Here is a 115343-nt window from a genome sequence, read left to right as displayed (position 1 = left end):
GTGGCCAGTAAGCTAAGCACAGGATTGATTTCTGATGCAACTGACCTTGAAGAAGCTGGTGGGAACCTCGTTTTCACAAGACCGATTTATTCCGGGAAAGCATTTGAGAAGAAAATTGTGACTGGCGGTGTGATTTTTGCGACAATCCGTCCAAATAACATCGAGCCGTTAGCGAAAGATGAGTCACGTACAGGAGAAGTTTCTTCCCTTTCCGTTGATATTAAAGACTTACGCACAATCATTAAAGAAGTCGTACGTAAAGCAAGCGAAGGTGTGGATCTGTCTGAAGCGAAAGTCATCATCGCCGGCGGACGCGGAGTGAAAAGTGAAGATGGATTCAATCCTCTTAAAGAACTGGCAGATGTTCTAGGTGGAGCAGTAGGAGCATCACGTGGAGCATGTGATGCCGACTATTGTGACTATTCCCTGCAAATTGGTCAAACAGGTAAAGTCGTAACGCCTGACCTGTATATTGCATGTGGTATTTCTGGAGCTATCCAGCATTTAGCGGGTATGTCGAACTCTAAAGTCATCGTTGCGATCAACAAAGATCCTGAAGCGAACATCTTTAACGTAGCGGATTATGGAATCGTGGGTGACCTGTTCGAAGTAGTACCGATGCTGACTGAAGAATTTAAAAAGCTTAAAGTATCTTCTTCTTAATTCAATTCACGTTTCAAGTAGCGACTATAGGGTATAAGCATAGTGTGTAGTGAAAATAAGGATGCAGCCGGATGGCTGCTCCTTATTTTTCTTCCCTGTATATTCCGTTATCTGAAGGGAATATTACCTACGAGCAGATTAATAGCATCACAAAAAAAACGGTGATATACTAACGTTACACTTAAAGTTTTTAGGAGGCGCATATAAATGGCAATTACACACGCTACTGATCAATCATTCTCAACTGAAACAAATTCCGGACTGGTATTAGCGGATTTCTGGGCACCTTGGTGTGGACCTTGTAAAATGATCGCTCCAGTACTGGAAGAGCTAGATGGAGAAATGGGCGACAAAGTGAAAATCGTCAAAGTTGACGTTGATGAAAATCAGGAAACAGCAGGTAAATACGGGGTTATGAGTATCCCGACTTTAGTTGTCCTTAAAGACGGCGAAGTTGTAGACAAAGTAATCGGTTTCCAACCTAAGGAAGCACTTGCTGAGCTATTAAACAAACACGTATAAGAAATTCTTTTAAAACACCGGGGCTGTCTATACAGCCCCGGTGTTTTTGTATTTTTTTGATGGTACATTATGTTTGTCCCTTAAAATCGAGCCCTCTCCCCATAAATTTCAACAAAATTTTCAAAAAACGTTGACTATGAGAATCATTCTCGATATAATTTTAAACGGAAATGAAAATCATTATCATTTATATTTATCATTCATTCGGGGGTACATACATATGAAAAAGAGAGACTTGACCAAAATCTTTGCAGCATTTCTATTAACAGGTTCCGTATTAGCAGGTTGCGGCAGCGCATCTGAAGAACCGAAAGAAGCAGATCAATCTTCTGAAGAGAAGCAAGAAGAACCAAAAGAAGAAAAAGAAGAAATGACGCTTAATGCAGAATCACAAGTTAAAGCGTATTCAGATATGAAAGCTGAATTAGAGAAAATGAAAGAAGACAAGGAAGTAAACTGGGATACTGTCAATGACATTTACACTTCTGAGTTACAAGCAGCGGTAAATGAAGTGAATGGAGAATTTTCTCAAGGAATTGAAGCCGCTATCTCAGGTGGTCAATCAGGTGAGCTTGACAAAAACGTTGCTCGTCAAATCATTGATAAATTGACGCAATCCTACTTCTATCAAGTTCAAAAAGGGTTACAAGGTCAAGCAAGTGAAGATCTGGAAGCGGATAAAGCAGATGATGCGAAAGCAAAGTTTGCAGAAATTAAGTACCTGGCAGAAAATGTATTCATTCCTACAGCTGAAAAGCGTGATGGATTATATGAGTTATCAGGAGAATCCAGCATGGTAGAAAACATTAACAACGGCTTGTCACTACAAGAAGAAGCGTTGGCTGATTCAAATGCGGAAGACTTCGCAGTTTATAAGCAAGTGACAGATAAATCCATCTATCAAAGCTACTACCTTGCTTCAAATTCCTATGCTGAAAAAATCAGTAAAGCGGTTGAAGAAGGAAATACGGAAGAGTTAGCAATTATGCAAGCAGAAGGATATGGCTTCCTCCAGGCTATTAAAGGATCTTTATCCGGTGGCGACGAGGCTGCTGCGAATGAACTGGATTCCATCTTCTCGCTGGAAAATGATCCATCTACGATTGATGCTGATAAAGTGAATGCTCTATATACGAAAGCAATCAAAGGTAAAGCAGAAGGGTATCATGAGGAAGCGGCAGAAGCTGTAGAGTCCGGTGATATTGCGGAAGCAAAAGTAGAAGCAATGGAAGGCAATATGTTTGTAAAAATGCTAGAGGTGAACGTGAAAGACAAACTTGGTGAAGAGAAATCACAAGAGATGTTTGATCTTTCTCAAAAATGGTTTGAAGCAATCTCTTCTGAAAAAGCAGATGAAGCGAAACAGCATAGTGAAGCTATTCTTAACATCCTGAATCAATTATAATATAGTGTATAGAGACTGGCCCGTATGTTGGGTCAGTCTCTATTTGTAAGTAATTCTTATTCTTCATGCACGATTGTGCTAAACTAAACCTATTGTCTAAAAGTCAAGAGAGTGTGATGAAAGTGAAAATAGTAATTACAGGCGGTGCAGGATTTATCGGGATGCACCTGACAAAAAGGCTTCTTAAAGTGGGTCATCAGGTTTCAATCATCGATTGTTTCCATACCTATTATTCGGCTGATCGAAAGAAACAGCATTTGAAAGAGATTCAATTCCCTACCGGGGATTTATACGAAGTCGATCTAGTAGACCGTGACAAGACTAGAGCGATCATCCATGAATTAATGCCCGACGTGGTCATCCATTTAGCCGCTTTGCCAGGGGTGGCCTATTCATTGGAAGAGCCGCTGAAATATGTGGATTTTGATATTAAAGCGACGATCAATATGGTAGAGGCTTGTGGGGAAGCCGGAGTCAAACAATTCTTGTTTGCCTCATCATCCTCTGTTTATGGGGATAAGCCGGGAAGGCCGTTAAAGGAAGAGGAGGCAGATGGTATGACCATTTCTCCATACGCTGCTTCGAAGTGGAGTGCAGAAAGCTTCTGCCATATGTATGCACGCATGTATGATATGCATGTGAACATCTTGCGTTTCTTTACGGTTTATGGTCCATGGGGAAGACCGGATATGGCAATTCCTAAATTCATATCGAAACTCCTGAAAAACGAATCCATCTCCATTTTCGGTAGCAATAGTGGAAGGGATTATACGTATATTGATGATATCATTCACGGGATTGAATTAACCTTACAAAAAGGGAAAAGGGGAGAAACCTATAATTTGGGTAGTGGACGGGTAGTGAAAATGACAGCATTATTAGAGGTTCTCCACCGTCATTTCCCTGGAATGAATGTAAATTATGACACGTATCGCCTTGGCGACGTTTTTTCTACTCATTCAGATATTTCAAAGGCTCAATCTCACTTGGGATATTCTCCAACCACCACCATTGAAGACGGAATAGAGAATACCATTCTGTGGGCAAAGCAAAATGAAAAGCATTTATAAATCTCTTAAATACTTAATCGGAATCGGGATCGTTTGTTACTTTATATGGTTCATAGCAACAGGATGGGACCATGAGCAGTTTAAACGGTTTTTATACCAACTGATTCTTCATCCCGTCATGGTGATGTCGGGTGTGGTCATTTATGGTTCTTCTTTCTATTTAAAAGGGATAGCCACGAAAAAGCTTCTAGGTGATAAAATCAAGCTTTCCAGTGCCATGTATGGTCTTTGGTACAGCTTGGCAATCAATCATCTGCTGCCAATCAAGAGCGGGGATGTTCTACGATCGTATATTTTATATGAAAGAGAAGGATTATCTAAATCAGCTTCTGCTCAATCTGTTATTATAGTAAGGCTGATGGATATTCTTTCACTCTGTCTACTCGTATCGTTTGGGATATCGTTTGTAGCATTAGAAAATCCACTATCAACAGGTGTCATTTTAGTTGTCGGAGGAATCATCTTATTCGTGATAGGCATGATCTCTTATTACAAGCGTCGATTTCTCTATCAGCAATGGAATGTCATGCTCTCTCTCATAAAGGGGAGGGGATTTTTCTATGCATTTTTCCTTGTTTTCATCAGTTGGATATTGGAAGCGGCCCTGTTGCTGTCCGTTTGTATCGCAACAAATACAGGAATTTATACCTTTCAAGGTATATGGGTGAATAGCTTAACCATTATCGGTCAGGTCTTTCAACTTACACCGGGTGGGCTTGCGAATTATGAAGCAATCATGGCTTTTGGGCTCAATCAATTTTCAGTAACCTTGGAAACAGGTATGACCATCGCAGTTCTGACACATGGGATCAAATTCATATTCTCATATTCTGTAGGTTTATATGCGCTAGTGAAGTATCCTATTTCACTGACACTCATTAAAAAGTTAAGTAAAAGAAAAGGAGGGGCATAAAGTGAAAAGCGCCTCTAAGTTTGAAAAGGTAGCAGCACGCTGCTGGAATTTATTAAATGAAGGAAAACCCTTCACACCCATTTTCACTATAGGTACGATGCTTCTCTTTCATATTGGTGATTTTGCATCGTTACCATTTTGGCTGAATTTCACGATTAGTTTAGCGATCACCCTGCCACTTTTTATATTATTTTTTGTTTATGATTTCCCATTGTTTTTAAGAAACTACCTGTGGATACCGATTGTGGCTTACTTAATCATCGGATTGGAATGGAATCTCGCGTTATCACTGTTAGGAGTCGGGCTCTACTTTTTCTTCACGATTTTATTCTGGGGAACGTTATATTATCACCTGCGCATCGGAACGTCTTGGCTTAACTTCACAAGGTTCTGGAAGCTCGTGCTGAAAAACAGTGACTCTACAAGCGGGAATGCCCAGGAGCAGCTTCCTAAATTTCTATTATTGCTGGCTTACTGGCAGTACACGTACTCCCTCCTTGATACAAGCCAGCCGCTGCCAATCGTTCAGTTCTTAAGCTTCTTTGGAGGTCTTTTGGTTTTCACATTTATTCTTCACCGTTATTTATTCGATTGGAAGCCAAAGATGTATGAAGAATATGCGAAAAATGCGGAAGATTGGAAAGAAGATCGGGCAGATCGTGTCGTGGTCATCGTGGTGGACGGAATGAGGAAGGAACGATTTCAAGAAGCGGAAACACCATTTTTGGATTCCCTCAAGGCAGAAGGAACAGAATTCTCCAACATGGAGACGGTATATCCTGCCCGCACGGTTGTCTGCTTTTCATCCATGTTCACCGGGACGTATCCATATGAACACGGGATCACCTCGAATATGGTTTGGAAGCTGGGGATTAAAGTCGAAAGCATTTTTGACTCTTTACGAAAAGTAGGGAAGAAGGGAAGGCTATTAGGGGTTGCCCATCTGGTCGATTCCATGGGGTCTGACGTTGATACGTTCACAGCCGTCATGCATAACGATGAAGCCGATCCGACAATCATGAAAAAAGCGAAACATATCATGAAAGAACAAGATCCGGATTTATTCATCGTACAAATGATCGGCACCGATCAAACCGGGCACAGTCGCGGGGTTTTATACGACGAGTATTTGCAAAAGATAAAAGAAGCAGACCGATTGATTGAAGACTTTGTCCAATGGATGACCGAGGAAGGCAAGATGGATAATACAACATTATTTATCTGTGCCGATCATGGGCAGGCTGATGGAATCGGGGGACACGGGCATCTTGATGAAGGAGAACGATTCGTTCCATTTATCATGCACGGACCTAATATCCATAAGGGACGCAAGGTAGAGTCCAAGCATAGTCTTGTTTCCATGGCCAGTACCATCGCTCATATTCTGGGAGCACCATTCCCGAGTCATGCACGTGGACCTGTATTAGAAGAAGCATTTAGAAGAAAGGAAGAACATCGTGAATAAACAGAAGGTTGTTGTTTTTTTGCCTGCTTATAACGAAGAAGAAACCATCGGGGATGTCATCCGTGACATTCCCAGGGAGTTTCATCCTGATGTTCAGGTCGAAGTACTTGTGGTGAATGATGGGTCGACCGATGACACCGTTAAGGTTGCAGAAGAAGCAGGAGCAGACTACATCGTACATATGGAACGTAATTCAGGCTTAGGGGCTGCGGTAAGAAGAGGGTTAAAGGAATCGCTGCTAAAAGGAGCGGATATCGGAGTCATGATTGATGCGGATGGGGAATATCCTGCATCTCAAATTCCTGAGCTGTTAGAGCCGATCTTCACGAATCAGTCAGACTATACAATGGGATCACGCTTTAAGGGAACCATCGACGGGATGAGGATCCATCGCCGCCTCGGTAATTATTGTTTTACCTTACTACAATGTGTGTTGCTGAAAACCTGGATCTATGATGGTCAATCAGGGATGAGGGCATTCTCTAAACAAGTAATGGAACATGCAGAAATCATTCATGACTATAATTATGCTCAAGTGGTGACTCTAAATATCATGCGTAAAGGTTTCAGAATGATGGAAGTTCCAATTGAATATAGAGTCCGGACGAAGGGACAATCCTTCATCAAGTTCAAAGCCTATATGTTTAATGTGCTTCCGGCTATCGCACAAGAAATGAAACGGCCTGTTGAAAAAGTGGATATAGATTATAATGTTCACAAAATTTCTGCAACATCCATTGAAGGCCTTTAAAATCGTATTGACAAGTATAATGATAATCATTATCATTGAAAATGCAGGAGGATTTCCATATGAAAAAAAGCCTTTTTTTTAGTCTTTCACTGATGTTTATTCTCAACTACATATTTATCCCGTCACAGGCATCTGCTTATTCTTATGGGGATCCAGGGGAAGAGAAAATCGCTGAAGCGTATAAAGAGCTGGAGAACAGCTTAGAGAATGATGACTGGGATAACGCAAAGAAAATATATGATTCGTATGAAAAAGATTTTGAACTATATTTTTCAAAGGTGCAGCCCGATCTAAAAAAAGCTTTCGAGGAAAAAGACAAGGATCTTTTATTAGAAAGCTGGAGAGCAGCGTTGATGCTGAATATCGAAAGAAGACTGCATTTCGCTCAAGAGCAATTCGACGATTATGGGCAGGCGAAACTTCTTCTTGCTAAAGCGAGAGGGACGTTTAATGTATTGGAACCATTTGTTGTTGAAGAAAAAAGCCAGGAAGAGGCAGACAAGATGTATGCTGCATTCGATACTGCGTTAAATTCCTTGGGAAATCCCGGTTTGTTCGGGATTGGAAGCAAAGATAATGATCCTGAAGCTTTCGATAAAGAAGTTGAATCGATCATTAAAGAACTTCGACCGTTATTTCCGATTCCTTCTGAGAAAGCGGATGAAAGTCATCTGAACGAAGAGAATCTGGGATTTTTAGATGGGATAGGTGAAGGGGGAAGCTCAAGCTTCTGGCTCTACTTCTCACTAGCACTGGTCTTGATTCTAATTATACTGATTACGATCAATAAACGTAAAAATAAACAGTAGCACCGGGGTACGGGGTATCAAAGGGGGAAACAAAGTGGATTTTCAAGCATTTTTGATTACACTGAGAGAGTCTTTAGAAGCGATTCTGATTGTAGGGTTGATTCTATCTTATCTTACAAGATTAAAAGCAGACAAATATAAGAAATGGGTTTACGTAGGAGTATTGCTTGCCCTCGTATCCAGCTTTTTGGTTGCTCTACTGTTCCAGGTCGTCCTGACCGGGTTCTCGAGTTTTGGAGCTGAAGTTTACTTGAAGGTGGGGATCATGTTTGCATCCGTCTTCCTGCTGACTCATATGGTCGGCTGGATGAGGAAGCAGTCCAAAGGGATCAACACGGAAATGGAGAAGAAGATCAATGCCGCCTTAACGGCAGGCAGTGTATCAGCGATGATCATTCACTCATACTTGATCGTCCTTCGTGAAGGTGTCGAAACCGTATTTTTCTTCGCTGCCATCAGTGGAGGAGACGTTACGAAAGTATTCACAAGCTACGGGGCACTTAGTGGACTATTACTTGCCATGGTTCTTGGCTATGCGTTCTTCTCAGGTGCCATGAAATTCAAATTGAAAACATTCTTTAATGTGACAGGATTGCTGATTATGTTCATCGCAGCAGGGTTACTTGTTCAAGGAGTAGGGATTCTTCAGGATCTTGGGATCATGGGCTCCTTATATACAACAGCAGAAGGGAAACCTGATGAAGTATATAATCTTGTGGAGATTATGCCTGAGCACTTTCAAGATGAGCTTCACTATGAGAGAGACACAGGTAATGAGGTTCTGATCAGCGGTCAAGTCGGTCTGTTCATGGCGGCAATGTTCGGCTATAGCCACAATCCAACGATTGAACAAGTGCTTGCCTATTGGCTCTACTTCGGATTCGTATTCTTATGGATATACTTAATCCGAACGGATAAACTCATTAACCCTTTTAATCGAAAGTCCGTGCCTGCGGGGATGGAACAACAGAAAAAGACAATCAAAAAATCGGATGATGTGAAATCAATAAATGCTTAAACCCCCCTGAACCAACTCATGATTGGAAACCTTTCTAATAAAGCCTTACAATAGGCTAAGAAGGTTTTCAAACTGAGTTGGTTTTTATTTGGAGAGAAACAGGAGAAAAACAATGATTGATAAACATTTGGACAAATGGATGATAAGTATACTGGTTGTTTTCAGCCTGTACTTTATATACAGACTTATATTGCTTCCGCCCTATGCTTCAAGCTGGGACGAAGTTGATTATGCTCTCGGAGTCATCGAATTTGATTTATTGAAGATGCAGCCTCATTTTCCAGGCTATCCTTTTTTTATTTTCGGGGGAATGGTGGTTCACACCATTATTGATGACGCGGTTTTATCCCTTCAGCTTTTTAATACGATTTTGCTGGTTAGCTCAACTCTTCCTGTATATTGGCTGTTTGGCCATTACCTAGAGAGAAGAAAAGCCATCATTGCTACCCTATTACTATTTTCCCTTTCTTATCCGAGTGCGATGACCGTTCAAGCCATGAGTGAAGGTGCAGCTATCCCGGTATTATGGTGGTATTTATGGAGTCTGCACAGGGCTGTCATACTGAAGACGAAGAATGCGGCTGTTCTTCCCGTTCTCCTATTCGCCATTTTGATGGGAATACGATTATCCTATATCGCATTTGGTGTGGGGATTCTCTACTATTGGTTTGTGTTTTGGAAGGAGAGCGGCAGTGGTCCAGAAAAAGTGAAAGCCATCGCTTTTCATCTGATTCTTCTCATACTTTCTCAAGGAGTGTGGCTATCGGCACTGGCCGCCAATGCAGGGAGCCTCAAGACTCTGCTACAGATTGCCTTTGGTTTTACAGACGGACACTTTACGGAATGGGGAGGAACGGTAGAGCCCGATACAGGATTTTTTGAAAGGTTATGGAATTATATATATATCAATATAGGCTGGAACGGACTGTTGACACAATCACTTACTATTACGGTCATCACTGCGGTTCTATTTTTATTAAGTGTAAAAAATACTGGGAAGTGGTCTAAACCTGGTACAGGCACTGTATTGCTCCTTATTTCATTCGTCTCTTATTTTATCTGGGGATTATTTGCACAAAATATTGATAAACCGAGACATATTCTGCCTCTGGCCATATTAGTAGGATTTTTCTTGTTAATAGGATGGATGAAACATCTCAATACAATGAAGATCATCACCCTGAGCCTGTGGTTTATTTTGCATATAGGAACGAGTGTGGGTGTGTTGACCGATTATCACTCTTCTGCACCCGCCGTATACAAAACAGAGTCATACTTCTCAGAAAAAAATGAGGAAAGTCCGATTATGGTATACACATGGGAAGAAACAAGAGTATACTCCTATCTGGATGCACCTTACTCACATAAGCGAGTGTTAACCTATTCTCAATTCCTTCAAGACATTCAGCATATGGATAAAGAAATCTATCTGACCGGATCTGTGGTTAATGGATTCAAACAACAGGGTATTGAAAACCTTGATGAAAAAATAGAAAAAGTCCAAGTATCCCAATCACAGGAGCTATTCGATCCTGTTTATTCAACCATCACCGTCTATAAATGGACAGATAAGAAGGGAGAGAGTCGATGAACCCTACCATTACGAATAAATTAGCTCTATTACCGGATCAACCCGGTTGTTATTTAATGAAAGACAGACAAGGTACGATTATTTATGTGGGGAAAGCGAAAGTATTGAAGAATCGTGTGCGCTCTTATTTCACCGGTTCTCATGATGCAAAGACTCAACGGTTGGTAGGTGAAATTGAGGACTTCGAGTACATCATGACCTCATCGGATCTGGAAGCCCTGGTGCTTGAAATGAACCTGATCAAAAAATATGATCCTAAATACAATGTCATGCTAAAGGATGATAAAAGCTACCCGTTTATCAAGTTAACAAACGAGAGACATCCAAGACTTATTACGACCCGCAAAGTCCAAAGGGGTAAAGGGCGTTACTTTGGTCCGTATCCCAACGCAGGAGCCGCTAATGAAACAAAAAAGCTTCTGGATCGGCTGTATCCGTTACGAAAATGCACGACCCTTCCCGATCGTGCATGTCTTTACTATCATATGGGTCAATGTCTGGCTCCTTGTATCAAAGAAGTTAGTAAAGACACTTATAGAGAAATGACTGACGAAATTTCCAGGTTCCTGAATGGCGGATATAAAGATATCAAGAATCAATTAACGATGAAAATGAATGAAGCAGCAGAGAATCTGGAATTTGAGAGAGCGAAGGAATTCCGCGATCAAATCCTACACATTGAAGCGACAATGGAAAAGCAAAAGATGACCATGACCGATTTCACTGATCGGGATGTGTTCGGATATTCCGTTGACAAAGGCTGGATGTGTGTACAGGTATTCTTTGTGCGTCAAGGCAAGCTCATTGAACGAGATGTATCACTCTTTCCACTCTATAATGAACCCGAGGACGAATTTCTGACTTTCTTAGGTCAATTTTATTCGAAATCCAATCACTTTAAGCCAAAGGAACTTTTCTTGCCTGAGGAGATTGATGAAGAATTGGCGGCTAAGCTGATCGAGGTGAAAATCACCAAGCCTCAACGAGGAAAGAAGAAAGAGTTGGTCAAGCTTGCCGAAAAGAATGCCAAACAGGCACTTGAAGAAAAGTTCGCCTTGATTGAAAGAGATGAAGAACGGACGATTAAAGCGATCGAACGTCTCGGAGAGCATATGGGCATTTATACTCCTTTCCGGATTGAAGCATTTGATAACTCAAATATTCAGGGTTCGGATCCTGTGTCTGCGATGATCGTTTTCCTGGACGGGAAACCTGCGAAGAAAGAGTATCGAAAGTATAAGATTAAGACCGTCAAGGGGCCAGATGATTATGACTCCATGCGGGAGGTCGTACGCAGACGGTATTCGAGAGTATTAAAAGATGGACTTCCTTTACCCGATCTCATTATCATCGATGGGGGAAAAGGGCAGATTGAAGCGGCGAGGGATGTCATTGAGAATGAATTGGGGTTGGATATCCCACTTGGCGGCCTTGCGAAAGACGATAAGCACCAGACATCGGAACTGCTATATGGGAATCCATTGCAAATCGTTCCTCTTGAAAAGAGAAGCCAGGAATTCTACTTACTTCAGCGGATCCAGGATGAAGTCCACCGATTCGCCATCACGTTCCACAGACAGCTCAGAGGAAAAAGCGCATTCCAGTCCACCCTCGATGACATTGACGGCATAGGACCAAAGCGGAAAAAGCAGCTTCTCAAGCACTTTGGTTCCATGAAGAAGATGAAAGAAGCAACGGTGGAAGAGTTTATAGAGATAGGGATTCCGGAAGCCGTGGCTAAGGTATTGGCTGAGAAATTGAAGTAGGTAATTGTAGAAACAAGGAAGTATGTGCTTTCTTTTGATTGAGTTCATATTTAAAAGAGTGTTGTTTTTATAATGGTTTCTAAGTAACTTGTTGACTATGATAGTTGATTGTAGCGGAAGGTGCTCGACTCCTGCGGGAATAGCGTGAAAGTTGAGACCCCGCAGGGCGAAGCCCGAGGAGGCTCAACTCACGCCCCGCGGAAAGCGAGCACCTGTAGCGGAACTCAACCACTACTCGCTCCTACTAAATATCAAAAAGGTTTTCGATGTGAATCAAAAATAAAATGAATTTTATTTTGAATTGTGCATTGAATCACAATTTTTTGTGTGCTATAATTAACGAAAATTTATAACATTATCACTTTTTAAAGTGGTGATAGAGGTGCGAACTTCAAAAGTACAGGTAAAGAGGAGTATGAGCTCTGCTGAGATGCCTGGAAAGGGGAGAGTCGCCGAAGTGGTTTTGGTCTCATGCTGATTCCGCTGGTTCTACGTTTAAGAAATGTAGGATTGTCAAGATGATTCAATCTTGGAGAGCTATCTCACAATGCCCATGAACCTATTTAGTATGTTCTGCTGTATGTTCATAAAGCAATGAGATATTATTCTCATTGCTTTTTTTATTATCCAGCGCAGGTGTTGAACCTGTTCCATGAACGTTTAGGATGATTTGTGATTGTACTCTTCACCATCAAAGAATGAGTCTTAATCAAGCACTCGAGTGAGAAAGAGGGAGAAGCAGTGAGTATTATTGTTCAAAAATTCGGTGGGACTTCAGTAGGGTCTGTGGAAAGAATTCAAAATGTTGCGTCAAGAATCGCAGAAGAAAAAGAAAGAGGAAATGATGTTGTGGTCGTGGTATCCGCGATGGGGAAAACGACGGATACACTCGTTGGATTGGCGAGGGAAATTACATCGCAACCAAGTAAGAGAGAAATGGATATGCTTCTCTCTACTGGAGAGCAAGTGACCATTTCGCTCCTCACGATGGCCCTGATTCAATCCGGACATGATGCCATCTCATTCACAGGCTGGCAGGCCGGGATCGAGACGGAATCCGTTCACAGCAATGCGAGGATCACCAATATTCATACTGAAAAGATGGTGAGTCACCTTCAATCGGGAAGAGTGGTGATCGTAGCGGGATTCCAAGGCATGACGGAATCGGGGGAAATTACAACACTCGGTCGTGGCGGATCGGATACAACCGCCGTTGCGATCGCGGCTGCTCTGAAAGCAGAGCGCTGTGATATTTATACAGATGTAGACGGGGTATACACAACGGACCCGCGTTATATTAAAGGAGCAAGGAAATTACCGTCCATTTCATATGATGAAATGTTGGAACTCGCTAATTTAGGGGCTGGAGTCCTGCATCCACGGGCAGTGGAATTTGCCAAGAATTATCAAATTCCTTTAGAAGTCAGATCCAGTATTGAAAAAATTGAAGGAACGTATATTGAGGAGGAAGCAAGCATGGAACAAAACCTGATCGTGAGGGGCGTAGCATTTGAAGGTGAAATCATCCGTGTAACTGTATTTGGACTAGGAAACGCATTAACGGGACTATCTTCAGTGTTTACCACCTTAGCCAAAAATCACCTGAATGTAGATATTATCATTCAAAGCCAAACCGATCAGAATACGACCAATTTATCATTCTCTATTAAAGAACAAGACCTGGATGAAACCCTTGCTGTTCTGGAACGAAACAAAGAGCAATTAGGCTTTACCCATGTTGAGCATGAAAGTGAGCTTGCAAAAGTCTCGATCGTTGGCTCCGGTATGATCTCAAATCCAGGGGTGGCAGCGGAAATGTTCGAAGTGTTAGCTCAAAACGACATTGTGGTGAAAATGGTCAGTACGTCTGAAATCAAAGTATCTGCTGTCGTAGACGAGGAAAATATGCAAAAAGCAGCAGGCGTCCTACATACTGCATTTAACCTGGACGCGGTGAAAATGGAAGAAATCACGTTATAATACTAATGGAGCAGTAAGCGGAACAAGTGAAAAAGGGTTGCCCCGTCATGGGCAACCCTTTATTAGAGTATGAGTATGAAAAGGATGTGGATAAGGATTATTCTACTTTGTCTTTCTCGTCCCATCTTACAATCACTTTCACTGAATGACTCCGTTTATGTAGTTCGTCGGCAGCCTCTGCCACACATTTCTTTTGTAACTGTACTTGTTCGGCTAGAAAGCCCGTTTCCAGTTTGAATGTTACATCCGACTTTAAAGCAAGGCGTCGTTCTAACACCGGACCGCTTATTTCAAAGGTCATCTCATTCTTTTTTTGTTCCAGCAGTGTAAGGGTTCCCCAGCCGGCTTCAGCGAAAAACGATATCAGTTCCTCTGATGACTGAAGGGGGAATTTCCGAGAGAGCTGTTTTCCACCCCAGTATAGTATATCGGGTGTATGCTTTCCTAAAATTTCTGGAATCAATATGTCGCGTAACATTTCATATCCGAAGATTGGAACGGACGGTTGATGTACTTCTTCTTTTTTCTGTTCCAAGTAAATCCCCTCTTTCTATAAAACTATTATATACATGAAAAGGGGATTTATCATCCCATACCTTGAAAAATGACCTTGGGATATTTTGGTGATATAATTTTTATTTGATATTTATTTGAATTTTCGAACATTTAACGTGGCAATACCTCATCTTTTCTGTTATCAATAAATTGAAAATATTTTTGCGGTATTGTCGAAATTATGTATACGTTTTCTTGACGCTTCCACTCCTTGGGAGTAAAATGGACATGTCACATTATTGTTACAATATAAAATATGTATCGTCGTCTAATCATTCTTAAAAATTCATTAGAAAACGAATTCATATTTTATCATTAAGGGGGGTAAATCATGGCTGGAAATCGAGAATTTAATTATCGCAGGCTTCATTCATTGCTAGGTGTTATTCCAGTTGGATTATTTTTAACACAACATTTAGTCGTGAACCATTTTGCCACTGGCGGGGAAGAATCATTTAACCAGGCGGCACACTTCATGGAAAGTTTACCTTTCCGTTATATCCTTGAAATTTTTATCATCTTCCTTCCATTGTATTTCCATGCAATCTACGGAATTTACATTGCGTTCACTTCTAAGAACAATGCAAGTAAGTTTGGTTATTTCCGTAACTGGATGTTTTTACTTCAACGTGTATCTGGAGTAATCACATTCATTTTTGTTACTTGGCATGTATGGGAAACAAGGGTAGCAGCAGCATTTGGGGCTGAAGTGAACTTTCAAATGATGGAAAACATCTTATCGAATCCATTTATGCTAGGATTTTATGTGCTGGGTGTCCTTTCCACGATCTTCCACTTTGCGAATGGTTTATGGTCATTCTGCGTGAGCTGGGGAATTACAGTTTCACCTCGTTCTCAATTAATTGCTACATATGTTACGATCGGAATCTTTGTAGCGTTATCGGTTGTCGGTATGCGTGCAATTTTCGCCTTCGTATAAGAAGAAATAGATACGAGTCTAATAGATTAAATAAGTGCTCTCGAAGTATGGTAGGAAAAGGAGTGAGTCACGATGAGTAAAGGCAAAATCATCGTTGTCGGTGGCGGTTTAGCCGGCCTGATGGCCACAATTAAAGCAGCAGAAAAAGGAACGCAAGTAGATTTATTCTCTCTGGTACCCGTTAAGCGTTCTCACTCTGTATGTGCACAAGGTGGTATTAACGGAGCCGTTAATACCAAGGGAGAAGGAGACTCTCCTTGGGAACATTTTGATGATACAGTGTATGGTGGGGATTTCTTAGCGAATCAACCGCCTGTTAAAGCAATGACTGAAGCAGCACCTGGAATTATTCATTTACTCGATCGTATGGGCGTAATGTTTAATCGTACACCGGAAGGCTTACTGGACTTCCGTCGTTTCGGTGGAACACAGCATCATAGAACAGCTTTCGCTGGTGCTACGACTGGTCAACAATTATTGTATGCCTTGGACGAGCAGGTTCGTCGTCATGAAGTAGCTGGGCTAGTGAATAAGTTCGAAGGTTGGGAATTCCTTGGAGTCGTGGTGGATGACGAAGGAGTGGCAAGAGGAATCGTTGCTCAAAACCTTCAAACGATGGAAATTAAATCATTCGCAGCTGATGCCGTGATCATGGCAACTGGAGGCCCTGGAATTATCTTCGGTAAATCCACGAACTCTGTCATTAATACAGGTTCAGCCGCATCGATCGTCTATCAACAAGGTGCTTATTATGCAAATGGTGAGTTCATTCAAATTCACCCGACAGCCATTCCTGGGGACGATAAGCTTCGCCTCATGAGTGAATCGGCCCGTGGTGAAGGTGGACGAGTCTGGACATATAAAGATGGAAAGCCTTGGTACTTCCTTGAAGAGAAGTATCCTGCATATGGAAACCTTGTACCACGTGATATCGCCACACGTGAAATCTTTGATGTGTGCGTAAACCAGAAGCTAGGTATTAACGGTGAAAACATGGTTTACCTGGACCTTTCTCATAAAGATTCGAAAGAGCTCGACATTAAGCTTGGCGGGATCATCGAAATCTATGAGAAGTTCATGGGTGATGACCCACGTAAAGTACCAATGAAAATTTTCCCTGCGGTTCACTATTCAATGGGTGGACTATGGGTGGATTATGATCAAATGACCAATATCCCTGGTTTATTCGCTGCCGGTGAGTGTGATTATTCTCAGCACGGAGGTAACCGCTTAGGAGCGAATTCATTACTATCCGCTATATATGGTGGTATGGTTGCAGGTCCTAATGCTATTAAATATATTGCAGGGCTTGAGAAAACGGTTGAATCCGTACCTTCTTCTTTATTCGACCGCTATGTAAAACAGGAAGAAGAAAAATGGAACAACATCATGTCCATGAATGGTACTGAGAATGCCTATGTCATTCATAAAGAACTTGGTGAGTGGATGACGGATAACGTGACCGTTGTACGTCATAACGATAAGCTGAAACAGACAGATGAAAAAATCCAGGAATTAATGGAACGTTACCAAAACATCAATATCAATGACACGGCTAAATGGAGCAATCAGGGGGCAACATTCACACGTCAATTGTGGAACATGCTGCAACTTGCCCGTGTTATTACAATCGGTGCTTTAAATCGTAACGAGAGCCGAGGAGCTCACTATAAACCTGACTTCCCTGAACGTAATGATGAAGAATTCCTGAAAACAACAATGGCTAAATTCAATGCTGCAACGAATTCACCTGAATTCCATTACGAGGAAGTAGATACTTCACTGATTGCACCACGGAAGCGTGACTATTCTAAGAAAAAAGGGGGAAATAAATGATGAGTGAAAACAAAAGAGTCCGTTTTATCATTACTCGTCAAGATGGCCCGGAAACAGCCCCTTTCCAAGAAGAGTTCGAGCTTGATTACCGTCCGAATATGAACGTTATTTCTGCACTGATGGAAATCCGTCGTAATCCGGTCAATGCAAAAGGGGAACATACTACTCCGATTAACTGGGATATGAACTGTTTGGAAGAAGTATGTGGAGCTTGTTCAATGGTGATCAACGGGAAACCAAGACAGTCTTGTACCGCTTTAGTTGATCAATTGGAACAACCGATCCGCTTGGAGCCTATGCGTACTTTCCCTGTTGTTCGTGACCTGCAGGTAGACCGCAGCCGCATGTTCGACAGCCTAAAGAAAGTAAAAGCATGGATTCCGATTGATGGAACATACGATCTTGGTCCGGGACCTCGTATGCCTGAGAAGAAACGACAGTGGGCATATGAATTATCGAAGTGTATGACTTGCGGTGTTTGTTTGGAAGCATGTCCTAACGTAAATAGTAAGTCTGATTTCATCGGTCCTGCCCCGTTATCTCAAGTCCGCTTGTTCAATGCCCATCCAACGGGTGCCATGAATCAGGATGAGCGTCTGGAGTCGATCATGGGTGACGGAGGCCTTGCAAACTGCGGGAACTCTCAAAACTGTGTTCAATCATGTCCTAAGGGGATTCCTCTAACGACTTCGATTGCAGCACTGAACAGAGAGACAACTTTCCAAATGTTTAAAAACTTCTTCGGAAGCGACCATATGGTTGATTAACAGGTAAACAAAAAACACTTTCCTTTGGGAAAGTGTTTTTTTGCTTTTGAGGTTTCTTATTTTTCAGAAAAAGCTTATAATAATGAATGATCATTCATTTACATATTCTATATTCATTTCCCAAAAGGAGGAGCCAATTTGAAGCATTTTACATACATTGAAGATATAGTAACATGGCAAAAAGAATTTTCGTTTTCAATCCATATAAAAGTTCGGTTTTCCGAGACTGATATGTTTGGACATATGAACAATACAATTCCATTCACTTATTTCGAAGAAGCTAGAATCGAATTTTTTAAACACAAAGGGTTTATGCAAAACTGGGTAAAACCTGAACACGATACGATTCCTGTCGTTGCGGATTTACAATGTGATTTTGTCAAACAAGTATTCTTCGACGAACAGCTCAAGGTGTGTGTAAAGGCGAATAGTGTGGGGAAATCTTCAGTGGATTTACACTATATGGGTCTGAATGAAAAAGAAGAGGTTTGCTTTACAGGTAGAGGAACCATGGTCCAAATATCAAAACAGACCGGAAAAGGTGTCCCTTGGACGGAAGAAATGAAGGCAAAGCTTGATTGCAAAAGGGCGGTTTCCAGCTCATCGTAGTGTGTTATAAAAACCGTTGCCTATTTTTCATTTAACTTTCTCCTCTATGTCACTCTAAACCCTCCCTTCACATATGATATTCTGACGACCAACAATACCCATCCCCGCGGTTTAAAGCTGGCGAAGGCAAGGAGGGTTACCATAATTGAAGGACAATGATTTTACACACAAACCGTTGCTCACCAAAAGAGAAAAAGAAGTATTCGAACTGTTAGTTCAAGACAAAACAACTAAAGAAATAGCTAGTGATCTATTTATTAGCGAGAAAACAGTTCGAAATCATATTTCCAACGCCATGCAAAAGCTTGGAGTGAAGGGGCGATCTCAAGCTGTTGTAGAGCTTCTTCGCATGGGGGAACTCAAGCTTTAAATGTAAGGGACTGATTCTAATGCCAAACAATTAACGGGTCTTCCGCGGATACCTATTAATGTTTGAATGAGAGTCAGTCTCTTTTAGTTCCGGACCATTTGCGAACTTGTCTTGAATTTTCATCCGAAAAAGGCGAAAATGCTAGTAGGGGAAGTCTAGGCTGAAAGAATGGCCGCTTTTGTCCCATAATATAATAGAAGCTAAAACAGGAAGGTCTTATGTGATCGATTCCGGTTTACAATAAGGAGTACAAGTCCAGTTTCTGATTTTAAAAGGAGAGTAATCATGACGAATTCTAAAGAAATCATTGGAGAACTACAAGTTGTTGCAGATATAGAAAAAGACCTGCGCTACATATCATCAATCATTAAACAAAAAGGAAGGGAAATATTAAGTCAATACACCATCACTCCGCCCCAGTTCATCGCGCTGCAGTGGCTATTTGAATATGGTGACATGACCATTGGTGATCTCTCGAATAAAATGTACCTTGCCTGCAGCACCACAACCGATCTCGTTGATAGAATGGAGAAAAATCAGTTGGTGGAACGTGTGAAGGATGAAAATGATCGCAGGGTCGTCCGAATTCATATGCTAAAAGAGGGCGAAAGAATTATTGAAGAAGTCATCAATAAAAGGCAAAATTATTTACAGAGTGTCCTGACGGATTTCTCCGAACAAGAAGTGTTACTATTGAAAGGTAATTTGGCAAAGCTTCATCAAGAAATGAAAACAGAATGAGGGAATAAACGTGATTCAACCAATTGGCATCATTGATTCTGGGGTAGGTGGGCTTACCGTTGCCAGAGAAGTGATGCGTCAGCTACCGAAAGAGACCATCTACTATCTTGGTGACACAGCCCGTTGTCCCTATGGACCCAGAACAGCTCAAGAAGTGAAAGCATTCACATGGGAAATGACCCAATATCTAATGCAATATGATATGAAAATGCTGATCATCGCATGTAATACCGCCACTGCGGTTGTGCTGGATGAAATTCAGACCCATTTGGACATCCCGGTCATAGGCGTCATTCACCCTGGGGCCAGAGCGGCAATCAAGCATACTCATAATAAGAGAATCGGTGTCCTTGGAACAGTGGGGACGATTAATAGCGGTGCCTATGTAGAAGCGCTCCACTCCCTGCACGGCAGCTTGGATGTCACGTCACTGGCCTGTCCGAAATTTGTCCCTTTAGTAGAGAGTGGGGAATACAATAGCTCCATGGCGGACGAAATTGTAGAAGAGACTCTCCGCCCTATTAAAAATACGGATATCGATACGTTGATTCTGGGGTGCACCCACTACCCGCTATTGCAACCTAAGATCAAAGCCTACTTGGGTCGGGAGATCAGTGTAATAAGCTCCGGAGATGAAACGGCACGGGAAGTAAGTACAATTCTTGATTATTACAATCTCCTATACAGGGGAGTACAAAAGCCTGAACACCGCTTTTTCAACACAGGGTCTTCGGCCATCTTTTCACGCATTGCCTCCGATTGGCTGACAGTTGGAGAAGTGAAAGCTGAAACCATTCGATTACAGGATTAGTATCTTGTGATCGGGTGGTTCTTTTATTTTCAAAAAGTTTCGGTCTATTTTAAAGAGCGGGCTCGTATATATATTAGTACAAACTGTCTTTTAGGAGGTTTCCCAATGGCAAAAAAAGCAAAGGTGTCTATTGCTGTAACGGTTTTAGCTTCTTCTGTATATCTTTCAGGTTGTGGGTTACTTAGTTTCGGTGATGATAAAGAGAAAATCGATCCTCCTCAAGACCTATCCTACTTAAAAGAAGGGGAGAAAGTGGATACGGCTAAAGGAGAAGACGCAGAAAAAGAGGTGAGCAAGGAAGAAGCTAATGCAGAAACGGTCATGACAGAGCTTTATTTGATCGACAAAAATGGATATGTTGTCTCACAATCACTGCCGCTCCCAGGTGAAGAAAGTGTGGCTAAACAAGCCCTTGAGTATCTGGTCGTAAATGGACCGGTTCAAAATGTGCTGCCGAATGGTTTTAGAGCCGTTCTTCCGGCAGATACGCAAGTGACGGTCGATATGAAAGACGGAACGGCCATTGCCGATTTCTCTCCTGAGTTCAATAACTACCAGCCAGAAGATGAGCAGAAAATTCTTCAATCCGTCACGTGGACGCTTACTCAATTTGAATCTGTTGAAAAAGTAGAGCTTAGAGTGAACGGATATCCACTGACTGAAATGCCTGTTAACGGAACGCCGATTGATGAAAAAGGATTGACTAGAAAAGTCGGTATTAACGTAGATACTTCAGGCGTGGTGGATCCTACCAGTACAAAACCGTTAACGGTGTATTATGTATCCCAAACCGATGATAAATCGTATTACGTCCCTGTTACCAAGCGCGTGAGCTCAAATTCAGTGGATGAAGTCACCGCAGTTGTGAATGAATTGATTGACGGTCCAGGGTATTCCTCTTCGCTTGCAAGTGATTTTACAGGTGCGAAACTATTAGACGAACCGAAGCTTGAGGATGGAACCGTTACATTGAATTTTAATGAAGCAGTATATGGAAGCCTTGAAGAAAAAATGGTTTCTGAACATATGTTAAATTCTCTCGTTCTCTCTTTAACGGAGCAAAAAGGAATTAAAGGAGTCTCTGTTTTAGTGAATGGTGAAGCAACGGTAGTGTCTAAAGACGGCGAAGCCATCACAGAACCAGTGACAAGACCAGAAAATGTGAATGCAATTAGTTTTTAAATAACAATTTTTTGATATACTATTATAGAAGCATCCAAAAGAGGTTGGCATAATGCCGCCTCTTCTATTTTTGATTAGACCGTTTTTACATAACGTACGATAATACAGGAGGTAATGATATGAGAACAGATGGTAGAGAAAAGAATCAATTGCGGAATATTGAGATCGAAACTGATTATGTGAAACATCCGGAAGGATCCGTCCTTATAACGGTTGGAGAAACGAAAGTCATTTGTAATGCCAGCATCGAAGAACGAGTGCCTCCTTTTATGAGAAACAGTGGAAAAGGGTGGATCACGGCTGAATATTCCATGTTGCCAAGAGCAACGGAAACGAGAAACATTCGTGAGTCTTCTAAAGGGAAGGTTTCAGGAAGAACAATGGAAATTCAACGTCTGATTGGAAGGGCGTTAAGGTCTGTGGTCGATTTAGATGCTTTAGGAGAACGTACAATCTGGATTGATTGTGATGTCATTCAAGCTGACGGAGGGACGAGAACGGCTTCGATCACGGGAGCTTTCGTTGCTACTGCAATCGCGGTGGCCAAGCTTCAAGACAGCAAAAAAATCTCATCTTTTCCACTGAAAAGTTTCCTGGCAGCCACAAGTGTGGGGATTGTGGAAGAGCACGGGGCGGTTCTTGATTTGAATTATATTGAAGATAGCAGCGCATTAGTGGATATGAACATCATCATGACGGGTGAAGGGGAATTTGTAGAGCTGCAGGGAACAGGGGAAGAAGCGACCTTTACAATGGACCAATTGCATCAACTGTTAAAACTCGGGCAAGAAGGAATCCACGAGCTATTCCAAATTCAGCAGCAATCATTAGGTGAAATAGTAAAGAGATTTCAATAAAGGGGTGAGATTGTAGATGACAAAACGAGTGATCATAGCCACTAAAAATAGGGGAAAAGCAAAAGAATTTCAACATATGTTTGCTCCATATGGATATGAGGTACAAACATTACTAGACCTTCCTCACATTGACGATGTTGAAGAAACCGGTGAAACGTTTGAGGAAAATGCCATTCTGAAAGCTGAAACGGTTGCGGAAATTTTAGGTGAACTGGTGGTCGCAGATGATTCCGGATTGGCCATCGATGCGTTGGAAGGTCGTCCGGGAGTGTATTCTGCACGCTATGCCGGTGAAGAAAAGAGTGACGAGGCGAACATGGAGAAGGTGTTAAGCGAACTGGAATCTGTTGAAGAATCCGACCGTACCGCACGCTTTCACTGTGTTTTAGCGATTGCCGGACCTAATAGAGAAACTAAAACCGTTACAGGAACATGCGAAGGCATGATTTTACAAGAAAAAAGAGGAACGAATGGGTTCGGGTACGATCCGATTTTCTTCGTCCCTACTCTTGGAAAATCCATGGCTGAGATAACTCAAGAAGAGAAAAGTCAAATCAGCCATCGTGGAAATGCATTAAAAAAACTTAAAAACATGATCTCAGACTTTATTTAAAGGGTGAGCGGAATGAAACTATTGGTTGTAAGTGATAGTCACGGTTCAAAAGAAGAGCTGTTGGAGCTATCGGAGAAATATCATTCTACCGTAGATGCCATGGTACACTGCGGGGATTCTGAATTAAGTGCGGATGACCCGGCATTATCCCCCTACCTTGTAGTGAGGGGAAACTGTGATATGGATGCCAGGCTACCCGACGACCTTATTGAAAAGGTACAGGGCAGTTCAATCATGGCGACACACGGTCATCTGTATGGAATTAAAATGTCACTCATGAAGCTGCGTTATAAAGCAGAAGAAGTAGGAGCACAATTTGTTTTCTTTGGCCATTCACACACACTAGGTGCAGAATTGAATAATGGCACTTTGTTCTTGAATCCGGGAAGTATTGTTTTGCCAAGGGGCAGGAGAGAACGCACCTACGCATTGGTAGAAGCAAACGAGCAGCAAATAAAGGTAACATTCTTAACGCATGATCATGTGGCTCTGGACGAATTGACTCAATCCTTTCAATTGTAAAATCATTGCGAGAACCTGCCACGGCGGGTTCTCTTCCAATAGTACAGATAGAAAAAACGGTCCCGGAAAAATAAATAAAACTTTTTTTGAAAATCTGTTGACTTATTGATGCTATGTGAATATAATAAATATTGTCCTTGAAAAACAAATCACGTCCCAGTAGCTCAGCAGGATAGAGCAACGGCCTTCTAAGCCGTCGGTCGGGAGTTCGAATCTCTCCTGGGACGCCATAAATCCTACATACACAAAGCTTACCTGAAAAGGGTAGGCTTTTTTTGTTATCCAAAAGATATCATGCTAAACTAATACAAACTAAAAAATATAGGCAGGTACGTTTTATGACTAAGGGAAACCATGAAGGAAAAGGTAAAATCGTCCAGTTTCCAGGATTGAAGGACCGGCTGCTGGAAAAGGGTGTGCAGGCACTTGAGAAAGGAGAGGTCCATGAATCCTCTCAGTTGCTCACGCAAGCCTATGAATTAGAACCAGATAATCCTGATATTAATACTGCACTCGTGCTATCTCTTTATGAAAGCAAGCAGTACGACAAAGCCAGATACATATGTAAAGAGATGCTTCATGAAGGGATCGGGGACTACTTCGAAGTGGTAGATATGTATTTGATGATTCTCATCCAGCTTCATCAGCACAGGGAAGTGGTCGACACGATCAATGCCCTGTTTGATGAAAAAGAAGTGCCCTTTGAAAAAGAAGAGCATTTCAGGAAACTACTCCAATTCAGTGAAAAAGTAGTTAACGGAAAAGCGCCAATTCCTGAAGAAGAAGCATCAGAAGAGGATCAATCGTCTATCCTATCCGGGAAGAGCCTGGAGGTACAGACGTTGATCGTGGCACAGCTGGTTCATCGAAACATTCACCCGTTCGTAGGGGAGTTGCTAGCAGTTTTAAAGGATTCAGCCGCCCACCCATTTCTGCAAACGATGATCTTAAATGTTTTAAGGGAGCATGGAATGGATAAAGAAGTAGATGTAGCGAAGTTTGGGATGAAGGAGCAGGTGTCTCCTGCCGCTTTGGAAGATGTGTTCGCGTCTGATTTCTTTAAGATGATCACAGATTCTTTAGACGATCTTCTGGCACAAACGAATCCTACGCTATTTCAGCACGCTCAAGAATTACTGAAAAGGCATACCTTTCTTCTCTACCCTTTTACAATTGAGGAGGAACCGAAAGCAATCGCTTCGGTGTATGCTTACTACACAGCAGGGATGTTTGCCGATGCAATCCTGGAAGAAGAGTTAAAAAACCAGGTTGAAAGCATACAGTCTCAGTGGATTCTAACAAGACTTAAGGAGCTAGAGGAAATTTCCTCTCCTAATATTTAAATGCTCTCTGTTGAAAGACAGTGGCTGTATGTTATAATGTAATGGTTGTAATGTAAAAGTTTTTCATATATTTACGATGATAGTGCTAGATTCATACGGGACTATCTACTACTATGCGTAAAAATACAAGATCAATTATAGATTGTTGGAGGGAACAGTATGTCTGCAAAATGGGAAAAGCAAGAAGGAAACCAAGGAGTACTTACAATTGAAGTTGAAGCTGCAAAAGTAAACGAAGGTTTGGACGCAGCATTCAAAAAAGTTGTAAAACAAGTTAACGTACCAGGATTCCGTAAAGGGAAAATGCCTCGCGGAATGTTTGAAAAACGTTTTGGTGTGGAATCACTTTACCAAGATGCATTAGATTTCATCTTACCTGAAGCGTATGCGAAAGCAATCGAAGAAACTGGAATCGACCCAATCGACCGTCCGGAAATCGATGTTGAGCAAATGGAAAAAGGCAAAGAGCTTATCTTCACTGCTAAAGTACAAGTGAAACCAGAAGTGAAGCTTGGAGAATACAAAGGTCTTGAAGTAGAAAAAATGGAAACAGAAGTAACAGCTGAAGATGTTGAAGCTGAACTTACTTCACTTCAAGAAAAACAAGCTGAGCTAGCTGTAAAAGAAGAAGGCAAAGCTGAAGAAGGCGACACTGTCACAATGGATTTCGAAGGATTCGTTGACGGTGAAGCATTTGAAGGCGGCCAAGCTGAGAACTATTCTCTTGAATTAGGTTCAGGTCAATTCATCCCAGGTTTCGAAGAGCAATTAATCGGGGTTGCATCTGGAGAAGAGAAAGAAGTAGAAGTTAACTTCCCTGAAGAATACCATGCAGCTGAACTTGCTGGTAAGCCTGCTACATTCAAAGTGAAAGTTCACGAAATCAAAGCGAAAGAACTTCCGGCATTAGATGACGAGTTCGCTAAAGACGCTGACGAAGAAGTTGAAACGCTTGCTGAACTTAAAGAAAAAATCGAAAAACGTCTTCAAGAGTCTAAAAAGAACGAAGCTGAAACAGCCGTTCGTGAAACTCTTGTAAATAAAGCTTCTGACAACGCTGAAGTTGAAATTCCAGAAGTAATGGTGAAGGCTGAAGTAGACCGCATGATGCAGGAATTCGAACAACGTCTACAGATGCAAGGTATGAACCTTGACCTATACTTCCAATTCTCTGGTCAAACAGAAGAAGATCTTCGCGGTCAAATGACAGAAGACGCTGGTAAACGCGTTCGCACAAACCTAACACTTGAAGCAATCGCTGCAGCTGAAAATCTTGAAGTAACTGACGAAGAAGCAGAAGAAGAAGTTAACAAAATGGCAGAACAATACAACATGTCTGCTGACAACATCAAACAAGCTCTAGGCGGCCTTGACACACTTAAAGCTGACCTTAAAGTACGTAAAGCAGTAGAATTCCTTGTTGAAAATAGCAAAACTGTAGCATAATAAAAATAGCAAACAAGGCGCGATTTCTTCGTGCCTTGTTTTGTACAATGAACGGTCATATTACACCGTATTTTGGCTCATTCGTGTGAAAACGAACGTTTCACACGCTTTTCAAGCTTTGCTGAAAAGTTGCCACAGAAACAAAAAACGAATGAGCAAACGAGTTTGCTCCAGGCGTTTTTTGTTTCTGTGGCAAAATGAGCCAAAATACTATACTCTATCTAATAAGAAACTTTATCCATCGAACAAGAATAAGAACCACTATTTTTGGAAAAAGCTTATTTAACGGGGTTGCATTATTTTTCACCAGGAACATACATAATTAGATTTCTTACATTACCTGACTTCAATTGGACAAGATACTAACTAGAATGTAAAATATTTGCTAAAATGCGTGTTACATAATAAGATGATTCTTAAGAATCGTATCAATTTCTTTACGAACATATAATATGATAAAATGCAGTACATAACTTTAGGTAATGGGATGTAAGAAATCGTTCGTTTATTGAAAACAGAGCACGATTTTATGAAGTTTTAACTAAGGGGTGAAAATCATTGTTTAAATTTAATGATGAAAAAGGACAACTAAAATGTTCTTTTTGCGGAAAAACACAAGACCAAGTTCGTAAACTAGTCGCTGGACCAGGTGTGTATATCTGTGATGAATGTATCGAACTTTGCACAGAAATCGTAGAAGAAGAGCTTGGAACGGAAGAAGAAGTAGAATTTAAAGACGTTCCGAAACCTCGTGAAATCCGGGAAATTCTGGACGAATACGTAATCGGTCAGGATCAGGCAAAGAAATCTCTGGCTGTAGCCGTATACAACCACTACAAACGTATCAACTCAAGCAGTAAAGTCGATGACGTTGAACTGTCCAAGAGTAATATTGCAATGATCGGGCCGACAGGTAGCGGTAAAACGTTACTGGCTCAAACACTTGCTCGTATTCTTAACGTTCCTTTCGCCATTGCTGACGCCACTTCACTGACTGAAGCTGGTTACGTAGGAGAAGACGTAGAGAATATTCTATTGAAATTAATCCAGGCAGCTGATTACGATGTAGAAAAAGCTGAAAAAGGCATCATCTACATCGATGAAATCGATAAAGTAGCACGTAAATCTGAAAATCCATCCATTACTAGAGACGTTTCAGGTGAAGGTGTTCAGCAGGCACTTCTGAAAATTCTTGAAGGTACGGTAGCAAGCGTTCCTCCACAAGGTGGTCGTAAGCACCCTCATCAGGAATTCATCCAAATCGATACGTCCAATGTCCTGTTCATTTGTGGTGGAGCATTTGATGGAATCGAACAAATCATTAAACGCCGTTTAGGTCAAAAGGTGATTGGCTTCGGTTCTGATCCTAAAAACGCTGAAGTAAAAGAAGATAAATCCCTTCTTTCTAAAGTTGTTCCTGAAGATCTATTGAAGTTTGGATTAATTCCAGAATTCATCGGTCGTTTACCTGTGATTTCAAGCCTTGAGCCTCTTGATGAAGAAGCGCTTGTTGAAATCCTGACAAAGCCAAAAAATGCGTTGGTAAAACAATATCAAAAAATGCTTGAATTAGATGATGTAGAGCTTGAGTTCACTGAAGATGCTCTGCTTGAAATCTCTAAAAAAGCAATCGAGCGTAAAACGGGCGCCCGCGGACTACGTTCAATCATCGAAACCATGATGCTGGATGTAATGTTCGATCTTCCTTCCCGTGATGATATTAAAAAATGTATCATTACAAAAGAAACAATCCTTGAAGATGCGGCTCCACATCTAATGCTCGAAGATGGAACCATGATCGATCCGAACGAAGAAAAAACATCAGCCTAACAGCTTAAAGTAAAGCCAAGAATGAGTTATCATTCTTGGCTTTTTTGATTCGTGAACAGATGTACAGGAGACCCTCTGTCATTAGGCAGTCGGAATAGAAGCACAGAGTGGATTGTAGCGGAAGGCACTTGACTCCTGCGGGAAATAGAGGCTCGACTTCCTCCCCGGGGAATCTTGTGCCTGGAGCGGAAAGGAACGGACTTTGTTTTCATACTATCTCTTATTTACCATCAGTAGTCGTTCCATATTTATTAATTTTACTCATTTTTGAACCAGAATTTTTTTGTTTATTCCCACAGGGTCAAGGAGATACTAACCGATAACAACTTGTATCTACTTGGAGGGAGACGAATGAGCTTTACTAGCATCGCTTTGTTTATCCAATTATTCTTCGGAATCATCATTGGATTGTATTTCTGGAACCTATTGAAAAATCAGCGAACGCAAAAAGTTTCCATTGATCGTGAGTCAAAAAAGGAAATGGAAGAGCTACGAAAGATGAGATCCATTTCACTAACTGAACCTCTTGCAGAAAAAGTAAGACCATCAAGCTTTGAAGATATTGTTGGCCAGGAAGATGGAATTAAAGCCTTAAAAGCGGCATTATGCAGTCCGAACCCTCAGCATGTGATCATCTATGGTCCGCCTGGAGTCGGGAAAACCGCAGCTGCCCGGCTGGTCCTGGAAGAAGCCAAGAAAAATATTAAATCTCCTTTTAAACCTGCAGCTGTTTTTGTTGAACTGGATGCCACAACCGCACGTTTCGATGAACGGGGAATTGCCGATCCATTGATTGGGTCTGTCCATGATCCAATCTATCAAGGAGCGGGTGCCATGGGACAAGCGGGGATTCCCCAGCCGAAGCAAGGGGCTGTAACGAATGCCCATGGAGGAGTATTGTTCATTGATGAAATAGGAGAATTGCATCCTATCCAAATGAATAAATTATTAAAAGTTCTGGAAGATCGCAGAGTGTTTCTTGAAAGTGCCTACTATAATGAAGAGAATCATCAAATCCCTACCCACATACATGATATTTTCAAAAATGGCCTTCCGGCAGATTTTCGTTTAATCGGTGCGACCACCCGTACCCCAAGTGAAATTCCGCCTGCCATTCGCTCGAGATGTATGGAAGTTTTCTTTAGGGAGCTTGAGCATGATGAAGTGAAAAAAGTAGCTGCCAGAGCCGTTGGAAAAGTAGAGATGTCGATTAGTGACAAGGGCCTTGAAACCCTTGCCTCCTATGCCCGTAATGGGCGTGAAGCGGTTAATATGGTCCAGATTGCAGCTGGAGTGGCCATTACCGAAAACAGAAAAGAAATCTTTGATCATGAACTCGAGTGGATCATCCAATCCAGTCAGCTCTCTCCCCGCTATCAGAAAAAAATCAATGAACAAGCAACGATCGGTCTAGTAAATGGATTAGCCGTAACAGGCCCTAATACGGGTTCATTACTAGAGATTGAAGTAACGGTTATCCCGGCAACGGATAAAGGACTGATCAATGTGACGGGAATTGTGGAAGAAGAAAGCATTGGGGACCGTAGTAAATCAGTCCGTAGAAAAAGCATGGCGAAAGGCTCAATCGAAAATGTGATTACCGTGCTCCGTTCCATGGGAGTACCTGCTGATCAATATGATATTCATGTAAACTTTCCTGGTGGAGTCCCTGTAGACGGACCTTCTGCCGGAATCGCCATGGCACTTGGTATCTACTCTGCCATTTACCGTATCCCGGTGAAACATACCATTGCTGTTACCGGTGAGATCAGTATCCACGGTCTTGTGAAACCAGTCGGGGGCGTGACCGCGAAAGTGAAGGGCGCAAAATTGGCAGGTGCCACCATAGCGATCATTCCTTATGATAACCAGCAAGCAATGTTAAGTGAAATTGAGGGGATTGAAGTGATCCCGGTGAAACAGCTTAAAGAAGTATTGGATCTTGCTCTTATGAAGGAAACACCACAGCAAACTGATCTAATAACAGAACAAAATAAGAAGAGTGTATAGACTGTTGACCGATTCGGGTCTATCCGAATCGGTTTGTTTTTGAATGGAAGAGAAACTGGAATAAGCGATAAACGATTCGAATAAAGTTGTAAATACCTATTTAATAGACACTACCTAGTAAATAAGTTAGAATTGTACAAAGACTTAGAGCAAAATTCGGAGGTGTTATATGTGGCAAATCAAAATAATTTAACGGTTCCCCTCCTTCCATTAAGAGGCTTACTTGTGTATCCAACAATGGTCTTGCATTTAGATGTTGGACGTGAGCGCTCCGTACAAGCTTTAGAAAAAGCAATGATGGATGATCATTTAATTTTCTTAACCACTCAAAGAGATATGAATATAGATGAGCCAACACAAGAAGATTTTTACGAAATGGGAACTCTAACAAAGGTAAAGCAGATGCTTAAATTACCCAATGGAACGATCAGAGTTCTGGTTGAAGGTTTAAACAGGGCGTCTATTGAAACATTTACCGAGCAAAAAGACTTTTATGAAGTGGAAGTTAAGGAATTCAATGATTCCGATGTGAAAGAATCAGAAACAGACGCTTTAATGAGGACGTTATTGAATTATTTCGAACAATACATAAAGCTATCAAAAAAAGTTTCAGCCGAAACGTATTCCACTGTGTCAGATATTGAAGAGCCGGGAAGACTTGCGGATATCGTAGCCTCCCATCTTCCTTTGAAGATGAAAGAAAAGCAAAACGTTCTTGAAACACTGGATATTAAGAAGCGGCTTCAAATGGTGATCGAGACCATTAACAATGAAAAAGAAGTGCTTAGCCTTGAAAAGAAAATCGGGCAGCGTGTGAAGCGTTCCATGGAAAGAACCCAGAAAGAATACTACTTACGGGAACAAATGAAAGCCATTCAAAAAGAATTAGGCGACAAAGAAGGAAAAACCGGTGAAATTGAAGATTTGACATCTAAGATTGAACAAGCGGATATGCCGGAGGATGTTGAAAGAACTGTATTGAAAGAGTTGGCCCGCTACGAGAAAGTGCCATCAAGCTCTGCTGAAAGCTCCGTTATACGTAATTATATCGAATGGCTTGTATCCCTTCCTTGGTCGACTGAAACGGAAGATCAATTAGATATAAATCGCTCTGAACAGATCTTAAACCGCGATCATTACGGGCTTGAGAAGGTAAAAGAGAGAGTACTTGAATACCTGGCTGTTCAACAGTTAACACGATCTCTGAAAGGACCTATTCTATGTCTTGCCGGACCTCCGGGTGTCGGGAAAACGAGCTTAGCCCGCTCGGTGGCTGAATCACTGGGTCGAAACTTTGTCCGGATTTCTCTTGGAGGCGTCAGGGATGAGTCAGAGATCAGAGGTCACAGGCGTACGTATGTGGGTGCGATGCCAGGGAGAATCATTAGGGGCATGAAAAAAGCAGGTACCATCAACCCTGTCTTCCTCCTTGATGAAATTGACAAAATGTCAAGTGACTTCAGAGGTGATCCTTCTTCAGCGATGCTTGAAGTACTTGATCCAGAACAGAATTCGAACTTCAGTGATCACTATATTGAAGAAACGTATGATTTATCCAAGGTCATGTTCATCGCAACGGCGAATGATTTATCGACCATTCCCGGTCCACTCCGAGACAGAATGGAAATCATTACGATTGCAGGTTATACAGAGCTTGAAAAATTAAATATCGCGAAGCATCATTTATTAGAAAAGCAGATCAAAGATCATGGCTTAAACAAATCGAAGCTTCAAGTCAGGGATGAAGCGATTGTCGATATTGTTCGCTATTACACAAGAGAAGCCGGGGTAAGGAGTTTAGAACGCCACCTTGCAGCCCTTTGTAGAAAAACGGCGAAGATCATTGTCTCCGGTGAGAAGAAGCGAGTCGTGATTACGTCCAGTAATATTGAAGAGTTCCTGGGGAAGAAGAAGTTCCGTTATGGTCAAGCAGAAGTAGAAAACCAAATCGGGGTTTCAACAGGTCTTGCTTACACGACCGTTGGCGGGGATACTTTACAGATCGAGGTATCCTTAGCACCTGGTAAAGGAAAGCTTGTGTTGACAGGTAAATTGGGAGACGTCATGAAGGAATCCGCTCAGACGGCATTTAGTTATGTTCGTTCGAAAGCGAAAGATCTTGGGATCGACGAGTCATTCCACGAAAAACATGATATTCACATCCACGTTCCCGAAGGAGCAGTCCCAAAAGACGGTCCTTCAGCAGGGATCACCATTACGACAGCACTTGTATCAGCACTGACAGGTAAATACGTCAATCGTGAAGTAGGAATGACAGGTGAAATGACTCTGAGAGGAAGAGTTCTTCCAATCGGAGGAGTGAAAGAAAAAACATTAAGCGCTCATCGTGCCGGAATTAAAACGATTATCCTGCCTAAAGATAATGAAAAGGATATCGATGACATTCCTGAAAGTGTGAGGGAAGAATTAACGTTCATCCTCGTATCCCATATTGATGAAGTCTTAGAGAAAGCATTAGTAGGTGAAAAGAAGTGAAAGTAAATCAAGTTGAGCTAGTCATCAGTGCAGTCAGGCCTGAACAATATCCTGGCGATTTCCTTCCAGAGTTTGCCTTAGCGGGACGCTCCAACGTAGGGAAATCCTCATTCATCAATAAAATGATCGGTCGAAAGAGCATGGCAAGGATTTCATCCAAGCCGGGTAAAACCCAGACGCTGAACTTCTATAAAATAGAAGAAACCCTCTATTATGTGGATGTACCTGGATATGGTTTTGCCAAAGTATCCAAAACAGAACGGGAAGCATGGGGGAAAATGATTGAAACATACATCACTTCCCGTGAGCAGCTAAGGGCGGTTGTCCTGATCGTGGACCTGCGCCATGCCCCAACCAATGATGATGTGATGATGTATGATTTCCTCAAGCATCATGAGCTTCCATGCATCGTCATCGCCACGAAAGCCGACAAAATCCCCAAAGGCAAATGGCAGAAACACTTGAAAGTAACAAGAGAAACCCTAAATATGGACAAAGAAGACGATCTCATCATGTTCTCTTCCGAAACAGGCCTTGGAAAAGACAAAGCCTGGGACGCCATCAAGTCGTATTATAAATAAGCCTTAAAAAGAACTGGTTTCCGCATAAGCGGAGATCAGTTCTTTTTTAATACTAGCGCTTTTTGTAAACCTAATTGCTTTCTGAAGGGGAAGTAGTGGTTGATTGCCGCTCCAATCAACTCTATGCAGGGGTTTCTTGAAAAAGACAAATATAAATACCTACACATGTTAACAACACATGCATTTTTCAAAATGCTGAGCGGTCTATATTAGCTCCTATTGTAGAGATCCTGTTTTTCCAATTTCTATTATCACTACTGTGCTCTGTCACGTAAATCTTGTTTTAGATGGTGAGGGGAACTGCGTAGACTCCTGCGGAAGTACGGTCGTGCCGAGACCCCGTTCGGCTAAGCTGAGGAGGCTCGGCCGAACGTCCGCGGAAAGCGGAGCGGTTCCCCTCACCATCCAGCACTCGCTTATTGGCAGAGCTTTTGCAGATCTAATGTTATAACTAACTACTTGAGTAACAGGTTTTTCATTACTAAATCATGACAACACCAATCTAGCTTAAAAGTAGTAGAAAAGAGGGTCTACAGAAGTCCGTATAAGGTTGATTGGCCTATAACACCGAAGCATATGAAAGGAAATAAAAGGATGGAGACGTATATGTATCTGTAACAGAGCTGAATCCGTTTCATCCACTAAAATGGAAAATTATAAGCTGTGGAAGCTATATTTGAATTTTGAGAATTTTCTCTTTTGTTGATAAAATTATGAAAGATTAAAAATATTACAAAGCTACATAAGGGGGACTCTAGCCAGTGAAGAATTGGAAAAGCCTAATCTTGTTATTCATTTCTGTGCTTCTTCTATCAGCCTGCGGCGACAAAGCCACAACGGAAAATGGTGCGAAGTTAGTAGAGGAAGGCAAATTCATTTATGCAGCTTCAGGTGAATTCAAGCCATTCAGTGTAACAAATAATGATGGAACCATGTCAGGTTTCGATATTGAAGTGGCAGAAGCCGTTGCGAAAGAAATGGGTCTTGAACCTGAACAGAAGAAATTTAAGTTTGCAGGAATTGTAGAAGGAGTGAAATCGGGTCGTTTTGATGCAGCGGTTGCCAGCCATACGATCACGGATGAACGCTTGAAGGAAGTAGACTTCTCAACTCCTTATTATTATTCCGGCCCGCAGATTTTCGTTCGTCCGGACAGTTCTGTAGAAACGCTGGATGACCTGGAAGGAATGGAGATTGCCGTTTCCAAGGGATCTACTTATGCTGAGACTGCCCAGGGAGTAACGGATAATATTCAACAATATGATAGTGACGTAGTCGCATTAGAAGCATTAAATAAGGGCAAGCATGATGCCGTTATTACCGACTTCATTACCGGAAAAGAAGCGATCGCTGCTGATTTAAATATCGAAGCGCGTGAGCTGATCGGCCGCAGTGAACAAGCCATCGCTGTAAGCAAAGAAAATGAAGCGTTACTCGATGAAGTCAATAAAGCATTAGAAGCATTAAGAGAAGACGGAACGCTCAAGAAAATCAGTGAAAAGTATTTCAATACAGATATCACATCAGATCCCGAAGAAGAGTAAAGGCAGCATGACACAGAGCGAATGTGCTTCTATGCGCATTCGCTTTTTGTCCGTTATTTACACGGATTGAATAGACTGGAGGGAAGTTCATGCACTTTTTTGAAACGTTAACAAGTACATATGATGTTTTTCTTAAAGGGATGTTATTGACATTCCAATTAACCTTTGTATCTGTTCTGATTGCGATTGTGATTGGTTTGTTTTTCGCTTTTCTTAAGATTTCCGGAATCAAGCCATTGGAACTTTTAGCGGATTTATATATTTTCGTAGTACGTGGAACACCATTGATTGTTCAAATCTTTATTTTCTACTTTGGATTAACCTCATTAAACATCTCAGGCTTCTGGTCTGTCGTAATGGGACTTGCCTTCCATAATGGTGCCTATATCGCCGAGATTTTCCGTGGAGCCATTCAATCCATTGATAAAGGACAAATGGAAGCGGGACGGTCCCTCGGGATGTCTCTCGGGTTGTCCATGAGAAGAATCATTCTTCCACAGGCATTCAGACGGGCCCTGCCGCCACTGGGCAATCAGTTCATCATTGCATTAAAGGATTCATCTCTTGCATCATTCATCGGGATGTTCGAATTGTTTAGTGTAGCAACGACGCTTGGTTCCAACAACTTCGATTACATGACCTACCTGCTCGTTGTAGCGATCTATTATCTAGTACTGGTACTGGTATTCTCAACGATTGTCAATATCATAGAAAAACGGATGTCAGTTAGTGATTAATAAAGATGCGGGAGGGATGAGTGTGAGTCAGGAAATGATTAAAGTGGAGAAATTAAATAAATCCTTTGGTGATTTACATGTATTGAAGGACATTGATATCAGCGTAAAAGAAAGTGATGTGGTTTGCCTCATTGGAGCCAGTGGATCAGGGAAGAGTACATTGCTCCGCTGCCTAAACTTCCTTGAATTGAAAGACAATGGAAAGGTTGTCATCGAAGGCGATGAAGTCAACCAGGATACACATGATTTAAATAAAATCCGTCAAAAAGTAGGGATGGTATTTCAACATTTCTATCTTTTTCCTCACAAAACGGTACTGGAAAATGTGATGGAGGCACCTGTTTACGTAAAAGGTGTGCAGAAGGCCGAAGCAAAAAAGGATGCGAAAGAATTATTAAAAAAGGTTGGACTTGGGGATAAGGAAAATGTCTATCCATCCAAGCTTTCCGGTGGACAGAAACAGCGTGTGGCCATTGCAAGGGCACTTGCCATGAAGCCTGAAATCATGCTCTTCGATGAACCTACCTCAGCACTTGACCCTGAATTGGTCGGAGAGGTCCTGGCAACCATGAAGGAGCTTGCTTTAGAAGGGATGACGATGGTCGTCGTGACCCATGAAATGGGGTTTGCCCGTGAGGTAGCCGATTGGGTCGTGTATATGCACGATGGCAGGATCGTTGAAGTGGGTCCTCCCCAAGAATTGTTCAATGCTCCAAAAGAGCAGAGGACAAGAGAATTTCTGGATTCAGTTTTATAATAGAATGTACAAAAAGCCCGGAGTGATTTCCGGGCTATTATTATGGATTATTTTTTCTTTATAAACAATAAATAAACGCCGATTCCAATAATGATAATTGGCCAGAATTCCCATGCAGTCTCCACATTACCTCCAATGAAGCCAAACCATCCCGCCACTTTGTCATAGAATAAGAGAATGATAGAAAGGGTTAAAAAAAGCACCCCTTGAAATAGCCCTGCTCTCGTTTTCTGATACCTGAGGAGAAAACCCAATGCAATGATCAAAATGAATGTCCCCATGTGATCCGGCCAGATTTCGAGTTTATTGACAACATGGAAATGGAGACCGAATCCAACGAGGATCGTACCCGGTAAGATCGCTTCATGATCTCTTCCGCCATATCCCTGTCCGAGAAAAGCAAGTCCAACAATCATCAGTAAAGTAGGCCACGTAAAGAACTCCTGAAACAGCACTATGTTCGCTTGCTGTAAGTAAAAGTATGCCCCAAAGCCGATTAAGATCATTCCTGGGAAAATTCTTTGTTGTTGTTTCATACTCTTCCTCCCATATCTTTTTATACTAAATGTTTTAAATACTGTTTTTTTAGGGAAAATAATACATACTAATAAAAATAAGCCCGGATGTCCAGGGGAAAAGCCTTTCCATTACTTGATTCTTTAGGCTTGTTTTGGTACCCTACATTAGTAAGGAATGTCGAAATATAAAAGATTTTTTTAGAATTGAAAATGCTTTCATATTGATTGTTTGTTAATCTTAAATGTATATGAAAAAATGAATGTTTAGCAAGTCCCGGAAGAAGCATGCCCTTCGTACCTTATAAATGTACCATACTTAGGTTTCAATTTCTGTTCACATTTAGGGGTCAGGAGCTTTTTCGGACATGTTATAATAAGAGTAATGATTTTAGTTGGGGGTGTAGTGCATAGCATGTATACAATAGTCGTTGGTTTGAATTACAAAACGGCCCCTGTTGAGATTCGTGAGCGTTTATCATTCAATGAAACTGATCTTCCTTTCGCTATGAAGGCTTTAAAGGAAAAGAAGAGCATTCTTGAAAATGTGATTGTGTCTACATGCAATAGAACGGAAGTCTATGCAGTAGTGGATCAGCTTCATACAGGTCGTTATTATATTAAAGATTTCTTATCTCAATGGTTTGATATAGATAAAGAGGAGTTCACGCCTTATCTGTTCATTTATGAACAAGAAGGAGCAGTCGAACACCTTTTTAAGGTTGCGTGCGGATTGAATTCAATGGTGTTGGGGGAAACCCAGATCCTCGGACAGATTCGTTCCAGTTTCCTGAATGCACAGGAGTCAGGTGCGACTGGTACAGTATTTAATCATCTGTTCAAGCAGGCAGTGACGGTAGCCAAAAAGGGTCACTCTGAAACAGATATTGGTTCCAATGCTGTGTCTGTCAGCTATGCAGCCGTTGAATTAGCTAAAAAAGTATTCGGCAGCCTGGAGAAAAAGCATGTTCTTATTCTTGGTGCAGGTAAAATGGGAGAACTTGCGATCCAAAACCTTCATGGGAGCGGAGCCACTAAAGTGACGGTCATCAATCGTACGTTTGAAAAGGCTCAAACCTTGGCGGACCGTTTCAGTGGTAATGCCAAAACATTGAAGGAGCTTCAATGTGCCCTTGTAGAGGCGGATATTATGATCAGTTCTACTGGTGCAAAGGATTTTGTCATCACAAAAGAGATGATGTCGCATGTGGAAAGAATGAGAAAGGGACGTCCTCTTTTCATGGTGGACATTGCGGTACCTCGTGACCTGGATCCATCCATTGGAGAATTAGAAAGTATCTTCCTTTATGATATCGACGATTTAGAAGGCATCGTTCAGGCGAACCTGGCTGAGCGAAAGAAAGCCGCTGAGGAAATCGAAATCATGATTGAAGCTGAAATTGTAGCTTTTAAAGAGTGGTTGAGTATGCTTGGAGTTGTTCCGGTTATTTCAGCACTGCGACAAAAAGCACTTTCCATTCAAGCTGAAACGATGGAGAGCATTGAACGGAAAATGCCCGACTTAACTGATCGTGAGCGAAAAGTGTTAAATAAGCATACGAAAAGTATTATCAATCAGTTGTTGAAGGACCCAATCCTTCAAGCGAAGGAATTCGCAGGACTTCCTGATGCGGATGATAAACTGGACTTATTCATCAATATCTTTAATATTGAACAACAAGTGCAAGAGCAGAAACAAGTGAAAGCAGCCAATGAAAAGACTGAGAGCGATCTTAAGCTTGTACCACAACCTTCTTTTCAAGCATAAGTGAGGTTATTGTCTATGTTTGAACAAACGATGACTAGGCTGCATGAACTTATGATTGTTCTGTATGCTATTAGTATTCTCTTTTACTTTATAGATTTCTTAAACAAAAACCGGAAGGCGAATCTGCTTGCCTTCTGGTTACTTGCGATTGTTTGGATCCTTCAAACAATCTTTTTATTTCTATACATGATGAATACAGGCAGGTTTCCGGTCCTCACCATCTTTGAGGGACTTTATTTTTATGCCTGGGTCCTCATCACCCTGTCACTTGTCATCAATCGATTATTAAGAGTGGATTTTACGGTGTTCTTCACAAATGTACTGGGATTCATCATCATGGCAATCCATACGTTTGCACCGGTACAGGTTGAGTCACGGGCGATGGCAGAACAACTCGTATCTGAATTATTGTTGATTCATATTACGATGGCCATCCTTTCGTATGGGGCATTTTCACTATCCTTTGTGTTTTCCTTGCTTTACCTCCTGCAATTTAAACTTTTGAAGGAGAAAAAATGGGGACAAAGGTTATGGCGGATCAGCGATTTGACCAAACTTGAAAAAATTTCATATATATCGAACTCCATTGGGGTAGCCATGCTTCTATTGAGCTTAATTCTTGGGCTGCAATGGGCATACATCAAACTACCGGAATTTCTATGGTATGATCCGAAAATAGTAGGCTCATTCATTCTATTAATTTTATATAGTAGTTATTTATATCTTCGCATTAAAAAGAATGTATTTGGTAAATCTTTAGCTTTTCTTAATGTTGCAGCCTTTTTGATCATTTTAATTAACTTTTTCTTGGGCAGTAGGTTGTCTTCATTTCATTTCTGGTATTCATAAGTTTTCAGGAGGTCATTATGAGAAAAATCATTGTTGGATCGAGACGAAGTAAATTAGCACTGACACAAACAAATTGGGTGATCAATCAGTTGAAAGAACTGGATCCCTCTTACGAATTCGAAGTGAAGGAAATCGTTACAAAAGGGGACCAAATACTTGATGTCACCCTGTCAAAAGTCGGTGGAAAGGGCTTGTTTGTAAAAGAAATTGAACAAGCGATGATGGATAAAGAGATCGATATGGCCGTCCACAGTATGAAAGACATGCCTGCGGTTTTACCTGAAGGACTGACCATCGGATGTATACCTGAACGTGAGGATCATCGTGATGCGTTCATCAGTAAAAATCATGTGGCGCTTAAAGACTTACCTGGTGGTGCCATCATAGGAACGAGCAGTCTGCGCAGAGGGGCACAGATTTTATCCGTTCGTCCAGATCTTGAAATCAAATGGATCCGTGGAAATATCGATACGCGCTTAACGAAGCTTAAAAATGAGGATTACGACGCGATCATCCTTGCAGCGGCAGGGTTATCACGTATGGGCTGGACATCAGATGTTGTAACGGAATTCCTTGATCCAGACCTATGCCTTCCTGCAGTGGGGCAAGGTGCGTTATCCATTGAATGCAGAGAAGATGATTCTGAGTTGCTGGAGCTTCTTCAGAAGTTTGCTTGTGTTGAGACGACTGAGACCGTTACGGCTGAAAGAGCGTTCCTTCATAAAATGGAAGGTGGATGTCAGGTGCCGATTGCGGGATTTGCTGAGCTGAAAGACAACGGGGACGTCGCTCTAACGGGGCTAGTAGCTTCACCTGATGGGAAAACGATTTATAAAGAATACATGGTGGGACAAAATCCTCAGCAAGTAGGGGAAAAAGTAGCTGAGAGCTTAACAGACCTGGGAGCTAAGGCTTTAATCGATCAGGTGAAAGAGGAGCTAGATCAATAATGGAGGGTAAAGGGCCTTTAGAAAACATAAAGGTTTTGATTACTCGCGGAAGTGAGGGATCCAGTGAAACGGCTTCCCTCATCGAAGACGTGGGAGGGGTTCCGATTGTGGTGCCGCTCCTTCATTTTCAACCTCATGAAGATGAGTGGGAAACGCATCTTTATACAACCATACATACGTACGAATGGATTATTTTCACCAGCAAAAATGGTGTAAGATTCTTTCTTCAAGCATTGAAGCGATTACAACTCGATTTATCTTCTTTTTCCGGGAAGTTTGCTGCAGTCGGAAGTAAAACGGAACACTATTGCAGGAAATATGGGATTCCTGTTTCCTTCGTGCCCGAGCATTTTACAGGGGATGACTTTGCAGACGAATTCATCTCGAAAGTGAAGCCTTCAGGAGACGTTCTGATCCCCAAAGGGAACCTGGCAAGAAACGTCATTGCTTCAGAGCTGGCCTCTGCAGGGGTGTCCTGTCAGGAATGGATCGTCTATGAAACCGTCCTTCCAGAAGGGTGTATCGCTCAGTTAAAGGACATCATTGAAGAAGAGGAACTAGATATCATTACGTTTACCAGCTCATCAACAGTTCATCATTTTATGAAGGTGGTCGATCAGTACAGCCTTCATGATAAAATCGGGGACATACCCATTGCCTGCATTGGTCCCATTACGAAAAATACGGCTGAACAGTACGGATTACATGTAAAAATCTGTCCAGGCATTTATACTGTAAATGAAATGGTAAACGAAATGAAAGAATTTATCACGAATAGACCATCAAAATAAAGCTTTATTTACTTAGGAGGTTTACACATGAAAGATCTGCATTTTAACCGTCACCGCCGCCTGCGTCAAACAGATCATATGCGTGCGTTAGTAAGGGAAACTCATCTAAGGAAAGAAGATTTAATTTATCCACTGTTTATAGTGGAAGGGGAACATATTAAGAATGTCGTTCCTTCCATGCCCGGGGTTTATCACATTTCCCTGGATAACTTAAAAGCGGAAATGGATGAAGTGGTTTCCTTGGGTATCAAATCCATCATTTTATTCGGTGTTCCAGCTGAAAAAGATGAGGCAGGAACCCAAGCATATCATGACCACGGAATCGTCCAAAGGGCCACCCGATTTGTGAAGGAACATTATCCTGAGCTTGTCGTCATTGCCGATACTTGTTTATGTCAATATACGAGCCACGGACATTGTGGAATCGTTAAAGATGGAAAAGTACTGAATGACCCTACGCTTGATCTATTGGCAAAAACGGCGGTAAGCCAGGCTGAAGCAGGAGCAGATATCATTGCTCCTTCGAATATGATGGATGGATTCGTTGCAGCGATCCGCCACGGATTGGACGAAGCCGGCTATCATGATGTGCCGATCATGTCATATGCCGTTAAGTACTCCTCTAGCTTCTATGGTCCATTCCGTGATGCCGCACACTCTACTCCGCAATTCGGAGATCGCAGAACGTATCAGATGGATCCTGCCAATCGCCTCGAAGCGTTAAGAGAAGCACAATCGGATATAGAAGAAGGCGCAGACTTCTTAATTGTCAAACCTGCCCTTTCTTATTTAGATATCATGCGGGAAGTGAAAGACCGTTTTAATGCCCCTGTTGTCGCTTATAACGTAAGTGGAGAGTACAGCATGGTGAAAGCAGCGGCTCAAAACGGCTGGGTAAACGAACAGGAAATCGTAATGGAAAAACTGACAAGCATGAAACGTGCGGGTGCAGACCTTATCATTACGTATTTCGCAAAAGATGTAGCGAATTGGTTATCCTAAATGGTGGAAAGTTCCTGTAAGGATGACTGAAAGATCACTAAAGGAGGAAACCGGAATGCGTTCATATGAGAAATCGAAGCAAGCGTTTAAAGAAGCAGTAAAACTGATGCCTGGTGGAGTAAACAGTCCTGTGCGGGCATTCAAATCCGTAAAGATGGATCCGATTTTCATGGAAAGAGGAAAAGGAGCTAAAATTTACGATATCGATGGAAATGAATATATTGACTATGTTCTATCCTGGGGACCACTCATTCTTGGTCACAGCAATGACCGCGTGGTGGAGTCCATTAAAAAAGTAGCGGAAAACGGGACAAGCTTCGGTGCCCCGACAGAGATTGAAAACAAACTTGCCGAACTAGTGATTGAAAGAGTTCCAAGTATCGAAGTGGTCCGTATGGTGTCTTCTGGTACGGAGGCGACGATGAGTGCTCTGCGTCTTGCACGTGGATACACTGGACGCAATAAAATCATCAAGTTCGAAGGCTGCTACCACGGTCATGGAGACTCCTTATTAATCAAGGCAGGATCAGGTGTTGCGACTCTCGGGCTGCCCGACAGCCCGGGTGTGCCTGAAGGCGTAGCAAAGAATACGATTACGGTGCCTTATAATGACTTGGAAAGCATCCGTTATGCATTTGAACAATTCGGTGATGACATTGCTGGTGTGATCGTAGAACCTGTTGCAGGTAATATGGGTGTCGTTCCACCTCAGGCGGGCTTCCTGGAAGGCCTTCGTGAAATAACGGAAAATCATGGTTCTCTGCTGATATTTGATGAAGTCATGACTGGATTCCGTGTTGGATACGGATGTGCCCAAGGCTATTACAATGTAACTCCCGACTTGACTTGTTTAGGAAAAGTCATTGGTGGAGGTCTGCCGGTAGGTGCATACGGTGGTAAAACTGAAATCATGGAAAGAATCGCTCCTAGCGGTCCGATTTATCAAGCCGGAACCCTTTCAGGGAATCCATTGGCCATGACGGCAGGATACGAAACCCTGAGCCAGCTGACTCCTGAAACATACACAGAGTTCACACGCAAAGCTGACCTGTTGGAAGAGGGCTTAAAGAAAGCGGCAGAAAAGCATAACATCCCTCACAGAATCAATCGTGCCGGTTCCATGATCGGGATCTTCTTCACGAATGAAGAAGTAACCAACTACGAAGGCGCGAAGTCATCAGATTTAGAGATGTTTGCCGATTACTACCGTGAAATGGCCCATGAAGGTGTATTCTTACCACCTTCCCAATTTGAAGGACTTTTCTTATCTACCGCTCATACAGATGAAGATATTGAAAAGACCCTTGAAGCTGCTGAAAAAGCGTTTGAAAAGATTAGTAAGAAGTAGTGATGGCAGCCGATCCTTTTTATAGGGATCGGCTATTTATATTCGTTTTCCTATCATATTCCTCCTTTTCGGTTCATAAAGTGATAATGGCATTGTTTACTATTTCTTTGTTTGGAACCTGAAAGGAGGAATTTCTTTTGTCACAAGAACAACAATCGTGTTTGCGATTTTCCTTGGAAGAATCAATTTGGTTTAAAAAAGGACAGGAAGTTGAAGAATTGCTATCTATCTCCTTAGATCCTCATATAACGATACAAGAGCAAGAGCAGTATGTACTTATCAGGGGAAGCCTTGATCTTTCCGGTGAATATTTACCAACCTCACCGAGGGACGAAGAAGAGGATGAGTTTGAAGCGGGTGGTAAGTTTGTCCAAATAGTTGAAAAGAGGGAAAAAGGTGAGTATGAATTTGTCCACCGTTTCCCGGTCGATGTGACGATTCCGAAGAATAGAATTGCCAATCTGGGCGATATCGACGTGTTCGTTGAGTCATTCGATTACATGGTTCCTGAGAATGCTTGTTTAAAATTGAATGCCGATCTGACGATTACAGGGATTTATGGAGAACAGCAGACGCACACTCCCCTTGAAGCTGAATTTAGCAGAGAGGAAGATTACGAGCCGCTTTACCGTTCAAGTGCAGTTGCTGAAGTAGAAGAGGATACGGCGGAGGAAGAAGTAGAGACAGAAGAAGAGCAAGAAGAAAGAGAAGAAGTATACGAGTATGAGAATTACGACGTCGAAGAATTGACGGCGAATGTTGAAGAGCAGGAGGAAGAAGAGGATTCTGAAGACGACGAGTACCAGCCTTTTAATCTCGAAGGTCGGACACCTCCATCTGAAGAGGACGATGAGATACCTGTACAGATTCAATACGATGCTCAGCCTGCTCATACCTATGAGGAAAATTATTTCCGAAAAGAAAACGTGTTTGAAATGCCACAGCATGAACTGAGCGAGTCATCTGAAGATCAGCCGGCAGAACCAAAGGCTGCCTATACACCGCCTCCTAAATACAAACAGCAGGAGGAGGAAGAAGAAGAGTCCTCTTCATCCTCCGCAGTAGAAGCAGAGATGGAAGATAGCGGAGAAGAGAAGGATGAAAAGAAAAAGACTAAAGGTAAAAAGAAATATGAGAGCATTTCCCTTACCGATTTCTTTGCGAGAAAAGAAGAGGAAAGGGGCGCAACCTTAAGGGTATGCATTGTTCAAGAGGGAGAGACGCTGGATTATATTGCAGAAAAGTATGATCTAACCATTCCTCAGCTATTGAGGGTTAATCAACTTGAAGCCAATCAAGATGTCTATGTAGGGCAGGTTCTATATATCCCGAAAAGCGAATTTGTCTTCAAAGGTTAAAGGAAAATAGCAAGGTCGCTCCCCTCTGAGAAGAGCGCAATTGCACTATAGAAGGAACTACGGGGCTGACACCAAATTCATTGGAGTTAGTCCGTTTTTTTTAGAAAAGTAATCTTAGAAGGTGAGAGGTATGGTACAAACGCTGGAGGGATTAAGGCCTGTTTTACAACCTTATGGTGTCGAACCCCATTTTGTTGAGAATTACGGGAAGATTTCCAAAGTATTCTCCAATAAAGGGACACTTGCTGTGAAGCAGCTGCCCGCCCAAACTGGAGTTGATTTTGTCAGGAATGTACAAATGTTGTTTCAAAGGGGCTATAACCGGATTGTTCCGATCTATCCGACATTGGATGGGCGCTATGCAGTGTGGAACGATGGGCAGTTATATTATGTCATGCCCTGGCTCTTGAACCAGGAAAGGGAAGATCAATTTGAAAAGCACCAGAAAATGTTCCGGGAATTGGCAAGACTTCATACTCTCTCCTCTCAAGAAGTAAAGATTGATAAAGAAGAGAGAGAATCTCATTACGAGCAGCTGACATCCAGGTGGGATAAAGAACAGCAGTTTCTCGATGAGTATGTGGAAACATGTGAACGGACAGCGTATATGTCTCCTTTTCAATTCCATTTTTGTATGTACTATAAGGACGCTTCCCAAGCACTTAAATTCTCCAGGAAAATGCTGGATGAATGGTATGAGGAAACGAAGGAGCTGGAGAAGGTCAGAACGGTCATTACACATGGAAAGATATCGACAGAGCATTTTTTATTCGATGAGAGAGGCATGGGGTATTTTCACAACTTTGAGAACTCAAAGATGGCATCACCCTTCCCTGACCTGCTGCCGTTTTTGTCCAGAACATTGAAAACTTATCCTAAGTATTATGAGGAATGTATCGAATGGCTAACCACCTATTTTCAGCATTTTACCGTCCGTAATGAGGAGCGGCTCCTGTTCATGAGCTATTTAGCTTATCCAAGCTCGGTCATCGCTGTGGCGGAAAAATATTTTCATACACCGAAGGACAAACGGAATGAACGGAAATCTCTTAAGAAACTGCAACGGCATTACTGGCTTCTGAAAAACACGGAATATGTGGTCATGCGCTTAGATGAAATGGAGAAAAAGAAGCAGGAACAGGCGGCCGAGGCAGAATAAAAAAAAGGACTGGCGAAGTCCACATTTCGTCAGTCCATTAAATCCAATCGAAATAAATGGCAAGGCCAATACCGATAAATAGAGTTAAAAGAAGGACATCAAAAGTGGTGGGAAGCAAAATGGTCCGGACACCTTGAAAGATCGTAAAAGGTATGATGAATTGCTTACATATTAACCGGGCGTTCCCCATCCATTTCTGCATGGTGTATTGATTGATTTTCTTCATATTCGTCCACTCACTTTCCTGGGTATATTCACTACTTTATTCTATGAATGGAGAAAAAGAATGGTGCCTGAGTAGGCGAAATGAATATTTTTATGAAAAATTGGCGATAATGATTGACGAAAGTTTATCTTTTCCTATACTATAATGAGTAAATAAATAATACTTGAAAAGCAATGAACAGGAAGAGTACATTGATCCTTACTTTCAGAGAGGAAAATCGTTAGCTGAGAGATTTTCTACGTTAAGACAATGGAAGGTCGCCTGAAGAGCTGTTTCTATGAATTTCAGTAGTAGAAGCCGGTTAAAAGCCGTTATGATCGTCGAGAGTTCAGGAGGCTTATTTCTCCTGAGAAAAAAGGTGGTACCGCGAATGGAATCCTTCGTCCTTTTCATAGGACGGGGGATTTTTTTATTTTTTTAGAAAAGTGTCGTTATTTGCACTACTATAGGAGGAAAACAAATGGAAACTCAAAATCAGCAATTATCTATGCCGACTAAATATGATCCAAATGCCATTGAGCAGGGCAGATACAAATGGTGGCTGGAAGGTAAATATTTCGAAGCCAAAAACGATAAGGAGAAGGAGCCGTACACCATTGTCATTCCTCCTCCAAACGTAACAGGAAAACTTCATCTTGGTCATGCTTGGGACACAACGCTCCAAGATATCCTGACAAGAATGAAGCGCATGCAGGGTTACGATGTATTATGGCTTCCGGGTATGGACCATGCCGGGATTGCGACACAGGCGAAAGTGGATGAAAAACTTCGCAATCAAGGCATTTCACGTTATGACTTAGGCCGTGAAAAGTTCGTAGAAGAAACATGGAAATGGAAAGAAGAGTATGCTGAGCATATCCGTCAGCAATGGTCTAAGGTTGGATTGGGCTTAGATTATAGCCGTGAACGTTTCACGTTGGACGAGGGATTATCGGAAGCTGTACAAAAGGTATTTGTAGACCTTTATAACAAAGGCCTGATTTACCGTGGTGAATACATCATCAACTGGGACCCGGCAACGAAAACGGCCCTTTCAGACATTGAGGTTATTCACCAGGATGTACAAGGTGCATTCTATCATATGAGATATCCGTTGGCTGATGGAAGTGGTCACATTGAAATTGCTACAACACGTCCAGAAACAATGCTTGGTGATACAGCCGTTGCGGTTCACCCGGAAGATGATCGCTACAAACATTTAATCGGTAAAACCGTTACCCTTCCAATCGTGGGACGTGAAATTCCGATCGTAGGAGATGACTACGTTGATATGGAATTCGGTTCCGGTGCAGTGAAAATAACGCCTGCTCACGATCCGAATGACTTCGAAATCGGTAATCGTCACAATTTAGAACGCGTTCTTGTAATGAGCGAAGACGGGACGATGAATGACAAGGCGGATAAATACCAAGGCATGGATCGTTTTAAATGCCGCAAAGAAATTGTAAAGGACCTACAAGAAGCAGGAGTTCTATTCAAGATTGAAGAGCATATGCATTCAGTCGGTCACTCAGAAAGAAGCGGAGCGGTGGTTGAACCTTATCTTTCGACTCAGTGGTTCGTTAAGATGGATCCTCTCGCAGAAGAAGCGGTAAAACTTCAGCAGGAAGAGAGCAAAGTCAACTTTGTACCTGACCGCTTTGAGACGTCTTACCTGCGCTGGATGGAAAACACGCGTGACTGGTGTATTTCCCGTCAGCTTTGGTGGGGACATCGCATCCCGGCCTGGTATCATAAAGAAACAGGCGAGATCTATGTAAACAACGATGCGCCGGAAGACATTGAAAACTGGGCACAGGAAGAGGATGTACTGGATACTTGGTTCAGTTCAGCTCTATGGCCGTTTTCAACGATGGGTTGGCCTGATCTGGATGCAGAAGACTTTAAACGCTATTATCCAACGAATACACTTGTGACCGGGTACGATATTATCGGTTTCTGGGTATCGCGCATGATCTTCCAAGGACTGGAGTTTACAGGAGAACGACCATTTAAAGACGTACTGATTCACGGACTCGTTCGGGATGCAGATGGACGCAAAATGAGTAAGTCATTGGGTAATGGTGTAGATCCGATGGATGTCATCGAAAAGTACGGTGCCGATTCCCTTCGCTACTTCCTATCTACAGGCAGCTCGCCGGGTCAGGATTTACGTTTCTCCTTTGAAAAAGTAGAATCTGTTTGGAACTTTGCGAATAAAATCTGGAATGCATCTCGCTTTGCCCTTATGAACATGGACGGAATGACGTATGACGAAATTGATCTTTCCGGTGAAAAATCAGTTGCGGATAAATGGATTCTTACCCGTTTAAATGAAACGATCGAAACCGTGACACGATTAGCCGATCGATATGAATTTGGTGAAGTGGGGCGCGTTCTTTACAACTTCATCTGGGATGATTTCTGTGATTGGTATATTGAAATGGCGAAACTGCCTTTATATGGAGAGGATGAAGCGGCTAAGAAAACAACCCGTTCGATTCTGGCCTATGTACTGGACAACACAATGAGACTTTTACACCCATTCATGCCGTTTATTACCGAGGAAATATGGCAGAACTTGCCGCATCAAGGCGAATCCATTACTGTAGCTGCATGGCCGATGGTTCAAGATGAACTTACAGACGAAGCGGCTGCAGAAGAGATGAAGCTCCTCGTTGACATCATTCGTGCTGTACGTAATGTACGTGCAGAGGTAAACACACCGATGAGCAAGCAGATCAACTTGATGCTGAAGGCAAAAGATGCACACACACTAACGATTATCGAGAAGAACAAAGCGTATATTGAGAAATTCTGTAATCCAGAGAAGTTGGAAATGGGTACAGAATTAGATACACCGGATAAAGCGATGACGGCAGTAGTAACAGGTGTAGACTTATTCCTTCCATTAGAAGGATTAATCAACATCGAAGAAGAAATTGCCCGTCTTCAAAAAGAGCTGGAGAAGTGGACGAAGGAAGTTTCCCGCGTTCAAGGCAAATTAAACAACGAAAAGTTTGTAAGCAAGGCGCCTCAACATGTAGTGGATGAGGAAAAAGCAAAAGAAAAAGATTATTTAGAGAAACAAGCGACTGTTAAAGCAAGAATCGAAGAGCTTAAATCACTATAATCTTTTGAACAGGGGATAAGAAGAGGGCTTTAGAATCGGGTCTGATTGTTAAGGTTGAGGGGATGCATGAAGGTTTTCTCTCCGGCAATCTGTCCCGACCTGAGCCCTCTTTCTAATGAAACCTAAAGGGGAGTGACTGAAATTGTTAACCTATGAAAAGGCTGTTGGATGGATACACTCAAGACTCAGACTTGGAATCAAGCCGGGGCTTGAGAGAATGCATTGCTTATTAGAGAGGCTTGGGAATCCTCATGAAAAGCTTAAAACCGTTCATATCGGGGGAACAAACGGAAAGGGATCCACTGTCACCTATTTGCGAAATATATTACAGGAATCAGGGTATTCAGTAGGCACCTTTACTTCACCGTATTTTGAGAGGTTCAATGAGAGGATCAGCATCAATGGAGTGCCTGTATCAGATGAAGATTTAACTCTTCTTGTGGAAAAGATAAAGCCCATTGCCGAAAGCATGGAGCATTCTGAATGGGGAACCCCATCTGAATTTGAAGTCATAACGGCTATGAGCTTTTATTATTTTGCCGAAATGCAACCGGTCGATCTCGTCCTTTATGAGGTTGGGCTTGGGGGAAGGCTTGATTCGACAAATGTCATCACACCCATGGTTTCAGTCATAACGAGCATCGGTCTGGATCATGTGCAATTTCTGGGTAGCAGATTAGAAGATATAGCCTTTGAGAAAGCTGGAATCATCAAACGTTCTGTTCCTGTCATATCAGGGGTTCACCAGAAAGAAGCGGCTAAAGTGATAAGAAAAAGAGCGTCGGAAATGAACAGTGACCTGTTTGAACTTGGAGAGGATTTTTCTGTTGATCGGAAAGCCTTACTCGAAAGGGGTGAGAGGTTCCATTACACATCTCCTCTTCAGAATGAAACGTATGAGCTTTCCATGATTGGTGCACATCAAATCAACAATGCAGGAATTGCCATTAAAGTGATAGAGCTTCTTAGTGAAAAGCATAAAATAGCAAGTACCCATATCAAAGAGGGGCTAAAAAAGGCATCATGGCCAGGCAGAATGGAAGCACTATCATATAATCCCGGGATATATATTGACGGTGCCCATAATCCTGAAGGGGTACAAGCCTTGGTGAAAACCATAAAGGATCGCTTTATCAATAAAAGAGTAACAATTCTTTTTTCGGCACTCCACGACAAAGAATTAAAACCGATGATCACTCAATTGGAAGAAGCGGTGGAGGCAATCGGATTTACGACCTTTGACTTTCCAAGGGTCGCTTCAGTTGAAGAGCTTTATGAATTATCTTCCCATCCAAACAAGAAGAAAGTTCACCAATGGAGAGACTACCTTACTGAAAAAATACAAGGAATGAAAGATGAAGAAGTGCTGTTAATAACAGGTTCACTTTACTTTTTATCCGAGGTAAAACCATATCTAGTGGACCAACTGGAAAATTACAGAAAATAATCAGTGACTTTATCGGACTGCTTTGATAAAATATTCTTAAACTTGTGACTATTTAACTAGTATAGTATGATCGAACTATATTAAATTGATTGTGGATCTATGGGGGATAGATATGACGTTATCAGTAAAAAAGAAGCTGTACATCTTGCTGACCTGGCTGGCCGTTGTACCTGTCGGTTTGTACATGACATATCAATACTATCCTCCTGAAAATATTGCGGGAAATGAGTTAGAGCTGTTAACAATAGTGGCATTCGCTACATTTATCCCGCTCATGCCCATCGTAATCAATGGAGCGACCATTTTCTTCATCCAGTGGGTGACCCTTGTAGGGTTCATTAAGTATGGTTTATTTGTTGAAATCATCCTCATGCAGTTCTCTATTATCCCATTGCTTATAAGGCTTCGATTGACCAAGACTGATTGGCATAGAATCCCCTTGAATTCTGTCATGTTCTTCATCGTTTCATTGGTGAGTGGTCTTGTATATTTTCTATTCGGTGGAGAAGTGGGATTAAGAGATATCAGTCAATTAATCCTTCCTATTCTGAGTTATCAAATCGTATCGATCATGGTTAACCAGATACTGCTTCTCTTATATCAACACTATGTAGTAAATAGTGATGTCCGCTTTTACAGCAAGGATTTTGTATGGGATTTTACGGCAAACATGATCATGTTCCCTCTTTCTTTATCTCTCTACTATTTAACCTTTGAACTGGGAGCATTCGCTTCCTTATTGATTGGTATCCCATTTGTGAGTTTATCGATCATCTTGAAGATGTATAACTCTTCTGAAAAGATCAATGAATACTTGCAAAAAGCGGGTGAAATCGGTCACCAATTAACGGAAAGCCTTAAAGTAAATGAAGTGCTTGATATATTCATTGAGAAAATCATTGAGACCCTGCCGGTTGAATATGCCTATATCCTTGATTGCCAGGAAGAAGAACTTATCCTGTTAAGAAGGGTTGAAAATGGAGAAATGAAGTCTAATAACCTGCGTCCATTAAAGAAGAGCCAGGGAATCAGCGGTGTAGTGTGGGAAACAGGGAAGTCCGTCCTCTATACTTCACGATCTGAATGGACCGGGATCGCTGAAGGGTACATGCCTGATGGAGTGGAAAGCGTTCTGTGCGTACCCATTGTAAGAAGTCAAAAGGTACGGGGAATTCTTCTATTGGCTTCTTCCAAAAAGAAAGCCTATGAAAAATATCAATTGATGATCGTCGATATTTTATGCTCCTATTTCGGAGTGGCGATCGCAAATGCCAGGCATCATGAACGGACGAAGAAAAACAGTGAGAGATGTGCCCTGACAGGACTATATAATTACCGCTATTTTGAAGATCTTCTATCCTTGGAATTCAGTCATCTCGATGTTGGGAAAAGGAAGAGTCTATCCCTCATCATGCTCGACCTTGATCATTTTAAGGTCATCAACGATAACTATGGTCACCAGAGCGGTAACGAAATCCTCATTGAACTTGCAGACCGCCTTCGTAACCTGATTGATACCAGGGGAACGGTTGCGAGGTATGGAGGAGAGGAATTTGTCATCCTCCTTCCCGATACGAAACGGGATGAAGCGCTTAGCCTGGCAGAGCAGGTCAGGGGTGCGATAGCCAACAAACCATTCACTCTCCATGACAGTCTGGATGAATCCAACAAACAGATGATGGTCCGGATCACGGCAAGCATCGGCGTTTCGACCGCACCTGAAGATGCAGAAGATACCCTGGCACTCATCCGCCATGCAGACCGTGCGCTTTATACGGGGGCCAAACAGGCCGGGCGGAATCGGGTGGCTCAGTATGTGAAATAGTTAAAAGGGTGTCTATTCGATAATAGACATCTTTTTCTTTATTGTGAGTATTTAGTCCTATTATAATGGTTGGAAGATTGATATAATAGAAGCATTATAGGATAACCAAATGAGGGATATTATGAGAATTCAGGGAAAGATTTCACTACTATTACTTTTCATCCTTTTTCTATCATTTATTTTAGATTCGACCGGCACTTATGCCAAGGGAACTTCAGAGTTAAGAGTAGACTTCAATGTTACCCCGTCCCAAGAAGTAATTGTGAAACCAGTGGACAGCAATGCCAAAGCATCATTAGACTTTCATATCAATCCTGTAGGAGAGGTGAAAGAAGCGAATCGACCGCCTATAGACGTCGTTTTTGTCTTTGATAAATCAGGATCAATGAATAGTACCAGGAATAAAATGCAAAATGCAAAGGATGGGCTGACCAATGCCGTACAATTCTTTGAGAAGAACAAACAAAGTAATGATCGATTCTCTCTTATTACGTTTTCTTCAGATATAGAAACAATACTTCCATTAAGTAATGACCTCGATGCTATTAAAACTTCCATGTTACATACTACCGCTTATGGAGGCACCAATTACACAGACCCCTTGCGTGCTGCGAAGAATATACTGAAAGATTCCAAGAATGAAAAGTACATTGTCTTCTTAACTGATGGGCAGCCGATGATTGCGACGGCGATCGAAAAAGTGAAAAATGAAGTGTGTACGAAGCCGGTTTGGTTTTTTTGTGGTGAAACAAGTGTTGTCGAGAGTGATCAACAACTTGTATATGACTTTCAGTATAGACACAGTTACAATCGATGGCTGCATAAAATATATTCACCGGATAATAGTAAATTAAAGTCTTTATACATTCCTTCATTTACTATGGATGGTACTTCATTTAATGCAGGTTGGTACAATCCGGGTGAGCTGGAAACGAATAGTCAGCAAATGCAGGCTTTGATCAAACAAAAAGGCCTCGACGTATCCAAGGAAATCTACAATGATAAAATCACCATGCATACACTGGGGTACGGTGAAGGAGATCTTGATGACAGATATCTTGAAATGTTGGCACAACAAACGTCGGGTAGCTTCATCAAAGCAAGTGAAGGAAGTGTCTCCGATGCATTTGAAAAATTGGCGAATAAATTAAATTCAGTCAAATTGGATGGAGAAATCGTCGTACAGTTGCCGGAGAATGTGACAGTTGACCAAAATCAATACAACGTGATGAATAATACAGTGTATCTGCCATTTTCCACAGTATATGAAGTAGGACAGGGCGTACCGACTCCTATTACAGTATCACTTCCGGTGGAATTCTCTAACAAGGGATCTTATACGTTTAAGGATTTGAAGGTACAGTATAAAACGGCAGAAGAAAGAGATTTTCGATCAAGTGATAAAAAGTCGGTGACGATTGAAGTGAAAGATGATGCACCTGCATCGGTAACAGGAAGGGTAGATGTAAATAGAATCAATCAGGACCTGTTCAATTTAATTATTGAGGATGGAAAAGAAACGAATACTTTCACCGGACTGTTCAAACTGGATTTTGGCGGGTTGGTAAATCCAAAAGCAAAAGGTTATTTAAGTGAGATTATTATACACCAACCCTTACCTGAGGGTATCAATGTTAAAGAAAGTTCTGATGTATCCATCCAGAATGTGAATGGGCAGCAAATGGCCATCATTCATGTTAAACAAAAAATGAGCTTTGAAAACGGTGCGTTTACTAAACCTGCACATGAGATACCCGTAACGATGAATGCCGTCTGGGCCATAAATAATGTGAAAATGCCACAGGCGAAAGTCTATTATGTCGATTCAAGATACGGGAACAAAGTAAGTAGCAATCTAAGCCCGAATCATAACGAAATCAGTGCGAAAGTCAGAACCCGTCATCTGCAAAATGGAAAAGAATTTGCATTTGATGGTTATTCAAACGGTACGATCAAGAAGGTAAGAATACAGGGGCAGGTCGAAAATGTTGTAGCATCACTGGAAGCTGGAGTGGATGGTCGATACCCGATTATGCCTGTAAAGTCTTTAGTCAGCAGTCCAAAAGAGCTGAATATCAGCTACAGGGATAACGGGACAGCCATATTACCATTCGTTCCTGAATTGATTGTTAAAGACCCACTCACAGGTGATAGGTTAGATGATGGTTCTTCTGTATCGAATGAAGTGGAATTCTATCTCTCAAACGGTATACCTGGAAGGGATGTGTCTTACAACTATCAACTTCTTAATGAAGAAGAAACTACTGGAGAATGGACAAAAATTGAGCTGGGAGATACGAAAACCATTGAACGTTTCGGGAAGAATGAAATCCGGGTAAAAGCCATTGGCGGTTTTGCAATAGAGGATTACATCATTGAAAAAACCATTTGGATCGAGGGCGACGATTTAATTCGTGTACCTTCACTAATTGAATTATATGTAGGAGAAACTCAGTCATTCAATATCGATATCTTCCCGTTTGGAAAACCGAACAATAATTATAATGTGAAAGTTCTGCAAGGGGATGACGGGATGATAAACTCCTCTTACAGTCAAGTCAATTCCACCAAAGAGAACCGGATGACAGGATTATTTCCCGGCGAAGATTTAGTGGAAGTTCAAACCAAGAATGGGAAATACAAAAAGTTGATTCGAGTCATTGTTAAGTCAAGGATTGTAAATCTGGAAAGCATGGACTTCACAAAATCGAAGTACACCCTCTTGCTTGAAGGGAACGCATTCGATATACAATCTAATTTAGTGTTCAACCCTGAAAATGCAACCAATAAAAACATAAAGAACGTTGTAGATACAGGTAACAATGTTGTAAACATCGTACAAGAAAATGGAGTTTGGCAGGTTATACCTAAAAATGCAGGGGTGACGACCGTAACGGTTACTTCTGAAGAAAATCCTCGTATAAAGGCGATTGCGATTTTTGAAGTCGTTGCAGAAGATGATGAAACTGAAAATCCGGAGACCGGGGATGGGGACATCGATGGAAGATGGTGATTAGAAGGGAGACCCACGATGATGGGTCTCCCTTTTTTCATTCAACTATGATCTCATCACTGATTAATGAGAGTGCTTCTACCTTTGGTAAAGTATCCAGTTTTGAAAGAAGGACATCTTTGTTATAGTTTACGATGAATCTTGACAATTTCTCTTGCTGATTAGAAGGGGGGCTCTGATATGTCTCATCGATATTGTCTACTTCCCCACGCACAGCATTCACCGTAAGGTTTCCTTTTGAAAAGACACCTCCGTTAACATAAAATAATGAACCGACCCCATAAAGGGTAGCGTCGCTGTCAGTGTAGAAGAAAGCTTGTAACGGCTTGATACTTTCAACTGGATCCGGCAACAAACGGAATTCATTCTTTTCACTCTCATTTGCATAATACTGGAATTCATTCATTCTTGTTAACAGTAACTCTCCTCTTGAGAGTAAAATTAATTTTCCAGTATTGTTAGTACCATCTTCATCTTCTTTGCCGGTAATATTCAAGTTGGAAATGCTTGTTTTTCCCTTTGCGTAAATGACGGAATCAAATTTAATTTCATCATTCTCACCGGATGGATCATTGGCATCGCCCAGTATGGTTAAATTCCTGCCTGAAAATACATTCCCCGCTATAACCGAAGTGGAATTCTGTGATTGAAAAGAGATATTATCAAAACTAACTATATTCTCCTGCAGCTTTACGGGTGAATTTGCCTCTATTGATACTCTTCCTGCTGCAACGATAGTATCAATGGCCATTTCTCCCTCTAAATTAGAAATCGTCACATTACCAGTCGAAATAATATTCCCGACATCCATTGGAGAACTTGCGATAATATTCACATCACCATCTACAAGCAGGTCCACCCCTGAACTCCGTAGCCCTCTAATAGTAATATTTCCACTCACTTTAACCTTCCCCTGTGAGTTTTCATTCAATATCCCATCTTCTACAAGAGCAGGAGAGAAGGAATTTGAAAGAAGAGCCGTTCTGATTGCGGTCATTAAATTCGTTTGGTTACCGTCATTTCTTATTGATAGATCAAGCGATTCTAATACTTTGCTAACCTCTTCTTCATATGTTTGATTAAATGAAATATCAGTAAATTGACTATCCTGTTTTACTTTGGGAGGTTCTATTAGCGGATAGAACTGATTTGAAGTTATCAAGCTTTTCATATGTTCATAATTCGCTTTATTGTAGCTTGTATACAAGTCCCCGATAACGGAGGGAAATGGTGCCGGGAATGTTTTATCCTTTTTATTAGAAAGCTGGTAGTTTGCCTCTTCACTTATGCCTAAAGAGTTAGCATAGATGTTACCAACCAGATGTGGAGATCCATTCAATTGAAGCTGTTCTCTTGAGCCTAGAGTATACTTGAGGAAGCTTGGGACGGGCGATAAAATGATCCTCTTTCTAACGGTCTTTTCGACTTTCCCTTGTTCAGAAGAAGGATTCTTTGTTTGAATCAGGATTTCATATACTCTTGTAAGGTTGGTACCAAGGTAGTCCAGCTCAAAGGTTTTGAAATCAGGAATAGTGGATTTGGTACAGGTGTCACCCAGCAGGTTTATCGCACTGGTCCCGCTCACATCAATGACTGTGACACATTTTATTCGATCCAAAGACTGATACGATGGAAGAATGGAAGATCGAAAAAAATCTGCTACTTTCGTATTGATATTCGCTGGTGTCAATTTGCTAATTTCTAACTCTCTTGTGGGCTGCAATTGATAGACAAGCTTGGATGAAATTTCTTCAGCTGCCTTTAGCCCTTCATATGTAATGTCAATGTCGGTCTCTCTGACTTCGGTTCGTTTCGCTCCACCTATCGTCGAACTTATGATAGCCATACCAATTGTCACCATAACAAGAGATGTAATTAATACGGTAAGTAAGGCATTTCCTCTTTGATTGGTTAACAAGCTGTTTTCTCCCTTCTAAAAACCGAAGCTGCTCTCTAAATGAAGAGTTTTATCGAAATTAGGATGTGAAACTTTGTACGATAGCTGAATGATTGCTTCATTGCAAGGTTTGGATGTGCAGGTAGAAGTGATTTTGGATCCCGAAAAGTCAGAAGGTGTAGTTATGATTGCCCCGTTAAAGCTCCATTGTTTTTTCTCCCCGACTTGAACTAATTGCAGCAATTGTTCATCATTCACAATCTCTTCATCCTCTACCTCGTAGAAGGACTTACCTGAATAGGGTGATACAGATATTTCACTGTTGTTTATAAACTTTACACAAGTAGAAGAGGATGGCACGCACTCTTCAATTGTATCGAAAGGGTATGAATATAGATTCTTCATCACCATTGCAGAAACATAATCTGCGTCTTCTCTCAATTGAGCATCGATCGAAACTTTCTCATACATCTTATAGCCGGTAATCATTGCTCCATATGTAACGGGTAACAGGATGGCCGATATGGATAGGGTAAGTAATAATTCAACCAGTGTAATGCCTCTATTATCGAATATCCTCGCTTTTAACTTTTCCATCAACAGTCGTACTGTATTCTCTATCATTGATATTCCACCTAACTTCGATTGTAATAGGAATATAGTAATCTAATTCATCAAGATTCGTGACTTCCCCGGAATAAATCTCAGTCTCATATTCTACCCCGTTAATATTTATATATTTCTTGTTAGGACAGGAATCAATCATTTCTGATTCAGTAGAGAAGTTAGGGAAGGTTTGGTATTCATCCCCGCAAATGAATAATTTTAAAAATTCATCTGTTGGATTTTCACTACCTATATTCACTTCATAGAAAAAGTCCCTGATCTCAAGGAAGTCTTGTTTTTCCATGAACATCAAGACATTCCTGGCTACATTGATCCCGACTGTCTTCTTTTGATTGCCATTCGTATATGTACTGGATTGAAGGAAAAAATTCATGAAACTAAGAAGGACGATCCCCAGGATTGTAATTGAAACCAAAAGTTCAATTAAAGTGAAGCCTCTATTATTTTTATATATTTTTAGTAGTTTCAACCCAACACCTGCTTTCAAAATACCTGACTTTATTATACAATATTTAGTAGTCGAAACTTGTAAAAAAAAGTCTGATTTATAAGAAATATATCATAGGGAGGAGATGAATGTAAGATGATATACCTATTTTCGTTGCTGGCACTCATTCTGTTGCTACCTATTTTATATTTTATTCCGATAGGCATCAGTGTAAAAGGGAAACTACTCATTGCTGGTATTGCATTTGGGTTAACGCTCCTTGGACTAGTCGCATCGACCCAATATTCAATTTGGATGATCGGCATCATGTTAATGATTTTATTAGGCCTATCTTCTTATATGATTGAACAACGATTCAGTGGTCTTTTAGTCCTGTCTACAGGGACTGAATTGGATTTGGAAGAAGAGCCTGTGCAAATAGTCCATGATCATAAGGAACTGAAGGATCATTTACATAATAAAAAGGATGAATCACAAGTTGAGGAAGAAAAATTGGAGTTGATTGAGGATACTGTGGATTCCGCTCAGGTTGAAGTTGAATTAGCTCCAATTGAAATGGAAGATCTCTATGAAATCGAAGTGGACGCGGAAGAAGAAGAGTCTGAAACAGATACCTCTATAGAACAAGATGAACCATTACAAGACACGGAGATCAAAGAAATAATCTCTACTTATGAAACAGAGTCGATTAAGGTCGAGGACGATGAAAGTGAATGGTTCATTGAGAATGCCAATGAATACGAAGATATTGGAGAAATGAATGAAATAAAAGAAAAAGAGTCTTCTGATATCGTTTTAAGTGAGATTGAGAGATTAATAAATGAACCTGACGAGACGATTGAGGATGAAAAGGAAGAAATGAAGGAAGCATTTGATGATCATTCGGAACCTGTAGAAAATTTAGAGGGCTTACTTGGTTCTGAAAATGAATTGGAAGATGCTTTAGTTGATGATTTTGTAGAAGATGGGAAAGCTGAAATAACTGAGGGGACCCAAGGTAGTATTGTTGAAGATAACAGTGAAGAGGATCTTCACGTACATGCATTTCCTAAAAGGTCCAGGATCATGAGAGAGGTTATGAAGACCATGATTGAACAAATCACACTCTCGAAGAGCATATTATCCTCCCATCAGATGGAAAACATGATTAAGCATTACTTGCATCCAAGTTTACACGATCAAGACTACTATACATTTGCAAGAATATTAATGGATCATTACATTACAACAGGGCAATATGAAGACTTACACATGTTTACTGACGGGATTGATAAGAGATTCATAGAGTATCCATACATTAAAATGGATATCGAACAAACAAATGAGTTTGCATGGAAAAAGTTAAACGAAATTAAAATGACAGAATAGGTGAGATGACATGAAAAAGAGTGCAGAAATGAAAGCTTTACCGATTATCAGTATATCCGATGGAAGTGAAATAGGGAGAGTCAAATCCCTTATAATCAATCCGGAAAAGGGCTCGGTTGATTTTCTGACCATCGAGCATGAAGATTGGCAGGTCAGTGTGAAGGCGATCCCGTTCAAAAAGGTAGTCGGTATAGGCGAGTATGCCGTCACTGTCGAAAATGAGAATGCAGTGATCGACTTAAATGAAATCCCGATTGCAAACCAGCTGGTGAATAAAAAAATTAAAATCAACGATACCCGTGTGATGACCCGTAAAGGCCAAATGATCGGAAGCATTCAAGAGTTTTATGTGGATGATGAAACCGGGGCTATTGTTTCCTTAGAATTAAATGCCCAAGACAACACGTTTTTCCTTGGTACGGAACATGTCCTGACATTTGGGAAAGATATCATTATTGTGAACGAAGACGCTGCAGAATACTTTAAAGAATCATTTGATCAACTTGTAAGCCATGAACCTGTGTTCGAAGAAGAGACTGAAATTTTACAAACGCAACAACATGGCCTAGAGACAATTAAAACGAAACAGACTCAATTACTTACGGGAAAAAGTGTGATTGAAGATATATATAATTTAGAGGGTAATCTATTGATTGCTAAAGGTTCATCTCTAACGGAAGCCGATATTAAAGCTGCTCAGGACGCTGGTCCATCTGTTTTTGTTGATTTAACGATGAATATTAAGTAGGAGTCAGGAAGGAGCGCCTAGTGTGAAAAAAGGTCTATTTGGTAAGCTGATGACCGTTTTGTTCTTATCCACATTTTTTCTATATGGTTTTTCTCATTTAGGCGTCTTTGCTTATGAAACGTTCTTTGTTAAGTCACTCAATCTATCAAAACATGCAGCGGTTGCATCTATTAATCTGGGTGGAGCAAACAAAGAGGAAGCAAGGAAGATACTGGATGAGAAAGTAGATGAATGGAAGCTAAATCAAAACCTACTGTTGGATTTCAATGGAGAAAGTGCAAAAATCGATCCATCTCTCTTTCATTTTCATTTGGAAGAAAGCATAGAGAAACTTGTTGATGATGAAAAAACAAGTTTAATTGTGACGATGGACGAAAACGCATTCGATGCGTTTCTATCAAATCAGTTCCCTGACTATAGGGGGGAAGACATAAATCTTCCTTCTTTAAGAGAGTATGTCCTCTCCTTGGCTGGTAGTCTTCGTAAAGAAGAGAGCGTAAAGATATATGATTATGCAGCGAGCAATGAATCTCCACAAGTACTTTTTGAGGCCGTGTCAAATGAATTAGAGGTTACACCAACGATCAAGAGCTTTATAGACAATTATCCCTCCATTCCCATTGCACCCAATTCCCAGTTTTCGTTTTCGGATTTTCTGGAAACAGAAGGATTTGTAGTTGAATCACAGGCTGATTTAAGTCCGATTGCATCATTACTCTATCAGATCACCTTACATTCCAACTTTTCTATCATCGAACGAAATATAAGCAAGCTGCTTCCGGACTACGTGACACTAGGCTTTGAAGCGAAATTCAATCCGATGAATAACCAGGATTTTGTCATCACCAATCCTAATTCAACCGGTTATGAACTGAAGCTTGCCATCCAAGAGAATAGAATCAAGGCTCAATTACAGGGAATCCCATTTCCAAACTCTTATAATGTCCGTTTATCGGAAAAGGAAACGTTCCCTCCAAGAGTGATTAAACAGTTTAGCCCTTTTGTTGAAAAAGGAAGCGTCGATATCCAACAAGAAGGGAAAGATGGGGTACTGATCCGGGTTTATAAGCAAAAACTGAACTCTTCAGGTGAAATCCTTTCAGAAGAACTGATTAATGAAGATTTTTATGCACCACAGCATAAGGTTGCAGTTTATCCATTGCAGGAATTACAGGAAACCCCAAGCGGAACATTTGATAATGTACCAACCGGGGCGAATGAGGAAGAATCGACGAATGAAGAATCGGATGATGGGGAAAACGATGAAACTTCCTCAATGGACGATGAAGATAACGAGAGCAGTCTTTCAGGGAAGGAAAGTGAAGGCACTGCCGATCAGGATTCTTCAAGTCCATCAGACGATGAAGTAAAACCAAAGAAAAAAGATAGAAAATAAGTCGTAAAAGCGGGTGATAATGTGACCACGATTAGAAAGAGACTTGGAGACCTGCTCGTTGAAGCAGGGATCATATCCGAATCCCAGTTACAAGATACCCTGAAAGATAAAGCGAAGGGACAGAAGTTGGGGGATGCCCTGCTTCAAAGGGGATATATTACAGAGCAGCAGTTGATTGAAGTATTGGAATTTCAATTGGGGATTCCCCATGTCAGCTTATACAGATACCCCTTTGAAACGAACTTATTCCACTTGATTCCTAAAGAATCGGCTAAGCGGAACCTGATGATCCCACTCAAAAAAGAAGGGGACAGGCTTTTCGTCGCGATGAGTGACCCGTTGGACTTTTACGCCATCGAGGATCTGCGTTTGGCAACAGGCTTTCAAATCGAGACAGCAATTGCGACGAAGGATGATATTTTGAAAGTCATCAATAAGTTTTATGACTTAGAGGATGGATTTGAAGACTTATTTCAGGAGAATCGGGATCAAAATAGAGTAGAAGAAAATACGGTAGTGGATTCCGATTCACCCATCGTCCGATTAGTGAACGGTATCCTTTCAAATGCAGTGGCCCAAAAAGCGAGTGACATACATATTGACCCTCAGGAAACCAAAGTCGTCATACGTTACCGGGTGGACGGCATTCTTAGAAACGAAAGAAATCTCCCGAAGCACATGCAAAGTATGCTGATTGCCAGGCTTAAAATCATGGCGAATCTCGACATAACCGAATTCAGGGTGCCTCAGGACGGGCGGATCAAAGTGAATATCGACTTTCATCCCATCGATCTGCGTGTGTCGACTTTGCCGACGGTCTATGGAGAGAAAATAGTGTTGAGGATTCTGGATTTAGGTTCGAGCCTGAATGACCTGACCAAACTGGGTTTCAACAAAGTAAATCAACAGAGGTTCATGAAGATGATCCAGCAGCCGACAGGGATTGTCCTCATCACGGGACCAACCGGTTCAGGGAAGTCTTCTACTTTATATGCAGCCTTGAATCATCTCAACAGTGAAGAAGTGAACATCATTACGATCGAGGATCCAGTTGAGTATCAGCTGGAGGGGATCAACCAGATCGGGGTGAATCAGAATGTCGGTTTGACCTTTGCGAAGGGGTTGCGTGCCATTTTGCGTCAGGATCCGAATATCATCATGGTCGGGGAAATTCGGGACAGGGAAACCGTTGAAGTCTCCATACGGGCTTCCTTAACTGGACATCTCGTGTTGAGCACGATCCATACCAATGACTCAATCAGTACGGTGACGAGACTACTGGATATGGGTGTAGAACCCTTTTTGGTTGCCTCATCACTAAGCGGGGTCGTGGCTCAACGCTTGATCAGGAAAGTTTGCCGTGATTGCAAACAAGAGATGGCGGCTTCCAAACGGGAGATTGAAATATTCGCCAAAAGGGGGATGAAGATCGAGACCATTACGAGAGGGCAGGGTTGCTCTTCCTGTAATATGACAGGATACAAAGGCCGGATTGCCATTCATGAAGTGCTCGTCATGAATGATGACATGAAGAAGGTCATTCTGAACAACGAACCCTTCTCCAAGTTAAGGGAGCATGCCGTGCGGAATAAAACCATCTTCTTAATCGATGACGGCTTGCTGAAAGTGAAGCAGGGCATGACCACGACCGAAGAAGTATTAAGAGTAGCGATTTCAGAGTAGGTGAATGAATTGAAAGAAAAAGTTGATTATCTTCTAAAGTCTGCTTACGAGCTTGGCGCTTCCGATATCCATCTTACAGTCGGCTCACCCCCTATCTTCCGGATACATGGAGACCTTAAAAGGTTCGGTAAAGAAAATTTGCTGCCCGATAACACGGAAATGATGGCAAAGGCCATCATTTCTGAAACGATGTATCCTGCCTTCGAAGAAGTGGGTGAATTGGACTTTTCCTATGGAATCCCGGGCGTTTCAAGGTTCAGGGTGAATGCATTCAAACAACGATCATGTATATCTTTGGCCATACGTGTCATTCCGACTTCGATTCCTACAATGGAGGAATTATTTCTCCCCCATGCATTGAAGGCGATTGCTGAAAAACCACAGGGTCTCTTTCTTGTTACCGGACCCACAGGGAGTGGAAAGTCGACCACATTGGCATCCATCGTGGATTATATGAACCGGAAAATGAGGAAGCATATCATTACCTTGGAAGACCCCATCGAATATCTGCACAAGCATGGGGCATCCATCATCGATCAGAGGGAAGTGGGATTTGATACAAGGTCATTTTCAAAAGGGCTGAGAAGTGCCTTGAGACAGGATCCGGATATTATTCTCGTAGGGGAAATGAGGGACCTGGAGACGATACATACTGCCATCACGGCCGCGGAAACCGGACACCTTGTTCTGGCGACCCTTCATACATCCAGTGCCCCGGCCACCATCGAGCGAATCGTAGACGTCTTCCCGCCGGAGCAGCAGTCACAAATCCGCGTTCAATTGGCATCGGTCCTTGTCGGGATCCTTTCACAGAGATTGTTTGCCACTCTGGATAAAAAAGGAAGAAGGGCCGCGACAGAGCTCCTGATGAATAATGCAGCGATCGCCAATTTGATCCGTTCTGAAAAGGTCCACCAAATTCAAAATGTCATGCAGACGTCCAAAACTTCAGGCATGCACATCATGAGCGACAGTGTGATGAGGCTTTATGAGAGTGGCATTATTTCAAAGGAAATGGCATTTCCTTATAGCAGAGAGGAGATTCCTCAATAGATGGGACGTTTTAAGTACACGGGCAGGGACCAAAAAGGAAAGAAATCGGGTATCATCACGGCCTCATCTAAGAAGGATGCCCTCATTCAGTTGAAGAAACAGGAAGTAAGGGTCATTGAGATCCTGGAAATGCCTGAGACACTCATGACGAAAGACATAACGATTGGAAATCCGGTGAAGCTACAGCATCTTGTTATTTTTTTGCGACAGTTTGCGACCCTTCTTCAAGCCGGGGTTACAGTGGTTGATTCGACTCATATTCTGGCCGAGCAGACGGAGAGTAAGGCTCTCGGCAAGGCACTTACGGAAATCGAAGATGAATTGCGGGACGGTAACCCGTTATCTGATGCCTTCTCCCGTCACAAAAAGATTTTTGAACCTCTGATGATCAATATGCTGAAGGCCGGGGAAGCGTCAGGCAGCCTGGATGAAACATTGGAAGGGCTCGCCACTCACTATGAAAAGCAGCATATCACGAAACAGAAGATCATTTCGGCGTTAGCTTATCCAATGGTTGTCGGCGTCATTGCCATCGGGGTAGTGATATTCTTACTGGCTGCCGTTGTACCGACGTTCGTGAATATGCTGACTGATTTCGGAGGCGAATTGCCGGCCATCACACAATTTGTGATTGCTTCAAGTGAATTCATGCAAAAGTTCTGGTACATCATCATTTTGTTTTTTGTATTCATTGCCATCACTCTGGCTATGTTAAGAAAAGACAAACGATCGAAGTATTATCTTGATTATGCCATCCTGAGAGTGCCGATTTTCGGGAAGATGCTGCAGAAAGCGGTACTCGCGAGAATGACCCGGACGCTTAGTTCATTATTTTCGAGCTCAGTCCCTATTTTGCAGGCATTAGCGATTGTTGAAAAGGTTGTGGAAAATGAAGTGGTGGCCCGTGTGATCGGCGAATCCCGCAGGTCATTGGAGAAGGGAACGTCCCTTACAGACCCGATGAAACGGCACTGGGCTTTTCCTCCATTGGTGACGCAAATGATTGCCATAGGAGAAGAGACCGGGTCCCTGGACTCGATGCTTGCGAAGGTCGCGGACTTCTATGAAAAAGAAGTGGAAAGTGCCACGGATCGCCTGAAATCATTGATTGAACCACTCATGATCGTCATGCTGGCAGGATTGGTCGGGACCATCGTCACTTCGATTCTCGTTCCGATGTTCGAAATTTTCAATAATGTTCAAAACTATTAGAAAATACCTATAATTTTACAAAAAATTTGATTTTTTTGTCGGATGATTGTTGTATACTAGTACTAGATTACTAGTTTTTAGTAAAAGATATATAAACAGGAGGAATTACCATGTTGAAGAAAATGGGTAAAAGTTTGAAAAATGAGCGCGGATTGACGCTTATCGAATTGCTTGCTGTTGTCGTTATTTTAGGGATCATTGCGGCGATTGCGATTCCTAGTATTGGTGGGTTGATCAATAACTCGAAGAAGGATGCACATATTGCGAATGCTCAGCAGATGATGAATGGAGCGAGATTGGCTGTCGCTGCAAACGAAGTGAGTTTTGCTACATCTCCTACTACAATTGATATTTCTACTTTAAACACAAAAGGTTACTTAGAACAATTTGAAAACCCCTCGGATTCAGCAAATGGGTATAGCGGAACTGCTAGTATAGTTACTATTACTAAAAATAGTACAACTGGGAATCTAACTTATACAGTAACATTGAAAAATTCTGATGGAACAAAAACTTATTTGAATACGCGCGATCCTGATAAAGCGACAAGAGATAATGTAGATTTAAATGGTGCTGCAGTAGCTCCTTGATGATGGGTATTTTTTTAATAATCTACGGTCTCCTCCTAGGCTCCTTCTACAACGTAGTCGGCCTCCGGATACCGCTCAAAAAGTCAATCGTCAAACCTAGATCAGCCTGCCCATACTGCCAGCATACGCTGACAGCCAAGGAACTGATACCAGTACTATCCTATATCATGCAAGGTGGAAAATGCGCTCAGTGTAAGGGGCGCATTTCTCCTCTTTATCCATTGATGGAATTAACTACCGGACTCTTATTCTTACTTTCTTATATTATGTTAGGCTTACAGCCGGAGCTGATTGTCGCTCTTACCCTTGTCTCTTTATTCATGATCATCACGGTCAGTGACCTGAAATATATGGTCATTCCCGATAAAGTGCTGTTGTTCTTTTCGGTGTTGTTTATCTCAGAACGAATATTCATCCCGTTAAACCCGTGGTGGGACAGCATTGCTGGCAGCATTACCGGCTTTTGCCTGCTTCTTCTGATTGCCATCATCAGCAAGGGAGGAATGGGCGGCGGTGATATCAAATTATTCGCTGTCATTGGTTTCGTCGTGGGGGTCAAGGTGATGCTTTTTTCCTTTTTCCTTGCTACCCTTTTTGGGGCGGTCGCCGGTATTACAGGCCTGATGCTGGGCTTTTACCAGAAAGGGCAACCCATTGCTTTCGGTCCATATATCGTAATAGGCACACTCGCAGCATACTTCTTTCACCAGCCAATCCTGAATTGGTATTTTTCTTTATATAGCTAAAGGGGTCATTCAAGATGTTATCACGTCTCTTCAATAAAAATAAAAATAAAATCAATATCGTCATCAGTGATCAATGGATTCGATTTGTAGAATTGAAATCTGTTTCTCCTTTACATATTCACCATTTTGGTGAGAAGCGAATTGCTGACGGGATGATCTCAGATGGCAAAATCATTGAAAAAGAAGCTTTTCAAGCACTGTTGGAAGAGTGTGTCCTTGATTGGAGTATAAAGAAAAGGGAAGTTCAATTCATCGTTCCGAATACTCAGATGATCATCAGGAAGATGGAAATATCATCTGATATTGAAGACGATGAGGTGAAGAGCCACTTGTTCCTGGAAATCGGGACGAGTATACATCTGCCTTTTGAGAACCCGGTTTTTGATGTGGTGGTTGTAGGAAATAAAGGAGACAAGAAAGAAATCATCCTGGTGGCGGCACCGGAGGATATTGTCATGGAATATCATCAGCTATTGACTGATGCCCATTTAAAGCCGGTTGTGGCTGATATTAGTCCACTTGCCTTTTATCGATACGTACACTCTTTGGAGTTAACTCGTAAAGAAGACCATGAAATGCTCCTCTATTTCAATCAGGCGAATGTGACCGTGTCCATCTTCCATGATCATCAGCCTGTATTTTTCAGGCCGATCGGATTAGGTGAGGATCGGGAAGTGATGGATGAGAGGATGTATCACAATGATTTCCAATCCCTTCAATTTGATGACGTGATGAAAGAAATCGACAAAGTCATCAGCTTTTACCGATATACACTTACAAATGATGAAGCAATGATTAATAAAATATACGTAACCGGTGACCATCCCATGGTAGGGGATATCCACACCCTTTTATCAGACCGGTTTGAAATCGACATTTTCCAGGTGCCAACTTCTGCACGAGACGCCTACACCAATGAAGAACTATCGAGTGCGTTTCTACTCGCCATTGGTTTAGGTTTAAAAGAGGTGATATAGTGCTGGTCGATATCAATTTATTACCTCAAAAGGAAAAAGGGAGTCGTCAGTGGCTGTATGTGGTTATCGGTGTGCTATCAGGCGGTATCCTTGCTCTTATGATTCTATTATTTCTTGCTGCGAATATCGGAAAAGACGTGGATGTCCTGACGACGGAATTGCAAAGTGCCAAGCAGCTCAGAGTTGAGAAAGAGCAGAGCATTTCTGATTTTGAATCATCGGATGCCTGGGTACAATTGGAGAGTGCAGTCAGCTGGGCGGAAAGCTACCCCCTTGATACTGTGCCTGTCTTGAATCACCTGGTCGAATTACTGCCGGAGCGGGGTTTCGTGAAGGAATTTACATACGCGGAAGATGGGAGTATCCAACTCTTGATTCAATTTGATACAAGCAGTGAAGCTGCGTATTATTTAACGCATCTGAAGGAATCCAGGTACATTCAGGAAGCAACCTTATTGTCGCTGGCAACAGAAACCATTTCTGAAAATGATAGGTTAACAGCCGTTAATACGGAGACCATTTTACCAAGGTATATAGGTCAGTATGAAGTAACGTTAAATAGAGTAGAGATAAAGGAAATGGAAACAGAGGAAACTTCCGATGAGCAGGGGGGCGATTCGGAATGAATGTACGATTCGAGAAAAAAGAATGGCTGCTGATCAGTACATCTATCGTGATATCAGCATTTCTTATCCTCGGGGGAGTATGGTTCTATTATCTACCCGTGAAAAATCAGAAAGAAAATCTACTGAATGAAATCAAAACGGAAAAGAAGCTGATCGAAGCATTGGATTCTAAGATTACGTCCATTAAACAGGCTTCCTTTGAAAATTCGAGTTCACTTCAGCAAAAAGTTCCGGTCAAACCTCTCACTCAGCAGCTGCTAATCGACCTGGAAAAAGCAGAAATCGTCTCGGACAGTTTTGTCACAAGCATTGAATTTACGGAAGGTGCCGTTGATCTTCCTGCAACTGAATCCATGGGCGCAGGGGATGCTGTTTCCCAAACGGATGGTGAAGTAAGTGCAGAAGGAACTGAAGTGAACCCTGCGCCTGACGTGGTCCTTCCACAAGGCCTTCAAAAACTGACAGCCACGATTTCTGTAGAAGCAAAGAGCTATTTTCATATAGAGGAGTTCATCAATAAATTAGAAGAGTTGCATCGTATCGTAGAGGTTGAACAGATTTCTTTCAGCGGACCGGCGGAATTACAGCAATACGAAGATGAAATCGAAAATATTCAATTGAATTTAGTCGTATCCGCCTTCTATTTACCTGGTTTGGTAGAACTAGAAACGGAGCTGCCAAAACTAGATGCACCTCTTCCATCAAACAAAAAGAATCCTTTTCAGCAGTTCCCTGAACAAAAGTCAGAAGAACGAGATACCAATTAAAGGTCTGATGTAAATGCGTGAAAATGAAAAAGGATATACTCTAGTAGAATTACTGGCTGTGATTGTCATACTGGGAGTCATAGCTGTCATCGCTGTTTTAGCGATTAACAATCTGATTGAAAAATCTAAGAAACAGGCGTTTGTGGCAAACGCTCTTACGATGAAAAGTTCAGCGCAATACTATGCGAAGGATGCCATGCTTCAAGAGAAGGTAACGGGTAAGATTACGTATGAAGAATTGATAGATGCTCAATTGATTGAACCGATCTTGGATCCGCATTCTAAAACAGTCATGGCACCGGATGAATCCTCTTATGTTTTGGCTGATGGGGAGAGTGTGATATCCATCTGTTTATTGGGGGAAGAGTATAATCTCTGTACAAATGTAGATGGAGATAAAGAAGAAATACCGTTTTCTACCCTTTCAGTTCAATCCCTGCAGAAAAACTAAAAAATTTGACGAAAACCTGTTAGGACAAGACGACAAAAGTCTTGTTCTTTTTTTTATTGGATGTGATAGCATGGAAAAAAATAGATGAAGGAGGGTGGCGATGATGAATAATAAAAGAGACGAAGATAAAAAGATATCTATTAAAATTAATGGTGAAAAAACAAATTTCAACGAAGATCTTCTTGTGTATGATTGGAAGCTGGGGGAGTCTGAAGCAGCTGCCGGGGAGGAAGCGGAAGACAATGGGTTCGATTGGGTCCTTCCCGACGATGAGGAAGCCAAGCCTCCAAAGGAATATAAAAAAATCAATTATGTGACAGGGAACAAAAAGAAGCACAAGTCGTTCAAAAATCCATTCCAGGATTCTGTTAACCTTCTAATGTCGATAATTGGTGCGGTTGTGGTTGGGGCGGTGCTGGGGTTCGGCACGCTTAAAGTCATTACGACAACAGATGGTCCTTCGACGCCGGCGGCAACGTTGCAAGATACGACAGCAGAAGGAAATACGGAAGGGAACCAGTCCGTTTCGGCTGTTGAATTACAGGATTTCTCAACGTCGATTCTTCAAGGCGGTGTGTTTTCATCAGAGGAATCTCTGAATGCCATGAAAGACAGCTTAGCTGGAAAAGGGTTGAGCAGTGCTAGTGTGGAAAAGGATGGACAATTCTTTCTAATTGTGGGTGTTTCGGGAGATATAGAAACAGCCCAATCACTTGGGGCAGAATTGAAAGAACAAGGGGTAGACGTTTTTGCGAAAGATTTTGTATTTGGAGCTAAAGGAATAAATGCTTCAAAGGAAGAGAAATCCTTATTGGAAAAGGGAAATGGGCTCTACAACACATTAGCTATGGAGAGCAGCAGTGCAATGACCGGTGGGACGCCTGACGAAAAAACGATCCAAACCATTCAATCCGGAGTGAAGGAACTGGAAGGAATCAAGGTGGGTCAAGATTCCATAGCCTCTATGAAAGAGTCCTTAGTCAATGCAGGGAATCTTGCGGCAGGGATGAAGACCCCGGAGGATGCCCAAAAAGTTCAGGAAGAGCTATTATCCTACCTGCAACATTACAGTGGATTATAATTTCGACTGTATTAGACTATTTTCTAGGAAATAAACTTATATCGAAAATAGTGCCTCTCTCATTTTGTCAGATCAAGCTTACTGACCGTAAGAGGGAGGCTCTATTTTTACTTGTTTAAAGAGGCGGATTTTGGTAGTATAGTCATGTATCTCCCAATTTCTACTCTGAAAGGATTGGTATGGTTTGTCCAACCTCATACTCGCTTCACAATCTCCTCGTCGAAAAGAACTTCTGCAACAAATTCAACTTTCTTTTTCCGTTATAAGCTCTACAGTTGAGGAAACTTTTTCACCAGATTTAATGCCCCATGAAGTCGTCATGTATCTTGCCGGAAAAAAAGCGAAAGAAATCTCAATCCAATACCCCAACCACTATGTGATCGGTTCAGACACCGTCGTAGCCAAGGATGACCGGATTCTGGGTAAACCGGAATCTAAAAAGGAAGCGAAAGAAATGCTATCAATGCTTTCCGGTTCTACTCATTCTGTCTACACGGGGGTTGCCATTCTGCATGGTGACATGGAGGAACTCTTTTATGAAAAAACGGAGGTAACGTTTTGGGAGTTGACTTCAAAAGAGATCGACGATTATATTGCATCTGAAGAACCTTTTGATAAAGCCGGTTCATATGGTATTCAAGGAATCGGAGCGAAATTTGTCAAAGAAATTAAAGGCGATTATTTCTCCGTCGTTGGTTTACCCATCTCACGAGTGAATCGTGTTTTACTTGAAATGGGCTATCTTCAACCAGAGTGACTCCCGAGCGTACCAAAAGGAGGAACCAATGGTTAAAACAATACCTCATCAAGAAGAAAACAGGCTTATGATCCGGGATTTCCCTCAGGACGAAAGACCACGGGAAAGACTGATTCAAAGCGGGGCAGCAAGCCTGTCCAATCAGGAACTGCTGGCTATCTTACTCCGGACCGGGACAAAATCCGAGTCTGTTCTGCAACTGTCCAACCGGCTGCTCAATCACTTTGATGGATTGAATCTATTAAAGGATGCTTCCCTGGAAGAGATTACGAAAACGAAGGGAATCGGACTTGCAAAGGCGGTTCAAATCATGGCAGCCGTCGAATTCGGTCGGAGAATCAGCAACTTGGCTTTTGATGACAGATATAGTATCCGTTCCCCCGAAGACGGAGCCAATTATGTCATGAACGATATGAGATTTTTGGCCCAGGAGCATTTTGTATGCTTATACCTCAACACAAAGAATCAAGTTCTCCACAAACAAACCATCTTTATTGGAAGTCTGAATGCTTCCATCGTGCACCCCCGGGAGGTCGTGCGCCCATAAGGGCATTTAGAAAATCTGTTTTGGCAAAACAGTAGGGAAATATCACATTCAATACCCTATCGTCAGCCAACTTATCCGTGAAGGAAACTAAGCGGGGAGTGTAGCATGTTGGCAAAGCCATAAGTTTCCTAGTTACCAAGGAACGACTGAATGGCGAGATGAAAGTTCATAGACAAGGATGAAAGCTGAATTGCTTGAATGATAGCTCAAGGAGGACTACGGGGACCTTCAGCGGGAGGTAACGATTAACGCTGTATGAAGTATGCATGCTTCTTAAAAACTTCGAAAAGCATGAAGTGATAATACTTCATCCAACTTCTATATGGAAGAAACGAGTGAAAGTCACATCCGAAACTATGAAATGCTATGTTTCTATATGTCTAAATGGGGATTGCCTAAGTTGGAGCGCCAAATATGGCTATGACAACTGTGTCTGAATATCCGATATGGCAACGGAGTTCTCGTAGTAGTCCGAGATAGGGAAAGCTTATCACATGGCGAAGGAGAACAGTTTATCTAGTTTAATTACCAAATTGGGAAGGAGCGAGAGGCTCCATGAGAAATCCAAAAGTAGTGTTAAACAGTCTAACTTCCAAAGCACAAGATGATGCGTATATCTTTGAAAGATTATATCGAAATCTGTATAATATCGAGTTCTATCTAGAAGCCTATGCCAAACTTTACCCTAATAAAGGGAGTAACACAAAAGGTGTTAATAATGACACAATCGATGGTATGAGTTTAGAAAGAATCGAGCGTTTAATCGAAAAACTAAAGGAACAAACATATCAACCAAAACCAGCGCGTAGAACATATATCCCAAAGAAAAACGGTAAAACACGACCTTTGGGTATTCCGACTTTTGAGGATAAACTAGTGCAAGAAGTTGTTCGGCGAATCTTAGAAAGTATCTACGAACCTCAATTTTCAAATCATTCACATGGTTTTCGACCAAATCGTAGCTGTCACACTGCCTTAAAAGAAATTCGAAATACTTTTACGGGTACGAGATGGTTTATTGAAGGTGACATAAAAGGTTTCTTTGATCACATTGACCATCATGTATTAGTTGGACTTTTACGGAAGCGCATTAAGGATGAAAAATTAATTAATTTAATTTGGAAATTCTTAAGGGCAGGTTATGTAGAAGATTGGACTTTTCATAAAACCTACAGTGGGACACCACAAGGTGGAATCATTAGTCCGCTACTTTCGAATATTTATCTGCATGAATTAGATAAAATTGCTGAAGGATTTGCAGAAGCCTTTAACAAAGGCGAAAAACGAAAGCATAATCTTGTTTATCATAACCTAGCATCAAAAATTAATCATCGCAAAAGTAAAAATAAACGTGATTCGGAACGACTAACCAAAGAAGAAAAAGCTGACAGGCTGGGAGAATTAAAAGCTCTGTACAAAAAACTGCAAAGCCATGATAGCAAAGACCTTTTTGACCCAAACTATCGTCGAATGAAATATGTAAGGTACGCGGATGATTTTATTATCGGTGTCATTGGTAGTAAAAAGGAAGCTGAACAAATCAAGATAGATTTAACAGAATACCTTGCAGAAAATCTCAAATTGGAATTAAGTGCTGAAAAAACGTTGATAACACATAGTGAGAAAAACGCTAGATTTTTAGGATACGATATACGAGTAGCAAGAGATTGGCATAGAATGAAAATGTCAAATGGTACAAAGAAACGAAAGTTTAACTATCAAACAAAACTATTCGTTCCTCATGAAAAATACATCAAAAAACTCATCGATTTAGGTGCATTGAAAATTGGCAGTAACAATGGCTGGAAACCTGTTCATCGTCCCTATCTAGTGCATAATGATGACCTTGAAATTCTTCGTACGTATAATGCGGAAATTGTGGGATTATATAATTACTATCGCCTAGCAAGTAATGCTCATGTCCTTCAGTCTTTTAGGCAAACAATGAAATACAGCATGATTAAAACGTATGCCAATAAATACAAGAGTACCGTCAGTAAAATTATTTCAAAATTTAAAATAAACGGGAAATTAGGTATGCGTTATATAACGAAGGATGGTCCTAAAATCGCCTATTTTACGGAACAACGAATGGAAAAGAACTCGGAAAATAAAAAACAGTCAATGGATATAATCGAAAATACAATCGTTTACGGTGGCAGAACAAGTCTCATTGAACGCCTTTCAGCTGAATAATGTGAGTGGTGTGGTGCAGAAAATGTTCCATTGGAGATTCATCATGTCAACAAGCTTAAGAATTTGAAAGGCAAGAAACGATGGGAACAATTCATGATTGCAAGAAATCGTAAGACTATTGCAATGTGTGTGAAATGCCACCATGACTTACACAATGGAAAGTTAGATTGATAAATGGAAAGCCGTATACTTTGAGAGGAGTACGTACGGTTTGGAGGGAAGTTTTCGGAAACCTGCTCAGGTAACTAAGCAAGGCGCCGGGTGCTTACCCTACTTTAAAGAAGCCTTCCGACGATCCGCCGCATCGATCATTTGTATTCATAACCATCCATCCGGGGATCCGACTCCAAGCAGAGAAGATATAGAAGTGACAAAAAGATTAGTGGAATGTGGTCGAATCATTGGTATTGATATACTCGATCATCTTATAATAGGGGAGAAGAAGTTTATCAGTTTAAAGGAAAAAGGGTATTTATGACACTATGATTTTTTTCCTGGTTGCGATATAATTAAGCTTATGATTTTTACAAACAATATGATGATTCAATATAACGCAGTCTTTGAAAAAAGAGTCATTCTTCAAGGGAATGAGTCTTTTCGTTATGCATGAACGTACAACTATTGTGACGAAAATTACGAGGATAGAGAGTGATTGGACAACTCTCCTGTGAAAACACATATAAAACGTTAAAAACCAGCCAATTTGTATCAGAAAGGGAGATACCATTCATGTTTGGAACGAAAGATTTAGGGATTGATTTAGGAACAGCTAACACTTTGGTGTACTTAAAAGGCAAGGGGATTGTCGTTCGCGAACCTTCTGTTGTCGCACTTCAAACAGATAACAAGCATATCGTTGCAGTCGGAAATGACGCTAAGAACATGATCGGTAGAACACCGGGAAATGTCGTGGCTCTTCGCCCGATGAAAGATGGGGTAATCGCTGATTACGAAACAACAGCCACGATGATGAAGTATTACATAAGACAAGCGACACGGAATAAAGGAGCTTTTTCCCGAAAGCCTTACGTCATGGTTTGTGTACCTTCAGGCATTACCGGTGTGGAAGAAAGAGCGGTCATTGATGCAACAAGACAGGCAGGAGCAAGAGATGCTTACACGATCGAAGAGCCATTTGCCGCTGCAATTGGTGCAAACCTGCCAGTATGGGAACCGACTGGAAGTATGGTCGTGGATATCGGTGGGGGAACGACGGAAGTAGCCATCATCTCTTTAGGAGGGATTGTGACAAGTCAGTCGATCCGTGTTGCCGGGGATGAGATGGATGATGCCATCATCAACTATATCCGCAAAACGTATAACCTGATGATCGGGGACCGTACAGCGGAGACGATCAAAATGGAAGTCGGTTCTGCCGGTGATTCTGAAGGAATTGAAGCAATGGAGATTCGCGGACGTGACCTTCTGACCGGTTTACCGAAAACGATCGAAGTAACGGCGATCGAAATTGCATCTGCTCTTCATGATACCGTATACACGATTGTTGATGCCGTTAAGAGTACATTAGAAAAAACACCGCCAGAACTCGCGGCTGACATCATGGACAGAGGAATTGTCCTGACAGGTGGCGGGGCGCTTCTTCGTAATCTTGACAAAGTCATCAGTGATGAAACGAAAATGCCGGTCCTGATTGCAGAGGAGCCTCTGGATTGTGTGGCAATCGGTACCGGGAAAGCCCTTGACCACATCCATCTATTTAAAAATCGAGGAAAATAAACATAAATAATGAATGGGGGGACGTTTCCTTAAGGATGATTGGTTAGCCTTAAGGTCGGCCCCATCTTTTTTCGAACAACCATGAATATTTTGACGAATGATATCAAAAATAAACGATTTTTGATATAGTATTTACTAGAATGAGAAAAGGTTGAGGTGTACATCATGCCACAATTCTTCCTGAATAAACGTTTGATCATTCTGCTCGTCAGTGTCATCGTCCTTGTTGGATTAATCGGATTTTCTTTGCGGGAGCGAGATAGCATCAGCTGGCCTGAGCAGTTTGTAAAAGATATGGTAGGATTCGGACAGTCATTGGTTTCAAAACCTGTTAACTATGTAGCGGGAGTTGTTGAAAACGTTCAAGATCTTCAAAATACATACACAGAAAACGAAAAATTAAAAACACGTTTAGATGAATTAGTGAAGCTTGAAACAAAGGTGAAAGACCTGAAACAAGATAATAATGAATTAAGGGCGGTCCTTGAAAAGAAGGAAGACCTTCGTGCCTATAACACGATTCAAGCTACCGTCATTGCAAGGAACCCTGATCGCTGGCAAGAGCTCCTGACGATTGATAAAGGAGAAGTAAACGGGATTAAGTCAGACATGGCCGTCATTTCATCGGCTGGATTGATCGGAAAGATTAAAAGCGTAAATGAATTTTCGTCTACAGTTGAATTAATTTCGACCAATAATACAAAAAACCGTATTTCCACTGTGATACAAGGGAAAGAACAAGACATCAACGGCTGGATTGAAGGGTACGACAGTGATAAAAAAGAAATTCTGGTTAAGCGGATTTCCAACGATATGAAAGTCGACAAAGGCTCTAAAGTGATGACATCGGGACTTGGAGGAGTATTCCCTAAGGGGCTGGTCATCGGGGAAGTGAAAGAAGTGAAGCCGGATCAATACGGGTTGACTCAAACGGCATATGTAAAGCCTGCTGCTGATTTCTATCACTTGGAGCACGTCATGGTCATCGACCGTGACATCCAGGGTGTGACGGAACAGGAAGCGGATGCTGAGGAGGATGGCAATGATCAGTAGGCTCCTCCTTCCGTTTATGACCCTGCTTTTCTTTTACAGTGAGAGTTTATTTGTTCATCTTTTTCCAAATGAAGAGTGGTTTGATCAGAAAATCATAGTTCCTCATTTTCTGATTATCGTGCTGTTCTTTATTTGTGCGTTTTATCAATACCGCACTGCATTGCTTTATGGATTCATCTTTGGCTTTCTATTTGATATTTATTACACAGAAATCAATGGGATTTACTTAGTGCTCTTCCCATTTGTCATCTTTTTATCTCACCAGATGATGAGGGTTTTACATAACAACCTCTTTGTATTGGGAATTATTTCACTTGTGAACCTTTCCGTACTGGAGTTTTTGGTGTATCAAATCAATTTAATTATCCAACGGACTGATTTGACGTTTATGCAGTTCGTGGACTGGCGTTTGTGGCCGACATTGGTCCTTAATATAGTGTTTTATTTAGTTGTGGCATTTCCACTCAGGAACTATCTTCTCCGAAAACGGAAAGAGTGGCTGGATGAATAAATTCGATTAGTAATTTTTTCATAAAAAGAGGAAATGGCACTGCTTATGTCGAATTTAATAGACGACTGAGGTGAAAAATTGCGCCATGAATAAAAAGCCAAATGTGATGATAAAAGGAACAAAAGAAGGATTGACCCTTCATCTCAATGATCAATGCTCCTTTCATGAGTTAAAGAAGGAATTGGACGATAAGCTGTCTGCACATTACCGGGAAACAGAAGGGACTCCCCTGCTCACGGTCAATATCCAGACAGGAAATCGCTACCTGACGGATGATCAAGCAGAAGAGTTGAAAGAGATCGTAAGGCAAAAACGTAACTTAGTAGTAAATGAAGTATGGAGTAATGTGATTACAAAGAATGAAGCAGAGAAACTCATAGATGAACGAAATATAGAAACTCTAACCGGCGTGATCCGATCGGGACAAGTCGTGGAAGTGTCAGGAGACATCCTTATTGTCGGCGATGTCAATCCTGGCGGCAAAGTGCTGGCTGGAGGGAATATTTACATATTGGGTTCGTTGAAGGGAATTGCCCATGCAGGCCACAACGGAAACATGGAGGCTGTCATTGTAGCATCCAAAATGGTTCCGTCCCAGCTCCGGATAGGAGACTCCCTGAACAGGGCACCTGATTGGGTGGAAGAAGATGATGAGCACGAAATGGAATGTGCTTATGTCGATGGTCAGGGACAAATTGTTGTAGATCGATTACAAGTTTTAAAGCATCTTAGACCAAATATTACTAGTTTTAAAGGAGGAAGCTAATGTGGGTGAAGCCATAGTTGTTACTTCAGGTAAAGGTGGAGTGGGAAAGACGACTACTTCTGCCAATGTTGGTACAGCATTAGCTCTACAAGGCAAAAAGGTTTGTTTAATTGATACAGATATCGGCCTCAGAAACCTCGATGTGGTGATGGGACTCGAAAACAGAATCATTTATGACTTAGTAGACGTTGTAGAGGGCCGCTGTAAAGTACATCAAGCTCTAGTAAAAGATAAGCGTTTCGAGGATAAACTATTTTTACTGCCAGCTGCACAAACAAGTGATAAATCCGCTGTTAACCCTGAGCAAATGAAGAAGCTAGTAGTAGATTTAAAGCAAGACTATGATTATATCATTATTGATTGTCCTGCGGGGATCGAGCAGGGGTATAAGAATGCTGTGGCAGGTGCCGATCGTGCGATTGTCGTCACGACACCGGAAATTTCAGCCGTGCGTGATGCGGATCGAATCATCGGTTTGCTGGAGAAAGAGAATATTGAACCACCGAAGCTCGTCATTAACCGCATACGCAATCATATGATGAAAAATGGTGAAATGTTGGATGTGGATGAAATCACAGCCCATCTTTCCATCGACCTTCTAGGTATTGTTGCCGACGACGATAATGTGATTAAATCTTCCAATAAAGGTGAGCCCATCGCTCTGGATTCAACAAGCAAAGCCTCCATTTCCTACCGGAATATTGCTAGACGAATCCTTGGTGAGTCGGTTCCGTTACAGTCTTTGGAAGAAGAACGGGCAGGAGTCTTTTCAAGAATTAAAAAATTATTCGGTGTAAAAGCATAAGAATCAATTCAATCCCGGTAAAGCGCATCGAGCGTTTTACCGGGATTTTTTTAATTTTCCCCATGAATATTCTTTCAGGACAAGTCATACATTGTAGCAAATCATGTGTAATCGAATGGATCACTTTTTCATTAGGATCTAACACCCTTGTCCCTCATCATGACCAGAACCATTTAGTATAGAATCACTCTTGAACGTGGTGGTGCTCAGACGTTTAAGAAACAATACCTTATAAAAAAGGAATGGTGTACATGGGGAATCGTGCGGATGAAATACGTAAGAGGATAGCGAAACGAAAGAAAATGAATTCAGGTGAGAACACTTCATACTTTCTCCCATCGGACGAGGAGCGCTATGGTATGGAACGGCAGACAAGCTTTGAAGGGGGACCGCCACCTGAGGGAGTGCATCCATTATTTAAGAAGGAAACCTTTATGCTTAAAATTCTTGGAGCTGGAATCATGGTATTAGTGACGGCAATTATGTTTAAGAGTCCTTCACCTGTATTCAATGAAGCGAAATCCGTTGTCACGAAAACCATGGACACAGAATTCCAGTTTGCCGCCATTTCCACATGGTATGAGGACCAATTCGGAAAACCATTAGCGTTATTACCGACTAGTAATACCAAGAAAGAATCCTCTACTGCACAAAATGCTGAATATGCCGTACCTGCGTCGGGGAAGGTCGTTGAAAATTTTAAAACCAATGGACAAGGCATTATGCTTGAAACGGGCTTAGGTGAAGATGTAGCGGCGATGAAGGGGGGGCTGATTATATTTGCAGGCAAGAAAGAAGAGCTGGGGAACACAGTGGTCATTCAACATGCAGACAAATCAGAATCCTGGTATGGTCACCTCGAATCGATTGATGTGAAACAGTATGAATCGATTGAGAAGGGGTCTCTTGTAGGCAAGGTTTCCACCAGCAGCCAGAACGAGGTGACAGGAGAGTTTTATTTCGCGATTAAAATGGGTGATGAATTTATCGACCCGATACAGGTGATGTCATTTGACTAATATCATTTCACTTTTGAAAAAATTTCATGTTCACCCTTTGCTGTGGCTGGTCATAGCCATTGCGATTATGACGGCTCACTTTTTTGAACTGATACTGCTTCTCTTCATCATTACGATTCATGAATTGGGACATGGACTGATGGCCCATTCTTTTTCCTGGAGAGTAAAGAAAATCGCACTGCTTCCTTTTGGTGGGGTTGCGGAGATGGATGAGCATGGGAACCGTTCTTTGCGTGAGGAGTTCTGGGTGGTGGCTGCAGGTCCCTTGCAGCACATATGGCTCATAGCTTCAGGTTGGGGACTCTTGGAGACCGACGTGATCAGCCCGGACTCATTTTCGCTTTTTTTTCAGTTGAATATGATGGTGCTGCTGTTTAATCTTCTGCCCATTTGGCCGTTGGATGGAGGGAAGCTGGTTTCCTTGCTGTTGGCTACGAAGCTTAATTATTTGAGAGCGTATGAATACACGCTTCTCTTTTCTTTTGGTTTACTATTGCTGTTCCACCTGGTTGTACTCATCATCGCTCCCCTTCATCTGAATCTGTGGATCGTTTTATCGTTCCTGTACTTTTCATTATGGGTGGACTGGAAACAGAGGCGGTATGCGTTTATGAAATTTTTGTTAGAACGGTATTATGGGAAGAGTCATCAATTTATGGAACTGCGGCCACTTTCCATTGAAAGCGAAGACTCCATCATTACCGTAGTGGAGAAGTTTCAGCGGGGGGTAAAGCATCCCCTCGTTGTCTTCGAAAAAGGAATTGAAGTAGGGAAGCTGGATGAAAATGAGCTCCTGCACGCCTTTTTTGCCGAAAAAATGACCTCGGCCAAAACGAAGGATCTCCTCTACCTTTATTGACGAATGTACACGAACTGTATAAAGTAAGGACATACTGGTAAAAGGGTTGGAATCAACCCTTTTTTCTTATGACTTTTTTCGTGGGAAAGGGGTTTTCGGTGTGGAAGAAATCATTGTACACAGTAAGGGCAGGGAAAAACGGTGGGTATACCGATCAGATAATGAAATCATTGGATTATATACATATCAGCCTGGAGAGGAAAGCTTAACAGGCAATATTTATCTTGGAAGAGTCGTCAAGGTTCAAAAAGGACTGGGTGCGGCATTTGTTGATTTCGGCGGGGGTAAAAATGGCTATCTTCATGAAAAAGACTTTCCGCAAAACATAGAGGCATACCATGCGGGAAACGATCCTCATCCCATTGGAAAGTGCGTGCATGAAGGGCAAAAAATCATCGTGCAGGTCATGAAGGATGAGATGGGAACGAAGGGAGCAAGATTGACGGCCGTTATCGAGCTCAAAGGGGAACATCTTGTGTACATGCCACAAGGGTATTATGTGGCGGTATCTAAAAAGGTGGATGAAATAAACAGGAAGGTCTTAAGGCGCTTAGGGAATGAGTGGAAACAACCTGAAGAAGGCATTGTGATGCGCACCAATGCTGCTGAAGTGAGGAAAGGAGCGTTACAAGAGGAACTGCACTCATTACGTACAAGATATGAAAGCCTGGAAAGGGTGTCTCTAAGATCTAAATGTCCTTCACTCTTATCGCGACAGGACACTTTCTATGAAGATCTCCATGAACAACTGAAAAAGGGGAGTGGAGGAAGAATTGTAGTCGATGACTATGAAAGTCTTCTTCATCTAGAAGAAATGAGCGGGGCCGGGATAAAAGATAAGTGGACCTTCGAACTCTATCAAGGCCATGAAAATATACTCCGTCATTATCATGTTTCCTCTGTATGGGAGAACGCACTGAAAAAAGTGGTATGGCTGGATAATGGAGCATTTATTGTTATCGAGTCAACAGAAGCCATGACCGTTGTGGATGTGAATTCAGGAAAGTTTACAGGTAAAGACGATTTGGAACAGACCATTTTACTAACCAATAAACTGGCAGCGAAAGAAATGGCGAAGCAACTCACCCTTCGTAATTTGAGCGGCATGATTCTCATCGATTTTATCGATATGAAAAAGGAAAGTAATAAACAGGAAGTGGTGGATGCACTTTCAGATGCGTTAGTATCGGATAGGCAGCGCACGACGATTGTAGGCTTTACACCCCTTGGCATTCTTGAATTGACACGTAAAAGGACACGTCAGCCCCTGTCAGCCTACTTGACTCGTCCTTGCTCAATCTGTCACGGTACAGGAAGAGAAATGACACCTGAGACGCTTGCATTCCAACTCGAACGTGAGCTGTGGGAAATGCAGGGGGTGGATGGCGCCCTGATTGAAGTGGAAGCGACTGGGGAAGTCGCAACCGTCTTTTCCGGACAACAGAACGTTCACCTTAAAAGAATGGAAAAAGCGTTGGGTAAAGAAATCAAAATGAAAGAAATCACGCATGAACATCCTTATTATCATGTAACAAAGATTATATGAATTTCTTGAATGTTATTGACAGTACATCGATTTTTATGATAGGATTCTAATGTTATTGATTGTAGCACCCGTGCTACAACCGCTCATTACAGGTACAAAAGTGTGGAGCAATCCAACACCTGTCATTGGCGAGTCTGAGTTTATAAGGAGGTGCGATTATGTACGCAATTATCGAAACAGGTGGTAAGCAAATCCGTGTGGAAGCTGGTCAAGCTATCTACATCGAAAAGCTAAACGCTGAACAAGGCGATACGGTAACTTTTGACAAAGTTCTATTCGTTGGTGGTGACGATGTGAAAGTAGGAAGTCCTTTAGTGGATGGAGCTACTGTAACAGCGAAAGTTGAAAAACAAGGCCGCGCGAAAAAGCTTGTAGTATTCAAATACAAAGCGAAAAAGAACTACCGTCGTAAGCAAGGTCACCGTCAACCTTACACTAAAGTTGTCATTGACGAAATCAACGCGTAAGGCGTGATGAAATGATTAACGTTTACGTAGAGCGTTCATCAGGGAAAAGAATCCGTTCTTTCTCTATGGATGGACATGCTGATTTTGCCGAAAATGGGCAAGATATTGTTTGTGCAGGTGCTTCTGCTGTTTCATTTGGCAGTATTAATGCCATTATGGCGTTAACCGGTGTAGAACCGGCCATCGAGCAATCCTCTGATGGTGGATATCTTCGCTGTGTCATCCCTGATGATCTACCGGAAGAAACAGAGAGCAAGATTCAGCTGCTACTGGATAGCATGCTTATCAGCCTCCAAACGATTGAAAGAGACTATAGTGATTTTATTAAAATAACCTTCAAAAAGTAGGAGGTGGAACAGATGTTAAGATTAGACCTTCAGTTTTTTGCGTCTAAAAAAGGAGTAGGTTCGACTAAAAATGGTCGTGACTCTATCTCAAAGCGTCTTGGTGCTAAGCGTGCAGACGGTCAAATGGTTACTGGTGGATCAATTCTTTACCGTCAACGCGGTACAAAAATTTATCCAGGCCTAAACGTCGGCCGTGGTGGCGACGATACACTTTTCGCTAAAACCGACGGTGTTGTTCGTTTCGAACGCATGGGTCGTGACAAGAAAAAAGTGAGCGTATACCCAGTTGCGAATGAAGCTTAATCGCATATCTTTAACGAAAACTCTAACCGACTTTCGGTTAGAGTTTTATTTTTATCGGGGATATGGGGGAGTGCTCGGATTTATTGATGCTTCAGACAGATTTAAATTGAATTTGGACTGTTTTTTGCTGAAATTGAGAGACTTTTACTGAGAACTAGGATTAAGATGGAGAGTATTTGATTAAATAGCAGGTGTAAAAGCGATTTATTTTTCAACTTTGACCTATTTATTTTCAAATCCTGAAAATTCAGCAACCCACCTAATCTTCATTCACCACCAATTTTACAGAAACAATATACGCGAGAGTCCCATCTTTGATATACTTACAGGTAGCACTTAAAGTATAGGAGTTAGATTATGAGCGAAAATTGGGGTGTAGTCGAGGCGTTAAGGCATGCTCGCCACGACTGGATGAATGATTTGCAAATAATAAAAGGCAACTTGGATCTTGATCGCGTGGAGCGGGCGAAGCAAGTGATCGAGGAAATGGTTCTCGTTGCACAAAATGAGTCGAAGCTATCGAATTTAAAGCTTCCATTATTGGCAGAATGGATATTAACATATAATTGGTCAAGACATTTGATTAAGCTGGATTTTGAAGTCATTCATTCGGAGTCATCACACGGGCTTGAAGATCGGAGACTTTACAACTGGTGCAAGGAGTTGCTTGAATTCCTTGAATCAAATGTAATGAACAATGTAGAAAATCAATTATCCATCTTACTGGACATTACAAAAGAACAATCCCGTTTTATATTTGATTTCACAGGTATACTAAAGAGTAGAAGCTTGGTGGAAGACTGGATTAAGAATCAACGATCAAACGGAGAAAATATAGAAATAGAACAACTTCAAGAAGAGGTTCTTGTCATTCATGTAGTTGCCCGATGAGGCGATTTCACGGATAAGTTAGGAGTGAGAGTATGTTTATAGATCAGGTCAAGGTTTATACTAAGGGCGGTGACGGCGGAAATGGTATGGTTGCCTTCCGTCGTGAGAAATATGTACCTAAAGGTGGTCCTGCCGGAGGAGATGGCGGTCACGGTGCAGACGTCATTTTTGAAGTGGATGAAGGCTTAAGAACATTGATGGATTTCCGTTATCAGCGTCATTTCAAAGCCACTCGTGGAGAACACGGGATGAGTAAGAATCAGCATGGACGCAATGCGGAAGATATGGTTGTAAAGGTTCCACCTGGAACAGTCGTGAAGGATGATGATACAGGTGAGACGATTGCAGACCTTGTACAGCATGGTCAACGTGCCGTGATTACGAAAGGTGGCCGCGGTGGTAGAGGGAATTCCCGTTTCGCTACGCCTGCCAATCCAGCTCCTGAGCTTTCTGAAAAAGGGGAGCCGGGACAAGAGCGTTATATCGTGATGGAATTGAAGCTACTTGCAGATGTTGGGCTGGTAGGATTCCCGAGCGTAGGGAAATCCACATTGCTTTCAGTTGTTTCAGCTGCCAAGCCGAAGATTGCTTCGTACCATTTCACAACCATCGTTCCGAATCTGGGAATGGTTGAAACAGGAGATGGAAGAAGTTTTGTCATGGCTGATTTGCCTGGGTTAATTGAAGGCGCACATGAAGGTGTTGGACTCGGTCACCAATTCCTGCGTCATATTGAACGTACACGTGTTATTGTTCACGTGATCGATATGAGTGGCATGGAAGGAAGAGATCCATACGAGGATTATCTGACAATCAATGAAGAGCTTAAGCAATATAATCTTCGTTTAACGGAGAGGCCACAAATCATCGTTGCCAATAAAATGGACATGCCTGATTCAGAAGAAAACCTGAAAATTTTCAAAGAGAAACTGCAGGAAGATTTCCCAGTTTTCCCAATCTCAGCTGTTACGCGTCAAGGGCTTAGTGAGCTTCTATATGCGGTAGCTGATAAAGTGGAGACAACTTCTGAATTTCCTATTCATGATGAAGAGGAAACGGGCATTCACCGTGTCCTTTACAAGCATGAAGAAGAAGAGAGAGAATTCGAAATCACTCGTGATCCTGATGGAACATTCGTTGTCAGCGGTGCGAAAATTGAGAGATTGTTCAAGATGACGGACTTCTCCAGGGAAGATTCTACGAGACGATTTGCAAGACAGCTTCGTTCGTACGGAGTGGATGAAGCTCTTCGTGAGCGTGGTGCCGAGAATGGCGACACGATCCGCTTGTTAAAATATGAATTCGAATTTGTCGATTAAGTTTCATCCTTCATCTATTTCAGACAGAAGGGCATGGAAGGCTCTTAATAGCGGACGATGCTCTACAATAGTAAGCTGGGAGGTTTTCAGAGGGGCTTGATCATTGCCCCTGTCCTCTTGAGCCAGACAATTGGAGGAATAGTCATTGGGGAAAAAATTTCAAGAGGGCAAGTTTTATTTAGTACGTGAAGATGTGTTGCCCGAAGCGATGAAGAAAACCCTGGATGCGAAAGAATTGATTGAAAGAGGCAAGGCAGACTCGGTATGGGAAGCGGTCCATCGGGTTGATTTAAGCCGGAGTGCCTTTTATAAATATCGTGATACTGTGTTTCCATTTCACACTGTGGTGAAAGAGAGAATCATCACCCTATTCTTCCATCTGGAAGATCGTTCAGGAACGCTGTCTCATCTACTCAGTGAAACAGCCAAGCATGGTTGCAATATATTAACAATACATCAGACAATCCCATTGCAGGGAAGAGCGAATGTCACGCTATCACTGAATGTGACAGACCTTACGATAGGATTGGAAGATTTACTTTCAAAGCTGAGACGATTAGAATTTGTAGAAAAAGTAGAAGTATTGGGTTCTGGAGCCTGATGCTTCTTTTTTTGCTTAAAAACTCTTCCTCTTTGATGCTATACGTGTTAGAATGTTCAATAAATTTGGTGAGAGTGAGAGGAAGATCAGAGTGAAAATTGCCTATTTAGGACCCCAGGCTTCCTTTACAGATTTAGCTGTCAAGAAGGCGTTTCCAGAACAAGATACGGTACCGTATGTAACGATTCCGGATTGCATTGAAGCGGTGATAGAGAATGAGGTCGATTATGCCGTTGTTCCATTAGAGAATGCCTTGGAAGGCTCGGTACATATTACAGTCGATTATTTGTTTCATGAAGCGAATTTAGCGATTACAGCAGAATTGACGTCAGCGATTCAGCAGCACTTAATGATACATCCGGAATGGAGAGATAGCGAAGAATCGATTCGGAAAATCCTTTCCCATTCCCACGCATTGGCGCAGTGCCATAAGTTTTTACATAAGCGGTTTCGGGGCGTCTCTTTAGAACAAACGACCAGTACGGCAGCCGCGGCCAAATTCGTGAGTGAGAACCCCGACACGTTTCTCGGGGCGATCGGAAATGAGTTGGCGGCTGAAAAATACGGGTTGACGATCCTTCATGAAAACATTCATGATTTTGCCTATAATCATACAAGGTTCATCGTATTACATAAGACGGCGGACCCTTTATCGCTTTCCCAGGAAAAAACGATGGAGAAGACGACCTTGATGGTGACTCTCCCGAAAGATCGATCAGGAGCTCTCCATCAGGTATTATCAACCTTTGCGTGGAGACAATTGAACTTAAGTAAAATTGAATCCAGACCGTTGAAAACAGGGTTAGGGGATTATTTCTTCTTGATTGATGTTGCCCACGAAATGGATGATGTGCTACTGCCGGGAGCGATCAGTGAAATGGAAGCCCTCGGATGCAAAGTGAAAATGATCGGGACGTATTCTTCTTATTTATTAGATAATTGAACAATGAAAAGGCAGATTTCAAATTTGAAATCTGCCTTTTTTTTAAGATTGAATAAGGAATCCTGCTTCTTTTAGGGCATTTTCTGCACTTTCCAGGGATTCTTCCGTTGATGCCATTAACGTATGCAAATGTACACCATCTGTCAGTTCAGATAAAAAGGATGCGCCTGTGGCTTCTATCTTCTTCATGAACTGTTCTACCTCTTTACGGTTTGAAACCATAATCGAAGCCGTTAGATCTCCGTATACCCCGTGCTCGATCTTCACATCTTTAATGGTTACGCCGTGATCGACAAGTAAGAATAGTTCTTCTTCCGATCGATCAGGCGGGTGCTGACAGGCAACAATGCGTTCAATCAGCGTTTCCTGATTGGAAGTTGGCATGTACAGATAGCCTTGACTGGTCGCGATGATGGGCTCTCCTTTTGCTTTCAGCAATGTGATGTCACTTACGATGACTTGTCTACTGACATTGGTCTGTTTAGCGAGATCTCCACCTGTTACAGGGGCCTGTGTGGTGATTAGTTTATCGAGGATCCATTGTCTTCTCTCATCCCCTAGGATTTTTTTTCCTGCCAAAGATATCTCCTCCGTCCCCAATTTTATATAGGAAATCATACCACAACTCGTTCTTCAAGTTAAGGAAGATACGTGAGCCCCATGGATTTCAGATAAAGTTTGTACCAATGCTCCTACATGTTCTTCCTTTGTATCTCTCCCAAATGAAATCCGGATGAATTCTTTTCCGGCTCTTTGCCCTACTCCGATACTTGTCAATGTCTTAGACATATCCTGTGATCCTGCCGCGCATGCACTGCCTGTTGAGATGCCCATGCCACGCCTGTTGCATTCGAGCATGAGCCATTGACCCTCGAGGCCGTGAATCCCAAGTCCGACCACATGTGGCAGCTGTGCGGATGCAGGGCCTTCATAGAGGGTGTAACTCTCCGGCAGTTGTTCTTCCAATTGTGAATAGAAACGCGCTCTCAATCGAATATAATGCGGTGTTGAAATGGAGTCATGACATATAGTGGCGGCTGTCACGAATCCAGCTATCCCCGGGAGGTTCACCGTTCCTCCCCTGAACCCGTCCTCATGAGTCTGTCCCGGAATCATGGGAGATACATCAAGGGAAGGATTGATATAAAGAGCGCCGACTCCCTTTGGTCCATAAATTTTATGAGAAGAGAGAGTGAAACTGTCGACGATGGGAGTGAATTCCGTGATGTCCATTTTCCCGAATGATTGAACCATATCACTGTGCAGTAATATGCCACGGTTTATCAACAGATTCTTAATGTCGTGCAACGGCTGGATCGTGCCGATTTCTCCGTTGACGTGTCCGATGCTGACAATGATCGTTTCTTCTGAAATCGATTCTTCTAATATTTGAAGGTCAATCAGTCCTTGAGAGGTGAAAGGGATCTTTGTAACAGTAAAGCCAAATTGTTCAAGAAAAGCCGCTGAGGAGTGCAGGGATGAATGTTCTGCACCACCGAGGATGATGTGTTTTCCTTTCTCTTGTCTGCTTAGTGCAAGTGTGACAAGGGCCAAATGATTACCTTCTGTCCCTCCAGAAGTAAAGTATATTCCTTTAGGTGGGACCCCAAGCATCCCTGCCAATTTTCCCCTGCATTTAGTCAGTAAATGTTGTGCTTTTCCGCCAAAGTCGTGAAGGCTGCTTGGATTGCCCCAGAACTCCTTACTGACTGTTTGAACCACATGTAAACTTTCAGGGTCTATAGGGGTTGTAGCGGCGTAATCAAAATAGTTCATTTTGTAACCTGCCTTTTATGAAAATAGTCTGAATATATGAGTCTGGTAAAAAACTCTTGTCATTAGTTTAAATATGTGTAAATATATGTGTCAAGACACCTGTAAATAATCAGGAGGGTTTTTGATGAAAAAAACCGATATTATCATCGTAGGAAGTGGCATTGCCGCTTTGCAATTGGCACGTCAACTTCAAAATCATTTTTATGTGATGATTATCACAAAGGATAAAATAAAAAGTGGTAACTCTTACCTCGCTCAAGGTGGAATTGCGGCACCTTTAGGACTGAAGGATTCTGTCAATGCTCATTTTAAAGATACATTGGAAGCAGGACGCTATCACCAGGACGAAGATGGTGTGAATCAACTCATAGCAGATGGAAAAAGAATCGTACAATCCCTGGTGGATGAAGGAGCACCCTTTGATCGAAAAGAGGATGGAAGTCTTTCTCTGGGCATGGAGGGGGCCCATAGTGCACACCGGATCCTGCATAGTGGTGGAGATCAAACAGGAAAATATTTAGTGAAGTACTTATTGAGATCCCTTTCAATGGAAAAGGTCGAATTTATCGAAGGGGAAATGGTCTATGAGCTTGTAAAAAATGACAATGGCCATTGCTGCGGGGTGAAAACAAAGGATAAGAATGATTCAATCCGCTATTACTATGCTTCCCATGTCGTCCTCGCCACTGGGGGAATCGGCGGGTTATATTCCTCAACATCCAATCATCAATCTGTCACCGGAGATGGAATGGCGCTTGCCTTTCTTGCAGGGGCAAAGCTATCAGATATGGAATTCATTCAGTTTCACCCGACCCTCCTTTGGCTGGACGGGAAAACATGCGGTCTTATTTCAGAGGCCGTCAGAGGGGAAGGTGCGCTTCTGATAAATGATAAGGGAGAAAGGATCATGGAGGGAGTCGATCCCCAGCTGGAACTTGCCCCCCGGCATATTGTCGCTGAACGTATCTATAAGGAGCGGCAAAGGGGGAGGGAAGTGTATCTGGATATTAGTAGAATAGAAGATTTCCAGAGGAAATTCCCTTCCATCTCCACTCTTTGCTTGAAACATAACATTTCCATCAAGGAAGGGATGATCCCTGTTTCCCCTGGATGTCACTTTATGATGGGTGGGGTCGTAACAGATCATGCCGGGAGAACGAATATCCCAGGGTTATATGCCATCGGGGAAGTTGCATGCACCGGTATCCACGGGGCTAATCGACTGGCAAGCAATTCATTATTAGAAGGATTGGTGTTCGGGGAACGCCTGGGTAAACTTCTTATTCAAAAGGGCGTCAGGACTTCGACTCATCTCCACTTCACATCCGACCAGATTAAAGAGGGAAAGTCCCTTAATATCCCCCTACAATCTGCAGAAATAAAAGAAGGTATGATGAAGCGTGTCGGGATCATTCGGGATGAAGGTGGGCTGCTCGCTCATTTGAAGTGGTTAAAGGCACAGCCACTGACATTCCATGAGCTTCTTGATTTTAATTCACGTGAAGAGATTCACATATACTTCATGTGGATCGTAAGCTTGCTCGTGACCGAGTCTGCTTTATTACGGAAGGAAAGCAGGGGTGGTCATATTCGATCAGACTTCCCTCGTGAAGATAATGATCAATGGTTAAAACGGAAAATGGTTTTACAAAACAATGATGGTAGATTGAGGGTGGAATATCATGAACAAAATGAAACTAAAATCTATGCTTGAAGACTTTTACCGTGAAGATCTGGGGGATGGAGATCACTCTTCTGAAATTCTGTTTTCTAAAGACGATGAAGGATCTTTTTCATTCCTGATGAAAGAGAGCGGTATATTTTGTGGGAAAGACGTGATCGAGGTTGGGTTCGGGCTCTTCAATCCATCAATCCAAACAAGTGTGTTCATTGAAGATGGAGAAAGGGTCGAAACGGGACAATTGATAGCTGAAATCAGAGGTCCTATGAGGGATCTTCTCCAGGCTGAGCGAGTTGTCCTCAATTTGATCCAGCGCATGAGCGGTATTGCCACCGAAACCCATCGAGCCGTACAGCAGGTGAAAGGGAGTGGAGTCCGATTATGTGATACACGGAAAACAACCCCCGGATTACGGATGCTTGAGAAGTATGCCGTAAGGACAGGTGGTGGATTCAATCACCGAAATGGCCTTTATGATGCCGTCATGCTGAAGGATAATCACATTTCATTTGCCGGATCGATTTCAAAAGCTGTGAAAAAGGTGAAAAGTCAAATCGGTCATATGGTGAAAGTGGAAGTGGAAATCGAAACAAGGGAGCAGTTGGTGGAAGCGATCGAAAGCGGAGCAGATGTCATTATGTTCGATAACTGTAGTCCAGAGGCGATCCGGGAGTGGATTCCTCTTGTTCCCTCTCATATCGTGACGGAAGCATCGGGTGGGATCACGAGGGAGAGCCTCAGTGCTTATGCAGAGACAGGTATCCATTATATCTCTATCGGGTACTTGACACATTCGGTGAAATCACTTGATATCAGCGCAAGAGTAAGAATAGCGAAAGGGGTATGAACATGGGGTTACTGGATGAATTAACAAAGGAAACGGGTGTATTGCCTGAATCGATTACAAGCCTCACAACAGAAGAAATGGAAAACAGAGTGAGAGAAATCAAACGGCGATTAGGAAAGAAGCTTTTTATTCCAGGTCATCATTATCAAAAAGATGAAGTGATCCAATTTGCTGATGCCGTCGGGGATTCCCTTCAACTTGCCCAAATATCCGCTCAGAATAAAGAAGCGGAATTCATTGTGTTTTGCGGAGTCCATTTTATGGCCGAAACGGCAGATATCTTAACGGATGAAAATCAAGTTGTCATCTTACCCGATATGAGGGCGGGGTGTTCCATGGCAGATATGGCAGATATTTATCAAACGGAAAAGGCATGGATCAAACTGATGGAGCGATTCGGTGATACAATCATTCCCCTCACGTATGTCAATTCCACCGCAGCAATCAAAAGCTTTGTTGGGAAGAATGGAGGAGCAACGGTTACGTCATCAAATGCACACAAAATGGTGGAATGGGCTTTAGGACAGAAGGAACGGATTCTCTTCTTGCCAGATCAACACTTAGGACGTAACACAGCGGCAGATCTTGGAGTTTCCTTAAGTGAAATGGCTGTCTGGGATCCGATTAGAAACGAGCTGATCCATGATGGGGACCTTGATGGTGTGAAAGTGATCCTATGGAAGGGCCACTGTTCCGTACATGAAAACTTCACAGAGAAGAATATTGAGGAAATCCGGAAAAATCATCCTGACATGAAGATCATCGTTCATCCTGAATGTCGCCGTGAAGTGGTGGAGAAATCAGATTTTAATGGAAGCACGAAATATATTATAGAAACGATTGAACAGTCGGCTCCAGGATCTTCCTGGGCGGTAGGAACAGAAATGAATCTCGTGAAAAGACTGATCAATCAACATCCCGATAAGACGATCGTTTCCTTAAATCCATATATGTGTCCTTGTTTAACGATGAATCGCATCGATTTGCCCCATTTAGTATGGTCATTGGAAAAGATAACGGAGGGAGAACCCGAAAATATCATTACAGTGGATGAAGATACTGCACGAAATGCGATTCTCGCCTTAGAACGCATGTTAGCCCGTGCTTAATGAAGATAAAATAATTATACGGCCAAGCTGAAATATACCTTCCCAGCGTCTGGGACGGTATATTTTTTTTGAATCACTCATAAGTTTTTATGTAGATGATTAGCAATTTGCCTATCTTGTCATAGGATATATAGACTTATGCCTGAGGAGGGAAAAAGAGTGAAAATCCATATTGTTCAAAAAGGGGATACTCTATGGAAGATCGCCAAGAAGTATGGCGTGAATTTCGAAGAGTTAAAACAGATGAATGCCCAGCTATCAAACCCTGACATGATCATGCCTGGCATGAAAATTAAAGTGCCGACTACAGGCGGATCCGTAAAGAAAGAGACACAGATCAAGTACGGTTCCAAGGAAATGCCGAAGAAGGAGATGCCTAAAGCAGAGCATCCGTTCAAAGAGCAGAAGCCTATGGCCATGCCAGTCGAAGAGCCAAAGAAAGAAAAACCGAAAGAAGTACAAAAGCCATTTGCACCTAAAATGCCTCAACCTGTAGTGCCGGAAATTGATATTAACAACTACTACATGATGAATATGGCGAATATGCAAATGCAACAGCCAATGCAACAACCCATGCAACAACCAAAGCAGCAAGCAAAGCCAAAACCAAAACCTCAAACGCCGCCTAAACCTACTAATGTACTTCCAAAAGCAAAAGAACAGCCAAAGCCAAAACCAAAGCAAGAAGCCGTTCAAGGTGTTCAAGACGAAGAAAGCTTACAAATGCCATCTCAACCACAAGGAGGGAATACCCAGCCTATGTTTAACCCAAATAATTGCGTACCCGTATCACCGGTAATGCCAGGATCAGGTTTCTGTCCACCACATGGATGGGGAATGCAGCCAGGAGGATATGGAATGCCGATGGGTCAAGGGATGCCTATGGGACCTGGAAGCGGGGTTCAGGGAGCTTCTATGATGCCTGGAATGCAGCAGATGCCAATGATGCCGCAAATGGGGTATGAGGAAGAGTCTTCATCTGTCATGCCATACATGCCGCATGGTCAAATGCCGATGCAACAGCCGATGCAAATGCCGATGCATATGCAACAGCCGATGCAAATGCCAATGCAACAACCAATGGGTCAGCCATCCGGAGTAATGGGTGTGTCAGATGAAAATGACTATCCATCCGTTCAAATGCCGCAACAGGTATCACCGGCCATGATGTATCCTCAGAATTGCTATCCAGTCTCTCCTGTCATGCCGGGACCAGGATTCCATGGTGGGTATCCAATGGGGCCGGGAGGTCAAGTTCAGGGAGCAATGTCAGAAGAGTCTCCTTCTTCGATGTATGGACATCAAATGCCGATGGGTCAGCCATCAGGAGTCATGGGAGCCCAAACGGGTGGCCAGATGCCGATGGGTCAGCCATCAGGAGTCATGGGAGCCCAAATGGGTGGCCAGATGCCGATGGGTCAGCCATCAGGAGTCATGGGAGCCCAAATGGGTGGTCAAATGCCGATGGGTCAGCCGTCCGGAGTCATGGGAGCAAGCGACCAAGGTGATTGCGGATGCGGTGGACCTCAAGGATATGGGCCAATGATGCATCATCCAATGATGCACCAGCAAATGCACCAACACATGCCTCAAGGGATGCAGCAACAACCATACGGCTTCGGACCGGGAATGATGGGGCAGGGAATGCCTGGCCAAGGAATGCCGATGGGACCCCAAGGTCAGGGAATGGGCATGCCGATGGGACCACAAGGAATGTTTGGTCCAAGGGCATTTTCCATGCCGAACTTCAATGACGACGACTTTGAGGGCTAACATGCATGTACGAGGGGACGATTATTCACATCGTCTCCTTTCTTTTTTACAATCTAAGTTAAACGATCCCGGAGCATCCCTTAAGATGTTAAAAGAAGGAAAATGGAAGCTTAAAAGCAATGGAAGAAAGTGGTTTGTGAAACGATTTCCAAATCAATTGAGGTTCTTACATCAGGAACGGCTGATTTCAACGTTATTAAGGGAAAAGTTTTATCACGTACTCCCGTTTCACCCTATTCACGAGCGGGAGATAGTACTATTTGAAGGATCACCGATCGGTATTACCACATGGTTAGAAACGTCCCGGTCCATCCGTTATGATCAACCTGAAGATCGGGATGATGCTTTAAAGGTACTGAAAAAATTTCATTCAGTATCGAAAAAGATCAACCAATCATGGACAACTGAGATTCCACGGTACAAGTGGCTGAAGAAATGGAAAAAACGAATGATGCAGTTTCAATATAATCTTCCCTATTTGCAAGCCTTCATTCAACCTTATTATTTGTATACGTATTTAGAATGGGGGAAGTGGGCATTGAAAGAATTAAAATCGATCGACATCGATGAGTATGGAAAATGCATTACTCATGGAGATGTAGCACATCATAATTTCTTAAGAGGAAAGAACGGGATGGTGTATATGATTGACTTTGATTTAATGTCACTTTCTACAGAGTTAACCGATGACCTGCAGTTTTGTAACCGGATTTTACCCTATTTAAATTGGTCTCTAAGTGACGTCAAACGACTGACACCATTCAAATCATATGAGGATGAGCTCATCTTTTATCTTGGTTTAATGTATCCATCAGATGTGTTTCGAGAGTGGAATCGATTCATCCGTGAAGATCAATCCTATAAGCAGCGTGTGTGGGGTTACTTAATCAATTTAACCCTTCATCAATTTTCGCAACGAATGCAATTCAATCAAGAGCTGCATGGAGAAGTGAAAAGGATCAATACCCAATTGTAGGGGATGTCTCCAAACTTTGACCCGAATGAAAGGTGAGATCCTTTCACAACCTAATGGTGAGCACAAATAATGCTCAAGTATTGGGTTGAAGGAGGAATCACCATTGAATAAACGATTATTCATGGTACCATTAACAGCCGTCATGACATTGGGCCTTGCTGCATGTAATACTGGAGAAGAAGAAGCCCAAGATCGCTATACAGACTCCTACGAGCCCCTCGGCTTCTATTCAAACGAAGGCCACGGAGGAGATAAGGAAGATGAGAGGGACGGACCTCTAACTGAAATGTATGATCATTCTGTTGGGAGAGAAGGGCAGGATATCCGTCAAAAGAAACGTGATTTCCTTCAAGTGAAGGATGAAAATGGAAATCCTCAAAACCCTTCAAGACCACTCGCTGACTATGACGAGAATTTCATGGCCCAAGACGGCCGCGCGAGCCATGGCGATGCGAATTATCACGGTCATCTTGATGATAATACGCGAAATGCAAAGAGATCTTACTATACAGCTTATGAAGGTGACCTGGCTGAGAAGATTGGCGATGTCACTGGGAAAGTTGAAAATGTCAGTGACGTTCGTGCGGTAGCTTATGGTTCTGATGTCCTGATTGCTGTAGAGCTTGATGACCATAGCAAAATAGAAGAAACGAAAACAAGAGTGAAAAAAGCCGTACAGCCATATCTCCACGGAAGAACGGTTTCGGTCGTGACCGATGAAGGAACATTCAGTCGCGTCAGGAACATTGACAATGATCTACGTGACGGCGGCCCAAGAGAAGGTATTAACTTTGATATGCACGATATGTTTAAGTCAGTAAAGCACCGCATCAATGAGTAAGAATGATAAGACTACTTAAAGAGTTCAATCTCTTTGGTAGTCTTTTTTTGTTGTTTCGAAGTTCACCTCCTTGAGCAGGGAATGATGAAACCATGCTTCCTGAGGTCCGTCCCTCGAAAAATTTCACATAGACTGGATATTCTTAACATGGTTTGGCAAGACTAGTGGATAGAGCGTTACATAATATAAGTTCGAGGTGATCACGATGACGATTAAGGTTCGAATCGTGTTTATGGTGATGTTGTTAATAGGTGCTTTTTACTTCACATTCTTTTATACAGAAGAGAAGCAGGCTGCTGATGGAGGCGAGCTGAATGAAACACCTGCAGAGGTTGCTTCCGCCCACACTATCACGGTGATACTGGAAAGAGTATATCTGGATGGTGAGGTCAGTGAGGAAATCGTGCAGGAAACGATTTGGAGCATGGAAGACTTCTGGGCTGCATACGAGGATTGGCAGCTAATGGATATGACGGAAGAACAGGTCGTGTTTCAAAAACAGATGGATGATATATCCCCTCTCCTAAAGACAAATGGATACTTCGGCATATCCGATAATGGTGTTCTATCCATTTTTAATGGAAAACCGGGACAGGCAGAGATCATTCAATCCTTCTTCCAGCTTGATGTAGAGAAGCTGGAAAGTAAGCGGCATGATGATTTAGTCAAGGGCATCCCCATTAAGTCGAAGCAGGAATATGAAGAGGTACTCGAACAATTTAAAGCGTACTCCGTCCCTAAATAAGAGTGTGAAACCAGTGAGGATACCACTGGTTTTTTTATCGTTGAATTCTTCCCTGCCATAGTTTTCTCAATCTAAAAAAACGCTCTGATTGTAAGGATGCTCGTTTCCGGTGGGATGCCTGTGAGCCTCTTCGGCAGTGCTCCGGGGCCTTAACCACGGTCTTTGCATAACTTCAAAAAAAGTAAATTTATCTTTTGAATGAGTGGTAGTGTGAAAACATGGTCCGTTCCTTTCCGCTTCAGGCACTTGCTTTCCGCGGGGAGGAAGTCGAGCCTCCTCGGGCTTTGCCCTGTGGGGTCTCGACCTTTCCTCTATTTCCCGCAGGAGTCAAGTGCCTTCCGCTACAATCCACTCTGAGATTCTACATTTTGACCTCCTAATAACGGTTAGACAACACAAAAAAGATCCTATTGTAGATTTCTTATTGTTCCCACAGTAAAATACGAATGTGAAATTTTCACTTGGTTGAATTTCATTTACAATTTTGCAAAGCCAGTGGGTCTCATCTGTCCACTATTCCCGGAGGAGTCGAGCATCTGCAACGAGAATCAACTTTCTCAGCAAGTTTTTTAAAAGATATAAATAAAAACAAAAGCTTTTAGCAAGCAACCACTATTAAGGTGGTTCTAGATTGATTTCCTATGACATCTTAAGCTCTGTCACGAAAATCTCTTAAAGATGGTGAGGGGAACTGCGTAGACTCCTGCGGAAGTACGGTCGTGCCGAGACCCCGGAAGCAAAGCTGAGGAGGCTCGGCCGAACGTCCGCGGAAAGCGGAGCAGTTCCCCTCACCATCTAGCACACAAACTGATTGACAGAGCCAAGGCAGACAATACGTATAAGACATCAATATTTGCGAAAAGTGACAAAAAAGAACAAGTGTTTCTTTTTTGTCTCTCTTTCCCATCACTTCAAATAGTGATATGATACAATAGGTTTTATATGACTTTTTAACATGGTATGAAAGACTTTAGATAAATTGTGATAGTGGGAACAAGGAGAGAATGAGATGTATGAATATATAAAAGGGACAGTGACTCAAGTGGGTCCCGAGTATGTAGTGGTGGAGAATAATGGGATCGGGTATCAGTTGTATACGGCGAATCCGTTTGTTTATTCTAAATATCAAAATCAAGAGATTCAGATTTTTACATATCAGCATGTGCGTGAAGATCTTATTGCCCTTTATGGCTTTCTGGCAATGGAAGAAAAATTGCTATTTATGAAACTATTAAATGTTTCAGGAATTGGTCCAAAAGGAGCTTTAGCGATTCTGGCTTCGGGTGCCCCCCAGCAGGTAATCACCGCCATCGAAGAAGAGAATGAGAGTTTCTTGACGAAGTTTCCCGGTGTAGGTAAGAAGACTGCTCGTCAGATGATCCTGGACTTAAAAGGGAAGCTTCAGGATGTTGTGCCTGATTATTTTCCAAGTTTATTCTCAAATCCGGAGGGGGCTGAAGTGTCCTCAGGGAAGGATGAAGCATTTGATGAAGCGATTCTTGCCCTTAAAGCCCTGGGCTATTCTGAGCGTGAAATCAAGAAAATCACTCCAAAGTTAAAAGGAGAAGGGCATACATCAGACGAAATCATCAGGAAAGCTCTTCAGCTTTTATTGAAATAAGTTGATTCCATGAAGGGAGGAAGTCTGGATGGAAGAAAGAATCGTATCAGGCGAATCAGAGTTAAATGAAGATTCCTTTGAATATTCCTTGCGTCCTCAAACAATAAAACAATATATTGGGCAAGATAAAGTAAAGCATAACTTGGAGGTTTTCATTGAAGCGGCAAAGATGCGTCAGGAAACCCTCGATCATGTTCTTCTTTATGGGCCACCGGGATTGGGGAAGACAACACTCGCTGCTGTCATTGCAAATGAAATGGGCGTAAACCTGCGCACCACATCAGGCCCTGCCATTGAGAGGCCGGGAGATTTAGCTGCGGTCCTGACGGCACTTGAGCCCGGTGATGTGTTGTTCATCGATGAAATCCATCGTTTGCCACGGGCGATCGAAGAGGTTCTTTATCCGGCAATGGAAGACTTTTGCTTGGATATTGTCATAGGGAATGGTCCGAGTGCCCGGTCTGTTCGTTTGGACCTTCCGCCTTTCACACTCGTGGGAGCGACGACCCGTGCCGGTGCATTATCTGCCCCTCTACGTGACCGATTTGGAGTTTTATGCCGTTTGGAATATTATAATGAGGAACAGTTGAATGAAATTGTTCAGCGGACAGCCGCGATTTTAAATACAAAGATCGAAGCGACTGCATCTGAAGAATTGGCCAGGAGGTCTAGAGGGACCCCGCGTATCGCCAATCGGTTACTCCGAAGGGTGCGGGATTTTGCACAGGTGAAGGGCAATGGGGATATTACGACCAACCTTTCAAGGGAAGCCCTTGAGCTTCTTCAAGTGGACAAACTTGGCCTTGATCATATCGACCATAAGCTTCTTAAGGGCATCATCGAGCGCTTTAGAGGCGGGCCGGTAGGACTTGATACAATCGCCGCGAGTATCGGGGAAGAGTCTCACACGATTGAAGATGTATACGAGCCGTATCTCTTGCAAATCGGGTTCATCCAACGGACTCCAAGAGGGAGGATCGTCACTCATCTTGTGTATGAACATTTCCAGCTGGAGGTGCCAGACAATTGACGGGAAAGTTACTAATGATTATAGGTGGAATCATTCTTATTATTGGATTCCTGATGCAATTCATCAAAATAGGTAAGCTTCCTGGAGACATTATGATTAAAAAAGAAAACACAACATTTTATTTTCCACTTATGACTTCTATTCTGTTAAGTGTTATACTTTCCGTTGTCTTTTATTTAATTGGGCGATTTAAATAGGAATCATGGGTGAGATTTAAATAAGCTAGGTGACAAATTGTGAAAGTAGAAGATTTTGATTTTCATTTACCGGAAGAACTGATTGCCCAGACTCCCCTGGAAAATCGTTCCGAGAGTAAACTGATGGTGTTGGATAAAAATGAAGGTTCCATAGATCATCTCCATTTTAAAAATATCGTGGATTTCCTGCACGAAGGGGATTGTCTCGTTTTAAATGACACAAGAGTACTACCGGCACGTCTTTTTGGACAAAAAGAAGATACGGGTGCCAATATTGAAGTGCTTCTTTTGAAACAAGAGGATGGAGACCGGTGGGAGACGCTTGTAAAGCCTGCCAAACGAATTCGCGTCGGCACTGAGATCGTGTTCGGGGACGGAAAGCTGAAAGCAACCTGTGTCGGCTTGAAAGACCATGGCGGGAGAATCCTTGAATTTCAATATGAGGGGATTTTTTACGAAGTGCTGGATGAATTAGGGGAAATGCCTTTGCCTCCATATATCCGCGAACGTTTGGAAGAACAAGACCGCTATCAGACGGTATTTGCCAGGGAAAGAGGTTCAGCGGCAGCTCCGACTGCAGGTCTTCATTTTACGGAAGAACTGTTGGATGAGCTGAGGGAAAAGGGTGTACATATTGCATTCATTACCCTTCATGTGGGATTGGGTACGTTCAGACCGGTTTCCGTCGATACGATCGAGGAACATGATATGCATGCCGAGTTCTATCAAGTATCCGAAGGGACCGCCCGCCTATTGAATGAAGTAAGGGCAAATGGCGGCCGCATCATTACAGTCGGAACCACATCCACCCGTACTCTGGAAACCATTGCTTCAAAGCACGGATCTTTCGTGGAAGAGAATGGCTGGACGAATATTTTTATTTATCCTGGATATGAGTTCAAGGGGATCGATGGTCTCATCACGAATTTCCATTTACCGAAGTCGACCCTGATCATGCTTGTCAGTGCCTTTGCGGGACAGGAAAACGTGATGCATGCCTATGAAACGGCAGTTAAAGAGAAGTACCGCTTCTTTAGCTTTGGAGATGCGATGTTTATTAAGTAATACCCTGAATGAACAAACTATTTACCCCTTTATGGAAAGTGGAAGGAGATTTCACACGTTGACTGCAATAAAATATGAATTGATTAAAGCATGTAAACAAACCGGTGCAAGACTGGGCCGCGTTCATACGCCACACGGTTCATTTGAAACGCCAGCCTTCATGCCCGTAGGAACCATGGCCACTGTAAAAACCATGTCACCGGAGGATTTGAAATCCATGGAATCCGGCATCATTCTTAGTAATACCTATCATCTATGGTTACGTCCCGGCCATGAAATCATCAGGGAAGCTGGCGGCCTTCATAAATTCATGAACTGGGACCGTGCCATCCTTACCGATTCAGGCGGTTTCCAAGTGTTCAGTTTGAGTAAGCTTCGCCAGATTGAAGAAGAAGGAGTCCATTTCCGTCATCATCTGAATGGGGATAAGCTCTTCCTCAGTCCGGAGAAAGCGATGGAGATTCAGAATGCATTGGGCTCTGATATCATGATGGCTTTCGATGAATGTCCACCGTATCCTGCTGAATATGATTATATGAAGAGTTCTGTAGAGCGTACGACACGTTGGGCAGAGCGCTGTCTGGAAGCTCACCAGCGACCGCAGGATCAAGGGTTATTCGGGATCGTCCAAGGTGGGGAGTACGAAGAGCTGCGTAAGCAAAGTGCCCGCGACCTTGTATCCATGGATTTCCCCGGCTATGCTGTAGGTGGCCTTTCTGTCGGCGAGCCGAAGGACGTCATGAACCGCGTACTTGATTTCACGACGCCCCATCTTCCGTCGGATAAACCTCGTTACCTGATGGGGGTTGGTTCGCCTGATTCACTGATCGATGGTTCGATGCGTGGAATTGACATGTTCGATTGTGTCCTTCCAACCCGTATCGCACGTAACGGTACCCTTATGACAAGCGAAGGCCGCCTGGTTGTGAAAAACGCTAAATTCGCAAGGGATTTCAGACCGATCGATGAGAATTGCGATTGCTATACATGTAAAAATTACAGCCGTGCGTATATTCGTCATTTAATTAAATGTGACGAAACGTTCGGAATTCGCCTTACGACTTATCATAATCTTCATTTTCTGTTAAAATTAATGGAGCAAGTCAGACAAGCGATTCGTGAAGATCGTCTAGGAGACTTTAGAGAAGAATTTTTCGAGCAATACGGATTCAACCGGCCTGATGCGAAAAACTTCTAAAAGCTAAACCATAAATAGATAGATGAAAGGAGGGGAAAAGAATGGGAGGAAGTTTAGGAACAATTTTACCTTTAATATTAATGTTCGTTCTGTTTTACTTTTTACTGATCCGTCCTCAGCAAAAGCGTCAAAAAGCCATTTCAAAAATGCAAAATGAGCTTGCTAAGGGTGATAGAATCATCACGATCGGTGGATTGCACGGTGCGATCGATGCGATTGAAGAAGGAAAAGTAGTCATTCTATGTGGTGACGGCAGCCGTCTTACATATGATCGTAATGCGATCAGAGAAGTAGTGAGAGCAGATCAAGTATAATAAAAAAGGGTTCCTCATCATTGTGCCAAGGCACTTTGGGAGGGACCCTTTTTATTTAGTGAGGGAACTAGTTCTCCCGGTTTCCACCACTCATATTTACCCCGAGGATCCCTCCCATCATGGCTGTGAGGATATAGCAGCCATGATAGATGAGCTGCTCCATCGAAAACAGACTATCGTATCCGAGATATTGAAATAAGAAAATGACCAGGGTGTAAATGAGTCCTGTTGATCCTCCGAGAACCCACCCTTTTGTCTTTCCTTTCCCACCAGACATAAATCCGCCAACAAATAAAGACAGAAACGATATGATGGTGACAAATAATGTGATGGAGCCCTCAGTCAGTTCCGTAAACCGAAGCAGCAAAGAGAATAATAAGCTTGCGACAATCGCTATGACAAATATGGTTGTTGTCCCGTATAGAACGGCACCTCCCATTTTTTTCGCCTCGATGATGGTCCTCTCCCTTCTAACTCATTAAATTTTATTCATGTGATAGTACAAGCATATTCATTCACCCCTTGAAAAAGACTAGAAATTTTTCATGGTCAAGCCTCATAGACTAGTATGAAACTTCCTGGAGAAGGAGGGGCTGTGACCATGTCTCCGATGATCGTGTTGATTGTGTTTGTTTCTGTATACATCCTGCTGATGACTGAGAAATGGAACCGGGTACTCGCTGCCATGGCGGGCGGTGTTGCCATGCTTTTAATTGGGGCTTTCCCCATTGAGAAAGCGTTGTTTACGTATATAGATTGGAAAACCATCACTCTGCTTTTTTCCATGATGCTAATTGTAACGTTGACGAGTAAAACGGGTTTCTTTGAGTATACTGCCATCCGGTTTGCACAATGGGTGAATGGGAATGGACTGGCTCTTCTGACCCTATTTTCCTTATTGGCTGCGGTTGGCTCTGCCTTTTTGGCTAACGTAACGATTGCCATGTTATTAGTTCCGATCCTTTTTAAACTGACGAAGCTGCTTGAACTCCCTCCGATCCCTTTTCTCATCATGACGATCCTCGCTTGTAATATTGGCGGAACGGCGACATTAATTGGCGATCCCCCTAATATGATGATCGGTCAAGCAGTTAAACACTTTACGTTTAATGCATTTATTGAAAATTTATTACCCGTCGTTTTGATGGTTTACGTCGTTACTTTACTTATCATGTGTGTACTGTACAAAGAAGTCCTCTTTGTCAAGGAAGACAGAAAGTTACTCCTAAAAGGAATAAAGGCAAAGGAGTATTTAAAGAAAGACAGGGGGCTCCTTCAGTCCCTGTTTGTGCTTGGCCTGGTGTTGGTCGGCTTTTCTTTATATCCGATGTTTCATCTAGATGTGACGACCGTCTCCCTTGCCGGGGCTGTTCTGTTAATGCTGCTTCTCGAAAAGATTTATCCTCCGGAATCGATATTAAAAGAGGTGGAGTGGGGTACGCTGTTTTTCTTTATGGGCTTATTCCTTCTTGTGGGTGGGATCGAAGAAGCGGGCTTCATAGATGAAATCGCCCGTGAAATTTTACGGTTAACAGATGGAGATATGAAGAAAACGGCATTCGTCATTCTGTGGGGAACCGGTATATTGTCTGCCATTGTAGATAACATCCCATTTGTAGCTGCCATGATTCCGGTCATCCAGGAATTTGGTGAATTCGGTATGGTCAATATGGATCCATTATGGTGGTCGCTGGCTCTGGGTGCTTGTTTAGGAGGAAACGGTACATTGCTTGGTTCTTCATCAAATCTTGTGATTGCAGGACTGGCATCGAAAGAAGATGTACATATCAAATTTTATCAATATCTACTTATTGGTGTACCCGTGACGTTGATTTCCCTTGCTGTTTCAACGATTTATGTGTATTTCAAATATATTCAGCCATTTATAGGTGGATAAATATTCCTCCCATTAATTTTCTCTATCTGTCGATACTACAAAAGACGAATGTATGAGGGGGAAAAGTAGTGGAGGAATATTTCCTGATTATTATACGCACTCTTTTTCTTTACTTTTTGATCATCTTTATTTTTCGAATCATGGGAAAAAGAGAGATCGGTGAACTAAGCATACTCGATTTAGTGGTCTTTATCATGATTGCAGAGATGGCTGTCATGGCCATTGAACAACCTAAAGATCCCATTATCCACACGTTGCTTCCAATGGGGGTCATTGTGATGATCCAAATCGTATTTGCATGGTTTTCCCTTAGGTCCAAACCGTTTCGTGAACTGTTGGATGGGAAACCATCCGTTATCATCCATAATGGGAAAATCGACGATAAAATGATGAAAAAACAGAGGTATAACTATGATGATTTACTCCTGCAATTAAGAGAAAAGGATATCTTCAATCTGGCAGATGTGGAGTTTGCAATCTTGGAACCTTCAGGGAAATTATCGGTATTAAAGAAAGATGATGGGGAGGAAGGGTCTCAGTCCATGACGTTGCCGTTGATATTAGATGGCGAGGTCCAAACCACTCATTTGGATATGATCGGGAAAACGGTTTTCTGGTTACGAAAGGAAATGAGGGATAGAGGCTTTAAAAACATACAAGAAATTTCATTCTGCAGCTTTCAGAATGGGCAATTCTACATTGACGAAAAAAATCATTAGTCTTATTTGTCAACGTACACATAAAAACTCCTCAACCACATGTTGAGGAGTTTTTATTGATGATCATTCCGTAATAAATCGGCGGATGAATGGAATGCGTGCAAGGTCATTTTTTACGATAAGCTTAAGGCCGATGGAGAGGAGAAGGTACACAATCGTTGAAGACAAGACTCCAAACAATAAGCGGAACACGAGGCCTTCACTGCTAAATAAGTATAGATACGAATAATGCGCCCATAATCCTGTGGCAATCAGTACGAATCCGGTCTTTAAGTAATCCCTTAAGTAAATCGTCATCGGGATATATTTAAGGATGGTCATGAAGTGAAGCATGGTGACGAGCATAAATCCTGTTACAATTCCGAGAGCGGCCCCATTGATGCCAAATGCGGGTTGAGAGGCAAGGATGAAGATGACCCCGGTTTTCACCACGGCTCCTATCAGGCTGTTGATCATAGCGGCTCTTGCAAGGTTCAGAGCTTGGAGAACAGCTTGCAGGGGTCCTTGATAGTAATAAAATATAAAGAATGGGGCCATAATCATTAAGAAACCTGCACCACTCTCGCTTCCGTACATTACCTGCATGAGAGGCTTGGCATAGACGTAAAGGATGACGACGGATATGCCTCCCGTAATCAAGCAGAATCTCAGCGCCTGTTGAAGCCTGTGCTCGATTAATGTGAAGTTTTTTTGAGAATTGGCTTCGCTTATGGCTGGTACAAGAGATTGAGATAATGAGAGGGTAATGAATGACGGAAGGAACAAAAGAGGCAGCGCATACCCTGTAAGGGATCCATACTGCTTCGTTGCCATCCCGGCCGCCACTCCAGCAAGGGCTAAGCTGTTGACCACGACGATCGGTTCGAAAAACCACGCAATTGACCCGATCATTCTACTCCCGGTTGTAGGCAAGGCCACACTCATCAATTCGTTAAACGTTTCCCGGCCGTTTCGGATCGAGGTGAAGAAATTTCGTCTGATTTTAAACTTTTTCTTTAATTTGAAGCTGGTGAACAGGTAAAGAAGGGATGCTAGTTCTCCTAATACTGACGCCACCATGGCAGCAGCGGCCGCATATTCAATCCCATATGGAAGGAAGGTTTTTGTTAATACGGCAATCAACGTAATCCGGACCACTTGCTCAATGACCTGGGAATAAGCAGAAGGCTTCATGTTCTGTCTTCCCTGGAAGTAGCCCCTGATGACAGAGGAAATGGCTACAATCGGAATGATTGGAGCAATGGCAACCAGAGGATAATAGATTCGATCATCAGTAAATAAAGCTTCGGTCAAGTACGGAGCAAGCAGAATGAGAGCCGGGGTGAAAATGATGGAAAGCCCGAGTGTAATTGATAAGGAAACCACCAATATTTTTTTGACCTTCCGGATATCTCCCCTGGATTCAGCTTCAGCCACATTTTTTGAGATGGCTACGGGAAGGCCCAGTTGAGTGATGGTGATGACAAGGATCAGGGTCGGAAAAGCCATCATAAAAAGACCGACGCCTTCTTCACCGATGAATCTTGCGACGACGATCCGGTTTACAAACCCTAATATTCTAGTAATAAAGGCTGCCATCATTAAGATCATAGTGCCTTTAAGAAATTTTGACATAAAATTCCCTGCCTTCTCAAAATTGGTATTATCGTATACAATGATGTATATGCACAAGGGTGGACAAAGCATGACAAGTAGTGAACAATTCCGGCTATATTTAGCCCAGATGGGGTGAACGGGGAATGAAGAATAATCAGCATCCTTATGATCGTTTCTATGAATCGTTAGAACCAGCACTAATAAGCAAAGTAGAAGAATTTGAAATTCTTGGCTATGGAAAAGCAGACGTCGGCAGACTTTGGTCCTACTTAACGAAGAAGAAATGGAAGAAACCCGAAACGGATGTGAAATTCTTTCAGTTAGTGAGTGATGTGTTAACGGTTAAACCCGGGGAGTATATGAGCTTTGAAACGGTTGAAGCATACAGGTCTCCCAATTGGTTTGCAGATGTGAATGAAGATGAATTGAACGAACTTCTTCGTCCTAATAAGCACGGAAAATAGCCCGAAAAGAAATTGACACCTTTTTCTTTCTCATAGATAATGAGAATGCCTGAAGATTTTAGGAATTATATTACTTTTTGAAGCACATAGTTCGTATGGTTTTTAAAACGGCAAGGAGGATCTATACATAATGGTAAAGCGTGGCCGAATAATCGCCTTCTTTATACTTGTGGTATTACTTGCAGGTACTATGGGAGGAACAACGAAGAGTATTGTCGATAACATTAAATTAGGTTTGGACCTGCAAGGCGGATTTGAAGTTCTTTATGAAGTTCAACCGATTAAGAAGGGGCAGGAAATTACGAAAGAAACGGTGTCCAATACAGCAGATGCATTGGACAAGCGTATTAACGTATTGGGTGTCAGTGAGCCTAATATCCAAATTGAAGATGGAAACCGGATCCGTGTTCAATTAGCGGGGGTGGAAGATCAAAACGAAGCAAGGGAAATCTTGTCCACTCAAGCCAACCTGTCGTTCCGCGACGTAAATGATAAAGTCCGGTTGGATGGCTCGGATCTTGCATCCGGTTCTGCGAAGCAAACCTTCGATGACAAGAACAATCCAATCGTTTCCTTGAAATTAAAAGATCGTGAAAAATTCTATGAATTGACGAAGGAAATCTCTGCAATGGCTCCTCAAAACCAGCTGGTGATCTGGCTTGATTTCGAGGAAGGAAAAGATTCTTATCAAGCGGAAGTTGGGAAAGAAGATCCGAAATTCTTGTCGGATCCCGCTGTAAGACAGCCGATCAACTCCGATGAAGTCATCATTGAAGGGAATTTTACCGTTGAGCGTGCCCAGAATCTTGCTTCCTTATTGAATGCAGGAGCACTTCCTGTAAAGCTTGATGAAAAATATTCAACTTCAGTGGGGGCAAAGTTCGGCCAGCAGGCCCTTGATAAAACAGTCACTGCCGGTATCATCGGGATTGCGATCATCTTCTTATTCATGATTGCGTATTACCGTTTCCCGGGTCTGATTGCTACGATTACACTTTCCGTTTATATCTACTTAATTCTATTGATTTTCGATTTAATGAATGGGGTCCTGACACTCCCTGGAATTGCGGCCCTCATCCTTGGGGTCGGTATGGCTGTCGATGCCAATATCATTACTTATGAACGGATCAAAGAAGAAATGCGCGTTGGAAAGCCTATTCGTTCAGCTTTCCAAGCAGGTAATAAATCTTCGTTCTTAACGATATTGGATGCTAACGTAACAACGATCCTCGCAGCTACTGTACTATTCTTATATGGAACAAGCTCTGTAAAAGGATTTGCAACGATGCTGATTGTCAGTATCCTGACAAGCTTCGTTACAGCTGTATGGGGTTCACGTTTATTACTGGGACTGTGGGTAAACAGCCGCTTCTTTAATAAAAAACCAGGCTGGTTCGGTGTGAATAAAAACGAAATCAAAGACCTGGCGGAAAATTACGATACGCTGGATCTGCCAACTCGTTTCGATCGTTTTGATTTTGCTGCACAGCGCAAAAAATTCTTCGGTTTATCAGCTATCCTGATCACGGCGGGAATCATCATCCTGGCCATTTTCAGATTGAATTTAGGGATTGATTTCGTGAGTGGTTCACGTATGGAAATCCTTGCTGATCAAAGCTTAAAGACAGAAGAGATTCAAGATGAATTGAAAGATTTGAAATTGCCTTCTGAAGATGTAGTGATTTCAGGGGACGATGGGAATATCGCCGTCGTTCGCTATACGGAAGATTTAAACAAAGATGAGATTGCCGCATTAAAGGACCGATTTAATGAACTGTACGGAGCGGAGCCAAGCATCAGCACCGTTTCACCAGTGATCGGAAAAGAGCTTGCTAAAAATGCGATGATCGCTGTAGCGATTGCATCGATCGGGATTGTCATCTATGTGACGTTCCGCTTCGAATGGAGAATGGCAGCAGGTGCGATCCTTGCACTCCTGCATGATGCATTCTTTATCATTGCCTTCTTCAGTTTAACAAGACTCGAGGTAGATCTTACATTTATCGCAGCGGTCTTAACCATTGTCGGTTACTCGATAAATGATACGATCGTGACCTTTGACCGGCTGAGGGAAAACCTTCATAAGAAGCGCAGGCTGAAAACGGATAAAGATATTGAAGATGTCGTGAACCAAAGTATCAGACAAACGATGGGACGTTCGGTGAATACCGTATTAACCGTGGTGTTTACGGTTCTTGCACTCATGATCTTTGGTAGTGAATCCATCCGTAACTTCTCCATTGCCTTATTGGTCGGGTTGATTTCAGGTACGTATTCTTCTGTATTCATTGCCTCTCAAGTTTGGCTTGTGTTGAAGAAGAAAGAACTGAAGAAAACAGGTACGATCAAAACCGTAAAAGAAAAGAAGACGTGGTCAGACGAACCACAAGTATAAGACTATGGATGGGTCCGGGGAGAGCTTTTCCCCGGACCCGTCTTTTTTGTTTTTTTACGGTATTGGGTTACAATACTAATAGTTGAAAGGAGGCGACACCGCTTGAATCATGAAGACCGTTTTAGGAAAGCTGAAATAGCTGCAATGATTGGTGTTGTAGGGAATATTGTACTGGCGGTTATTAAATGGGGAGCCGGTATATTGGGGAATAGTAGAGCGTTGATTGCAGATGCCGTTCACTCTGCCTCGGATGTTGCAGGGTCTCTCGCCGTCTTTATCGGATTACGTGCAGCTAAGCAGCCTCCTGATCAGGATCATCCATATGGGCACGGGAAGGCCGAGTCCATAGCAGCAATCATTGTGGCCGTCTTATTGTTCTTAGTCGGAATTGAGATTGGAAAATCGTCCATAGAATCTTTCTTTCATCCTTTAACACCTCCAACAGCGATTGCGATCTATGCCGTCATCTTTTCCATTATTGTGAAGGAAGCAATGTTTCAATACAAATATCGATTGGGTAAAAGAATAAAGAGTGATGCTTTGATCGTCAATGCATATGAGCATCGTTCAGATGTCTTTTCATCCATTGCCGCACTTGTCGGGATTTCCGCATCCATCCTCGGGGGGAAATTCGATGTAGGCTTTCTTGTATACGCCGATCCGGTAGCCGGTATCTTTGTTTCACTCCTTGTCCTCAGGATGGCTTGGCACTTGGGAGCTGAATCCATACATAATACGCTGGATCACGTCATGCATGAGGAGGATATCGTACCTTTCCGGAAAATAGTGGACTCTGTACCTGAAGTGAAGGAAATCAATGAACTCCACGCCAGGGAGCATGGGCATTACGTCATCATTGATTTGAAAATCAGTGTAGACCCGCATATGACTGTCGAGGATGGTCATCGCGTCGGGAAGCAGGTAAAGAAGAAACTTCTGGAGGAATCCAATGTGAATGATGTGTTCATTCATATTAATCCGTACAATCCGGCTTCTGAAGAAAGGGATGAACAAATAGACTTATCATAAGGAGGGGAATCCGATGAAATTTCAGTGGACATTATTATTAGGTATTTTCTTTGCATTGGTCGTTTCCGTTTTCGCTGTTATCAATGTAGACCCTGTCACCGTCAATTATTTCTTTGGTGAAGCTGATTGGCCTCTTATATTAGTCATACTTGGATCTGTATTCATGGGGGGAATCATTATCGGGTCGGTTGGACTGTTTCGATTATTCGTCGTCCAACGAAAAGTAAAGGCTTTAGAGAAAGAAAATTTACTGTTAAAAGAACAAGCTGAAGGTATGCATAAAGAAAAGGCCGAAAAAGTACCTTTGAAAAAGAGTGCTCCCGGCACAGTAGGGGAAACAGGAGAGTAAACAGCTTGGTGGTTTTGCCACCAGGCTGTTTTTTTTATTGAATAAGAAAAAAACCCTCCTTCTATTAAGATTGAAACCACACCTTCCTTTTTGTATAATGAGTAAGGCTGAGGGGTGAACGTATGTTAAACTCAAAAACACGTTGGATGATGACAGAATCAGATCAACATAAAATATCAGAACTGGCAAATGAATTAAAAATACCTGCGCTTGTGGCGAAATTATTAATCAACCGGGACTTGGACGACGTAGAAGAAGCCCGGAATTTTCTATTCGATACAGGCGATTCATTTCACGATCCATTTCTTTTTGAAGATATGAAAAAAGCAACGGAAAGAATCCATAAAGCCATTGAAAATGGGGAAAGGATTCTTGTTTATGGTGACTACGATGCTGATGGTGTAAGTAGTACCTCTGTATTGATGACCGTGTTAAGGGACCTTGGTGCAGAGGTGGAATTCTATATCCCAAACCGGTTCAGCGAAGGATATGGCCCTAATGAAAGTGCCTTTCGCTGGGCAAAGGAAGAGGAATTCACGCTCATCATAACAGTAGATACGGGAATATCCGCTGTGAATGAAGCAAAATTGGCAAAAGAACTGGAAATGGATTTGATCATTACAGATCACCATGAACCAGGACCGGAATTACCTCCGGCGTATGCCTTGATTCATCCAAAGGTCGAAGGGACCACCTATCCATTTGGAGAACTGGCAGGAGTAGGGGTGGCATTCAAATTGGCTCATGCCCTTTACGGTGAACTGCCTGTCCACCTGCTCGATCTTGCTGCGATTGGGACCATCGCCGATTTAGTACCATTAAGAGGGGAAAATCGCCTTCTTGCCAAGCGTGGGATTGCGCAGCTACGGGTTTCAAGCCGATTGGGAATCAAAGCATTGTGCAGGATTGCAAATGCCCAACAACAGGAAATTTCGGAAGAATCTATTGGATTCATGATTGCTCCCCGTATAAATGCAGTCGGCCGGTTAGGGGATGCAGACCCTGCCGTCGATCTTATGCTTACAGAAGATGCCGAGGAAGCAAAGGCCCTGGCTGAAGAAATTGACAGCTTGAATAAAGAAAGACAGGCGATCGTGTCTCAAATGACCGAAGAAGCGGTTGAGATGGTGGGGAATGATTTTCCCCTGGAGGATAACTCCGTACTTGTAATCGGGAAAGAAGGCTGGAACCCTGGAGTAGTCGGAATTGTAGCTTCACGCTTAGTCGACAAGTTTTACCGTCCGACCATCGTGCTCAGCTTTGACTCTGAAAAAGGAACCGCAAAGGGATCGGCAAGAAGTATCGCAGGATTTGATTTGTTCAAGAATTTATCAACCTGCCGTGATATTCTGCCCCATTTTGGAGGACATCCGATGGCTGCAGGTATGACCTTACAGTTAGACGATGTAGCCCAGTTCAGAAACCGATTAAATGTGTTGGCTTCGACTGAATTAACGGAAGATGACTTTATACCGGTCACACAGCTTGATGCTTCTGTTACAGTGGACGAAATCACCGTAGAGTCGATTGAAAAGCTTCAGCTTCTGGCCCCTTTTGGGATGCATAATCCAAAACCGAAGTGGATCATAGACAATGTAAGCATCGAACACTATAAAAAGATCGGATCGGCACAAAATCATTTGAAATTAGTACTAGAAGACAAAGGTGTACAATTGGACGGTGTCGGGTTTGGATTGGGAGAACTGGCCGATCATATGACCCCATTTTCGAATGCCTCTGTTATAGGTGAATTATCGATTAATGAGTGGAATAATCGCAAGAAACCTCAGGTGTTTTTACAAGATGTGAAAATTGATCATTGGCAATTATTTGATGTTCGCGGGATTAAACAAGTGCATAAATGGAATGGGCTTATCCCTGATGAAAATAAAATAATGATTTGTTTTAATCCGGCTACTTTAGAAAAGCTGAGTCTGGAAAAAGATGAAGTGATGCTTCTTGAGGATGGTTCATCACTTGAAGGACTTGCAACCGATAAGGCAAGCCTGGTTCTTGTGGATCTGCCCACTTCCAAACCAATACTTGAAGAGCTCTTGAAGAAAGGTCATCCTCATCGGATCTATGCTCATTTCTTCCAGGAAGAAGATCATTTTTTCAGTACGATTCCAACCCGTGAACATTTCAAATGGTACTATGGATTTTTAACAAAGCGTGGTTCATTTGATTTAAATAAGCACGGTGATGACCTGGCGAAATACAAAGGCTGGTCAAAAGAAACAATAGATTTCATGTCACGGGTGTTTTTTGATTTGAAGTTTGTTACAATAGTGAATGGATTTATTTCTCTCAATCCTGAGAAAACCAAGAAAGATCTTTCTGAATCTCTAACATATCAGAAGAAACAACAACAATACGAGCTTGAAAACGAATTGTTATATTCTTCCTATCAAGAGTTGAAGACTTGGTTTAATGAAAGGATAGAAGAGTCTGTTACAATTGAGGAGGAAGTAAAAGCATGGACTTAAAACAATATGTTACGATCGTTGAGGATTGGCCAAAAGAAGGAATTAAGTTTAAAGACATCACTACATTAATGGATGATGGTGATGCATATAGATATGCGACAGATCAAATCGTAGAGTATGCAAAAGAGAAACAGATCGACCTGGTTGTGGGGCCGGAAGCACGAGGGTTCATCATTGGATGCCCAGTGGCGTATGCTTTGGGAGTCGGTTTTGCTCCTGTACGTAAACCTGGTAAGTTACCGCGTGAAACCATTCAAAAAGAATACGGATTAGAGTATGGTAAAGACGCTCTGACGATTCATAAAGACGCAATCAAACCTGGACAACGAGTTCTTATCACGGACGACTTGCTTGCAACGGGTGGCACGATCGAAGCTACCATCAAGCTTGTTGAAGAATTAGGTGGAGTTGTGGCCGGTACCGCATTCTTAATCGAATTAACGTACCTGGATGGACGCGACAAGCTCGACAACTATGATATTCTTACATTAATGCAATACTAATATCGTTTATCGATTCTCATATACGTATATACTATGTGATATACTGTTTACTTAAGGGACTGACATCTGGTTTTGAATGTCAGCCCTTATTTTTTATTTGGAAGGGCCGAATCGATGATAGATGTGGATGATGCGAATTTTCTCATCGACAATTATCGACAAAAATAGATTGAATCTGAGAATTTTACGCTAACCCCTTTACATAACCTTATTTTTTTTTGATAATAGTAACAATCATTAAAATCGAACACTAGTGAAATATATTAAAATACAAAGGTGATTTTGATCATGGCTAAAGATCAAGTACTAACCCCTGAACAGGTTATTGATAAAACAAGAGAATATTTAAATGATGAGCATGTAGGGATGGTCCAGAAAGCCTATGAGTACGCAAGGGATGCACATAGTGAGCAGTACCGTAAGTCTGGAGAACCCTATATCATTCATCCCATCCAGGTAGCGGGAATACTCGCGGATCTGGAAATGGACCCGTCAACTGTCGCTGCCGGTTTTCTTCATGATGTAGTGGAGG

The 115343-nt window shown here is 42.2% G+C and carries 105 protein-coding genes, 1 tRNA gene, 3 pseudogenes, 1 riboswitch and 2 other annotated features (2 of these 112 cut by a window edge); of the genes and pseudogenes, 99 read left to right on the top strand and 10 right to left on the bottom strand.

Going from position 1 to position 115343, the window contains the following annotated elements:
• From ACXAF2_RS05585 to ACXAF2_RS05530, 12 genes are all read left to right on the top strand, one after another.
• Positions 1 to 663 carry the 3' portion of an electron transfer flavoprotein subunit alpha/FixB family protein gene (locus tag ACXAF2_RS05585; protein ID WP_475137706.1) on the top strand. 318 nt of this gene lie to the left of the window's left edge, so the window shows 663 of its 981 coding nt (coding positions 319-981); its start codon lies off the left edge, out of view; it ends in the stop codon at positions 661 to 663.
• Positions 664 to 870: 207 nt separating this feature from the next.
• Positions 871 to 1185 (top strand): thioredoxin, encoded by a 315-nt coding sequence (gene trxA, locus ACXAF2_RS05580; RefSeq protein ID WP_148969866.1) that lies wholly within the window; start codon positions 871 to 873, stop codon positions 1183 to 1185.
• A 220-nt stretch (positions 1186 to 1405) separates the two neighbouring features.
• Positions 1406 to 2590, top strand: a complete 1185-nt coding sequence (locus tag ACXAF2_RS05575; protein ID WP_475137705.1) for a hypothetical protein — start codon at positions 1406 to 1408, stop codon at positions 2588 to 2590.
• Positions 2591 to 2706: 116 nt separating this feature from the next.
• Complete coding sequence (locus tag ACXAF2_RS05570; protein ID WP_475137704.1) at positions 2707 to 3660, top strand: NAD-dependent epimerase/dehydratase family protein; 954 nt, start codon at positions 2707 to 2709, stop codon at positions 3658 to 3660.
• Positions 3644 to 4573 carry a lysylphosphatidylglycerol synthase transmembrane domain-containing protein gene (locus tag ACXAF2_RS05565; protein WP_475137703.1) on the top strand — a complete coding sequence of 310 codons (930 nt, stop codon included), beginning with the start codon at positions 3644 to 3646 and terminating at the stop codon, positions 4571 to 4573. The genes ACXAF2_RS05570 and ACXAF2_RS05565 overlap by 17 nt, the downstream gene beginning before the upstream one ends.
• A 1-nt stretch (position 4574) precedes the next feature.
• Positions 4575 to 6038, top strand: a complete 1464-nt coding sequence (locus ACXAF2_RS05560; RefSeq protein WP_475137702.1) for an alkaline phosphatase family protein — start codon at positions 4575 to 4577, stop codon at positions 6036 to 6038.
• Entirely contained in the window at positions 6031 to 6789 is a 759-nt protein-coding gene (locus ACXAF2_RS05555; RefSeq protein ID WP_475137701.1) for a glycosyltransferase family 2 protein, read from the top strand. Before ACXAF2_RS05560 ends, ACXAF2_RS05555 begins: the two co-directional genes overlap by 8 nt.
• A gap of 59 nt (positions 6790 to 6848) precedes the next feature.
• Positions 6849 to 7598 carry a hypothetical protein gene (locus tag ACXAF2_RS05550; RefSeq protein WP_475137700.1) on the top strand — a complete coding sequence of 250 codons (750 nt, stop codon included), beginning with the start codon at positions 6849 to 6851 and terminating at the stop codon, positions 7596 to 7598.
• A 34-nt stretch (positions 7599 to 7632) separates the two neighbouring features.
• Entirely contained in the window at positions 7633 to 8616 is a 984-nt protein-coding gene (locus ACXAF2_RS05545) for an FTR1 family iron permease (RefSeq protein WP_475137699.1), read from the top strand.
• Between the two features lie 112 nt (positions 8617 to 8728).
• Positions 8729 to 10207 (top strand): hypothetical protein, encoded by a 1479-nt coding sequence (locus ACXAF2_RS05540; protein ID WP_475137698.1) that lies wholly within the window; start codon positions 8729 to 8731, stop codon positions 10205 to 10207.
• Positions 10204 to 11973, top strand: coding sequence for an excinuclease ABC subunit UvrC (gene uvrC / locus ACXAF2_RS05535; RefSeq protein ID WP_475137697.1), 1770 nt, complete (start codon positions 10204 to 10206; stop codon positions 11971 to 11973). Before ACXAF2_RS05540 ends, uvrC begins: the two co-directional genes overlap by 4 nt.
• Before the next feature lie 369 nt (positions 11974 to 12342).
• Positions 12343 to 12521: riboswitch (Lysine riboswitch) on the top strand.
• A gap of 193 nt (positions 12522 to 12714) precedes the next feature.
• Entirely contained in the window at positions 12715 to 13953 is a 1239-nt protein-coding gene (locus tag ACXAF2_RS05530; RefSeq protein ID WP_475137696.1) for an aspartate kinase, read from the top strand.
• A 97-nt stretch (positions 13954 to 14050) separates the two neighbouring features.
• On the opposite strand, the gene ACXAF2_RS05525 is transcribed toward ACXAF2_RS05530, so the two are convergent.
• A complete protein-coding gene (locus ACXAF2_RS05525) occupies positions 14051 to 14488 on the bottom strand; it encodes a YslB family protein (RefSeq protein WP_262371960.1) in 438 nt (145 codons plus the stop codon).
• Positions 14489 to 14839: 351 nt separating this feature from the next.
• Here ACXAF2_RS05525 and ACXAF2_RS05520 point away from each other — a divergent pair, with 351 nt between their 5' ends.
• The 21 genes from ACXAF2_RS05520 (at position 14840) to ACXAF2_RS05420 (ending at position 36500) form a co-directional block, all read left to right on the top strand.
• Positions 14840 to 15448, top strand: coding sequence for a succinate dehydrogenase cytochrome b558 subunit (locus ACXAF2_RS05520; protein WP_148969863.1), 609 nt, complete (start codon positions 14840 to 14842; stop codon positions 15446 to 15448).
• A gap of 72 nt (positions 15449 to 15520) precedes the next feature.
• On the top strand, positions 15521 to 17284 hold the full coding sequence (gene sdhA, locus ACXAF2_RS05515) for a succinate dehydrogenase flavoprotein subunit (RefSeq protein WP_475137695.1): 1764 nt from the start codon (positions 15521 to 15523) through the stop codon (positions 17282 to 17284).
• Positions 17284 to 18051, top strand: coding sequence for a succinate dehydrogenase iron-sulfur subunit (gene sdhB / locus ACXAF2_RS05510; RefSeq protein ID WP_148970048.1), 768 nt, complete (start codon positions 17284 to 17286; stop codon positions 18049 to 18051). The genes sdhA and sdhB overlap by 1 nt, the downstream gene beginning before the upstream one ends.
• 138 nt (positions 18052 to 18189) lie before the next feature.
• A complete protein-coding gene (locus tag ACXAF2_RS05505) occupies positions 18190 to 18660 on the top strand; it encodes an acyl-CoA thioesterase (protein WP_475137694.1) in 471 nt (156 codons plus the stop codon).
• Positions 18661 to 18805: 145 nt separating this feature from the next.
• Positions 18806 to 19030, top strand: a complete 225-nt coding sequence (locus ACXAF2_RS05500; protein WP_032087424.1) for a helix-turn-helix domain-containing protein — start codon at positions 18806 to 18808, stop codon at positions 19028 to 19030.
• A 285-nt stretch (positions 19031 to 19315) separates the two neighbouring features.
• Entirely contained in the window at positions 19316 to 19771 is a 456-nt protein-coding gene (locus ACXAF2_RS05495; RefSeq protein WP_475137693.1) for a MarR family winged helix-turn-helix transcriptional regulator, read from the top strand.
• 10 nt (positions 19772 to 19781) lie between these two features.
• The gene (racE, locus tag ACXAF2_RS05490; protein ID WP_475137692.1) at positions 19782 to 20582 is read left to right on the top strand and encodes a glutamate racemase; all 801 of its coding nucleotides are present in this window, start codon (positions 19782 to 19784) and stop codon (positions 20580 to 20582) included.
• Between the two features lie 105 nt (positions 20583 to 20687).
• A complete protein-coding gene (locus ACXAF2_RS05485) occupies positions 20688 to 21764 on the top strand; it encodes a GerMN domain-containing protein (protein WP_475137691.1) in 1077 nt (358 codons plus the stop codon).
• A 119-nt stretch (positions 21765 to 21883) separates the two neighbouring features.
• Positions 21884 to 22621, top strand: coding sequence for a ribonuclease PH (rph, locus tag ACXAF2_RS05480; RefSeq protein ID WP_148995891.1), 738 nt, complete (start codon positions 21884 to 21886; stop codon positions 22619 to 22621).
• Positions 22622 to 22637: 16 nt separating this feature from the next.
• Positions 22638 to 23234, top strand: coding sequence for an XTP/dITP diphosphatase (locus ACXAF2_RS05475; RefSeq protein WP_475137690.1), 597 nt, complete (start codon positions 22638 to 22640; stop codon positions 23232 to 23234).
• 12 nt (positions 23235 to 23246) lie between these two features.
• Positions 23247 to 23756, top strand: a complete 510-nt coding sequence (locus tag ACXAF2_RS05470) for a metallophosphoesterase (RefSeq protein WP_475137689.1) — start codon at positions 23247 to 23249, stop codon at positions 23754 to 23756.
• A 153-nt stretch (positions 23757 to 23909) separates the two neighbouring features.
• Positions 23910 to 23986: transfer RNA gene (locus ACXAF2_RS05465), tRNA-Arg, on the top strand.
• A 108-nt stretch (positions 23987 to 24094) separates the two neighbouring features.
• Complete coding sequence (locus ACXAF2_RS05460) at positions 24095 to 25099, top strand: tetratricopeptide repeat protein (protein ID WP_475137688.1); 1005 nt, start codon at positions 24095 to 24097, stop codon at positions 25097 to 25099.
• Positions 25100 to 25258: 159 nt separating this feature from the next.
• Entirely contained in the window at positions 25259 to 26545 is a 1287-nt protein-coding gene (tig, locus tag ACXAF2_RS05455; protein WP_475137687.1) for a trigger factor, read from the top strand.
• Between the two features lie 558 nt (positions 26546 to 27103).
• Positions 27104 to 28375 carry an ATP-dependent protease ATP-binding subunit ClpX gene (gene clpX / locus ACXAF2_RS05450; protein WP_113969530.1) on the top strand — a complete coding sequence of 424 codons (1272 nt, stop codon included), beginning with the start codon at positions 27104 to 27106 and terminating at the stop codon, positions 28373 to 28375.
• Between the two features lie 351 nt (positions 28376 to 28726).
• Positions 28727 to 30385 carry an ATP-dependent protease LonB gene (lonB, locus tag ACXAF2_RS05445; protein ID WP_475137686.1) on the top strand — a complete coding sequence of 553 codons (1659 nt, stop codon included), beginning with the start codon at positions 28727 to 28729 and terminating at the stop codon, positions 30383 to 30385.
• 171 nt (positions 30386 to 30556) lie between these two features.
• The gene (lon, locus tag ACXAF2_RS05440) at positions 30557 to 32881 is read left to right on the top strand and encodes an endopeptidase La (protein ID WP_475137685.1); all 2325 of its coding nucleotides are present in this window, start codon (positions 30557 to 30559) and stop codon (positions 32879 to 32881) included.
• On the top strand, positions 32878 to 33462 hold the full coding sequence (gene yihA / locus ACXAF2_RS05435; RefSeq protein ID WP_149156265.1) for a ribosome biogenesis GTP-binding protein YihA/YsxC: 585 nt from the start codon (positions 32878 to 32880) through the stop codon (positions 33460 to 33462). Before lon ends, yihA begins: the two co-directional genes overlap by 4 nt.
• Positions 33463 to 34223: 761 nt before the next feature.
• Positions 34224 to 35006: a transporter substrate-binding domain-containing protein gene (locus ACXAF2_RS05430; protein WP_475137684.1), complete on the top strand. Its 783-nt coding sequence runs from the start codon at positions 34224 to 34226 to the stop codon at positions 35004 to 35006.
• Between the two features lie 89 nt (positions 35007 to 35095).
• Positions 35096 to 35743: an amino acid ABC transporter permease gene (locus ACXAF2_RS05425; RefSeq protein WP_148969847.1), complete on the top strand. Its 648-nt coding sequence runs from the start codon at positions 35096 to 35098 to the stop codon at positions 35741 to 35743.
• A gap of 34 nt (positions 35744 to 35777) precedes the next feature.
• The gene (locus ACXAF2_RS05420) at positions 35778 to 36500 is read left to right on the top strand and encodes an amino acid ABC transporter ATP-binding protein (protein ID WP_475139118.1); all 723 of its coding nucleotides are present in this window, start codon (positions 35778 to 35780) and stop codon (positions 36498 to 36500) included.
• Positions 36501 to 36547: 47 nt separating this feature from the next.
• On the opposite strand, the gene ACXAF2_RS05415 is transcribed toward ACXAF2_RS05420, so the two are convergent.
• Entirely contained in the window at positions 36548 to 37036 is a 489-nt protein-coding gene (locus ACXAF2_RS05415) for a LiaI-LiaF-like domain-containing protein (RefSeq protein ID WP_475137683.1), read from the bottom strand.
• A 394-nt stretch (positions 37037 to 37430) separates the two neighbouring features.
• Between ACXAF2_RS05415 and hemA the strand changes: the two genes are divergently transcribed.
• From hemA to ysxE, 8 genes are all read left to right on the top strand, one after another.
• Positions 37431 to 38783, top strand: coding sequence for a glutamyl-tRNA reductase (gene hemA / locus ACXAF2_RS05410; RefSeq protein WP_475137682.1), 1353 nt, complete (start codon positions 37431 to 37433; stop codon positions 38781 to 38783).
• 15 nt (positions 38784 to 38798) lie between these two features.
• Positions 38799 to 39632, top strand: a complete 834-nt coding sequence (gene ccsA, locus ACXAF2_RS05405; RefSeq protein WP_475137681.1) for a cytochrome c biogenesis protein CcsA — start codon at positions 38799 to 38801, stop codon at positions 39630 to 39632.
• 17 nt (positions 39633 to 39649) lie between these two features.
• Positions 39650 to 40582, top strand: coding sequence for a hydroxymethylbilane synthase (hemC, locus tag ACXAF2_RS05400; RefSeq protein WP_475137680.1), 933 nt, complete (start codon positions 39650 to 39652; stop codon positions 40580 to 40582).
• Positions 40582 to 41373 carry a uroporphyrinogen-III synthase gene (locus ACXAF2_RS05395; protein WP_475137679.1) on the top strand — a complete coding sequence of 264 codons (792 nt, stop codon included), beginning with the start codon at positions 40582 to 40584 and terminating at the stop codon, positions 41371 to 41373. Before hemC ends, ACXAF2_RS05395 begins: the two co-directional genes overlap by 1 nt.
• A gap of 27 nt (positions 41374 to 41400) precedes the next feature.
• Positions 41401 to 42375: a porphobilinogen synthase gene (hemB, locus tag ACXAF2_RS05390; protein WP_475137678.1), complete on the top strand. Its 975-nt coding sequence runs from the start codon at positions 41401 to 41403 to the stop codon at positions 42373 to 42375.
• A gap of 55 nt (positions 42376 to 42430) precedes the next feature.
• On the top strand, positions 42431 to 43723 hold the full coding sequence (gene hemL / locus ACXAF2_RS05385) for a glutamate-1-semialdehyde 2,1-aminomutase (protein WP_475137677.1): 1293 nt from the start codon (positions 42431 to 42433) through the stop codon (positions 43721 to 43723).
• 137 nt (positions 43724 to 43860) lie between these two features.
• Positions 43861 to 45081, top strand: coding sequence for a stage VI sporulation protein D (spoVID, locus tag ACXAF2_RS05380; RefSeq protein ID WP_475137676.1), 1221 nt, complete (start codon positions 43861 to 43863; stop codon positions 45079 to 45081).
• A 130-nt stretch (positions 45082 to 45211) separates the two neighbouring features.
• A complete protein-coding gene (ysxE, locus tag ACXAF2_RS05375; protein WP_475137675.1) occupies positions 45212 to 46240 on the top strand; it encodes a spore coat protein YsxE in 1029 nt (342 codons plus the stop codon).
• 37 nt (positions 46241 to 46277) lie between these two features.
• Here the strand turns inward: ysxE and ACXAF2_RS05370 are convergent, their stop codons facing one another.
• Complete coding sequence (locus ACXAF2_RS05370) at positions 46278 to 46466, bottom strand: hypothetical protein (RefSeq protein WP_044339496.1); 189 nt, start codon at positions 46464 to 46466, stop codon at positions 46278 to 46280.
• Between the two features lie 164 nt (positions 46467 to 46630).
• Positions 46631 to 46857 (top strand) — a binding site (T-box leader).
• A gap of 69 nt (positions 46858 to 46926) precedes the next feature.
• On the opposite strand from ACXAF2_RS05370, the gene ACXAF2_RS05365 reads away from it, so the two are divergent.
• The 4 genes from ACXAF2_RS05365 (at position 46927) to ACXAF2_RS05350 (ending at position 55863) form a co-directional block, all read left to right on the top strand.
• On the top strand, positions 46927 to 49578 hold the full coding sequence (locus tag ACXAF2_RS05365; protein ID WP_475137674.1) for a valine--tRNA ligase: 2652 nt from the start codon (positions 46927 to 46929) through the stop codon (positions 49576 to 49578).
• 142 nt (positions 49579 to 49720) lie between these two features.
• Positions 49721 to 51025, top strand: coding sequence for a bifunctional folylpolyglutamate synthase/dihydrofolate synthase (locus ACXAF2_RS05360; RefSeq protein ID WP_475137673.1), 1305 nt, complete (start codon positions 49721 to 49723; stop codon positions 51023 to 51025).
• A 112-nt stretch (positions 51026 to 51137) separates the two neighbouring features.
• Positions 51138 to 52850, top strand: a complete 1713-nt coding sequence (locus ACXAF2_RS05355; protein ID WP_475137672.1) for a sensor domain-containing diguanylate cyclase — start codon at positions 51138 to 51140, stop codon at positions 52848 to 52850.
• Between the two features lie 121 nt (positions 52851 to 52971).
• Positions 52972 to 55863 (top strand): vWA domain-containing protein, encoded by a 2892-nt coding sequence (locus tag ACXAF2_RS05350; RefSeq protein ID WP_475137671.1) that lies wholly within the window; start codon positions 52972 to 52974, stop codon positions 55861 to 55863.
• 37 nt (positions 55864 to 55900) lie between these two features.
• Here ACXAF2_RS05350 and ACXAF2_RS05345 read toward each other — a convergent pair whose 3' ends face one another.
• From ACXAF2_RS05345 to ACXAF2_RS05335, 3 genes are read right to left on the bottom strand one after another with little or no spacing between them, the layout of a single operon-like run.
• Positions 55901 to 57781 (bottom strand): bactofilin family protein, encoded by a 1881-nt coding sequence (locus ACXAF2_RS05345; protein ID WP_475137670.1) that lies wholly within the window; start codon positions 57779 to 57781, stop codon positions 55901 to 55903.
• A 15-nt stretch (positions 57782 to 57796) separates the two neighbouring features.
• Positions 57797 to 58384: a pilus assembly FimT family protein gene (locus tag ACXAF2_RS05340; RefSeq protein ID WP_475137669.1), complete on the bottom strand. Its 588-nt coding sequence runs from the start codon at positions 58382 to 58384 to the stop codon at positions 57797 to 57799.
• On the bottom strand, positions 58326 to 58856 hold the full coding sequence (locus ACXAF2_RS05335; protein ID WP_475137668.1) for a type IV pilus modification PilV family protein: 531 nt from the start codon (positions 58854 to 58856) through the stop codon (positions 58326 to 58328). The genes ACXAF2_RS05340 and ACXAF2_RS05335 overlap by 59 nt, the downstream gene beginning before the upstream one ends.
• Positions 58857 to 58970: 114 nt before the next feature.
• Between ACXAF2_RS05335 and ACXAF2_RS05330 the strand changes: the two genes are divergently transcribed.
• The 32 genes and pseudogenes from ACXAF2_RS05330 to pheA all read left to right on the top strand — a co-directional run bounded on the left by ACXAF2_RS05330 (position 58971) and on the right by pheA (position 88200).
• Positions 58971 to 60203: a hypothetical protein gene (locus tag ACXAF2_RS05330; RefSeq protein WP_475137667.1), complete on the top strand. Its 1233-nt coding sequence runs from the start codon at positions 58971 to 58973 to the stop codon at positions 60201 to 60203.
• Between the two features lie 10 nt (positions 60204 to 60213).
• Positions 60214 to 60951 carry a PRC-barrel domain-containing protein gene (locus tag ACXAF2_RS05325; protein WP_475137666.1) on the top strand — a complete coding sequence of 246 codons (738 nt, stop codon included), beginning with the start codon at positions 60214 to 60216 and terminating at the stop codon, positions 60949 to 60951.
• Between the two features lie 22 nt (positions 60952 to 60973).
• A complete protein-coding gene (locus tag ACXAF2_RS05320) occupies positions 60974 to 62347 on the top strand; it encodes a VanW family protein (RefSeq protein WP_475137665.1) in 1374 nt (457 codons plus the stop codon).
• Between the two features lie 21 nt (positions 62348 to 62368).
• Positions 62369 to 64030, top strand: coding sequence for a GspE/PulE family protein (locus ACXAF2_RS05315; protein WP_475137664.1), 1662 nt, complete (start codon positions 62369 to 62371; stop codon positions 64028 to 64030).
• A 9-nt stretch (positions 64031 to 64039) separates the two neighbouring features.
• Positions 64040 to 65083: a type IV pilus twitching motility protein PilT gene (locus ACXAF2_RS05310; RefSeq protein WP_475137663.1), complete on the top strand. Its 1044-nt coding sequence runs from the start codon at positions 64040 to 64042 to the stop codon at positions 65081 to 65083.
• Positions 65084 to 66295: a type II secretion system F family protein gene (locus tag ACXAF2_RS05305; RefSeq protein WP_475137662.1), complete on the top strand. Its 1212-nt coding sequence runs from the start codon at positions 65084 to 65086 to the stop codon at positions 66293 to 66295.
• A 110-nt stretch (positions 66296 to 66405) separates the two neighbouring features.
• On the top strand, positions 66406 to 66885 hold the full coding sequence (locus ACXAF2_RS05300) for a prepilin-type N-terminal cleavage/methylation domain-containing protein (protein ID WP_475137661.1): 480 nt from the start codon (positions 66406 to 66408) through the stop codon (positions 66883 to 66885).
• A gap of 2 nt (positions 66886 to 66887) precedes the next feature.
• Positions 66888 to 67631 carry a prepilin peptidase gene (locus tag ACXAF2_RS05295; protein ID WP_475139116.1) on the top strand — a complete coding sequence of 248 codons (744 nt, stop codon included), beginning with the start codon at positions 66888 to 66890 and terminating at the stop codon, positions 67629 to 67631.
• 14 nt (positions 67632 to 67645) lie between these two features.
• Entirely contained in the window at positions 67646 to 68608 is a 963-nt protein-coding gene (gene pilM, locus ACXAF2_RS05290; protein ID WP_475137660.1) for a type IV pilus biogenesis protein PilM, read from the top strand.
• Complete coding sequence (locus tag ACXAF2_RS05285) at positions 68608 to 69234, top strand: PilN domain-containing protein (RefSeq protein WP_475137659.1); 627 nt, start codon at positions 68608 to 68610, stop codon at positions 69232 to 69234. Before pilM ends, ACXAF2_RS05285 begins: the two co-directional genes overlap by 1 nt.
• Positions 69231 to 70001: a hypothetical protein gene (locus tag ACXAF2_RS05280; RefSeq protein ID WP_475137658.1), complete on the top strand. Its 771-nt coding sequence runs from the start codon at positions 69231 to 69233 to the stop codon at positions 69999 to 70001. Before ACXAF2_RS05285 ends, ACXAF2_RS05280 begins: the two co-directional genes overlap by 4 nt.
• Positions 70002 to 70014: 13 nt before the next feature.
• The gene (locus ACXAF2_RS05275) at positions 70015 to 70452 is read left to right on the top strand and encodes a type II secretion system protein (protein ID WP_475137657.1); all 438 of its coding nucleotides are present in this window, start codon (positions 70015 to 70017) and stop codon (positions 70450 to 70452) included.
• A gap of 100 nt (positions 70453 to 70552) precedes the next feature.
• Positions 70553 to 71533 (top strand): SPOR domain-containing protein, encoded by a 981-nt coding sequence (locus tag ACXAF2_RS05270; RefSeq protein WP_475137656.1) that lies wholly within the window; start codon positions 70553 to 70555, stop codon positions 71531 to 71533.
• Positions 71534 to 71717: 184 nt separating this feature from the next.
• Positions 71718 to 72290 (top strand): Maf family protein, encoded by a 573-nt coding sequence (locus ACXAF2_RS05265; RefSeq protein ID WP_475137655.1) that lies wholly within the window; start codon positions 71718 to 71720, stop codon positions 72288 to 72290.
• A gap of 67 nt (positions 72291 to 72357) precedes the next feature.
• A pseudogene (radC, locus tag ACXAF2_RS05260) lies at positions 72358 to 72831 on the top strand (RadC family protein); the annotation flags it as partial.
• A gap of 561 nt (positions 72832 to 73392) precedes the next feature.
• Positions 73393 to 75204: pseudogene (gene ltrA / locus ACXAF2_RS05255) on the top strand (group II intron reverse transcriptase/maturase).
• Between the two features lie 103 nt (positions 75205 to 75307).
• Positions 75308 to 75511: pseudogene (locus tag ACXAF2_RS05250) on the top strand (JAB domain-containing protein); the annotation flags it as partial.
• 251 nt (positions 75512 to 75762) lie between these two features.
• Positions 75763 to 76770 carry a rod shape-determining protein gene (locus ACXAF2_RS05245; RefSeq protein WP_149156332.1) on the top strand — a complete coding sequence of 336 codons (1008 nt, stop codon included), beginning with the start codon at positions 75763 to 75765 and terminating at the stop codon, positions 76768 to 76770.
• Between the two features lie 165 nt (positions 76771 to 76935).
• On the top strand, positions 76936 to 77823 hold the full coding sequence (gene mreC, locus ACXAF2_RS05240) for a rod shape-determining protein MreC (protein ID WP_148969816.1): 888 nt from the start codon (positions 76936 to 76938) through the stop codon (positions 77821 to 77823).
• Positions 77813 to 78334, top strand: a complete 522-nt coding sequence (gene mreD / locus ACXAF2_RS05235) for a rod shape-determining protein MreD (protein ID WP_187443294.1) — start codon at positions 77813 to 77815, stop codon at positions 78332 to 78334. The genes mreC and mreD overlap by 11 nt, the downstream gene beginning before the upstream one ends.
• Before the next feature lie 85 nt (positions 78335 to 78419).
• On the top strand, positions 78420 to 79100 hold the full coding sequence (gene minC, locus ACXAF2_RS05230) for a septum site-determining protein MinC (protein ID WP_475137654.1): 681 nt from the start codon (positions 78420 to 78422) through the stop codon (positions 79098 to 79100).
• Between the two features lies 1 nt (position 79101).
• The gene (gene minD, locus ACXAF2_RS05225; RefSeq protein WP_113969491.1) at positions 79102 to 79905 is read left to right on the top strand and encodes a septum site-determining protein MinD; all 804 of its coding nucleotides are present in this window, start codon (positions 79102 to 79104) and stop codon (positions 79903 to 79905) included.
• A gap of 251 nt (positions 79906 to 80156) precedes the next feature.
• Positions 80157 to 80924 carry a peptidoglycan DD-metalloendopeptidase family protein gene (locus tag ACXAF2_RS05220; RefSeq protein ID WP_475137653.1) on the top strand — a complete coding sequence of 256 codons (768 nt, stop codon included), beginning with the start codon at positions 80157 to 80159 and terminating at the stop codon, positions 80922 to 80924.
• Positions 80917 to 81783 carry a M50 family metallopeptidase gene (locus tag ACXAF2_RS05215; RefSeq protein WP_475137652.1) on the top strand — a complete coding sequence of 289 codons (867 nt, stop codon included), beginning with the start codon at positions 80917 to 80919 and terminating at the stop codon, positions 81781 to 81783. The genes ACXAF2_RS05220 and ACXAF2_RS05215 overlap by 8 nt, the downstream gene beginning before the upstream one ends.
• Positions 81784 to 81883: 100 nt before the next feature.
• On the top strand, positions 81884 to 83329 hold the full coding sequence (locus ACXAF2_RS05210) for an Rne/Rng family ribonuclease (RefSeq protein WP_475137651.1): 1446 nt from the start codon (positions 81884 to 81886) through the stop codon (positions 83327 to 83329).
• 67 nt (positions 83330 to 83396) lie between these two features.
• Positions 83397 to 83475: a sequence feature (ribosomal protein L21 leader region), on the top strand.
• A 12-nt stretch (positions 83476 to 83487) separates the two neighbouring features.
• A complete protein-coding gene (rplU, locus tag ACXAF2_RS05205) occupies positions 83488 to 83796 on the top strand; it encodes a 50S ribosomal protein L21 (protein WP_034757222.1) in 309 nt (102 codons plus the stop codon).
• Positions 83797 to 83807: 11 nt separating this feature from the next.
• Positions 83808 to 84143 carry a ribosomal-processing cysteine protease Prp gene (locus ACXAF2_RS05200; RefSeq protein ID WP_148995822.1) on the top strand — a complete coding sequence of 112 codons (336 nt, stop codon included), beginning with the start codon at positions 83808 to 83810 and terminating at the stop codon, positions 84141 to 84143.
• A gap of 12 nt (positions 84144 to 84155) precedes the next feature.
• Positions 84156 to 84446, top strand: coding sequence for a 50S ribosomal protein L27 (rpmA, locus tag ACXAF2_RS05195; protein WP_044339518.1), 291 nt, complete (start codon positions 84156 to 84158; stop codon positions 84444 to 84446).
• A 357-nt stretch (positions 84447 to 84803) separates the two neighbouring features.
• Positions 84804 to 85337: a Spo0B C-terminal domain-containing protein gene (locus tag ACXAF2_RS05190; protein ID WP_475137650.1), complete on the top strand. Its 534-nt coding sequence runs from the start codon at positions 84804 to 84806 to the stop codon at positions 85335 to 85337.
• 32 nt (positions 85338 to 85369) lie between these two features.
• Positions 85370 to 86656 carry a GTPase ObgE gene (gene obgE / locus ACXAF2_RS05185; protein ID WP_475137649.1) on the top strand — a complete coding sequence of 429 codons (1287 nt, stop codon included), beginning with the start codon at positions 85370 to 85372 and terminating at the stop codon, positions 86654 to 86656.
• Positions 86657 to 86801: 145 nt separating this feature from the next.
• Positions 86802 to 87257: an ACT domain-containing protein gene (locus tag ACXAF2_RS05180; protein ID WP_044339521.1), complete on the top strand. Its 456-nt coding sequence runs from the start codon at positions 86802 to 86804 to the stop codon at positions 87255 to 87257.
• Positions 87258 to 87348: 91 nt separating this feature from the next.
• Positions 87349 to 88200, top strand: a complete 852-nt coding sequence (gene pheA, locus ACXAF2_RS05175) for a prephenate dehydratase (RefSeq protein WP_475137648.1) — start codon at positions 87349 to 87351, stop codon at positions 88198 to 88200.
• Positions 88201 to 88242: 42 nt separating this feature from the next.
• On the opposite strand, the gene ACXAF2_RS05170 is transcribed toward pheA, so the two are convergent.
• Positions 88243 to 88818 (bottom strand): 3H domain-containing protein, encoded by a 576-nt coding sequence (locus ACXAF2_RS05170; RefSeq protein ID WP_475137647.1) that lies wholly within the window; start codon positions 88816 to 88818, stop codon positions 88243 to 88245.
• 15 nt (positions 88819 to 88833) lie between these two features.
• Positions 88834 to 89976 (bottom strand): IscS subfamily cysteine desulfurase, encoded by a 1143-nt coding sequence (locus ACXAF2_RS05165; protein ID WP_475137646.1) that lies wholly within the window; start codon positions 89974 to 89976, stop codon positions 88834 to 88836.
• 124 nt (positions 89977 to 90100) lie between these two features.
• Here ACXAF2_RS05165 and nadB point away from each other — a divergent pair, with 124 nt between their 5' ends.
• From nadB to yajC, 13 genes are all read left to right on the top strand, one after another.
• Positions 90101 to 91690 (top strand): L-aspartate oxidase, encoded by a 1590-nt coding sequence (nadB, locus tag ACXAF2_RS05160; protein ID WP_475137645.1) that lies wholly within the window; start codon positions 90101 to 90103, stop codon positions 91688 to 91690.
• Positions 91659 to 92504 carry a carboxylating nicotinate-nucleotide diphosphorylase gene (gene nadC, locus ACXAF2_RS05155; protein ID WP_475137644.1) on the top strand — a complete coding sequence of 282 codons (846 nt, stop codon included), beginning with the start codon at positions 91659 to 91661 and terminating at the stop codon, positions 92502 to 92504. Before nadB ends, nadC begins: the two co-directional genes overlap by 32 nt.
• Positions 92505 to 92506: 2 nt before the next feature.
• Positions 92507 to 93613 carry a quinolinate synthase NadA gene (gene nadA / locus ACXAF2_RS05150; protein WP_475137643.1) on the top strand — a complete coding sequence of 369 codons (1107 nt, stop codon included), beginning with the start codon at positions 92507 to 92509 and terminating at the stop codon, positions 93611 to 93613.
• A gap of 159 nt (positions 93614 to 93772) precedes the next feature.
• Complete coding sequence (gene safA, locus ACXAF2_RS05145) at positions 93773 to 95386, top strand: SafA/ExsA family spore coat assembly protein (protein ID WP_475137642.1); 1614 nt, start codon at positions 93773 to 93775, stop codon at positions 95384 to 95386.
• 1 nt (position 95387) lies between these two features.
• Positions 95388 to 96362, top strand: a complete 975-nt coding sequence (locus ACXAF2_RS05140) for a phosphotransferase (RefSeq protein ID WP_475137641.1) — start codon at positions 95388 to 95390, stop codon at positions 96360 to 96362.
• Positions 96363 to 96465: 103 nt separating this feature from the next.
• A complete protein-coding gene (locus tag ACXAF2_RS05135; protein ID WP_475137640.1) occupies positions 96466 to 97203 on the top strand; it encodes a YhcN/YlaJ family sporulation lipoprotein in 738 nt (245 codons plus the stop codon).
• Between the two features lie 205 nt (positions 97204 to 97408).
• Positions 97409 to 97948, top strand: coding sequence for a BofC C-terminal domain-containing protein (locus tag ACXAF2_RS05130; protein WP_475137639.1), 540 nt, complete (start codon positions 97409 to 97411; stop codon positions 97946 to 97948).
• A gap of 1009 nt (positions 97949 to 98957) precedes the next feature.
• A complete protein-coding gene (ruvA, locus tag ACXAF2_RS05125; RefSeq protein ID WP_475137638.1) occupies positions 98958 to 99569 on the top strand; it encodes a Holliday junction branch migration protein RuvA in 612 nt (203 codons plus the stop codon).
• Positions 99570 to 99597: 28 nt separating this feature from the next.
• Entirely contained in the window at positions 99598 to 100599 is a 1002-nt protein-coding gene (gene ruvB / locus ACXAF2_RS05120; RefSeq protein ID WP_475137637.1) for a Holliday junction branch migration DNA helicase RuvB, read from the top strand.
• 14 nt (positions 100600 to 100613) lie between these two features.
• The gene (locus tag ACXAF2_RS05115) at positions 100614 to 100796 is read left to right on the top strand and encodes a DUF2905 domain-containing protein (RefSeq protein ID WP_475139115.1); all 183 of its coding nucleotides are present in this window, start codon (positions 100614 to 100616) and stop codon (positions 100794 to 100796) included.
• Positions 100797 to 100835: 39 nt separating this feature from the next.
• A complete protein-coding gene (gene queA / locus ACXAF2_RS05110; RefSeq protein ID WP_475137636.1) occupies positions 100836 to 101861 on the top strand; it encodes a tRNA preQ1(34) S-adenosylmethionine ribosyltransferase-isomerase QueA in 1026 nt (341 codons plus the stop codon).
• A 58-nt stretch (positions 101862 to 101919) separates the two neighbouring features.
• On the top strand, positions 101920 to 103059 hold the full coding sequence (tgt, locus tag ACXAF2_RS05105) for a tRNA guanosine(34) transglycosylase Tgt (protein ID WP_475137635.1): 1140 nt from the start codon (positions 101920 to 101922) through the stop codon (positions 103057 to 103059).
• Between the two features lie 41 nt (positions 103060 to 103100).
• Positions 103101 to 103373, top strand: coding sequence for a preprotein translocase subunit YajC (gene yajC / locus ACXAF2_RS05100; protein WP_149156354.1), 273 nt, complete (start codon positions 103101 to 103103; stop codon positions 103371 to 103373).
• Positions 103374 to 103440: 67 nt separating this feature from the next.
• Here yajC and ACXAF2_RS05095 read toward each other — a convergent pair whose 3' ends face one another.
• Positions 103441 to 103812, bottom strand: a complete 372-nt coding sequence (locus ACXAF2_RS05095; RefSeq protein ID WP_475137634.1) for a TIGR04086 family membrane protein — start codon at positions 103810 to 103812, stop codon at positions 103441 to 103443.
• 162 nt (positions 103813 to 103974) lie between these two features.
• Here ACXAF2_RS05095 and ACXAF2_RS05090 point away from each other — a divergent pair, with 162 nt between their 5' ends.
• Both ACXAF2_RS05090 and ACXAF2_RS05085 read left to right on the top strand, forming a co-directional pair.
• Positions 103975 to 105270 carry an ArsB/NhaD family transporter gene (locus tag ACXAF2_RS05090; RefSeq protein ID WP_475137633.1) on the top strand — a complete coding sequence of 432 codons (1296 nt, stop codon included), beginning with the start codon at positions 103975 to 103977 and terminating at the stop codon, positions 105268 to 105270.
• Between the two features lie 68 nt (positions 105271 to 105338).
• A complete protein-coding gene (locus ACXAF2_RS05085) occupies positions 105339 to 105989 on the top strand; it encodes a DUF421 domain-containing protein (RefSeq protein ID WP_475137632.1) in 651 nt (216 codons plus the stop codon).
• A gap of 63 nt (positions 105990 to 106052) precedes the next feature.
• Here ACXAF2_RS05085 and spoVB read toward each other — a convergent pair whose 3' ends face one another.
• A complete protein-coding gene (gene spoVB, locus ACXAF2_RS05080; RefSeq protein WP_475137631.1) occupies positions 106053 to 107603 on the bottom strand; it encodes a stage V sporulation protein B in 1551 nt (516 codons plus the stop codon).
• Between the two features lie 125 nt (positions 107604 to 107728).
• Between spoVB and ACXAF2_RS05075 the strand changes: the two genes are divergently transcribed.
• The 7 genes from ACXAF2_RS05075 to ACXAF2_RS05045 all read left to right on the top strand — a co-directional run.
• Positions 107729 to 108049, top strand: coding sequence for a post-transcriptional regulator (locus ACXAF2_RS05075; protein WP_475137630.1), 321 nt, complete (start codon positions 107729 to 107731; stop codon positions 108047 to 108049).
• Positions 108050 to 108179: 130 nt separating this feature from the next.
• Positions 108180 to 110444, top strand: a complete 2265-nt coding sequence (gene secDF, locus ACXAF2_RS05070; RefSeq protein ID WP_475137629.1) for a protein translocase subunit SecDF — start codon at positions 108180 to 108182, stop codon at positions 110442 to 110444.
• A gap of 144 nt (positions 110445 to 110588) precedes the next feature.
• Positions 110589 to 111473, top strand: a complete 885-nt coding sequence (locus ACXAF2_RS05065; protein ID WP_315634520.1) for a cation diffusion facilitator family transporter — start codon at positions 110589 to 110591, stop codon at positions 111471 to 111473.
• A gap of 13 nt (positions 111474 to 111486) precedes the next feature.
• Complete coding sequence (locus ACXAF2_RS05060) at positions 111487 to 111822, top strand: LapA family protein (RefSeq protein ID WP_475137628.1); 336 nt, start codon at positions 111487 to 111489, stop codon at positions 111820 to 111822.
• 122 nt (positions 111823 to 111944) lie between these two features.
• On the top strand, positions 111945 to 114308 hold the full coding sequence (gene recJ, locus ACXAF2_RS05055) for a single-stranded-DNA-specific exonuclease RecJ (protein ID WP_475137627.1): 2364 nt from the start codon (positions 111945 to 111947) through the stop codon (positions 114306 to 114308).
• On the top strand, positions 114299 to 114811 hold the full coding sequence (locus ACXAF2_RS05050) for an adenine phosphoribosyltransferase (protein ID WP_475137626.1): 513 nt from the start codon (positions 114299 to 114301) through the stop codon (positions 114809 to 114811). Before recJ ends, ACXAF2_RS05050 begins: the two co-directional genes overlap by 10 nt.
• Before the next feature lie 288 nt (positions 114812 to 115099).
• Positions 115100 to 115343, top strand: partial view of a RelA/SpoT family protein gene (locus ACXAF2_RS05045; RefSeq protein ID WP_475137625.1) — the 5' portion only. The gene runs 1946 nt beyond the window's last position; the window shows 244 of its 2190 coding nt (coding positions 1-244); it begins with the start codon at positions 115100 to 115102; the stop codon falls past the right edge of the window.

Source organism: Rossellomorea sp. ABR4_004, assembly GCF_056159585.1.
Note: the sequence above shows the minus strand (reverse complement) of the source record. Positions and strands in the feature narration are given on the sequence as shown.

Bases quoted from the DNA above. Each gene is read 5' to 3' on its own strand.
- ACXAF2_RS05065 (WP_315634520.1), top strand. From the start codon at position 110,589: ATGATTGGTGTTGTAGGGAATATTGTACTGGCGGTTATTAAATGGGGA.
- ACXAF2_RS05340 (WP_475137669.1), bottom strand. From the start codon at position 58,384: ATGATAGAGAATACAGTACGACTGTTGATGGAAAAGTTAAAAGCGAGG.
- nadA (WP_475137643.1), top strand. From the start codon at position 92,507: ATGGGGTTACTGGATGAATTAACAAAGGAAACGGGTGTATTGCCTGAA.
- mreD (WP_187443294.1), top strand. From the start codon at position 77,813: ATGATCAGTAGGCTCCTCCTTCCGTTTATGACCCTGCTTTTCTTTTAC.
- ACXAF2_RS05570 (WP_475137704.1), top strand. From the start codon at position 2,707: ATGAAAGTGAAAATAGTAATTACAGGCGGTGCAGGATTTATCGGGATG.
- ACXAF2_RS05365 (WP_475137674.1), top strand. From the start codon at position 46,927: ATGGAAACTCAAAATCAGCAATTATCTATGCCGACTAAATATGATCCA.
- ACXAF2_RS05425 (WP_148969847.1), top strand. From the start codon at position 35,096: ATGCACTTTTTTGAAACGTTAACAAGTACATATGATGTTTTTCTTAAA.
- ACXAF2_RS05190 (WP_475137650.1), top strand. From the start codon at position 84,804: ATGAGCGAAAATTGGGGTGTAGTCGAGGCGTTAAGGCATGCTCGCCAC.
- ACXAF2_RS05275 (WP_475137657.1), top strand. From the start codon at position 70,015: ATGCGTGAAAATGAAAAAGGATATACTCTAGTAGAATTACTGGCTGTG.
- ysxE (WP_475137675.1), top strand. From the start codon at position 45,212: ATGGTACAAACGCTGGAGGGATTAAGGCCTGTTTTACAACCTTATGGT.
- spoVB (WP_475137631.1), bottom strand. From the start codon at position 107,603: ATGTCAAAATTTCTTAAAGGCACTATGATCTTAATGATGGCAGCCTTT.
- ruvA (WP_475137638.1), top strand. From the start codon at position 98,958: ATGTATGAATATATAAAAGGGACAGTGACTCAAGTGGGTCCCGAGTAT.
- ruvB (WP_475137637.1), top strand. From the start codon at position 99,598: ATGGAAGAAAGAATCGTATCAGGCGAATCAGAGTTAAATGAAGATTCC.
- ACXAF2_RS05475 (WP_475137690.1), top strand. From the start codon at position 22,638: ATGACAAAACGAGTGATCATAGCCACTAAAAATAGGGGAAAAGCAAAA.
- ACXAF2_RS05540 (WP_475137698.1), top strand. From the start codon at position 8,729: ATGATTGATAAACATTTGGACAAATGGATGATAAGTATACTGGTTGTT.
- ACXAF2_RS05050 (WP_475137626.1), top strand. From the start codon at position 114,299: ATGGACTTAAAACAATATGTTACGATCGTTGAGGATTGGCCAAAAGAA.
- ACXAF2_RS05550 (WP_475137700.1), top strand. From the start codon at position 6,849: ATGAAAAAAAGCCTTTTTTTTAGTCTTTCACTGATGTTTATTCTCAAC.
- ACXAF2_RS05485 (WP_475137691.1), top strand. From the start codon at position 20,688: ATGGCAAAAAAAGCAAAGGTGTCTATTGCTGTAACGGTTTTAGCTTCT.
- hemC (WP_475137680.1), top strand. From the start codon at position 39,650: ATGAGAAAAATCATTGTTGGATCGAGACGAAGTAAATTAGCACTGACA.
- ACXAF2_RS05115 (WP_475139115.1), top strand. From the start codon at position 100,614: ATGATTATAGGTGGAATCATTCTTATTATTGGATTCCTGATGCAATTC.
- sdhB (WP_148970048.1), top strand. From the start codon at position 17,284: ATGAGTGAAAACAAAAGAGTCCGTTTTATCATTACTCGTCAAGATGGC.
- tig (WP_475137687.1), top strand. From the start codon at position 25,259: ATGTCTGCAAAATGGGAAAAGCAAGAAGGAAACCAAGGAGTACTTACA.
- ACXAF2_RS05305 (WP_475137662.1), top strand. From the start codon at position 65,084: ATGGGACGTTTTAAGTACACGGGCAGGGACCAAAAAGGAAAGAAATCG.
- ACXAF2_RS05200 (WP_148995822.1), top strand. From the start codon at position 83,808: ATGATTAACGTTTACGTAGAGCGTTCATCAGGGAAAAGAATCCGTTCT.
- ACXAF2_RS05565 (WP_475137703.1), top strand. From the start codon at position 3,644: ATGAAAAGCATTTATAAATCTCTTAAATACTTAATCGGAATCGGGATC.
- ACXAF2_RS05575 (WP_475137705.1), top strand. From the start codon at position 1,406: ATGAAAAAGAGAGACTTGACCAAAATCTTTGCAGCATTTCTATTAACA.
- ACXAF2_RS05415 (WP_475137683.1), bottom strand. From the start codon at position 37,036: ATGAAACAACAACAAAGAATTTTCCCAGGAATGATCTTAATCGGCTTT.
- ACXAF2_RS05140 (WP_475137641.1), top strand. From the start codon at position 95,388: ATGCATGTACGAGGGGACGATTATTCACATCGTCTCCTTTCTTTTTTA.
- ACXAF2_RS05220 (WP_475137653.1), top strand. From the start codon at position 80,157: ATGGGGAATCGTGCGGATGAAATACGTAAGAGGATAGCGAAACGAAAG.
- ACXAF2_RS05130 (WP_475137639.1), top strand. From the start codon at position 97,409: ATGACGATTAAGGTTCGAATCGTGTTTATGGTGATGTTGTTAATAGGT.
- minC (WP_475137654.1), top strand. From the start codon at position 78,420: ATGAATAAAAAGCCAAATGTGATGATAAAAGGAACAAAAGAAGGATTG.
- ACXAF2_RS05420 (WP_475139118.1), top strand. From the start codon at position 35,778: ATGATTAAAGTGGAGAAATTAAATAAATCCTTTGGTGATTTACATGTA.
- sdhA (WP_475137695.1), top strand. From the start codon at position 15,521: ATGAGTAAAGGCAAAATCATCGTTGTCGGTGGCGGTTTAGCCGGCCTG.
- trxA (WP_148969866.1), top strand. From the start codon at position 871: ATGGCAATTACACACGCTACTGATCAATCATTCTCAACTGAAACAAAT.
- uvrC (WP_475137697.1), top strand. From the start codon at position 10,204: ATGAACCCTACCATTACGAATAAATTAGCTCTATTACCGGATCAACCC.
- ACXAF2_RS05325 (WP_475137666.1), top strand. From the start codon at position 60,214: ATGAAAAAGAGTGCAGAAATGAAAGCTTTACCGATTATCAGTATATCC.
- ACXAF2_RS05075 (WP_475137630.1), top strand. From the start codon at position 107,729: ATGAAGAATAATCAGCATCCTTATGATCGTTTCTATGAATCGTTAGAA.
- ACXAF2_RS05295 (WP_475139116.1), top strand. From the start codon at position 66,888: ATGGGTATTTTTTTAATAATCTACGGTCTCCTCCTAGGCTCCTTCTAC.
- recJ (WP_475137627.1), top strand. From the start codon at position 111,945: ATGTTAAACTCAAAAACACGTTGGATGATGACAGAATCAGATCAACAT.
- rpmA (WP_044339518.1), top strand. From the start codon at position 84,156: ATGTTAAGATTAGACCTTCAGTTTTTTGCGTCTAAAAAAGGAGTAGGT.
- ACXAF2_RS05300 (WP_475137661.1), top strand. From the start codon at position 66,406: ATGTTGAAGAAAATGGGTAAAAGTTTGAAAAATGAGCGCGGATTGACG.
- nadC (WP_475137644.1), top strand. From the start codon at position 91,659: ATGAACAAAATGAAACTAAAATCTATGCTTGAAGACTTTTACCGTGAA.
- ACXAF2_RS05280 (WP_475137658.1), top strand. From the start codon at position 69,231: ATGAATGTACGATTCGAGAAAAAAGAATGGCTGCTGATCAGTACATCT.
- hemA (WP_475137682.1), top strand. From the start codon at position 37,431: ATGTATACAATAGTCGTTGGTTTGAATTACAAAACGGCCCCTGTTGAG.
- ACXAF2_RS05355 (WP_475137672.1), top strand. From the start codon at position 51,138: ATGACGTTATCAGTAAAAAAGAAGCTGTACATCTTGCTGACCTGGCTG.
- lonB (WP_475137686.1), top strand. From the start codon at position 28,727: ATGAGCTTTACTAGCATCGCTTTGTTTATCCAATTATTCTTCGGAATC.
- ACXAF2_RS05395 (WP_475137679.1), top strand. From the start codon at position 40,582: ATGGAGGGTAAAGGGCCTTTAGAAAACATAAAGGTTTTGATTACTCGC.
- ACXAF2_RS05060 (WP_475137628.1), top strand. From the start codon at position 111,487: ATGAAATTTCAGTGGACATTATTATTAGGTATTTTCTTTGCATTGGTC.
- ACXAF2_RS05520 (WP_148969863.1), top strand. From the start codon at position 14,840: ATGGCTGGAAATCGAGAATTTAATTATCGCAGGCTTCATTCATTGCTA.
- hemB (WP_475137678.1), top strand. From the start codon at position 41,401: ATGAAAGATCTGCATTTTAACCGTCACCGCCGCCTGCGTCAAACAGAT.
- ACXAF2_RS05460 (WP_475137688.1), top strand. From the start codon at position 24,095: ATGACTAAGGGAAACCATGAAGGAAAAGGTAAAATCGTCCAGTTTCCA.
- ACXAF2_RS05165 (WP_475137646.1), bottom strand. From the start codon at position 89,976: ATGAACTATTTTGATTACGCCGCTACAACCCCTATAGACCCTGAAAGT.
- ACXAF2_RS05495 (WP_475137693.1), top strand. From the start codon at position 19,316: ATGACGAATTCTAAAGAAATCATTGGAGAACTACAAGTTGTTGCAGAT.
- obgE (WP_475137649.1), top strand. From the start codon at position 85,370: ATGTTTATAGATCAGGTCAAGGTTTATACTAAGGGCGGTGACGGCGGA.
- hemL (WP_475137677.1), top strand. From the start codon at position 42,431: ATGCGTTCATATGAGAAATCGAAGCAAGCGTTTAAAGAAGCAGTAAAA.
- rplU (WP_034757222.1), top strand. From the start codon at position 83,488: ATGTACGCAATTATCGAAACAGGTGGTAAGCAAATCCGTGTGGAAGCT.
- ccsA (WP_475137681.1), top strand. From the start codon at position 38,799: ATGTTTGAACAAACGATGACTAGGCTGCATGAACTTATGATTGTTCTG.
- ACXAF2_RS05090 (WP_475137633.1), top strand. From the start codon at position 103,975: ATGTCTCCGATGATCGTGTTGATTGTGTTTGTTTCTGTATACATCCTG.
- yajC (WP_149156354.1), top strand. From the start codon at position 103,101: ATGGGAGGAAGTTTAGGAACAATTTTACCTTTAATATTAATGTTCGTT.
- nadB (WP_475137645.1), top strand. From the start codon at position 90,101: ATGAAAAAAACCGATATTATCATCGTAGGAAGTGGCATTGCCGCTTTG.
- rph (WP_148995891.1), top strand. From the start codon at position 21,884: ATGAGAACAGATGGTAGAGAAAAGAATCAATTGCGGAATATTGAGATC.
- ACXAF2_RS05470 (WP_475137689.1), top strand. From the start codon at position 23,247: ATGAAACTATTGGTTGTAAGTGATAGTCACGGTTCAAAAGAAGAGCTG.
- mreC (WP_148969816.1), top strand. From the start codon at position 76,936: ATGCCACAATTCTTCCTGAATAAACGTTTGATCATTCTGCTCGTCAGT.
- ACXAF2_RS05170 (WP_475137647.1), bottom strand. From the start codon at position 88,818: ATGATTTCCTATATAAAATTGGGGACGGAGGAGATATCTTTGGCAGGA.
- ACXAF2_RS05095 (WP_475137634.1), bottom strand. From the start codon at position 103,812: ATGGGAGGTGCCGTTCTATACGGGACAACAACCATATTTGTCATAGCG.
- secDF (WP_475137629.1), top strand. From the start codon at position 108,180: ATGGTAAAGCGTGGCCGAATAATCGCCTTCTTTATACTTGTGGTATTA.
- ACXAF2_RS05350 (WP_475137671.1), top strand. From the start codon at position 52,972: ATGAGAATTCAGGGAAAGATTTCACTACTATTACTTTTCATCCTTTTT.
- ACXAF2_RS05245 (WP_149156332.1), top strand. From the start codon at position 75,763: ATGTTTGGAACGAAAGATTTAGGGATTGATTTAGGAACAGCTAACACT.
- ACXAF2_RS05330 (WP_475137667.1), top strand. From the start codon at position 58,971: ATGATATACCTATTTTCGTTGCTGGCACTCATTCTGTTGCTACCTATT.
- ACXAF2_RS05370 (WP_044339496.1), bottom strand. From the start codon at position 46,466: ATGAAGAAAATCAATCAATACACCATGCAGAAATGGATGGGGAACGCC.
- ACXAF2_RS05270 (WP_475137656.1), top strand. From the start codon at position 70,553: ATGATGAATAATAAAAGAGACGAAGATAAAAAGATATCTATTAAAATT.
- pilM (WP_475137660.1), top strand. From the start codon at position 67,646: ATGTTATCACGTCTCTTCAATAAAAATAAAAATAAAATCAATATCGTC.